The 112,040-nt window shown below is 63.0% G+C and carries 113 protein-coding genes, 1 pseudogene and 1 riboswitch (2 of these 115 running past the window's edge); of the genes and pseudogenes, 65 read left to right on the top strand and 49 right to left on the bottom strand.

Going from position 1 to position 112,040, the window contains the following annotated elements; translation table 11 throughout:
* From ACR30Z_RS02120 to ACR30Z_RS02100, 5 genes and pseudogenes are all read right to left on the bottom strand, one after another.
* Positions 1-605, bottom strand: the 5' portion of a protein-coding gene (locus ACR30Z_RS02120) for a hypothetical protein (RefSeq protein ID WP_434371095.1). Its footprint begins 292 nt before the window's first position; 605 of the gene's 897 nt are visible here — the first part of the coding sequence; its start codon is at positions 603-605; its stop codon lies off the left edge, out of view.
* Between the two features lie 100 nt (positions 606-705).
* Positions 706-1,182: a GNAT family N-acetyltransferase gene (locus ACR30Z_RS02115; RefSeq protein WP_434371094.1), complete on the bottom strand. Its 477-nt coding sequence runs from the start codon at positions 1,180-1,182 to the stop codon at positions 706-708.
* Positions 1,183-1,195: 13 nt separating this feature from the next.
* Positions 1,196-1,450, bottom strand: coding sequence for a hypothetical protein (locus tag ACR30Z_RS02110; RefSeq protein ID WP_434371093.1), 255 nt, complete (start codon positions 1,448-1,450; stop codon positions 1,196-1,198).
* Between the two features lie 240 nt (positions 1,451-1,690).
* A pseudogene (locus tag ACR30Z_RS02105) lies at positions 1,691-2,541 on the bottom strand (ABC transporter ATP-binding protein).
* Between the two features lie 208 nt (positions 2,542-2,749).
* Positions 2,750-3,391 carry a hypothetical protein gene (locus ACR30Z_RS02100; protein WP_434371092.1) on the bottom strand — a complete coding sequence of 214 codons (642 nt, stop codon included), beginning with the start codon at positions 3,389-3,391 and terminating at the stop codon, positions 2,750-2,752.
* Positions 3,392-3,624: 233 nt separating this feature from the next.
* Between ACR30Z_RS02100 and ACR30Z_RS02095 the strand changes: the two genes are divergently transcribed.
* On the top strand, positions 3,625-3,876 hold the full coding sequence (locus tag ACR30Z_RS02095) for a hypothetical protein (protein ID WP_434371091.1): 252 nt from the start codon (positions 3,625-3,627) through the stop codon (positions 3,874-3,876).
* 10 nt (positions 3,877-3,886) lie between these two features.
* Here ACR30Z_RS02095 and ACR30Z_RS02090 read toward each other — a convergent pair whose 3' ends face one another.
* The 4 genes from ACR30Z_RS02090 to ACR30Z_RS02075 all read right to left on the bottom strand — a co-directional run bounded on the left by ACR30Z_RS02090 (position 3,887) and on the right by ACR30Z_RS02075 (position 6,599).
* Complete coding sequence (locus ACR30Z_RS02090; RefSeq protein ID WP_434371090.1) at positions 3,887-4,147, bottom strand: hypothetical protein; 261 nt, start codon at positions 4,145-4,147, stop codon at positions 3,887-3,889.
* A 101-nt stretch (positions 4,148-4,248) separates the two neighbouring features.
* Complete coding sequence (locus ACR30Z_RS02085; protein WP_434371089.1) at positions 4,249-4,755, bottom strand: hypothetical protein; 507 nt, start codon at positions 4,753-4,755, stop codon at positions 4,249-4,251.
* Positions 4,756-5,222: 467 nt separating this feature from the next.
* Positions 5,223-5,921, bottom strand: a complete 699-nt coding sequence (locus tag ACR30Z_RS02080) for an alpha/beta fold hydrolase (protein WP_434371088.1) — start codon at positions 5,919-5,921, stop codon at positions 5,223-5,225.
* A gap of 42 nt (positions 5,922-5,963) precedes the next feature.
* Positions 5,964-6,599 carry a DedA family protein gene (locus ACR30Z_RS02075; RefSeq protein WP_434371087.1) on the bottom strand — a complete coding sequence of 212 codons (636 nt, stop codon included), beginning with the start codon at positions 6,597-6,599 and terminating at the stop codon, positions 5,964-5,966.
* A gap of 142 nt (positions 6,600-6,741) precedes the next feature.
* On the opposite strand from ACR30Z_RS02075, the gene ACR30Z_RS02070 reads away from it, so the two are divergent.
* The 6 genes from ACR30Z_RS02070 to ACR30Z_RS02045 all read left to right on the top strand — a co-directional run bounded on the left by ACR30Z_RS02070 (position 6,742) and on the right by ACR30Z_RS02045 (position 11,062).
* Complete coding sequence (locus ACR30Z_RS02070) at positions 6,742-7,281, top strand: PadR family transcriptional regulator (RefSeq protein ID WP_434371086.1); 540 nt, start codon at positions 6,742-6,744, stop codon at positions 7,279-7,281.
* A gap of 3 nt (positions 7,282-7,284) precedes the next feature.
* Positions 7,285-8,994, top strand: coding sequence for an ABC1 kinase family protein (locus tag ACR30Z_RS02065; protein ID WP_434371085.1), 1,710 nt, complete (start codon positions 7,285-7,287; stop codon positions 8,992-8,994).
* 160 nt (positions 8,995-9,154) lie between these two features.
* The gene (locus ACR30Z_RS02060; RefSeq protein ID WP_144648520.1) at positions 9,155-9,679 is read left to right on the top strand and encodes a universal stress protein; all 525 of its coding nucleotides are present in this window, start codon (positions 9,155-9,157) and stop codon (positions 9,677-9,679) included.
* A gap of 4 nt (positions 9,680-9,683) precedes the next feature.
* Positions 9,684-10,109, top strand: a complete 426-nt coding sequence (locus ACR30Z_RS02055) for a fluoride efflux transporter FluC (RefSeq protein ID WP_434371084.1) — start codon at positions 9,684-9,686, stop codon at positions 10,107-10,109.
* Positions 10,106-10,477, top strand: coding sequence for a fluoride efflux transporter CrcB (crcB, locus tag ACR30Z_RS02050; RefSeq protein WP_434371083.1), 372 nt, complete (start codon positions 10,106-10,108; stop codon positions 10,475-10,477). Before ACR30Z_RS02055 ends, crcB begins: the two co-directional genes overlap by 4 nt.
* A 54-nt stretch (positions 10,478-10,531) precedes the next feature.
* A complete protein-coding gene (locus ACR30Z_RS02045) occupies positions 10,532-11,062 on the top strand; it encodes a ferritin (RefSeq protein ID WP_434371082.1) in 531 nt (176 codons plus the stop codon).
* 41 nt (positions 11,063-11,103) lie between these two features.
* Here the strand turns inward: ACR30Z_RS02045 and zapE are convergent, their stop codons facing one another.
* The 4 genes from zapE to ACR30Z_RS02025 are packed head-to-tail and all read right to left on the bottom strand — an operon-like array spanning position 11,104 to position 14,218.
* Entirely contained in the window at positions 11,104-12,255 is a 1,152-nt protein-coding gene (zapE, locus tag ACR30Z_RS02040; protein WP_434371081.1) for a cell division protein ZapE, read from the bottom strand.
* Positions 12,252-13,247, bottom strand: coding sequence for a magnesium/cobalt transporter CorA (gene corA / locus ACR30Z_RS02035; RefSeq protein ID WP_144648516.1), 996 nt, complete (start codon positions 13,245-13,247; stop codon positions 12,252-12,254). Before corA ends, zapE begins: the two co-directional genes overlap by 4 nt.
* Before the next feature lie 10 nt (positions 13,248-13,257).
* A complete protein-coding gene (locus ACR30Z_RS02030) occupies positions 13,258-13,683 on the bottom strand; it encodes a DUF1761 domain-containing protein (protein ID WP_434371080.1) in 426 nt (141 codons plus the stop codon).
* Positions 13,684-13,702: 19 nt separating this feature from the next.
* A complete protein-coding gene (locus tag ACR30Z_RS02025) occupies positions 13,703-14,218 on the bottom strand; it encodes an Lrp/AsnC family transcriptional regulator (RefSeq protein WP_144648514.1) in 516 nt (171 codons plus the stop codon).
* 170 nt (positions 14,219-14,388) lie between these two features.
* Between ACR30Z_RS02025 and ACR30Z_RS02020 the strand changes: the two genes are divergently transcribed.
* Complete coding sequence (locus ACR30Z_RS02020; protein ID WP_144648513.1) at positions 14,389-15,624, top strand: MFS transporter; 1,236 nt, start codon at positions 14,389-14,391, stop codon at positions 15,622-15,624.
* A gap of 29 nt (positions 15,625-15,653) precedes the next feature.
* Here the strand turns inward: ACR30Z_RS02020 and ACR30Z_RS02015 are convergent, their stop codons facing one another.
* The 3 genes from ACR30Z_RS02015 to ACR30Z_RS02005 are packed head-to-tail and all read right to left on the bottom strand — an operon-like array spanning position 15,654 to position 18,099.
* Positions 15,654-16,160: an Lrp/AsnC family transcriptional regulator gene (locus ACR30Z_RS02015; protein ID WP_011775479.1), complete on the bottom strand. Its 507-nt coding sequence runs from the start codon at positions 16,158-16,160 to the stop codon at positions 15,654-15,656.
* A gap of 54 nt (positions 16,161-16,214) precedes the next feature.
* Entirely contained in the window at positions 16,215-16,856 is a 642-nt protein-coding gene (locus ACR30Z_RS02010; protein ID WP_144648512.1) for a TMEM175 family protein, read from the bottom strand.
* Between the two features lie 37 nt (positions 16,857-16,893).
* Positions 16,894-18,099, bottom strand: a complete 1,206-nt coding sequence (locus ACR30Z_RS02005) for an MFS transporter (protein ID WP_434371379.1) — start codon at positions 18,097-18,099, stop codon at positions 16,894-16,896.
* Positions 18,100-18,215: 116 nt separating this feature from the next.
* Here ACR30Z_RS02005 and ACR30Z_RS02000 point away from each other — a divergent pair, with 116 nt between their 5' ends.
* On the top strand, positions 18,216-19,190 hold the full coding sequence (locus ACR30Z_RS02000; RefSeq protein WP_167510411.1) for a LysR family transcriptional regulator: 975 nt from the start codon (positions 18,216-18,218) through the stop codon (positions 19,188-19,190).
* Here the strand turns inward: ACR30Z_RS02000 and ACR30Z_RS01995 are convergent.
* Positions 19,165-20,208, bottom strand: a complete 1,044-nt coding sequence (locus ACR30Z_RS01995) for a nitronate monooxygenase (RefSeq protein WP_434371079.1) — start codon at positions 20,206-20,208, stop codon at positions 19,165-19,167. The two genes, ACR30Z_RS02000 and ACR30Z_RS01995, sit on opposite strands and share 26 nt — an antisense overlap.
* A 41-nt stretch (positions 20,209-20,249) precedes the next feature.
* Between ACR30Z_RS01995 and ACR30Z_RS01990 the strand changes: the two genes are divergently transcribed.
* A complete protein-coding gene (locus ACR30Z_RS01990) occupies positions 20,250-21,185 on the top strand; it encodes an N-acetylglucosamine kinase (RefSeq protein WP_144648508.1) in 936 nt (311 codons plus the stop codon).
* Between the two features lie 12 nt (positions 21,186-21,197).
* Here ACR30Z_RS01990 and ACR30Z_RS01985 read toward each other — a convergent pair whose 3' ends face one another.
* Positions 21,198-22,229, bottom strand: a complete 1,032-nt coding sequence (locus ACR30Z_RS01985; RefSeq protein ID WP_434371078.1) for a pirin family protein — start codon at positions 22,227-22,229, stop codon at positions 21,198-21,200.
* Between the two features lie 50 nt (positions 22,230-22,279).
* Between ACR30Z_RS01985 and ACR30Z_RS01980 the strand changes: the two genes are divergently transcribed.
* The 9 genes from ACR30Z_RS01980 to ACR30Z_RS01940 all read left to right on the top strand — a co-directional run bounded on the left by ACR30Z_RS01980 (position 22,280) and on the right by ACR30Z_RS01940 (position 31,881).
* Positions 22,280-24,076, top strand: a complete 1,797-nt coding sequence (locus ACR30Z_RS01980; RefSeq protein ID WP_434371077.1) for a glycoside hydrolase family 35 protein — start codon at positions 22,280-22,282, stop codon at positions 24,074-24,076.
* 30 nt (positions 24,077-24,106) lie between these two features.
* Positions 24,107-24,559 (top strand): NUDIX hydrolase, encoded by a 453-nt coding sequence (locus tag ACR30Z_RS01975; protein WP_144648505.1) that lies wholly within the window; start codon positions 24,107-24,109, stop codon positions 24,557-24,559.
* A 217-nt stretch (positions 24,560-24,776) separates the two neighbouring features.
* Positions 24,777-25,946, top strand: coding sequence for a ribosome small subunit-dependent GTPase A (rsgA, locus tag ACR30Z_RS01970; RefSeq protein WP_144648504.1), 1,170 nt, complete (start codon positions 24,777-24,779; stop codon positions 25,944-25,946).
* 154 nt (positions 25,947-26,100) lie between these two features.
* Positions 26,101-27,195 (top strand): ABC transporter ATP-binding protein, encoded by a 1,095-nt coding sequence (locus tag ACR30Z_RS01965; RefSeq protein WP_434371076.1) that lies wholly within the window; start codon positions 26,101-26,103, stop codon positions 27,193-27,195.
* The gene (locus ACR30Z_RS01960; protein ID WP_144648502.1) at positions 27,195-27,935 is read left to right on the top strand and encodes an ABC transporter permease; all 741 of its coding nucleotides are present in this window, start codon (positions 27,195-27,197) and stop codon (positions 27,933-27,935) included. Before ACR30Z_RS01965 ends, ACR30Z_RS01960 begins: the two co-directional genes overlap by 1 nt.
* Positions 27,932-28,675, top strand: coding sequence for an ABC transporter permease (locus tag ACR30Z_RS01955; RefSeq protein ID WP_434371075.1), 744 nt, complete (start codon positions 27,932-27,934; stop codon positions 28,673-28,675). Before ACR30Z_RS01960 ends, ACR30Z_RS01955 begins: the two co-directional genes overlap by 4 nt.
* The gene (locus tag ACR30Z_RS01950) at positions 28,672-29,631 is read left to right on the top strand and encodes an ABC transporter substrate-binding protein (RefSeq protein WP_434371074.1); all 960 of its coding nucleotides are present in this window, start codon (positions 28,672-28,674) and stop codon (positions 29,629-29,631) included. The genes ACR30Z_RS01955 and ACR30Z_RS01950 overlap by 4 nt, the downstream gene beginning before the upstream one ends.
* A gap of 120 nt (positions 29,632-29,751) precedes the next feature.
* Positions 29,752-30,972: a pyridoxal phosphate-dependent aminotransferase gene (locus ACR30Z_RS01945; RefSeq protein ID WP_434371073.1), complete on the top strand. Its 1,221-nt coding sequence runs from the start codon at positions 29,752-29,754 to the stop codon at positions 30,970-30,972.
* 54 nt (positions 30,973-31,026) lie between these two features.
* On the top strand, positions 31,027-31,881 hold the full coding sequence (locus ACR30Z_RS01940) for a polyphosphate kinase 2 family protein (RefSeq protein WP_434371072.1): 855 nt from the start codon (positions 31,027-31,029) through the stop codon (positions 31,879-31,881).
* A 21-nt stretch (positions 31,882-31,902) separates the two neighbouring features.
* Here the strand turns inward: ACR30Z_RS01940 and ACR30Z_RS01935 are convergent, their stop codons facing one another.
* Together ACR30Z_RS01935 and xseA are read right to left on the bottom strand one after the other, a co-directional pair.
* Positions 31,903-32,160, bottom strand: a complete 258-nt coding sequence (locus ACR30Z_RS01935; RefSeq protein WP_144648497.1) for an exodeoxyribonuclease VII small subunit — start codon at positions 32,158-32,160, stop codon at positions 31,903-31,905.
* 53 nt (positions 32,161-32,213) lie between these two features.
* Positions 32,214-33,491, bottom strand: coding sequence for an exodeoxyribonuclease VII large subunit (xseA, locus tag ACR30Z_RS01930; RefSeq protein WP_434371071.1), 1,278 nt, complete (start codon positions 33,489-33,491; stop codon positions 32,214-32,216).
* A 182-nt stretch (positions 33,492-33,673) separates the two neighbouring features.
* Here xseA and ACR30Z_RS01925 point away from each other — a divergent pair, with 182 nt between their 5' ends.
* The gene (locus ACR30Z_RS01925) at positions 33,674-34,537 is read left to right on the top strand and encodes a hypothetical protein (RefSeq protein ID WP_434371070.1); all 864 of its coding nucleotides are present in this window, start codon (positions 33,674-33,676) and stop codon (positions 34,535-34,537) included.
* Between the two features lie 24 nt (positions 34,538-34,561).
* The gene (locus tag ACR30Z_RS01920; protein ID WP_144648494.1) at positions 34,562-35,647 is read left to right on the top strand and encodes a 4-hydroxy-3-methylbut-2-enyl diphosphate reductase; all 1,086 of its coding nucleotides are present in this window, start codon (positions 34,562-34,564) and stop codon (positions 35,645-35,647) included.
* Positions 35,648-35,726: 79 nt separating this feature from the next.
* On the opposite strand, the gene ACR30Z_RS01915 is transcribed toward ACR30Z_RS01920, so the two are convergent.
* Entirely contained in the window at positions 35,727-36,956 is a 1,230-nt protein-coding gene (locus ACR30Z_RS01915) for a DNA recombination protein RmuC (RefSeq protein ID WP_434371069.1), read from the bottom strand.
* 113 nt (positions 36,957-37,069) lie between these two features.
* Between ACR30Z_RS01915 and ychF the strand changes: the two genes are divergently transcribed.
* The 5 genes from ychF (at position 37,070) to ACR30Z_RS01890 (ending at position 43,874) form a co-directional block, all read left to right on the top strand.
* Positions 37,070-38,155: a redox-regulated ATPase YchF gene (ychF, locus tag ACR30Z_RS01910; protein ID WP_434371068.1), complete on the top strand. Its 1,086-nt coding sequence runs from the start codon at positions 37,070-37,072 to the stop codon at positions 38,153-38,155.
* Between the two features lie 328 nt (positions 38,156-38,483).
* Positions 38,484-40,166: a peptide ABC transporter substrate-binding protein gene (locus ACR30Z_RS01905; RefSeq protein ID WP_434371067.1), complete on the top strand. Its 1,683-nt coding sequence runs from the start codon at positions 38,484-38,486 to the stop codon at positions 40,164-40,166.
* A gap of 124 nt (positions 40,167-40,290) precedes the next feature.
* Positions 40,291-41,220 carry an ABC transporter permease gene (locus ACR30Z_RS01900; RefSeq protein WP_144648490.1) on the top strand — a complete coding sequence of 310 codons (930 nt, stop codon included), beginning with the start codon at positions 40,291-40,293 and terminating at the stop codon, positions 41,218-41,220.
* A complete protein-coding gene (locus ACR30Z_RS01895; RefSeq protein WP_144648489.1) occupies positions 41,210-42,154 on the top strand; it encodes an ABC transporter permease in 945 nt (314 codons plus the stop codon). Before ACR30Z_RS01900 ends, ACR30Z_RS01895 begins: the two co-directional genes overlap by 11 nt.
* A 10-nt stretch (positions 42,155-42,164) precedes the next feature.
* Positions 42,165-43,874, top strand: coding sequence for a dipeptide ABC transporter ATP-binding protein (locus ACR30Z_RS01890; protein ID WP_144648488.1), 1,710 nt, complete (start codon positions 42,165-42,167; stop codon positions 43,872-43,874).
* A 152-nt stretch (positions 43,875-44,026) separates the two neighbouring features.
* On the opposite strand, the gene ACR30Z_RS01885 is transcribed toward ACR30Z_RS01890, so the two are convergent.
* Positions 44,027-44,890, bottom strand: a complete 864-nt coding sequence (locus ACR30Z_RS01885) for an SGNH/GDSL hydrolase family protein (protein ID WP_434371066.1) — start codon at positions 44,888-44,890, stop codon at positions 44,027-44,029.
* A 281-nt stretch (positions 44,891-45,171) separates the two neighbouring features.
* Here ACR30Z_RS01885 and typA point away from each other — a divergent pair, with 281 nt between their 5' ends.
* Together typA and ACR30Z_RS01875 are read left to right on the top strand one after the other, a co-directional pair.
* Complete coding sequence (gene typA, locus ACR30Z_RS01880; RefSeq protein WP_434371065.1) at positions 45,172-47,088, top strand: translational GTPase TypA; 1,917 nt, start codon at positions 45,172-45,174, stop codon at positions 47,086-47,088.
* 34 nt (positions 47,089-47,122) lie between these two features.
* Positions 47,123-47,518, top strand: a complete 396-nt coding sequence (locus ACR30Z_RS01875; RefSeq protein WP_434371064.1) for a hypothetical protein — start codon at positions 47,123-47,125, stop codon at positions 47,516-47,518.
* Here ACR30Z_RS01875 and ACR30Z_RS01870 read toward each other — a convergent pair.
* Positions 47,515-47,751 carry a putative acetyltransferase gene (locus tag ACR30Z_RS01870; RefSeq protein ID WP_434371063.1) on the bottom strand — a complete coding sequence of 79 codons (237 nt, stop codon included), beginning with the start codon at positions 47,749-47,751 and terminating at the stop codon, positions 47,515-47,517. The two genes, ACR30Z_RS01875 and ACR30Z_RS01870, sit on opposite strands and share 4 nt — an antisense overlap.
* Positions 47,752-47,886: 135 nt before the next feature.
* Between ACR30Z_RS01870 and fdxA the strand changes: the two genes are divergently transcribed.
* From fdxA to ACR30Z_RS01855, 3 genes are all read left to right on the top strand, one after another.
* Positions 47,887-48,213, top strand: a complete 327-nt coding sequence (fdxA, locus tag ACR30Z_RS01865) for a ferredoxin (protein WP_144648485.1) — start codon at positions 47,887-47,889, stop codon at positions 48,211-48,213.
* 14 nt (positions 48,214-48,227) lie between these two features.
* A complete protein-coding gene (gene dapC / locus ACR30Z_RS01860) occupies positions 48,228-49,376 on the top strand; it encodes a succinyldiaminopimelate transaminase (protein WP_434371378.1) in 1,149 nt (382 codons plus the stop codon).
* A gap of 232 nt (positions 49,377-49,608) precedes the next feature.
* Positions 49,609-50,892, top strand: a complete 1,284-nt coding sequence (locus ACR30Z_RS01855) for a citrate synthase (RefSeq protein WP_144648484.1) — start codon at positions 49,609-49,611, stop codon at positions 50,890-50,892.
* An 87-nt stretch (positions 50,893-50,979) separates the two neighbouring features.
* On the opposite strand, the gene galE is transcribed toward ACR30Z_RS01855, so the two are convergent.
* Positions 50,980-52,020: a UDP-glucose 4-epimerase GalE gene (gene galE / locus ACR30Z_RS01850; RefSeq protein ID WP_144648483.1), complete on the bottom strand. Its 1,041-nt coding sequence runs from the start codon at positions 52,018-52,020 to the stop codon at positions 50,980-50,982.
* Positions 52,021-52,100: 80 nt separating this feature from the next.
* On the opposite strand from galE, the gene ACR30Z_RS01845 reads away from it, so the two are divergent.
* Together ACR30Z_RS01845 and ACR30Z_RS01840 are read left to right on the top strand one after the other, a co-directional pair.
* On the top strand, positions 52,101-52,727 hold the full coding sequence (locus ACR30Z_RS01845; protein WP_144648482.1) for a TetR/AcrR family transcriptional regulator: 627 nt from the start codon (positions 52,101-52,103) through the stop codon (positions 52,725-52,727).
* Between the two features lie 94 nt (positions 52,728-52,821).
* Positions 52,822-53,433 (top strand): hypothetical protein, encoded by a 612-nt coding sequence (locus tag ACR30Z_RS01840; protein ID WP_434371062.1) that lies wholly within the window; start codon positions 52,822-52,824, stop codon positions 53,431-53,433.
* 64 nt (positions 53,434-53,497) lie between these two features.
* Here ACR30Z_RS01840 and ACR30Z_RS01835 read toward each other — a convergent pair whose 3' ends face one another.
* Positions 53,498-54,358, bottom strand: coding sequence for a hypothetical protein (locus ACR30Z_RS01835; protein ID WP_434371377.1), 861 nt, complete (start codon positions 54,356-54,358; stop codon positions 53,498-53,500).
* Positions 54,354-55,379, bottom strand: coding sequence for a 2,3,4,5-tetrahydropyridine-2,6-dicarboxylate N-succinyltransferase (gene dapD, locus ACR30Z_RS01830; RefSeq protein WP_144648479.1), 1,026 nt, complete (start codon positions 55,377-55,379; stop codon positions 54,354-54,356). The genes ACR30Z_RS01835 and dapD overlap by 5 nt, the downstream gene beginning before the upstream one ends.
* Positions 55,380-55,474: 95 nt before the next feature.
* On the opposite strand from dapD, the gene dapE reads away from it, so the two are divergent.
* Positions 55,475-56,599 carry a succinyl-diaminopimelate desuccinylase gene (dapE, locus tag ACR30Z_RS01825; protein WP_434371061.1) on the top strand — a complete coding sequence of 375 codons (1,125 nt, stop codon included), beginning with the start codon at positions 55,475-55,477 and terminating at the stop codon, positions 56,597-56,599.
* A 63-nt stretch (positions 56,600-56,662) separates the two neighbouring features.
* Here the strand turns inward: dapE and ACR30Z_RS01820 are convergent, their stop codons facing one another.
* From ACR30Z_RS01820 to ACR30Z_RS01805, 4 genes are all read right to left on the bottom strand, one after another.
* Positions 56,663-57,556, bottom strand: a complete 894-nt coding sequence (locus tag ACR30Z_RS01820; RefSeq protein WP_434371060.1) for an amino acid ABC transporter permease — start codon at positions 57,554-57,556, stop codon at positions 56,663-56,665.
* A complete protein-coding gene (locus ACR30Z_RS01815; RefSeq protein WP_090818089.1) occupies positions 57,553-58,203 on the bottom strand; it encodes an amino acid ABC transporter permease in 651 nt (216 codons plus the stop codon). Before ACR30Z_RS01815 ends, ACR30Z_RS01820 begins: the two co-directional genes overlap by 4 nt.
* Before the next feature lie 91 nt (positions 58,204-58,294).
* A complete protein-coding gene (locus ACR30Z_RS01810) occupies positions 58,295-59,173 on the bottom strand; it encodes a glutamate ABC transporter substrate-binding protein (RefSeq protein ID WP_144648476.1) in 879 nt (292 codons plus the stop codon).
* A 54-nt stretch (positions 59,174-59,227) separates the two neighbouring features.
* The gene (locus tag ACR30Z_RS01805) at positions 59,228-59,983 is read right to left on the bottom strand and encodes an amino acid ABC transporter ATP-binding protein (RefSeq protein ID WP_144648475.1); all 756 of its coding nucleotides are present in this window, start codon (positions 59,981-59,983) and stop codon (positions 59,228-59,230) included.
* A 163-nt stretch (positions 59,984-60,146) separates the two neighbouring features.
* On the opposite strand from ACR30Z_RS01805, the gene ACR30Z_RS01800 reads away from it, so the two are divergent.
* The 4 genes from ACR30Z_RS01800 (at position 60,147) to ACR30Z_RS01785 (ending at position 63,016) form a co-directional block, all read left to right on the top strand.
* Positions 60,147-60,986 carry a TIGR00730 family Rossman fold protein gene (locus ACR30Z_RS01800; RefSeq protein ID WP_208759939.1) on the top strand — a complete coding sequence of 280 codons (840 nt, stop codon included), beginning with the start codon at positions 60,147-60,149 and terminating at the stop codon, positions 60,984-60,986.
* Between the two features lie 18 nt (positions 60,987-61,004).
* Positions 61,005-61,346 carry a DivIVA domain-containing protein gene (locus ACR30Z_RS01795; RefSeq protein ID WP_144648474.1) on the top strand — a complete coding sequence of 114 codons (342 nt, stop codon included), beginning with the start codon at positions 61,005-61,007 and terminating at the stop codon, positions 61,344-61,346.
* Between the two features lie 77 nt (positions 61,347-61,423).
* Entirely contained in the window at positions 61,424-62,620 is a 1,197-nt protein-coding gene (locus ACR30Z_RS01790; protein WP_434371376.1) for a hypothetical protein, read from the top strand.
* A 228-nt stretch (positions 62,621-62,848) separates the two neighbouring features.
* On the top strand, positions 62,849-63,016 hold the full coding sequence (locus ACR30Z_RS01785) for a DUF3117 domain-containing protein (protein WP_064721643.1): 168 nt from the start codon (positions 62,849-62,851) through the stop codon (positions 63,014-63,016).
* An 87-nt stretch (positions 63,017-63,103) separates the two neighbouring features.
* Here the strand turns inward: ACR30Z_RS01785 and ACR30Z_RS01780 are convergent, their stop codons facing one another.
* Positions 63,104-63,736 (bottom strand): O-methyltransferase, encoded by a 633-nt coding sequence (locus ACR30Z_RS01780; protein ID WP_144648473.1) that lies wholly within the window; start codon positions 63,734-63,736, stop codon positions 63,104-63,106.
* Between the two features lie 233 nt (positions 63,737-63,969).
* Here ACR30Z_RS01780 and sigE point away from each other — a divergent pair, with 233 nt between their 5' ends.
* From sigE to ACR30Z_RS01765, 3 genes are read left to right on the top strand one after another with little or no spacing between them, the layout of a single operon-like run.
* Complete coding sequence (gene sigE / locus ACR30Z_RS01775) at positions 63,970-64,593, top strand: RNA polymerase sigma factor SigE (RefSeq protein WP_144648472.1); 624 nt, start codon at positions 63,970-63,972, stop codon at positions 64,591-64,593.
* A gap of 7 nt (positions 64,594-64,600) precedes the next feature.
* Entirely contained in the window at positions 64,601-65,515 is a 915-nt protein-coding gene (locus ACR30Z_RS01770) for a hypothetical protein (RefSeq protein WP_244296482.1), read from the top strand.
* A 31-nt stretch (positions 65,516-65,546) separates the two neighbouring features.
* A complete protein-coding gene (locus ACR30Z_RS01765) occupies positions 65,547-65,948 on the top strand; it encodes a Sec-independent protein translocase TatB (RefSeq protein WP_434371059.1) in 402 nt (133 codons plus the stop codon).
* A 29-nt stretch (positions 65,949-65,977) separates the two neighbouring features.
* Here ACR30Z_RS01765 and ACR30Z_RS01760 read toward each other — a convergent pair whose 3' ends face one another.
* From ACR30Z_RS01760 to ACR30Z_RS01750, 3 genes are read right to left on the bottom strand one after another with little or no spacing between them, the layout of a single operon-like run.
* Positions 65,978-67,105 carry an Mrp/NBP35 family ATP-binding protein gene (locus ACR30Z_RS01760; protein WP_434371058.1) on the bottom strand — a complete coding sequence of 376 codons (1,128 nt, stop codon included), beginning with the start codon at positions 67,103-67,105 and terminating at the stop codon, positions 65,978-65,980.
* A 4-nt stretch (positions 67,106-67,109) separates the two neighbouring features.
* A complete protein-coding gene (locus ACR30Z_RS01755; RefSeq protein ID WP_144648469.1) occupies positions 67,110-67,841 on the bottom strand; it encodes a DUF1003 domain-containing protein in 732 nt (243 codons plus the stop codon).
* Entirely contained in the window at positions 67,822-69,105 is a 1,284-nt protein-coding gene (locus ACR30Z_RS01750) for a magnesium transporter MgtE N-terminal domain-containing protein (protein ID WP_144648468.1), read from the bottom strand. The genes ACR30Z_RS01755 and ACR30Z_RS01750 overlap by 20 nt, the downstream gene beginning before the upstream one ends.
* 76 nt (positions 69,106-69,181) lie before the next feature.
* On the opposite strand from ACR30Z_RS01750, the gene ACR30Z_RS01745 reads away from it, so the two are divergent.
* Positions 69,182-70,003, top strand: a complete 822-nt coding sequence (locus ACR30Z_RS01745) for a general stress protein (RefSeq protein WP_434371057.1) — start codon at positions 69,182-69,184, stop codon at positions 70,001-70,003.
* Between the two features lie 85 nt (positions 70,004-70,088).
* On the opposite strand, the gene ACR30Z_RS01740 is transcribed toward ACR30Z_RS01745, so the two are convergent.
* On the bottom strand, positions 70,089-71,663 hold the full coding sequence (locus ACR30Z_RS01740; RefSeq protein ID WP_434371056.1) for an aminopeptidase P family protein: 1,575 nt from the start codon (positions 71,661-71,663) through the stop codon (positions 70,089-70,091).
* An 80-nt stretch (positions 71,664-71,743) separates the two neighbouring features.
* On the opposite strand from ACR30Z_RS01740, the gene ACR30Z_RS01735 reads away from it, so the two are divergent.
* Positions 71,744-72,589: a PHP domain-containing protein gene (locus ACR30Z_RS01735; protein WP_144648465.1), complete on the top strand. Its 846-nt coding sequence runs from the start codon at positions 71,744-71,746 to the stop codon at positions 72,587-72,589.
* Positions 72,590-72,602: 13 nt separating this feature from the next.
* A complete protein-coding gene (locus ACR30Z_RS01730) occupies positions 72,603-73,211 on the top strand; it encodes a MarC family protein (RefSeq protein WP_144648464.1) in 609 nt (202 codons plus the stop codon).
* A 23-nt stretch (positions 73,212-73,234) separates the two neighbouring features.
* On the opposite strand, the gene ACR30Z_RS01725 is transcribed toward ACR30Z_RS01730, so the two are convergent.
* The 4 genes from ACR30Z_RS01725 to ACR30Z_RS01710 form a co-directional block, all read right to left on the bottom strand.
* Entirely contained in the window at positions 73,235-74,113 is an 879-nt protein-coding gene (locus ACR30Z_RS01725) for a DNA-methyltransferase (RefSeq protein ID WP_144648463.1), read from the bottom strand.
* An 8-nt stretch (positions 74,114-74,121) separates the two neighbouring features.
* Complete coding sequence (locus ACR30Z_RS01720) at positions 74,122-75,828, bottom strand: DEAD/DEAH box helicase (protein WP_144648462.1); 1,707 nt, start codon at positions 75,826-75,828, stop codon at positions 74,122-74,124.
* A gap of 268 nt (positions 75,829-76,096) precedes the next feature.
* Positions 76,097-77,590 (bottom strand): RNB domain-containing ribonuclease, encoded by a 1,494-nt coding sequence (locus ACR30Z_RS01715; RefSeq protein WP_434371055.1) that lies wholly within the window; start codon positions 77,588-77,590, stop codon positions 76,097-76,099.
* A gap of 109 nt (positions 77,591-77,699) precedes the next feature.
* On the bottom strand, positions 77,700-78,650 hold the full coding sequence (locus ACR30Z_RS01710; RefSeq protein ID WP_434371054.1) for a TM2 domain-containing protein: 951 nt from the start codon (positions 78,648-78,650) through the stop codon (positions 77,700-77,702).
* 112 nt (positions 78,651-78,762) lie between these two features.
* Between ACR30Z_RS01710 and ACR30Z_RS01705 the strand changes: the two genes are divergently transcribed.
* Positions 78,763-79,431: a ferritin-like fold-containing protein gene (locus tag ACR30Z_RS01705; protein WP_434371053.1), complete on the top strand. Its 669-nt coding sequence runs from the start codon at positions 78,763-78,765 to the stop codon at positions 79,429-79,431.
* Between the two features lie 18 nt (positions 79,432-79,449).
* Here ACR30Z_RS01705 and thiE read toward each other — a convergent pair whose 3' ends face one another.
* Positions 79,450-80,133: a thiamine phosphate synthase gene (thiE, locus tag ACR30Z_RS01700; RefSeq protein WP_434371052.1), complete on the bottom strand. Its 684-nt coding sequence runs from the start codon at positions 80,131-80,133 to the stop codon at positions 79,450-79,452.
* Positions 80,134-80,160: 27 nt separating this feature from the next.
* Positions 80,161-80,280: riboswitch (TPP riboswitch) on the top strand.
* Between thiE and thiO the strand changes: the two genes are divergently transcribed.
* The 4 genes from thiO (at position 80,272) to ACR30Z_RS01680 (ending at position 82,936) form a co-directional block, all read left to right on the top strand.
* Positions 80,272-81,552: a glycine oxidase ThiO gene (gene thiO, locus ACR30Z_RS01695; protein ID WP_434371051.1), complete on the top strand. Its 1,281-nt coding sequence runs from the start codon at positions 80,272-80,274 to the stop codon at positions 81,550-81,552. It overlaps the preceding riboswitch by 9 nt.
* Positions 81,549-81,785 carry a sulfur carrier protein ThiS gene (gene thiS / locus ACR30Z_RS01690; protein WP_434371050.1) on the top strand — a complete coding sequence of 79 codons (237 nt, stop codon included), beginning with the start codon at positions 81,549-81,551 and terminating at the stop codon, positions 81,783-81,785. The genes thiO and thiS overlap by 4 nt, the downstream gene beginning before the upstream one ends.
* Before the next feature lie 3 nt (positions 81,786-81,788).
* On the top strand, positions 81,789-82,586 hold the full coding sequence (locus ACR30Z_RS01685) for a thiazole synthase (protein ID WP_434371049.1): 798 nt from the start codon (positions 81,789-81,791) through the stop codon (positions 82,584-82,586).
* A gap of 14 nt (positions 82,587-82,600) precedes the next feature.
* Complete coding sequence (locus ACR30Z_RS01680; protein ID WP_434371048.1) at positions 82,601-82,936, top strand: 4a-hydroxytetrahydrobiopterin dehydratase; 336 nt, start codon at positions 82,601-82,603, stop codon at positions 82,934-82,936.
* Positions 82,937-83,027: 91 nt separating this feature from the next.
* On the opposite strand, the gene ACR30Z_RS01675 is transcribed toward ACR30Z_RS01680, so the two are convergent.
* The 3 genes from ACR30Z_RS01675 to ACR30Z_RS01665 are packed head-to-tail and all read right to left on the bottom strand — an operon-like array spanning position 83,028 to position 84,377.
* Positions 83,028-83,330, bottom strand: a complete 303-nt coding sequence (locus tag ACR30Z_RS01675; RefSeq protein WP_434371047.1) for a hypothetical protein — start codon at positions 83,328-83,330, stop codon at positions 83,028-83,030.
* A 37-nt stretch (positions 83,331-83,367) separates the two neighbouring features.
* Positions 83,368-83,592 (bottom strand): DUF3107 domain-containing protein, encoded by a 225-nt coding sequence (locus ACR30Z_RS01670; RefSeq protein ID WP_011775412.1) that lies wholly within the window; start codon positions 83,590-83,592, stop codon positions 83,368-83,370.
* 50 nt (positions 83,593-83,642) lie between these two features.
* A complete protein-coding gene (locus ACR30Z_RS01665; protein ID WP_244296480.1) occupies positions 83,643-84,377 on the bottom strand; it encodes a TetR/AcrR family transcriptional regulator in 735 nt (244 codons plus the stop codon).
* A 6-nt stretch (positions 84,378-84,383) separates the two neighbouring features.
* Here ACR30Z_RS01665 and moeB point away from each other — a divergent pair, with 6 nt between their 5' ends.
* On the top strand, positions 84,384-85,586 hold the full coding sequence (gene moeB / locus ACR30Z_RS01660; RefSeq protein WP_144648451.1) for a molybdopterin-synthase adenylyltransferase MoeB: 1,203 nt from the start codon (positions 84,384-84,386) through the stop codon (positions 85,584-85,586).
* 76 nt (positions 85,587-85,662) lie between these two features.
* On the opposite strand, the gene ACR30Z_RS01655 is transcribed toward moeB, so the two are convergent.
* A complete protein-coding gene (locus ACR30Z_RS01655) occupies positions 85,663-86,985 on the bottom strand; it encodes a glutamyl-tRNA reductase (protein WP_144648450.1) in 1,323 nt (440 codons plus the stop codon).
* 158 nt (positions 86,986-87,143) lie between these two features.
* On the opposite strand from ACR30Z_RS01655, the gene hemE reads away from it, so the two are divergent.
* From hemE to ACR30Z_RS01605, 10 genes are all read left to right on the top strand, one after another.
* Entirely contained in the window at positions 87,144-88,259 is a 1,116-nt protein-coding gene (gene hemE / locus ACR30Z_RS01650) for a uroporphyrinogen decarboxylase (RefSeq protein ID WP_434371046.1), read from the top strand.
* Positions 88,260-88,264: 5 nt separating this feature from the next.
* The gene (gene hemG, locus ACR30Z_RS01645) at positions 88,265-89,743 is read left to right on the top strand and encodes a protoporphyrinogen oxidase (RefSeq protein WP_434371045.1); all 1,479 of its coding nucleotides are present in this window, start codon (positions 88,265-88,267) and stop codon (positions 89,741-89,743) included.
* A 72-nt stretch (positions 89,744-89,815) separates the two neighbouring features.
* The gene (gene hemQ / locus ACR30Z_RS01640; RefSeq protein ID WP_144648447.1) at positions 89,816-90,517 is read left to right on the top strand and encodes a hydrogen peroxide-dependent heme synthase; all 702 of its coding nucleotides are present in this window, start codon (positions 89,816-89,818) and stop codon (positions 90,515-90,517) included.
* Positions 90,514-91,737, top strand: coding sequence for a ferrochelatase (locus tag ACR30Z_RS01635; RefSeq protein ID WP_144648446.1), 1,224 nt, complete (start codon positions 90,514-90,516; stop codon positions 91,735-91,737). Before hemQ ends, ACR30Z_RS01635 begins: the two co-directional genes overlap by 4 nt.
* A complete protein-coding gene (gene hemC / locus ACR30Z_RS01630) occupies positions 91,734-92,732 on the top strand; it encodes a hydroxymethylbilane synthase (protein WP_434371044.1) in 999 nt (332 codons plus the stop codon). The genes ACR30Z_RS01635 and hemC overlap by 4 nt, the downstream gene beginning before the upstream one ends.
* 4 nt (positions 92,733-92,736) lie before the next feature.
* Positions 92,737-93,597, top strand: a complete 861-nt coding sequence (locus ACR30Z_RS01625) for a uroporphyrinogen-III synthase (RefSeq protein ID WP_434371043.1) — start codon at positions 92,737-92,739, stop codon at positions 93,595-93,597.
* Positions 93,594-94,574: a porphobilinogen synthase gene (hemB, locus tag ACR30Z_RS01620; RefSeq protein WP_144648443.1), complete on the top strand. Its 981-nt coding sequence runs from the start codon at positions 93,594-93,596 to the stop codon at positions 94,572-94,574. The genes ACR30Z_RS01625 and hemB overlap by 4 nt, the downstream gene beginning before the upstream one ends.
* Positions 94,574-95,641, top strand: a complete 1,068-nt coding sequence (locus ACR30Z_RS01615) for an LLM class flavin-dependent oxidoreductase (protein ID WP_144648442.1) — start codon at positions 94,574-94,576, stop codon at positions 95,639-95,641. Before hemB ends, ACR30Z_RS01615 begins: the two co-directional genes overlap by 1 nt.
* 57 nt (positions 95,642-95,698) lie before the next feature.
* Positions 95,699-97,018: a glutamate-1-semialdehyde 2,1-aminomutase gene (gene hemL, locus ACR30Z_RS01610; RefSeq protein ID WP_434371042.1), complete on the top strand. Its 1,320-nt coding sequence runs from the start codon at positions 95,699-95,701 to the stop codon at positions 97,016-97,018.
* Positions 97,019-97,128: 110 nt separating this feature from the next.
* Complete coding sequence (locus ACR30Z_RS01605; RefSeq protein ID WP_144648440.1) at positions 97,129-98,403, top strand: glycoside hydrolase family 3 N-terminal domain-containing protein; 1,275 nt, start codon at positions 97,129-97,131, stop codon at positions 98,401-98,403.
* Between the two features lie 83 nt (positions 98,404-98,486).
* Here ACR30Z_RS01605 and ACR30Z_RS01600 read toward each other — a convergent pair whose 3' ends face one another.
* From ACR30Z_RS01600 to ACR30Z_RS01585, 4 genes are all read right to left on the bottom strand, one after another.
* Positions 98,487-99,224, bottom strand: a complete 738-nt coding sequence (locus tag ACR30Z_RS01600) for an amino acid ABC transporter ATP-binding protein (protein ID WP_434371041.1) — start codon at positions 99,222-99,224, stop codon at positions 98,487-98,489.
* Positions 99,221-99,985 (bottom strand): amino acid ABC transporter permease, encoded by a 765-nt coding sequence (locus tag ACR30Z_RS01595; RefSeq protein WP_011775398.1) that lies wholly within the window; start codon positions 99,983-99,985, stop codon positions 99,221-99,223. Before ACR30Z_RS01595 ends, ACR30Z_RS01600 begins: the two co-directional genes overlap by 4 nt.
* 12 nt (positions 99,986-99,997) lie before the next feature.
* The gene (locus ACR30Z_RS01590) at positions 99,998-100,948 is read right to left on the bottom strand and encodes an ABC transporter substrate-binding protein (RefSeq protein ID WP_144648438.1); all 951 of its coding nucleotides are present in this window, start codon (positions 100,946-100,948) and stop codon (positions 99,998-100,000) included.
* 326 nt (positions 100,949-101,274) lie between these two features.
* Positions 101,275-101,985, bottom strand: a complete 711-nt coding sequence (locus ACR30Z_RS01585) for a 3'-5' exonuclease (protein ID WP_144648437.1) — start codon at positions 101,983-101,985, stop codon at positions 101,275-101,277.
* 66 nt (positions 101,986-102,051) lie between these two features.
* Here ACR30Z_RS01585 and ACR30Z_RS01580 point away from each other — a divergent pair, with 66 nt between their 5' ends.
* The 4 genes from ACR30Z_RS01580 (at position 102,052) to ACR30Z_RS01565 (ending at position 110,444) form a co-directional block, all read left to right on the top strand.
* Positions 102,052-102,468, top strand: a complete 417-nt coding sequence (locus ACR30Z_RS01580; protein WP_144648436.1) for an MGMT family protein — start codon at positions 102,052-102,054, stop codon at positions 102,466-102,468.
* Positions 102,465-105,809: an ATP-dependent helicase gene (locus ACR30Z_RS01575; protein WP_434371040.1), complete on the top strand. Its 3,345-nt coding sequence runs from the start codon at positions 102,465-102,467 to the stop codon at positions 105,807-105,809. The genes ACR30Z_RS01580 and ACR30Z_RS01575 overlap by 4 nt, the downstream gene beginning before the upstream one ends.
* On the top strand, positions 105,806-109,330 hold the full coding sequence (locus ACR30Z_RS01570; RefSeq protein ID WP_434371039.1) for an ATP-dependent helicase: 3,525 nt from the start codon (positions 105,806-105,808) through the stop codon (positions 109,328-109,330). Before ACR30Z_RS01575 ends, ACR30Z_RS01570 begins: the two co-directional genes overlap by 4 nt.
* Positions 109,331-109,442: 112 nt before the next feature.
* Positions 109,443-110,444, top strand: a complete 1,002-nt coding sequence (locus tag ACR30Z_RS01565) for an IS481 family transposase (protein ID WP_434371038.1) — start codon at positions 109,443-109,445, stop codon at positions 110,442-110,444.
* Between the two features lie 13 nt (positions 110,445-110,457).
* Here ACR30Z_RS01565 and ACR30Z_RS01560 read toward each other — a convergent pair whose 3' ends face one another.
* Complete coding sequence (locus ACR30Z_RS01560) at positions 110,458-111,726, bottom strand: macrolide 2'-phosphotransferase (RefSeq protein WP_434371037.1); 1,269 nt, start codon at positions 111,724-111,726, stop codon at positions 110,458-110,460.
* Positions 111,727-111,898: 172 nt separating this feature from the next.
* On the opposite strand from ACR30Z_RS01560, the gene nudC reads away from it, so the two are divergent.
* On the top strand, positions 111,899-112,040 hold the start of the coding sequence (nudC, locus tag ACR30Z_RS01555; protein ID WP_434371036.1) for an NAD(+) diphosphatase. The gene runs 845 nt beyond the window's last position; only the first 142 of its 987 coding nucleotides appear in the window; it begins with the start codon at positions 111,899-111,901; the stop codon falls past the right edge of the window.

Genomic DNA, 112,040 nt, shown 5'->3' with positions numbered 1-112,040 from the left:
ACAGCCCACGTCGATTGGAAGTTCGATTCCGACATGATGCCGTACATGGAACCACCGTCATCAGAGGTGATGTGCTGTGGTTGACCGGTGCCTTCAAGTAGCAGGTTCTGCCGTGCCACGTCCCATGCGAGGTCCCCAATCCGTTCCACGTCCGAATCGGTGAGGTAGGAGATGGTGTCGGGTCCGTCGTAGGCCATCAGCAGTGGCAGCTGTGCTATCCACCGAACATAGTTGAAGGATTCTTCAGCCTGCTCTGGGGTGACGGTCGCTGGGTCGATAATTTTCGCCCTGGTCCGCGAGGCGAGTGCTTCGATACTCAAGTCCCTCAGGCTGGGTATATCGTGTTCCCGGAAGCGCGTGTCAAAGTACTGGTTCAGGACGCTCTTCCAATCGCTTTCGGGCACGTCCTTGAGGATGCGGGCGACCGTTTCCAGACCGTACTGGTATCCGTCCCCGCCGGAAATGTGATCGTCAGCGACAGTGGACTGGCGGCCCGACTCGGCAAAAACCACTGAACATAGCCGCCGCATCTCTTCGCCCTGCGATTGGGTGAGGAAGGTGTACGTCCCGTCCATGGGGGTCGACTTGCGGCGGAAGAGTGGCATTGATCGGTTCCATTTCTGCTGGTACGCCTGATAGTTCTGTACGCTCTGTGGCGCAGTTCCCGTCAGTCTAGGCAAAGAATCAGGTGATGCTCGCCAAAGGTCAGGATTCGGAATGTGGCATCGCAGCAGCGCCGTCACGCTCTGAAGGCAGGTTGGGCGACTGCGGGAATTGGTAGAAGAGTTCGGGGTCTCCTTGGTCCAGTCCGAAGACCATTCCCGAGGGCGCCCATCCGCGGCGTGCGAGCAGGCCCTGCATGACCTGGTTCGACAGGTTGCTCGAAGTGAAAAGCTTCGTGTCCCTCTCCCTAGCCTCGACGTCGCTCATGAGAAGTTGGCCGATTCCGGCGTTGCGATGTTGCTCGCCGACCACGATGAGCACCAGGAAGTCATTGCCGAAGAAGGAAGGCTCAACCACTGTGTAACCGACAGGGGAGCCGCCCCTTGTGGCGACTCTGACCGATCCTGATGCGAGCCATTTCCTGAGTTCTGCCCGCCGTCCAGAGTCCTGCTGCGCGATTTGGTCGACCGCTACCAGGTCCTCAAAATGTTCGGCGGTCCCGTCCCCAATAATGTCCATGCTCCTCATCCAATCATCTTGTCCCATACCCGGTCCGGATGGGGATGACCAGTCCGAGTGCAATGGCAACAATGCCGAACAACAGGATGGTTGCTCCCAGAAGAACTACGAGCGACTTGCCGGGGAACCGGATGTCCGGGTGTCGTTCCTGAGCTTTGAGGTAGCGGGCGTGCACCACTCGTTGAGCCTGCCGTCTGAAGATGAGAATGAGGGAACCTGCGACGACGAGAGGAGCACCCAAGAGCACTGCCGGCCAGAAGTTGTCCACGGTGGAAAGTTCTATATCTCAGTGCCGGTCAAAGCCAGGACAATCATCGCGCCACCCATCAGGCCGAATCCTGCGCCTACCGCCGCCGTCATCCCGGGGGTTGGCCCGGGCCGCGACTTTGTCTCCGGCTTTGCCGAAGGTTGCTCGCTGAGCATCAGACATGAACCTGGTCAGGGACATGCGGTTTCTTGACGGTGCGGCCGAATTCGAACCCGACGACGGTGCCCAGGTTGTGGCGGCTCAGCGAGGCCGTTTGGCGGGTGCGGGAGCAGTGGTGGGGGAGGGTTGGTCGTTCTGTTCTCCGTAGACGCTGATGAAGATCTCCTCGAGGGAGACCCGCTCGGTGGTGAAGCTGCGGACCCCGACTCCGGCGTTGATGAGTTCGCGCAGCACCGCTGTTTGGGGTGGAGCCGTGCTTGGGTGCCAGGTCAGCGGTGCCTGGGCCATGGGAGGCGTCGTCGTACAGCTCCGAGCCGGGCAGGGTGCCGTCGTAGTTGATCCGGTAGACGGTGCCTCCGAATTGGTCCTGGACGTCCGAGACGGTCCCGTAGGCGCGGGAGGTGCCGTCTTTGAGGAGGATCACCCGGTGGCAGAGGCGTTCGACTTCCTCCATCTGGTGGGTGACCATGATGACGGTCGCGCCGGCGAGTTTCTGGTCCTCGATGATGGCCATCAGCAGCCGCCGGTTCACGGGGTCGAAGCCCTTGGTGGGCTCGTCCAGGATGAGCAGTTCCGGGTTGTTCATGATGGTCACGCCCAGCTGAACCCGTTCCAGGTATGCCATGGACCAGGATTTAGCGGCAGCTTTGCTCAGCCCTTTTGAGCCGGCCGACGTAGACCATGACGTCCAGGACGTGTTCCTTCTTGTAGAGGCCGCGTTCTTCCGGCAGGTACCCGAGCCGGGCACCGTCGCGGGGTCCGAAAGGTTTCCCGTCGATGTGTAGGGTGCCGACGGTGGGCTGGTAGATGCCCAACAAGGCTCTCAGCGTGGTGGTTTTGCCCGAGCCGTTGCTGCCCAGGAATCCGAACGTTTCCCCGGCTTGAACGTGGAAGGAGAGGTCTTTGATGACCGTTGTCTCCCCGAAGTCCATGCGAAAGTCTTAGATGTGAACCAGCGGCTCTATGGCCGCACCCCCTGCAGTCATGCATTTCACTCTCCGCGTCTTCGGGGTAGAGAGGAGTGGGCGGTCTCAAGGGAATTACCTGAGCAGCGAGCGTTCTCGGCCGGAACGCCGGCTGTAGTGAAGGCATGGCGGCGGGTGGGAGTGGAAGGAGCTCGAGCGGGCAGAATTGGCTAGGTCAAATAACTACTGTTTTGCTTCCACAGGTCAACCGCAGTACCCCGTCGGCGGAGTCCAAGTGGCAATCTTGATCTTCCACGCGCGGCCACCCTGAGATTTCAGGAGCACTCCGGACCCATTTGTAGTGGAAGTCGTCGTTGGGGATGTAGATGTCCACACTGTCGCCGTCAAAATCATCCTGTGTCACGATCACGGACTGTCCGTCTGGGGCTACTATCCTCAGGCTGTCCCCCATGCCGTAGACGCCCATGTAGGCAAGGATGGAGAGGATGCCCACGTACGGCACCGCCGCGGCAGCGGCCACCAGCGATGTCCACCCGATGATGCGCCGTGGCAATTTTCGCGGAATTTTGGCAATCAGTGCGGGGATGAGGAGAACCGGGCCGGCTGTTCCGCCGAGGAGGGCGACGATCAGGAACCAAGCGGCGATTGAGTGACCGGGTATGCCGGCGTAGAGGAGCAGGCCGTCTCGTGAAGCGGCCAAATCCGCCTCGTTGGTGGCGTGGTTTGCCCACATGGCAAATGCGGCAAAAGCCAGGAAACCTGCGCCCCAGATTACGCGTCGATTCACCGGTTGCTGGCGAATACGCTCCGTCGTTGGCTCGTGGAGACCGGCTGCCGTGGGTTTCGTTTGAGCCATGACCCAAGACTATTTGACGGGAACCTATGCTCTGAGGCCAGGAGCAATGCGGTCTCGGTGACACAGTGGCTGGTGATAGCCGAGACCTTTCGGTCGTTTGAAATGTGCCAGAGCCCAAGGACAGTACCTGAGGAGAAAAGCTATCCCGGTTTTCGCGTCACGATCCGGCTGGAGCCACCACTGTTTATCTAGGAGAGATTCATCCTCGTCTGGGCGTGTCGTAGGCTCCGATGGTGAAATCAAGAACCGTTGACCCGCGGTACGTGAACCGTGTTGACCTGGAACCGTCCTACCGGGTTGATTTCTGGACGGCCGCCGGCGTCGCTGAAGAGTGGCAACTTACCGAGGTCGCAGATGTCACTGAGGTGCTGGCGTGGGCTGAGGAGCAAGCGGATGGACGGGCCTTCGTGTTGTACGCCGAGTTCATCCACGAAGGCGGCCATGGAATGATTCGGCTCCTTGGGCAAGAGCCTCCAGGCGTCTAACCCGGGGCGCCTACGGATTGACGGCGGGGTCGCATTCGAACACTGCAGGGTTCCGCTGCAGGCCGTCAAGGGAGCAACGACTTCGCTGACCTTCGAAGAGAACATCGACGTGGCCCACGGACCATCCTGAAGCAGCGCGATACCCGTTGCCCCACTTGAGATCGAGGACCTGGCCACCTTTGGATTCGACCTTGGCTTCGATCTCGGCCCTTTGCCTCGAATGGTCAAGCTGCAGGCTGATTCCGTAGGCGATGAACCCCAGCAGAATCACGGCCGAGAGTACAATCGGTAGCCGTCGCTCAAGAGTCTTCCTTCGCTGGGACCGGCGTTTCCTCGAGGGCTTCTTCGTCGGCGGTTCGTGAGGGTTGACCATCAGCTTCCCGCGGTTTCTGTCGACGCTCCGGTGGTGCAAGACTTTGATGCCGATGACTCCGGGGTCCGGGGACGTTGGGGAATCAGCCAGTAGTTATACAGTGGCTGCTCCAGTGTCTTCCAGCGGTCATCGGGAAGGAGACTGCATGAGTTCGTGCTCAGCTGAAGATTGATCTCGCCCCCTGAAGTTCCGTTCTCTTTCTCAGTGCGGGATACAAGCCCTATGCCCAGGTTGAACTCCTGACCAGCGGCATCCAGCCTGTCAATTGCCGCTGTCAGGTGGGGCCACAGAGGTGTTTGATCCAAGGGTCTTGGAGGCTGCTGCGGAATCTCCGTGATGAAAGGGGTCACCTGTGAGTCACTCACGTTGTACACCATCACGTCGATGTCGTTTTTGGCTGTACCGCTGGGCTTCCATTCACGCGAGTACACCGTGACATAGGTGCCATCCGGAGTGTCACCTTGCCAGGCTGAACTGGCTGCCTTGCCGTCCAAAGCGATTCCCATGTCTGTCTCCACAAACCGAACAATAAATCCAACGACTAGCATAACTCCTGCCAGCTTCCAGGGAGGGGTGAAGCAGGTGGGGACTTCTGGGATGGACGAATGCCTGATGAACCCCCAGGCCGAGTCTCGTGATTGACCATCAGGCAGCACGGGGGAGGCATCCACGTGGATTCTTTGATCTCTGTGCTCGATGTCTTCATGATTGTCCCTATGCGGCCCGATTGCTCACAGCTGTCATTGGGCCGATGGGACACCGGAAAACACTTTGCCTGTGAACGAGCGTGAATCGGACGTGAACGGATGTGAGCTACTGTGGTCCGGATCCGCGATTTTCAGGGCTATGGCCGGAATTCATGAGCGTTCGTGATACCGCGTTACCCCGAGTTCGCATCGAAGAGGTCAGGAGTTCGAATCTCCTTAGCTCCACATTTGACGGCAAATCTGCCTTCTCGCCTTGCTGAAAATCATCACCGCGTCTCATTTGCGCTGCCGAGCCATTGCAGGACGATGGTGTTGAAATCTTCCGGTGCGTTGTGGTGGACATTGTGGCCTGCATCGAGGGTTACCACGGTGCAGTCCGGAATGAGCCCGGCGACTTCGGACAGCAATTCTTGGGGTACATGGCTGCTTGTCCCGCCGCCAATCAGCAGGGTCGGTGCTGTGATGTCGGAGAGGTGCCTCCACCAACGCCGTGAAGGGTCATTGACCTGGCTGGCGATTGCGGGCACCACATCCCAGTCGAAAAGCAGTTCACCGCTGGGCCGAGCGGGCAGCGGGCGGGTTCGCGGAAACGGGGGCGGGGCGTCTTCAATGATCAGGCGCGCGATCCTGTCGGGTTGCTTCTGGGCGAGGATATAGGCCACCACGCCACCCATGGAGTGCCCGATCACTACGACGTTGTTCAGGTCCAAGACGTCGAGGACCGCTGCTACGTCGTCAGCCATCAACTCGAACGAGTACTTCCCTGGCCAGTCGCTGTCGCCATGGCCGCGGAGATCCAGGGCGATCACCCGAAAATACGGGGCCAGGGCGGCCGTCGCAGCGGACCAGTCCGTCGCTCGATCACCCAGGGCATGCAAGAGCAACACTGCGGGGGCGTTGGAATCCCCGGTTATGTGAGCCCTGATTCGGACCCCGCCTGAGCCGGGAAGGGTCTGGGTGTCCATGCCCGGTAGCCTACCGGTCTCTGAGCTGAAGCCCTCCATGTGCTAATTGGCCCGTTCTTTCCGCCTTTTGACGTTGCGAATGATCAGCCAGGCCACGAAGACTGCCAGCCCTGCGTAGAGGGCGTAGTTGAGGATCCGCGAGAATTGGTCGACCAAGTGATATTGCTTGCCGAGCAATACGCCCAAGCCGATGAGCAGGGCATTCCAGATGCCCGTTCCTGCAACAGTGAAAATGCTGAACGTCATCAGGTTCATGCGTTCTGCGCCTGCGGGGAGGGAAATCAGGCTGCGCACCCCGGGCAGCAGCCGGCCGAAGAAGATGGCGGATTTTCCGTGCCGTTCGAACCATTCAGCGGCTTTTTCGAAATCCTCCTGGTCCACCAGTGGCAGCTTGGACAGCAAGTGGATGGAGCGTTCCAGGCCCACCTTGTAGCCAAGCCAATAGAGGAGCAGTGCTCCGGCGTACGCTCCGAGGGTGCTGGTGGCGAAGACCAGAATGATGTTGATGCTTCCCTGCTGGGTGAGGAATCCAGACAGCGGGAGGATCACCTCACTGGGTATCGGAGGAAAAACCGTCTCCAGAAGTGACAGCAGGCCCACGCCCCATTCGCCGAGGGATTCGATAATCCCCGCGGCGATACCGGCAATCCCGGTCAAGTCTTCGGTCGAACCGGCCATTCTTATATGGCTGATCAAGTCTGCCTCCGTTATCTCGCCCGCCTCATGTGCATCACCTTCCGAACCATTGTGTCAGCACCGCCGCGCATATATCGTTAGCTATATCGTTCAGTATCGTTCGCGACATCCTGAGGTGAGTTTGATGCACAATTCATTCCCGGCCAGTGGATTTATGGGGAACAACCTGGAGGGCATGTGGCAGGCCGTCGAAGAGGTTCGGTCTCGATTCGAGAAACGCTCCGGGTCGCGTGCCGGAAGGGGCGAGCTTCGGTCGGCTATCCTGGCGCTGCTTGCCGAGCGTCCCATGCACGGCTACCAGATCATCCGGGAAATCGAGGAACGCAGCGGTGGAAACTGGAAGCCCAGCGCAGGTTCCGTCTACCCAACGCTGCAATTGCTGGCCGATGAAGGCTTTGTCAGCTCCGAGGAATCCAACGGCCGCAAAATCTATTCGCTGACTGAAGCCGGTCGAGAGGACGTAGCGAGTGCTGAAGCGTCCCCGCCCTGGGACTCCGCGGGCGCTGCAGGAACGGGTTTCGCAGCATTGCCCAAGGCAGGCATGGAGTTGGCCCAAGCGGCTGCGCAAGTAGGGCGAACCGGTACGCCCAAACAAGTGCAGGAGGCAGTGGCGGTGCTCGAAGAGGCACGGCGGAAGCTGTACAAGATCCTTGCCCAGGACTGACGGTTGACACTGGTTGACCGCGACCGGGCAGATGCATTGCCCGGCGGTGGGAACGCGCGCGCCCGCTACCGCCGCATTTTGCGGTTCGCTGCCTGGCACCTTGCAGTGACGTGGTGGTTTGAACTGTTCCTGCCCAAGGTGGGGCTGCGCAGGATTGCCGAAAGCAACCGGGCCCGCAGGATGCGGAGCTTCGCGCAGCGCTTCCATGCCCTCGCTGTGGAGCTTGGTGGCCTGATGATCAAGGTTGGCCAGTTCATGTCGTCCCGGCTTGACGTGCTGCCACCGGAAATCACCACCGAACTTGAAGGACTCCAGGACGAGGTGCCCCCGGTACCCTTCCATGAAATCCGTGCACTGGCCGAGGCGGAGCTGGGGGCGCCCCTGGAAGCTGTTTTCGCCGCCGTCGACGAGACGCCCATCGCCGCGGCGTCTCTGGGGCAGGCCCATCGCGCCAAACTCTTGGCGGGCAATGCAGCCGATACCGGGCTCAGCAGCGTGGTGTTCAAGGTGCAACGTCCTGGCATTGGCGCCATAGTGGACATCGATCTGGCAGCACTTCGCAGGGTGGGAGGCTGGCTGAGTCGTATCCGCATCGTCTCGGATCGAGCCGATGTGCCTTCGCTGATTAGGGAGTTCGCCCAAATAAGTCTTGAGGAGATCGACTACCTCAATGAAGCGGCAAACTCGGAACGCTTTGCCGCTGACTTCGCCGGAGATGCCAGGGTAACGGTGCCAGAGGTCGTCTGGGAACGAACCACGCGCCGCGTGCTCACCCTGGAAGATGTCACCGCCATCAAGATCACGGATGCGGAGGGGCTGAAGGTAGCCGGGATCGACCCGGGGGAAGTTGCTCCCGTGTTTGCTTCCGTTATGTTTGACCAGTTGTTCACCAACGGCTTCTTTCATGCTGATCCGCACCCAGGCAATATCTTCGTCACACCCAGTACGGATTCAGGGGATCGTCCGTGGAAGCTGACGTTCATCGACTTCGGCATGATGGGCGACGTCCCGGCGACGACGCGCAGCGGGCTGCGGAAGCTTCTGATCGCTGCAGCTTCGCGGGATGGGAAGGGGCTGGTGGACGCCATCAGCGATGTTGGTGTGTTGATGCCCTCCGCCGACAAACCTGAGCTTGAAAGGGCAATGACGCAGCTTTTCGCTCGTTTTGGCGGGATGGGCTTCGCCGAGCTACGCGAGGTGGACCCGCGGGAGTTCCGTGATTTCGGTGCAGAGTTTGGCACTGTGGTGAGGTCACTGCCGTTCCAGTTGCCGGAAAATTTCCTGCTGATCATCCGGGCCATGTCGCTGACGTCCGGTGTGTGCAGTTCACTGGACACCCGCTTCAACCTGTGGGATTCAGTGGAACCCTACGCGGCGCAGTTGCTGCGGGACGAGCGTGGCAACCTCGCGAAGGACGTTGCAGCCCAAGCCCTCGACGCCGCCTCGCTCGCAGTGCGCCTGCCGAAGCGTCTGGACGCGCTCGTCACGCACATCGAGGACGGCTCGTTGCAGGTGAAGAACCGGCGCCTTGAACAGCAGCTGGCCCGCCTCATCCGAACTGCCCAACGAGCAGTAGCCGTCTTGATCTTCGGTGCCATACTGATCGCGGGTTCGGTGGTTCGGTCCGACGACGCCGTCCTGGGCAACACGCTGATGATCGGGTCCGTGGTTCCGCTGCTGTTCGGCTGGTGGGCGGGTCGCCGCCGCGGTTAGGCACGGTCCGCAGGCAAGATGCTGCCCCAAGGTACGTTCACAGTGACACCTGTTTACGACATACCCTGCACGCTGCTTTACGGTGACGAGACGGGAACTGAGGTTCAGGCGCAGTGTGTTCGCCGATTGGAGCCGAAAATCGGCGCCGTAGACTAGCCCTGTGACTGAGACCCCAGCCCAACGTCCCGAGGCATCAACAGGCATCGCCGGCCCCATTTTGGTGGGTGTCATGCCCGGGCAACAGCCCGTCGTCGTCGAACAAGCAGCGCACTTAGCTGCCGCGGCCGGCCTGGGGCTCGTGCTCGCCTACGCCGACGTCACGGTGTACCCGGTGGACGGGACCACGGGCGGCCCTTCTGCCCCGATTGATCCTGACGGCGTCAATGACGAGGTCCAGGAGATACCCGAAACGCTGAGGTCTGTCCTCGCCTCGCAACTTGCCGGCAGCAACGTCGAATGGTCCATGATCCGCCTGGCAGGGGAGCCCGCACGCGCTCTGGCTCGCGAAGCCGAAGACATCGGTGCCTCGATGATTGTGGTGGGGACGCGGGAGCACAAGCTGACTGCAGCTTTGAAAGAGTTGACAGCCGGGTCTGTGGCCCGCCACCTGTTCCACAGGCAGGACCGCCCCGTACTCGTGGTGCCCGTGAACCCGCGGGTCCCGGACGACGATGACGACGACTGAGGGTATGCGGCCAGTCCACCTCCACTGGGGATTCATAGGGCTCGTAGCGGCCGGCGGAGTGCTGGGAGCCCTCGCCCGGTACGGTCTGGGGCTCGTGATTCCGGCGCCGGGCGCCTGGCCGCTTCCAACCTTGGTCATCAATCTTTCAGGTGCGTTGGCCCTGGGCGCCTTGTTGGAGGCGCTGTCGCGCGGAGGGCCCGACGCCGGAAGTCGCCGCGTCCTGCGGCTCGCTTTGGGAACGGGGTTCTTGGGCGCCTACACCACGTACAGCACACTCGCCTTGGATGCCGTCCATCTGTTCATCGCGGGTGCGGCGACTGCGGCTGCGGGATACCTGGCTGCGAGCCTGCTGGGCGGTGCGGCAGCCACCACCGTGGGTATCTGGCTGGGCGCGTGGCATCACAGGCGTGCCCGGGGGCGTCAGCCGTGACGGTCTTCCTCCTCGCGCTCGCCGGAGGCGTCGGCGCAGCTGTTCGGTTCATCGTGGATGGGCTGATCCGGGCCCGTGTGAAGACCGCCCTTCCATGGGGCACCATCCTGATCAACGTAACCGGCTCTTTGGTGCTCGGCTTCCTGGCCGGTCTGGTGATGCGGGGGCAGGCGCCGGAGTCCCTGCTGTTGATCGTGGGGACAGGGTTCCTCGGCGGCTACACCACGTTCAGCACGGCCAGCCTGGAGACGATCCGCCTGGTGCAAAGTGGCCGGACGCGCGTGGCGCTGGTCAACGGATTGGGGACCATGGCGGCCAGCGTCCTCGCCGCTGCGAGTGGTGTGTGGATCGCGGCGTTGCTGCCCTGAGGAGTGGCGAACTTCACGGTCAGGAGTGCCCCCGCCCGGCTGTAGGATCGTGCCATGGCTAAGAAGACATTCAATGAGCTGTTGTCCGCCCAGGTCGCCAACGAGTTTGCTGCCTCCCAGCAATACATCGCAGTGGCTGTGTATTTTGATGGTGAAGACCTGCCGCAGTTGGCTCGTCACTTCTACCGGCAGTCCCTTGAAGAGCGCAACCACGCCATGATGATGGTTCAGTACATGCTGGACCGTAACGTGCACGTTGAGATCCCGGGCATAGCCCCTGTTCGCAACAATTTCTCCAACGCCAAGGAGCCCATCGCATTGGCTTTGGAGCAGGAGAAGGAAGTCACCCGCAACATCGAAGAGATGTTCCGCGTTGCCCGTGCCGAGGGCGACGCCCTGGGTGAGCAGTTCATGCTGTGGTTCCTGAAGGAACAGGTTGAAGAGGTCGCTTCCATGACCACGCTGCTGAACATTACCGAACGTGCCGAGAACCTCTTCGACATCGAGAACTACATCGCTCGCGAGACCGTCGGCGACGGGGGACAAGACGCAGGCGCTCCGTCCGCGGCCGGCGGCGTGATCTAGCGCCAAGCTCAGCCCAAGCAGGCACAGAGGCCGCCGGAAGCTCAGCTTCCGGCGGCCTCTTCTTGTGCCAGGGCCTCGTCAATGTCGGAGCGGCCCAGCAAGGACAACCGACTTGCGATGCGCGCCAGATCCACGGGCAGGGCACTTCCAGGCGCTGCTACGTCCCAGTCCAAGGGGCCTTTACCGATGAGGAAGAGCGTGATGTCTTGATCGTGGAGGACGTCCACCACGTTGCTGAACCGCTGCCAGGCCGGCGCTGAGTCCGGGCCGGCACCAGCCGGCGAGGGGACTTGGTCGATTACCCACGTTGCGTAGCGTTCAGCCAATGCCAGGAAGTCAGACGTAGACGTCAGACCGCCGCACAACTCCTCAAAACCCACCCATAGGAGATCCGGATCCGAGTTCCTGACCACGATCGGCTGAGTGGTGGGCGTCAGCACCCGGCTCTGTGACGGGGACGGCGTGAAGAGCCCCAGCCGTCCAAGCTGGCGTGGCGTCCCAGGGGCGATGATGCGGCCTGCGCGGAACCCTTCCGGCCCGGGCCCGGGGGCAGATCCGCCGGCGGGAAACCTACGGAAGTCCGAAGCGCCATTGATCTCCACGATGTCCATCATCTCCTTGATGGCCTCGATGGAGGGCACAAAGTGATCGTGCCAGAGGGGATTGGGCAGCAACTCGTCCGGAGCGTAGTTCGAGGTCACTACCAAGGGTATGCGGCGTTGCGCGGCCGTCCGCAGCAGGCGGGAAATGAACATGCCGTCTCCCACGTCATGGACGTGGAACTCGTCAAAGAACAGCACATCGATTTCCGCCAACAGGGCGTCCACGGACTGCTGGATGGCAGTTCCGTTGCCGGCATCGACGTTGTGGGTTCCCGCGTGCAGTCCGCGGAAAAAGTCATGGAAGTGTACTCGGCGCTTCCGTGCCTGCAGCCTCGCGTAAAAACTGTCCATGAGCCACGTCTTGCCGCGTCCCACCGGCCCATGGAGGTAGAGGCTTCGTGGCGACCTTCGGGAAAGCGTTCGACGCCGGCCGGTCACCTGGGCGCCAAACGCCGCCAACCGCTCGGCTGCTTGGCGCTGGCTGGGCTCAAGTTCGAAACCCGACCGTGCGGCGTCGAGCGCCATACCTTCGGTGAAAGCCCTGGCGGCATCCTTCGCTGAGCGGGATCCCGGCACCAAGGCAGGCGTCACAACCAGCCTTTTCTTTTGAAGATAAGGTACATCAGCAAGGCGGCACCGAACATGAGTCCCACCGCCAGCGGGTATCCGAAGTCCCAGTGCAGCTCCGGCATATGGTCGAAGTTCATCCCGTAGACGCCCGCTACGAAGGACGGTGCAAAGAGTATTGCCGCCCATGATGAGATCTTCTTGACCTGCTCGTTCTGGGCTGCGCTGGCCTCGTTTTGCCGGTTGGCGGTCAGTGTTCCATCCAGGGTGAGCGCGTTCTGAAGGAGGTCCCGGAACGAGTTCACACGGGAGATGACCCGCTGAACGTGGTCCTCAACATCACGGAGAGAGCGCTGCAATTCAATATCCACGCCATACTTTTCGAATCCCTTTTCCAGAAGCGCCATCATGTCCGGGAGCGGTTGAATGGCCCGCTGGAACTGGATCACTTCACGGGCGAGCTCGTAAATTCGGCGCGAGACGGCGCTGTCGCCGCTGAAGAGCTGGTCCTCGATCTCGTCGATGTCGTTCTCAAGGCCAGCCACCACGGGCGCATAGTCATCCACCACTTGGTCCAGGAGCGCGTAGAGCACGGCTTCAGGCCCATGGCAGAGAAGGTCCGGACGCGTCTCAAGCCGATGGCGGACCCGGGCTACTCCACCGGTTTCGGCATGCCGGATGGTCACCACGAAGTTGGGCCCCGTGAAGATGTGCAGTTCGCCGAACTCAACTGTCTCGGTGTCGTCAAGGTATCTGGCCGGGCGCAGGACGGTGAACAAGTTGTGGTCGTACCGCTCGAGCTTGGGGCGTTGGTGCGCAGAGACGGCGTCCTCCACGGCGAGTTCGTGGAGCCCGAATTCCTGGGCGACGGCGGCCATCTCGTCTTTGGTGGGGCGATAAAGCCCGATCCATGCCATGCCGCCGTGTTCCGCCAGGGTTTCGAACGTTTGCTCAAGGCTATGCGGGGTTGCAGTGCGTACGCCGTCTACGTATACGGCGTTGTCGATAATGGTCACTGGTTGAACGCTACTGCATGGCTCCGATGACCGCGCCCGCGATCGTCATGGCCACAATGTCATGGCCGGAATCGATAACCGTTACTGCGGACGGGCGGCCGGCGAAGCCGTTGTGGATGACATGGCCTCCGGCACGGAAAACAATGGCCAGTACCAAGGCGAAGAAGCCGCCGGCCAGGAAGGTGTTCAGGTCCAGCGCACTGATGAGGATGGCCAGGAGAAGACTGGTGACGGCCGCTGCCAGCATCATGGGCACCCAAATTCCCGCGCCGCCCTCGATGTTCTTGAGATCGTCCTCGGTCTTGCCGATGGCCTGCATCCACCTGCGCCCCAGGACTGCCGGCATGTACCAGATGAATCCGATCACCATGCTTGAAACGAAGGCCAGAAGTACGGCGAGCCAGTTGATCTGGGAGATGTGTGAGAGCCAATCCATGCCTAGAATCCTAGTCCGTTCAGGCCCTGGGCTCAGCGCTCTGGCGCTCCTGGCTGGACCGTGTTGGAGCTGTTGCCATCCTCCCGATGAGGGGTTCGGTCCGATAGGGAATATGGGTGTGCAGAGCCAACACTGTCTCGGTCCGGATGACGCCTTTTGTTCGGAGGACGGAACGTAAAGCGGACTGCAGATTGTGGGTGTCCGTTGCCACCACCCGGCACCACAAATCCCCGCGACCGGAGATTTCGTGGACTTCCAGGACCTGGGGAATCAGGCGCAAGGCGCCGATGACGCCGTCGAGTTCCCGGTGGGTGACCTCGATGGTCACGAAAGCGACGACGTCGTACCCCACCTTTTCCAGGTCGACTTCCCGACCGGCTGCCTGCAGCACACCGGAACGGAGCAGGCGCTTGACCCGGCTTTGGGCTGTGTTGCGCGCTATGCCCAGCGCATCGCTCAGTTCGGCGATCTGGATGCGCGGATCCTTGATCAGTTCAAGGAGGATTTTGGTGTCCATGGGGTCGAGGGTGTTCAAATGTTCACTCCAGCTCACTTGGCTTGCACTAGTTTGAGTATTTTGCTCAATCTTTGCATTTCCGGCGCCCTTTGAGCGCAGGGTTACTGCATTCTATTGCCATCAATACTTAGCTGCTCTTGGCCCCCACAAGGACGCGTCAGGCAGCCACCGAGTCCGAAGGCATGGAAATGACTGTCTTGAGCGAACTCCGCATGCGTCCGGCCACCGCCGAACGATGGGGATGGGATGCCTCCACAACGGCCAGGCTTGTCCTGACCGGCGTCGTGATATTTACGCTGCTGGTCGGCGCAAACCTGGCCACCCCCTTGTATCCCTTGCTCCAGGCCCGGCTGGGGATGTCGTCGTTGGACGTGACGGTGGCCTTCTCCAGCTACGTCGTGGCGCTGGTGGCGGTGTTGATGGTGGCAGGGCATTGGTCCGATCACATCGGGCGGCGCGCCGCGTTGGTGCTGGCCGTCATCGTGGGACTGGCAGGAGGCCTGATCTTTGCCAACGCCGACACTCTGGCCGCGTTGTCCCTGGGCCGGGCGCTCCAAGGCGTAGCAGTCGGACTCGCTACAGGAGCCAGCGCCGCGGCATTGCGTGAACTCCTGCCACAGCGGCCTGACTGGGCCTCCCGCTTTACGCTGCTCTCCTCCGCGGGAGGCGTTGCTGCAGGTCCGGCCATCGGGGGGCTCCTGTCGCTGTTACCAGACCCCACACGCACGCCGTACCTCGTTCACTCCGCGGTGCTGCTTGCTGCACTCATTCCTTTGTGGCTGTTGAAAGCCAGGCCGGCCATTGCGCCGGCAGACGGGCCCAGGCCGCTCAAAGTCCTTGCCCCGAGGAAGCCGTCCATCTCCAGCGACGCACGTGGAGCATTTTGGATGGCGGCGGCCACCGGGTTCCTGAGCTTCGCTGTGTTCGGTTTCTGCTTGTCCTTGGCACCGGGCTACTTCGCCAGCGTTGTCCATGCCGATTCGAGGCCCCTGATCGGTGTACTGGCCGGCATAACATTGGGTGCGTCAGCGCTCAGCCAGCTCCTGGGAGCCCGTGGGCGCTTTGTTGTCCCTGCAGCACTTGCGGTGCTTGGCGTTTCCGTGGTCCTTGTGGGTGCGGCCGCTGCCTGGTCCAGCCCCTGGCTTTTGGTTGCTGCGAGCATTACGGCAGGAGTGGGCCAAGGACTGGCCTTCCGTCAGGTCTTCAACGAAGTTGCCGGCAAGGTTGAAGCTGCCCGCCACGCGCAAGTCATCAGCACCGTTTACGTGATCACGTATCTGGGCAGCGCCGTTCCGGTGGTCGGGCTGGGAATGGCTGTTTCGGCACTGGGCCTGCAGACCGCCGTCGTGGCCTTCACCGTTGTGTGCGGTGCGGCCGCGCTGACGCTGGCGGGCATTTCACTGCGGAGCGCGTTGCGCGACTGACGACCCCTGGCCTGAACCCAGGCCATTGCCTACTCCGGGAGCGGTCCGCGGTTTCCCGGGATGTGCTGGAAGACCATGGTGGTCTCCGTGTGCCCCACCACTGGGTCAGTGGCGAGGTTGTCCAGGAGCCAGTTGCGGAGGTCGTCAGTGTTGGCGACGGCGATGTGCAGCAGGTAGTCCACGGAACCTGTGGTGTGGAAAGTGGAGATCACTGCAGGAAGCTTGGGGACGCGTGCGGTAAAGCGGTCGATCTGGTCGCGGTCGTGGGCGCGGAGGCGGACAGCAATGAGGGCCTGCACGGAGCGGCCGATGGCCGGCAGGCTCAGGACGGCCTCGAAGCCCTCGATGATCCCGCGTTCAGACAACGCCCGGGTCCGCATCAGGGCCGTGGAGGGGGCGATTCCTACGAGTTCGGCCAACTGTTTGTTAGAGATACGTGCGTCGTCCACCAACGCTGCGAGGATTCGCTCATCGATCGCATCCAGCGGCTCAGCGCTGCCCGTGCTCGACCGAACATTCTTCGTGGGGTTGCTCACGGATCCTCCTGAAATTGCCTTGCATCCATCCTATGCGGTGAATTCTTCAGGTGCCTATCCTTTTGAGGGGGTCCCGGGGTACCTTCGCCGGTCCAGCCGTTGGAGCGGCTCACTCAGGAGCATTAGCAGCAAGGGAAGGTTCCCGGCGCCCGGAATAACGAGTGCCAAGACCAGGGCGGCCAGGAAGAGCCCGGCAACGACCACACCTGCCCGGATTCCGAATTTCGTCTCGGCAGGATCCATGGCGTGGAGGTCCGGATGGGACCGTAGGTAAATGCGAGCCAGCAGGAGCATCAAGCTGGTGGCGAACAAGGTTCCAATGTAGACAAGGGGTTGGGCCCAGTCAGGATCCATCTGGGTGGAGAGGGACGTAGCCACGGGCATCCACACAATGGTGAACATCCACGCCACGGTCAACCACAGCAAACCGGAGTCCACCTGCTTGACGCTGCGGAAAAGCTTGTGGTGGTGCACCCAAAACACTGCAATGAGGACGAAGCTCAGGACGAAACCCAGGAGAGCGTATTGCTCCTCGGCAAACCACTCCGACGTGGTGCCGTCATGGTCCGCGAGTTCACCCACACTCTCCATGAGCGGAAGGATGAGCAAAGTCAACGCAATCGCCACCACGGCATCGGTAAACGCCTGCAAACGTTCCGGTGACGACAGCTCCCGGGGTTTCGCGACCTGTGTCATGCCTCCGATTGTAGGACCAGCCCGGCGTGAATCAGCGTCAGTGGCGCGGCGGGCGGTGCACTATCAAGGTGACTACCGCCGTCGTTAGGGCAAGCGCGATGACGCTCCAGGCCAAAGCAGGCCAACCGAAAGCTTGAAAGGCGAGTCCGCCGGCCCATCCGATGACACTGGAACCCAAGTAATACGACAGGTTGTACAGCGACGCTGCCTGGGCGCGCCCTGTGGTTGCGATGGCTCCTGTCCAGCCTGATCCCACGCTGTGGGCCGCGAAAAATCCTCCGGTGAAAATAACGAGTCCGGCCAATGTTGCTGCCAGGTTCTCAACCAGCGTCAAGGCCAAGCCTGCGGACATGATGGCGATCCCTGCCACCAGCACATTCCGGCGCCCGAACCTGGTGGTCAGCCCGGCGGCCCATCGGGAACTCACTGTGCCTGACAAGTACGCCAGGAAGATGAGGCTGACCAGAGTGGCAGGGAGGCCGAACGGCTCGGCATGCAACCTGAAGCCGAGGTAGTTGTAGACGGCAACGAAGCCGCCCATGAGGAGGAAGGCCTGCAAGTACAGCGACAACAGCTTGGGGTTTCTTGAATGGCCGCCCAAGGTTCGCAGAGCTCCACCGAAACCAATGGCCGGGGAGGGACTGAAACGGCGTTGCTTGGGTATGAGCGCCAGGAACAGGACTGCGGCCGCGGTTGCCAGCAGGGAGACAGCCAAGGCAGCGGCCCGCCAGCCCCACAGTTCACCGACCGGGCCGGCCACCAAACGGCCGGCGAGCCCGCCCAGGGTGGTTCCGGCAACATAGCTGCCGGCTGCCAGGGCGGTGTGGATCTTGGTGACTTCCTCGTTGAGGTAGGCAATGGCGATGGCGGGGATGCCGCCCAGCGCCATGCCCTCCAGCGCCCGCAGGCCCAGCAGAAGAGTAACTGTTGGGGCCAAGGGAACCAGAAGGCCCAGCAGGGTGGCTGCCGCGATGCCGATGGCCATGGCGCGTACCCGACCAATCCTGTCGGCCACGAAAGACCAGGGCAGCACTGTGGCAGCGAGGCCAACGGTGGCGAGGGAGATGCTGAGGGCGGCTTCTGCGGCCGTGATTCGGAGGTCCGTGGCCATGAGCGGGAGGACCGCCTGCGTTGAGTACAGCTGGGCGAACGTGGCCACTCCGGCCAGCGCCAAGGCGGCGAGCACACGGCGGTAGCCCCGGGATCCCTTGGCATGTCCGTCCCACGTTTCGGCGGTGCCCATGACGATAGCTTTACTCACCCGGCAAGATTAGGACGCGGCCAACTACGTATTCCAATGCATATGTTGCGTACGATTGATGCAGAATCGCATGAATGGTTTCGGACGCAAGGAACCCCGTGGAACCTGATCATCACCAGCTCATCCAACTGCTCCCGCTCCTTCCCGTCCTCGCGGAACTCGGCAGGACGGAACACATGACCGAAACGGCCGAGATCCTCGGTGTTCCCCAGTCGACTGTCAGCCGGGCGGTGGCTCGCGCCAGTGCCATCGTGGGGATGGACCTGCTGATCCGCGACGGCCGGGGCATCCGCCTGACACCAGCTGCAAGAACCCTGCTGCCCTACATAGAGGCAGCCTTGGAGGATTTCCAAGCAGGCCTGGACAGGGTGCGTCACGAATCGGACGTAGTACGGGGGCGCATCGGCGTTTCATTCCAGCACACCTTTGGCGAAGCGACGCTGCCTTTGCTCATCAGCGCTTTCCGCGGCCGCCACCCGCATGCGGTGTTCGACCTCTGGCAGGGACCACGGGACGATTGCCTCAAGCAGCTGGCCAACGGTGACATGGATTTCGCGCTGATCGCACCGATCGCCCCGGAAGGCAGGGGCATCCGTTCGCTTCCGCTCTACCGTGAACCGCTGCGGGTGGTGCTCCACTACCGTCACCCCCTGGCCGGGCGGCCCAGCATCCACCTCTCCGAATTACGGCACGAGCCCTACATCACCCTTCCTGAAGGGGTGGGCCTGCGGGCCTTGGGGGAGGGGCTCCTGCGCGAAGCCGGATTTCGGCCGCGGATAGCCTTTGAAGTCCAGGAGTCCACCTCCGCGCGCGGCCTGGTTTCCGCCGGCTTGGGCTTCAGCATCCTTCCTCCTGCAGGACCCGGCTCAGGGACGGGCCAGTTTCTCCCGGAGGCTGAACTTGGCTTGGTGGAGGTAGCCATCGAGTCCGAGCTGGCCTTCCGGCAGATCGGCATCGCATGGCGCGAGCGAAGCTTCGAGCCGGACGCCGTCCGGCTATTCCGCGAGCTGGTAGTCACCGAAGGCGGGGAATTGCTTGCTGAACTTGTCAGAGCCCGCGCAGGAACTCCCTGACCACGTCTTCGGCCGAGCCCTCCCGTGACTGCTGCCAGCCGGTGCCCGCCCAGAGGTTGAGGCGATGCGGATCACCGGCAGCGGACGACGCCGCCCGCACCGGGCTGGTGAGGTGGTGGATGGCGGGATAGCCCTCTGGCGCGTTCTGGTGATCCACCACGAATTCGTTGACCAGGGAACGTGCCCACCGGCCCGTGAAAGCCCGGGTCATGGCCGTTCGCGTAAACGACGGATCACCCAGCGCGTCCTTGTGCGGCTTCCGCGCGCCGCTTTCATGGGTGCGAACCAGGGCAGTGCCTATTTGGGCTGCCGAGGCGCCAGCCGCAAGCACGTCGCGAAGCGCCGCACCGTCCATAATGGCGCCCGCCGCGATCAGCGGAAGTTCGACGGCGGCCCGCACCTGGGCCACCAGTTCCGCCGTCGTACGGGCTGCTGGTGAGTCGGTCGGTGCGCTGCCGCTTGAGAGAAACGCTGCCGTATGGCCACCAGCGGAGCTGTGCTGGACAGCGATGGCGTCTGGACCTTCCTCTGCAGCGGCCAGGGCCTCCGGAACGCTGGTGACACTGGAGATGACCAGAGTTCCCGCCTTCTGCAAAGCCTGGACAGCCGGCTTTCCCGGCAGGCCAAACGCAAAGCTCACGTACTCTACGGGATCTGCCAGCAGGGCATCGATCTTGTCCTGCCATGCGTCGTCGTCATCGAGGCGAAGCGGTGGCAGTGTCACGCCGTAACGGACTGCCTCGGATTCGAGTTCTGTCCGGTAGGACTCAAGACGTGCGCGCGCATCCGGACCTGGTGGGAGTTGGCCTGGGTCCGGCACGAACAGGTTCATCCCGAACGGCACCTTGAGAGCACGGGCAGCCGCGATCTCTGCAGTCATGGCTTCCGGACTCTTGTAGCCAGCGGCGAGGAAACCAATCCCGCCACCAACATGGACCGCCTGCAACAGCGCCGGCGTGGACGTCCCCCCGGCCATGGGAGCGGCAATGAACGGTGTTTCAAACAGGGATTCAGGCATGTTCGGTTTCTCCTCCGGACTCTCCAAGCTAGTCTTTCACGGTGAACAATCTTGACTCTGCCCAGCATTCCCACGCTTCGACGGAGACCGTGAGCGGCACCGTCATCGGGCTCGACATCGGCGGTACCAAAACCCGCGGAGTGCGGTTTGAGAACGGAGCACCGGTCCGTGACGAGAGCGCAGGCAGCTCCAACGTCCAGAACGTCAGCAGGGAGCAGGCGGCAGCAAACCTTGCCGAACTGTTCGCCAAGATCGGTGGCGGCCGCATCGACCAGGTCTATGCCGGAGCAGGCGGGATCGACACTGATGAAGACGCCCAGGCGCTCGCCGACCTCATCGCGCCCCACGCCTCCGGGGCACACATCACCGTGGTCCATGACTCACGTTTGCTCCTGGCCGCCGGCGGAGCGAGCACGGGCGTGGCTGTGATTGCTGGTACAGGCTCAGCCGCCTGGGGTAAGAACGACGCCGGCGAGGAAGCCCGCGCGGGTGGCTGGGGCTACCTTTTGGGGGACGAAGGCAGCGGTTACTGGCTGGGGCGCGAAGCGGTGCGCCACAGCCTGCGTCGGATGAACCAGGGCTTGGAGCCGGATCGACTCAGCCGTGCGCTCTTGGACTCCGTGGGGGTGGACGAGCCGGGCAAGCTGATCGCCCTGTTCCATTCGCCGGAGACAGGCCGCCGATACTGGGCACAGCAGGCCCGGTTGGTGGTGGAAGCAGCCGATGCCGGTGACGAAACCAGCAAAGCGCTGGTGGAGCAGGCAGGCCGAGACCTGGCTGACCTCGCTGAACAAGCGGTCCGACAACTGGGCATCGACGGGCCGGTCATTCTTGGCAGCGGACTGGGCATGAACGTCCAGCGGCTGCAGGAAGCCTTCAAGGCCAGGCTGGCCGAAGAGGGCATCGTCGACGTTCGCATCCTCCACCAGGATCCTGTGTTCGGGGTACCGCGGCTCGTGGCAGAGCAGCAGGGCTAACCATCCACTGAGTCAGCCGCGGGTGCGTGGTCGCAGTTTCACGCCCGGAAGTGGCGGCGCTGGAATGCGGCCGGCTTCAGGGCCAGCGTCGGGCCCATGGCCGGGGACGAACCCGAAGCGTGAGGTGGCGGCAACGTCGTCGTCGAGCAGTCCCTCGGCCTCCCATTCCTCGCGCGCCTGCTCCACTTCTTCGTGGGTCCGCCCCACGAAGTTCCACCACATGAGCAGGTCTTCGCCGAAGGGCTCGCCGCCCAAAAGCATGAAATGCGTGTCGGGTTGCGCTTCCACGGCCAAGCGGGTCCTGCCGGCTCCGAGGTAGGCCAGCGGTCCGGGCTCGATGTCCTGGCCGTCGATGACCACGTGGCCGTCCAACACCAAAACCGCATGCTCAAAATCGGGGCGGAGGGGCAGCTCAAGTGGCCCCGTGCCAGTGATGTCCGCTCCCACAATGGGGCTGAACATCGTGGCAGGGGAGCGTTGTCCGGCGAACTCGCCCACCATGACCGTAGCGGTGAAGCCCTCGCCCACGGCCACCGGCAGGTCCTTCACCTGCTCAAAAGATGGGGCACGATGCCGGTGCTCCTCCGGCAGGGCCACCCACAATTGCAGGCCCCGGGACACGGGGATTTCGTCCACCAGCGGGCTGGTCCCGGCCTCGGTGGCGGCGGGGAGGACTGAGAACTCGGAGTGGGAGATCCCGTGGCCTGCCGTCATGATGTTCAGCTCACCTGGTCGGACGACAACATCGCTGCCAACGCTGTCGCGGTGCCGCACGGCTCCTTCCAGTGGCCAGGTAACGGTCTGCAGGCCGCAGTGGGGATGCGGAAGGACGCTCATGGCCACCCGATCAGGCCCGAAGCTGTCCAGGAAGCACCAGGCGCCCACGGTCGGCAGGCCCCGCTGCGGCAAAGTCCTCATCACGTTCATGGCGCGGACGCCGCCCAAGGGAACCTCGCGCTCGGGCCAAAGCTGTACGCACGGACCTTGGTCTTCCGGCGCCGCGGGGCAGACTTCCTGTGCGGGGGAAGTATCAAGATTGGTCATGCGATCATCACCTGTGCATAAATGTTGGAAATTGAGCTAATCTGTTCCACGTGAACAACGCCCTTCTGAGCTACCACGACGCCGTCCTTTACCGTTCGGGTGAACCGTATCGCATCCTCGCCGGAGCCATCCACTACTTCCGTGTCCACCCGGATCTGTGGCAGGACCGGCTGCGTCGACTCAAGGCGATGGGCGCCAACACCGTGGACACCTATGTTGCTTGGAACTTCCACCAGCCTCGGCAGGATCAGGCTCCGGACTTCACCGGATGGCGGGACCTGGGCCGGTTCATTGACATCGCCGCCGAAGAAGGGCTGGACGTCATTGTCCGTCCCGGCCCGTACATTTGTGCCGAGTGGGACAACGGCGGTTTTCCTGCCTGGTTGACCGGCATCCCGGGCATCGGCCTGCGCTGCCTGGACCCGGTGTTCACCGCTGCCATCGAGGACTGGTTCGATCACCTCCTTCCCATCGTCGCGTCCCGGCAAACGTCCACCGGCGGTCCAGTGGTGGCGGTGCAGATCGAGAACGAATACGGCAGCTACGGCGACGATCACGAATACATCCGCTGGAACCGGCGTGCCCTGGAGGAGCGGGGCATCACGGAGCTGCTTTTCACGGCCGACGGCGGCAACGACTACTTCCTCGACGGCGGCGCCATAGAGGGGACCTGGGCAACGGCAACGCTGGGAAGTCGGGGTGACGAAGCCGTGGCTACCTGGAAGCGACGCCGACCGGACGAGCCGTTCTTCAACGTCGAGTTCTGGGGCGGCTGGTTCGACCACTGGGGCGAACACCACCACCGCCGCGACGCCGAAGATGCCGCCCTCGAAGCGCGCAAGATGCTGGACCTTGGTGGCTCGGTCTGTATCTATATGGCCCACGGCGGGACCAACTTCGGTCTGGGCTCCGGCAGCAACCACGATGGCACCATGCTGCAGCCGACGGTCACCAGCTATGACTCCGACGCGCCCATCGCAGAAAACGGAGCGTTGACACCCAAGTTCCATGCTCTCCGCAAGGAGTTCTTCCGGGCGCAAGGGATTGAAGACATCCCTGAGCTCCCCGTCGAGCTGCTGGCGGACGCTCCGGTGCTTCCCGCGCAGCAATTGGCGTTGTCGGCAGGACCGGACCTGCTTGAGCTGGCGAGGGCCGCCGGGAAGCCTGTCACAAGTGTCAAACCCCTCAGTTTCGAACAGTTGGGTCTAGACGCCGGAATGGTCCTTTACGCGGCCGAAGCCATCCTGCCGGGTGGTGCGGAGAAACCTGCCGAGAGCCGATTGAAGATCACGGGCCTGCACGACCGCGCCTATGTTTGGGTTGACGGTCATTTCATCGGCGTCCTGGACGATGTGTCCGGCGCTGAAGGGCTGAAGGTCACGGGCACTGGTGTTACCGCCAAGCTCGAGATCCTGGTGGAGAACCTGGGTCGCATCAACTACGGACCACTCACCGGCCACGGCAAGGGCATCCTGGGCGGCGTCCTCATCAACCAGCGCTATACCTTCCACTGGACGCAGACTCCTCTGCCGCTCACGGAATGGGTACAGGAGGACCTGGCAGGCCTGGCCGGAGTTGACTTCGAGATTGGCGAACCCGCTGACACCTACATCGCCCTGCCTGACTCCGGCAAGGGCTTCGTCTGGCTCAATGGATTCCTCCTGGGCCGGTACTGGGAGAAAGGCCCGCAAGTAACCCTGTACGCCCCGGCGCCTTTGCTGAAACCAGGCCGCAACACCATCAAGGTGCTGGAACTCGGGAACGCGGGGACCGTCGTCGAGCTTCGCGAGGGCCCGGACCTGGGACCTGAAGAGGCCGGTCCGATCGCTGCGGCCGAACTCCCGTAGGGATCCACCCCAAGGATTTATGCTGGCACCATGAGCCTGCAGTTCGATACCCGCCCAGCCGCCTACGCCGTCATCGTCCAGGAAGGGCGGATCCTGTTGGCCTACTGGAAACAGGACGGTAAGGAGGGCTGGACGCTTCCTGGTGGTGGGTTGGACCTGGCTGAACACCCGGTGGATGGGTGCCGTCGGGAGGTTTTTGAGGAGACCGGCTACGAAGCCCGGATCGATCGCATGCTGGGTATTGACGTGGGCCATTGGCCAGGGGAGATACGGCCGGACGGTTCGGTGAAGGACTTCCAAGCGCTGCGCCTGGTGTACGAAGCCACGGTAGTTGGTGGTGAACTGACCCATGAAGTGGACGGCAGCACCACCCACGCCGCATGGATTCCGTTGGAGGACATTGGGAAGCTCAACCGCGTGTCCCTGGTGGACACGGCGCTGCGCCTGCACAAGGAGCGGCCCGCTGACGGGAAGCTCAACTAGGACAAAGGCCTAGCCAAAGTCGGTAGTGGTTGGCTACGCTGAACATCGTTGCCGGCCTCACAGTTGCCGGCCCGGAATGCCGAGGAGGTGGATTTGATGATTGTCACGATCTTGCGCGCCCTGCACACAGTTGCGGCGCACCCTCATCACCCCACCATTCCTGTCCCGGCATCAGCCTGCCAAAACTAGGCGGCCGGGCCTCAGCAGAGGCTAACCCTTGAACACTTTCGCTTCTTCAAGCAATCCTTCCATTACCTCCACCACGCCATTTCCGGGACCTCGGGAGTACGGCTACACCGAGAAAACCGCGGAGCTTTTCCGCGCCAATCCAGCCCCTGGCGCGCAGGACGACGCCAGTCCGGGCAGGGTTGTCCGTCTCGACAGAAACCGGGTGCTTGTTGCTTCGAGCGACGGCCTGTTGCATCTGCCGTATCCGGCCCACGGGCTCGTTCCAGCCACGGGAGACTGGGTATGGCTCGGCCATAACCTCGCGGGGGAGCCCGCCGTCGTCGACGTCCTTCCGCGCCATTCGGCCCTCAGCCGAAAACGCGCGTTTGAAGCCTCCTCCGAGGAACAAATCCTGGGAAGCAACATCGACATTGTGGCCGTAGTGGTCCCCGTGGACCGGCCCCTCACACATAACCGCCTTGAACGGACCCTCGTGGCCGCTTGGGATTCCGGCGCAACACCGCTGGTGGTCATCACCAAAGCGGACCTGGCGGACTTGGCGGACGACGTAGTGGGCGAGGTCATCCTCCAGGCAGCGGGCGTGGACGTTGTCACCACCTCCGCGGAGCAGGGCGATGGGCTCGACGAGCTCATGCGTCACGTCCCCGACGGGGCCACGCTGGTTCTGTTGGGCCCATCAGGTGCCGGGAAATCAACACTCATCAACGCGCTTGCGGGACATGACGTGCAGCAGACCGGCGCTGTCCGTGCCGGCGACGGCAAGGGCAAACACACCACAACGTCCAGGGAACTGGTTCCTTTGGCCGGAGGCGCTGTGCTCATGGACACCCCGGGTGTCCGCGGGTTCGGGCTCTTCGATGCTGAGGAAGGCATGGACGAGATGTTCGGCGATCTTGACGCGCTTTTCGCCCGGTGCCGTTTTGCCGACTGCGCGCACCAAGCAGAGCCGGGCTGCGCGGTGCAGGAGGCGCTCGCGGACGAAAGCCTCGATCCCCGCCGCTGGTCCAGCTACCTGAAACTGCAACGCGAGCTGGCGGCCCTGGCCAGGAAGCACGACGCAGCAGCGCGGCGTGCCTACCAACGTGAATGGCACCAGAAGGTGGTTTCGGCTGAAAGGGGCCAGCGTGCAGCGGAACGGTACAGGCATGATCAGGCCGAAGAGAGGGCGGGTAAGGGTGGGAAGCGTCGGAAACGCTGAACATTGCCGATTCATTACGGAATACGTGGCTTCGCTGACATCGTCGGTGGTGCTGGCTACGCTGGGTGAAGATTGCTTTGCAGCCAAGTAATAAGAGTGCATATGATCATGTGGCTCTACCGATATTCTCGACCACAGATAGGTAAGCCCGGGTATGGCCGAAGCCATGATTGAGTTCCAGAGCGTAACCAAGCAATACCAGGGCGGGCAACCGGCGGTGGACGCCCTCAGCATGTCCATCGACAAGGGCTCCATCACTGTGTTCGTCGGCCCGTCGGGCTGCGGTAAGACAACGTCGTTGCGCATGATCAACCGCATGGTGGAGCCCACCAGCGGAACCATCACCGTTGCAGGCGAGGACGTCTCACAGGTTCCCGCGGCACAGCTCCGGCGTTCCATGGGCTACGTGATGCAGTCATCGGGCCTTCTGCCGCACCGGTCGGTACTGGATAACATCGCCACCGTCCCACGACTCAACGGTGTTTCCAAGGCGGCGGCGCGGAAGCGCGCAGCGGAACTGCTCGACGTCGTCGGGTTGGCTTCCGTTCTCGGCAAGCGGTACCCGTCGCAACTCTCAGGTGGTCAGCAGCAGCGCGTCGGCGTGGCCCGCGCGCTTGCTGCTGATCCACCGGTCCTGCTGATGGACGAGCCTTTCAGCGCAGTGGATCCCGTGGTCCGGGACGAATTGCAGCAGGAACTCCTGCGCCTGCAGCGGGAACTGGCCAAGACCATTGTCTTCGTCACCCATGACATCGACGAAGCCACGGTACTGGGCGACAAGGTGGCAGTCTTCGCCGTCGGGGGAAAGCTGGCACAGTACTCCACCCCGGAAGAAATCCTCCGCGCGCCGGCGAACGACTTTGTTGCCTCCTTCGTGGGGCGCGACCGCGGGTTCCGGCACCTTGCCTTCAACCCCGCGGATGCCGTGACCCTGCACCCGGTGACCATGGTCGGTCCTTCCGACGGCCATGACGCCGGACGCGAATCGGGGGAGTGGGCCCTGGTGGTGGATGAGGATTCACGGCCTCTCGGGTGGTCGTCGCCGCGCGACGGCGCCGGTTTGATTCCCGGAGGTTCGCTCTTCCGCAAGGGAGATACGCTGCGCCGCGCGTTGGACGCGGCGTTGTCGTCGCCGTCGGGTCTTGGGGTTGCAGTTGACGACGACGGCCGGGTCGCCGGCGTCCTGAAGGCGCCGGAAGTTCTTGAACTCATCGAAGAAGTCCGGCACCACAGGGAGGACGCCACCTGATGGAGTGGTTCCTTGACAACAGTGGAATGGTTCTGGGCTTGGCCGGCCAGCACATGGTGCTCGCGATCATCCCCATGATCCTGGGCCTGCTGATTTCCATTCCTTTGGCGCAGCTTGCCCGGCGCAACGGGACGCTCCGGTCGGTGGTGGCCACTGCCACGTCGCTGCTGTACACCATTCCATCCCTGGCGCTGTTCATCATCCTTCCCACCATCCTTGGCACACGGATCCTTGATCCGATCAACGTGATCGTGGCACTGACCATCTACGCCGTCGCCCTGTTGGTCCGTGCTGCCGTGGATGCGTTCGATTCCGTGGACGACGATCTCCGCAACGCCGCCGTTGCCATGGGCTTCAAGCCACTGGCCCGGTTCTTCCAAGTGGACCTCCCGCTGTCCCTGCCGGTGATGTTCGCAGGCCTTCGTGTTGTCTCGGTCAGCAACATTTCCCTGGTCAGCGTTGCAGCGCTGCTGGGAGTGGGAAATCTCGGAGTCCTGTTTACCGACGGCCTCCAGCGCACATTCATCACCGAGGTGGTGGTGGGCATCATCGCCATCCTGGTTCTCGCCTTGCTGATGGACGCAGTGCTCGTAATTCTTGAGCGCCTGTTGACTCCATGGACGCGGGCCACCGGTGGGAAGCCGTCGCGTCCGGATGCGAACGCCCTGCTCACGGAGCCCAAGGCCGGTCCTGCGACGCAGCACGCTGCCCTTCGCCCCGATCCGGGAGCGTCGGCATGAACATCTTCGCCGAAACCATCGCCTGGCTGACGGATCCTGCCCACTGGACCGGAAGCGGCGGAATACCCACGCGCTTGCTGGAGCACTTACAGTACAGCGCCTTGGTACTCCTCATCGCAGCCGCCATCGCAGTGCCCATCGGTCTCTATATCGGGCACACCGGCCGTGGCCGGGTGGTTGCTGTGGCAGTCGCCGGGGCCCTCAGGGCGCTGCCGACGCTCGGCTTGCTGGTCCTGTTCGCCTTGCTTGCCGGGAGTGGCCTGATGCCACCTGTGTGGGCGCTGGTGATCCTGACGGTGCCGCCCCTCCTTGCCGGCACCTACGCCGGAATCTCGAGCGTCGATGCCACCGTGGTGGATGCTGCCCGGGCCATGGGCATGACGGAATTGCAGATCCTCTTCCGGGTGGAACTGCCCAACGGCCTTCAAGTCATGTTTGGTGGCATCCGCACTGCGGTGCTGCAGGTCATCGCGACTGTCTCAGTGGTTGCCTACCTGCCTCTCGGCGGGCTTGGCCGCTACCTGTTCGACGGCCTCGTCCTGCAGGATTTCCCCAGGATGCTCGGAGGTTCCCTGCTTATCGCCGCACTGGCCATCGCAGTGGACCTGATCCTTGCCGGAGTGCAGAGGCTTGTTATCTCACCCGGCCTGACCCTCGATTCAAGCGGCCGCCAGAAGGCAGCCGACGATCTCACAGCCACAGCTCCCGCCGGGGCTGCCGTTCAAGGAGGTACACCATGAAGAACCCCGTCCCCATGACCCTTACACGCCGTGGTCTCGGCGGCCTCGCAGCAGGACTCGGTGTGGCCCTCGCGCTGAGCGCGTGCGGTGGCAGCCCCTTGGCCACGCCTTCGACGTCGGCCCCCAGCGGTTCCGCAGCTGCTGGAGGTTCGCTGGTGGTTGGCTCAGCCGACTTCCCGGAGAGCCAGGTCATCGCCGAGATCTATGTTGGTGCCCTCAACGCCGCAGGGCTCACTGCTTCGTCCAAACCGAACATCGGTTCGCGTGAGATCTACTTCAAGGCTGTTCAGGACGGATCCATCGACCTCGTGCCGGACTACTCCGGCAACCTGCTCTCCTACGTAGACACTGCAGCCACCGAAGTCTCGGCCGAGGATGTCTACAAGGCCCTCCCGGGCAAGCTTCCGGAGGGCCTCGCCGTTCTGGAGCCGGCTAAGGCTGAGTCCAAGGACGCCATGGTGGTCACCAAAGCCACGGCGGAGAAGTACCAGTTGAAGTCCATCGAGGACCTCGCCAAGGTATGCAAGGACTTCACCATGGCGGCACCGGCCACCTTCGAGACCCGCGCCTACGGCTTCCCGGGGCTGAAAGCCAACTATGGCTGCGAGCTCAAGGGCCTGCAGCCCTTCAACGACGGCGGCGGCAACCTGACGCTCCAGGCACTTCTTGAGGACAAGGTGCAGGTGGCGGACATCTACACCACCACGCCCTCCATCGCGGACAACGACCTCGTGGTCCTGGAAGACCCGAAGAACAACTTCAAGGCGCAGCAGGTCCTGCCGCTGGTCAAGGAGGCCAAGGTGACGGACAAGGCCAAGGAAGCGCTGAACAACGTCTCCAAGATCCTCACCACGGACGACCTCATCAACTTGAACCGGGCAGTCAGCGGCGACCAGAAGCAGAGCCCCAAGGATGCCGCGGCCGCTTGGCTGAAGGACAAAGGCATCGTCAAGTAACACCTGAAGAAAACCGCGTTCGACGGCGGTGACGGACCCGCGCGGGACCGTCACCGCCGTCGTCGTTTATGTGAGTTAAGTCTCAGCTGAACTACATCACCCTTGTGGCATATTTGAGGGATGGCGAATTTCAAGCAGTCCACCAAGCTTCATAATGTCCTTTACGACATCCGTGGACCGATTCTTCAGGCCGCCCAGCAGATGGAGGCGGAGGGTCATCGGATCCTCAAACTGAATATCGGAAACCCGGCCCCTTTCGGTTTCGAAGCGCCTGACGCCATTTTGGTGGACATGATCCGCCACCTGCCAAACGCCCAAGGTTACAGCGATTCCCGTGGCATTTTCTCCGCTCGGACCGCGGTCTCGCAGTACTATCAGACGCGCGGCATCCAGAACATCCACGTCGATGACATCTACTTGGGCAACGGGGTCAGCGAGCTCATCACCATGTCCCTTATGGCACTCCTCGACGACGGCGACGAGGTGCTGATTCCCACCCCGGACTACCCCCTCTGGACTGCCTCGGTGGCTCTGGCCGGCGGCCGTCCCGTGCACTACCTCTGTGACGAGGACTCCGGATGGCAGCCCGATCTTGAGGACATGGAATCCAAGATCACGCCGCGGACCAAGGGCATTGTGGTGATCAATCCCAACAATCCCACCGGTGCTGTCTATCCGGAAGAGACCCTCAAGAAAATCGTTGCCCTCGCCGAGAAGCATGGCCTGGTTCTCTTTGCGGATGAGATCTACGAGAAGATCCTTTACGAAGACGCTGTCCACATCAACCTCGCGGGCCTGACCGGCGATGACGTCCTGTGCCTGACGTTCAGCGGGTTGTCCAAGGCCTACCGTGTCTGCGGCTATCGTGCCGGCTGGATGGCTATCTCCGGACCCAAGAAGGATGCGGCCGACTATCTCGAGGGCATCAACCTGCTGGCCAACATGCGTTTGTGTGCCAACGTCCCCGCACAGCACGCCATCCAAACGGCACTCGGTGGCTACCAGAGCATCAATGACCTCATCCTCCCCGGAGGAAGGCTCCTGGAGCAGCGCAACAAGGCCTACGACCTCCTGAACGCCATCCCCGGCGTCAGCACCCAGCAGGCCAGGGGCGCTCTCTACTTGTTCCCGAAGCTGGACCCCGAGGTCTATCACATCAGGGATGACGAGAAGTTCGTCCTGGACCTGTTGAAGGAACAGAAGATCCTGGTCTCCCATGGTCGTGCATTCAACTGGGTGCGTCCGGACCACTTCCGCATGGTGACCTTGCCCAATGTGAAGGACATTGAAGAGGCAATTGGCCGCATGGCGGACTTCCTGTCGAGGTACCCGGGCAACTAGCCTGAGGTCCATGGCTGCGCCACGAGGGCGCGGCCCGGCAGAAAGGCACGCCCCATGGCTGTTGCAGTTGAGTTCGCCTCGAGTCCCGCCGAAGTCCTGAGGGTTGGCCCAGGCTTCTCGCTGGCAAGCGTCGATCCAAAGTCAACGCCAGGATATGCCGGTGCCAAAGCTGACGGGCGCGCCCTGCTCGAGGCCCAGGATGCCCGGCTCGCGGAACTGCAAGAGAAGCTTTTTGCCGAGGGCAAGTTCGGCAGCGGTAAGCGGCTGCTGCTGATTCTGCAGGCGATGGACACTGCGGGGAAGGGCGGCATCGTCAGCCACGTGGTGGGCGCAATGGACCCGCAAGGCGTTCAGCTGACTGCCTTCAAGGCCCCCACGGACGAGGAAAAGTCGCATGACTTCCTGTGGCGGATCGAGAAACAAACGCCGGCGGCCGGAATGGTGGGGGTCTTTGACCGGTCACACTATGAGGACGTCTTGATCCATCGTGTCCATGCGTGGGCCGACGGCAAGGAGTTGGAGCGGCGGTATGCCGCGATCAATGACTTCGAGGCACGCCTCGCCGAGCAGGGCACCACCATCGTCAAGGTCATGCTCAACATCAGCAAGGACGAACAGAAAAAGCGTCTCATTGCAAGGCTGGACGATCCCAGCAAACACTGGAAGTACAGCCGCGGAGACCTGGCAGAGCGTGCCTACTGGGATGACTACATGGACGCCTACAGCACAGCCTTTGAGAAGACCTCAACGGACATCGCTCCATGGCACGTAGTACCGGCCAACAAGAAATGGTACGCACGCATCGCTGTTCAGCAGTTGCTGTTGGACGCCTTGAAAGGATTGAAGTTGGACTGGCCCAAAGCCGACTTCGACGTCGCCGCCGAACGGGCGCTCGTAGTGAATTCCTAGGCCGTCCCTTTCCTGCGTCAGCTAGTCGGTGCCGGCGGCAGCCCCGGCGTCGTTGCTGGCATCCCGGGCGGTTGCCAGGCGTTTGCGGGCGCCCTCAAGCCAGTCCTCGCATCGTTTGGCAAGTGCTTCGCCCCGCTCCCACAGAGCCAAAGATTCTTCGAGGCTGGCTCCGCCGGCCTCCAATCGGCTGACGACGGCCACTAGCTGTTCACGGGCTTCCTCGTAGCTCAAAGCGTCCAAGGAGTCCGTTGAAGGGGCCGCTGAATTGTTCTCGGTCATGATGTCCTTTGATGTGGTGGTAACGGCGGTGCCCGCGAATATGCCCGCGAATATCAGTGCTCCACGAGTTGGCCTTGGCCTGTGGATACAGCCCTGAAGCGGCCCTCGGCTACGCGGATGGCTAGCGCGGTCCCGTCCGGAGCTTCCTCGGGGCTGCTGATCACGTGATACCCTGCCTGGTCCTCGCCGATGAGTTGCACTACGGCATAACCTCGGTCAAGTGTCTTCTGCGGTGACAGTGCCCTGACCTGGGCCCGCAAGTGATGCACCTGGTCCAGGGCGCGGACAACAGCGGTGCTTACTGCCGAATGGGAGCGCCGTTGTAGGCGGTGGATATCATCCGAACGGGCGTCCACCATCGAATCGGGAGCGGCCAGCACTGGCCGCGACCTCAGCGCATGGAGCCGATCCGTCTCACGATCCACCATTCGTCCGATGCTTCGTCGAAGATGGTCCCGCGCTTGGCGGACCATGGCCAATTCCTCGGCGACGTCGGGCACTATCCGTTTGGCAGCATCAGTGGGGGTGGACGCACGGAGGTCAGCCACATCATCCAGGATAGGTCGATCCGCTTCATGGCCGATCGCACTGACAATGGGGGTGGTGGCGGCCGACACGGCGCGAATGAGGTCTTCGTTGCTGAACGGGAGGAGGTCTTCCAAAGCGCCGCCGCCTCGGGCGAGGACAATGACGTCAACGTGCGGATCGGCGTCGAGTTTTTTCAACGCGGCGATGATTTGGGAGACCGCTGTGTTGCCTTGGACGGCGACTTCGCGGACGTCGAACTCAACTGCGGGCCAACGCAGGGCAGCGTTGCGCAGGACGTCTTTCTTGGCGTCGGAGTCCCGGCCCGTAATGAGGCCGATGCGGTGGGGGAGCAGTGGCAGCTTACGTTTTCGGGAATCCGCAAACAGGCCTTCGGCTGCCAATGCCTGGCGCAGCCGTTCGATTCGGGCCAACAGGTCCCCCAAGCCCACCGGACGGATGTCTTTGACCGACATGTTCAGGCGTCCCGTTTTGACCCAGAAGTCAGCCTTGACCAAAGCAACCACGCGGGAACCCCGTTCCAGGGGTATCTTTTGGCGGTCCAGCACGGTGGACCACACCGAAGCCGGCAGGGAGATTTCGGCATCAACATCACGCAGGGTCAGGAAGGCATTGCCGCCCCGGCGGTTCATCTCGATGACCTGGCCCTCGATCCAAGCCGCCGGTGCACGCTCAATGTGCGCCTTGAGCTTGCGGGACAAGAGTTGCAGCGGCCAAGGGTTGTCTGGACTGGTCTCTGCGGCTGTTCCGGGCAGGGTGGACTCCGGCGTTTGTTCAGCGGACATGAGCTGTCCATGCCCTTTCCAATAGCCGTGATGGTGCCTGCATGATCTCTATCCTCGCTAGGTTTGCGGTCATGGGTGCCGGCCGCCTTCCAACTCTATCCATAGCTTGATCTCCGGCCCTGACATTTTTCCTGCCATGTGGACAGACCTAGGATGGTGGCATAGCCCCCGAGCCCCCGAGGATGACATTGCGTACTTTCGTTTCAGCATTGGGAGTGATCCTCGCCTTGCTCCTCACCGCCGTCGCTGTCCCTGCCGCGTGGGTGGATCAGAACATCGTCAAGGAAGAGGGATTTGTTCGCATCGCCGGAGGGCTGGGCAACGATCCCGACTTCCAAAGCCGTCTCGCGGCTGCGGCGGTTGGCACGTTCGAGTCTTCGGTGGACCTTCCGGGACCTATCCAGTCCTTGGCGGCGGACGCGCTGCGGAATGCTGCAACAGGGATGCAGTCGTGGAGCGACTACCCCGCAGCATGGGAGGAAACTGTCCGAAACAGCCACCGGCTGAATTTTGGGGCAGCACCGCAAACGGAAGAAGCGGCGACCACCACGGCCTTGGTTCTTGATATTGGTCCCCTGGTGAGGCTCATACGCGACCACTTCGCTGAGGCTACCCGGATCAGGCTCGATGTTCCTGCAGAAAGCCTGGTGTCCTTGGGGGAGCCCTCCCATCGGCAACTCGTGGAACGCGTCGCTGCTTTCGCCCCGTTGTGGTGGTTGGCAGCAGCCGGGGCTTTGTTGGCATCGCTCCTGGCCCTGGCCGCAGCGCGACGACGCTCGCTGGTGTTGGTGTTCCTCGGATTAGGGGGTTTGGCACTTGCAGCACTTTGGACGGCAGGATCAGATCTCGCCGGCGGAATTGTCGGGAACCTCGCCAGCGCCAACGGCGTGGCTGAGCTGTTCAAGCAGGAATTCCTCACCGCGGCCCGTACTGGTTTTGGACAGTGGACGCTGATCGCTGCAGTGGTGTCAGGCGTTGTCCTTGTGGTGGGCATCATCGGTTCCGTGGTGTCAGGGCGACAAGGGTCACGTTCTGCCCGCAGTTAAAGTCCGGGCCGGTAGCATGGAGGGATGACCAGCACAGCAGTTTCCATTCCTATGCCCACGGTGCCGCGCAGACGGCGATCTCCGGAAGAGGTACAGGCAGCGGCGCCCGTCACGGGTCCCAAGAAGGTTCTGTTGGCAGCTCCCCGCGGTTACTGCGCCGGAGTGGACCGGGCCGTCATCGCCGTGGAAAAGGCCCTGGAGCATTACGGCCCGCCCGTTTACGTCCGCAAGCAGATTGTCCACAACGTGCATGTGGTCAGCTCCTTGGAAGAACAGGGAGCCATTTTTGTCGAGGAGACGGACGAGGTTCCCGAGGGCGCATTGGTAATCTTCTCTGCACACGGCGTCTCCCCGGCTGTCGTCCAGTCCGCAGAAGACCGTGGACTCCGCACCATCGACGCCACCTGCCCGCTGGTGACCAAGGTCCATAAAGAAGCTGTGCGCTTCGCCAAGGAAGACTACGACATCCTGCTCATCGGCCACGAGGGCCACGAGGAAGTCGAAGGAACGGCCGGTGAAGCCCCCGAGCACATCCAGATCATCAATGGTCCCCACGAGGTAGACAAGGTCACAGTCCGCGATCCCGAGAAGACCATTTGGCTTTCGCAGACGACGCTCAGCGTGGATGAAACCATGGAGACCGTCCGCTTGCTCAAGGACCGATTCCCCACGCTGCAGGATCCGCCCAGCGACGACATTTGCTATGCCACCACCAATCGTCAGGTGGCCATCAAGAAGATCGCCCCCCAGGCCGATCTGGTCATCGTGGTGGGTTCAGCCAACTCGTCCAACTCGGTCCGCCTCGTTGAAGTCGCCCTTGAGTATGGCGCCAAGAGCTCCTACCGAGTCGACTTTGCCAATGAAGTGGACGAAGCCTGGTTCGAAGGCGTTGCTACGGTCGGCGTAACGTCAGGTGCTTCCGTTCCTGAGGTACTGGTCCAGGACGTCCTGCGCCTGTTGGCTGATTACGGTTACGGCGAAGTCCAGGAAGTCGTGACCGCAGAGGAAGACTTGCTGTTCTCGCTGCCCAAGGAACTGCGGGCCACGCTGAAGAAAGCCGGCGACGTCACGCGAGCCCTCGGTGGCCGCGGAAACCGAGCCACGTCCTAGCACCACATATGCAGAGCCGGCCCGCAGTGGGAACCTCCTTTCAGGGAGGCGCCACTGCGGGCCGGTCTCTTTAACTACGCTAGGCCGCCGACTCCTGACTTTCTTCGGAGAGTAGCTCCGGCGCCGCCAGCGCGCGTGGGACGGCTTCCACGGACATGGGCGCGGTCAGACCAGCATCGTCCATGGTGTTGAGCTTGCGCGCCGTGGGCAGGACACGGGCCTCGAGCGTGCCTACCATGGCGTTGTAACGGTCCACGGATGTCTTCAGCGAACTTCCCAGCTTGCTCACGTTCTCGCCCAGCGTGCCCATCCGTTCGTAGAGCTGCTTGGCGAGCTCGAACAGCTCATGGGCGCTGTCCGTCAACACATCCTGCCGCCATGTGAAGGCCACCGACTTGAGGACCGCGAGGAGTGTGCCAGGAGAGGCCAGGACAACGTTCCTGGAGAGGGCGTGTTCCAACAATCCCGGATCGGCTTCCAGAGCCGACGCCAGGATGGACTCGGCCGGGAGGAAGCAGATCACCAGTTCGGGGGAGTTCCCGGGAATGTCCCAGTACTTCTTTGCTGCCAGGGCATCTATATGGGCCTTGAGTGCTTTTGCATGCTGCGCCAGAAGCGTCTTGGAGTCGCGGTTGGAGCCTTGGGTTACTGATTCACCGAAGGCACCATCACCATGCAGTTGTTCCTGCGCCGAGAGGTACGAGGCCAAGGGGACCTTCGCATCCACCACCAATTGCTTGCCGCCGGGCAGCTGGACCACAAGGTCCGGCCGCAAGGTGTTCTCGCTGCGGCCGGAATGGACCTGCTCATGGAAATCGACGTGCCGCAGCATCCCCGAGGCTTCCACGACCCTGCGAAGCTGGACTTCGCCCCACTGGCCACGTGCACTGTTGGAGCGAAGGGCAGAGGCCAATGCGTGTGTTGAACGCAGGAGTTGTTCGTCCGACAGGCGGGCGTCCTGCAGTTGTTGGGCAAGCTGTCCGTATTGCTCCACCCTGTCGCGTTCCAGGAGCGAAACCTGTTGCTGTACCGCTGTCAGCTTCTCAGCCACTGGGCCAAGGGCGCGCAGAACACTGCCATCCGAGTTCCTTGCTGCGCTCAACTCCCGGTTCTGTGTCATCAAGAGCCGGCGTTCGGCGTCGGCGGCTGCGAGCTGCGCCGTCACTTCCGACAGCCGCGACGAAACGGCGTCGAAATCCTCTTCCAAGCCGGCGCCCCGGCGTCGAAAGACGACGTAGCCTGCTGCGAGACCCACGAAGGCGCCTATCAGCAGCATGAGCAGGGCCAAGACCAATCCAAATCCATCCATGTGGCAACCCTGTCACAGGGGTGCGACAGTTTTAGCGAGGTTGCTGCCGTGGTCGTCGCCACAGCACGAGCCAACAAGCATGGACAAGGGTCCAGCGGGTAGAATCAATGCTCGTGGCTCTTACTATTGGCATCGTCGGACTGCCCAACGTCGGCAAATCAACCCTTTTCAACGCACTGACCCGCAACCAGGTGCTCGCTGCGAACTATCCGTTCGCAACTATCGAACCGAACGTCGGCGTGGTCAACCTGCCGGATCCACGTTTGGCGAAGCTGGCCGAGATCTTCGGTTCGCAGAAGTTGCTGCCCGCGCCGGTGTCCTTCGTGGATATCGCCGGCATCGTGAAGGGCGCGTCCGAGGGCGAAGGACTTGGCAACAAGTTCCTCGCCAATATCCGCGAGGCCGAGGCCATCGCCCAGGTTGTCCGCGTGTTCGATGACCCCGATGTTATTCACGTGGACGGCAAGGTTGATCCGCGCTCCGACATGGAGACCATCAACACTGAGCTGATCCTGGCTGACCTCCAGACCATCGAAAACGCCATCCCGCGCATCGAAAAAGAAGTCAAGATCAAGAAGCGCGAAGCAGCCGAACTGGCCGCCATCAAGGCAGCCCAGGCAGTTCTGGAACGCGGCGACACCATCTTCTCTTCGATCAAGAGCGACAAGCTGGAGATGGGGCATCTCAAGGAGCTTGGCCTCCTGACCGCCAAGCCGTTCATCTACGTGTTCAACGCCGATGAAGGCATCCTTGGCGATCCGGCAAAGCAGGACGAACTGCGTGCACTGGTTGCCCCGGCAGACGCCGTGTTCCTTGACGCCAAGCTCGAAGCCGACCTCGTTGAACTGGAGGAGGAAGAAGCCCGCGAGATGCTGGAAATGAACGGGCAGAGCGAATCCGGCCTGGACCAGTTGGCCCGGGTTGGGTTCCACACCCTCGGCTTGCAGACTTACCTCACGGCCGGTCCCAAGGAAACCCGTGCGTGGACCATCCGCCAGGGTGACACTGCGCCGCAGGCAGCCGGTGTGATCCACTCCGATTTCCAGCGCGGCTTCATCAAAGCCGAAGTTGTCTCCTTCGACGACCTCATCGATGCCGGTTCCATGGCCGAGGCAAAGTCCCGTGGCAAGGTTCGCATCGAAGGCAAAGAGTACGTGATGGCCGACGGCGACGTGGTGGAGTTCCGCTTCAACGTCTAGGCAGCTGGTCTAGGCAAATGCCGCTTACCGCTTTTTAGAAGGACCCTGGTTCAACAGAGCCGGGGTCCTTTTTTACCCCAAAACCGTCCTGTCCTGCTGTCAGACAGCGAATATTACCACCGGGTAGCGTTTGACTTGAAATTCCTTGCAAATTAGGCATCCAGAGGTTGCGGAACGGTTACAGTTTGGCCAGCAAGTCCCAACATCCGGACGCAATGTGGGTAGGCTTACACACACATGTAGGCAACGTCACAGTAGGAAACTGTGCCTGTGCCTGGGGGCAATCACGAATTTCCCCTGCTCAACTCCACGACTCATAGGAGGCGGAATGCGTTTCTCGCGCACTTCCAAAGCTCTAGGCGTAGCGGCGATCATCGCCCTCGCAGTAACCGGTTGCGGCGGCGGTGGCGGCAGCAACACGAACAGCTCTGCCGCGACTGACCCGAACAAGGTCATTTCCGCATACAGCAACGAACCGCAGAACCCGCTGCTGCCGGCCAACACCAACGAGGTGTACGGTGGCCGCGTCGTCGAGCTGCTCTTCGAAGGCCTTCGCGCCTACGACTCGGACGGCAAGCCCGTCAACGCGCTGGCGGAGTCGATCGAAACCACCGATTCGCAGAACTGGACCATCAAGGTCAAGTCCGGCTCCAAGTTCACCAACGGCGAGCCCGTCACGGCCAAGACCTTCGTGGACTCCTGGAACTTCGCCGCACTGAGCACCAACCTCCAGAACAACGGCTTCTTCTTCGAATCCATCGAAGGCTACGCCGATGTCAGCGCAGTCACCGAGACCACTTCCGCCGACGGCAAGAAGACCTCGACGCCGGCACCCACCGCACAGACGATGTCCGGCCTGGCTGCCACTGACGACCAGACCATTACGGTCAAGCTGACCCAGCCCGAAGCTGACTGGTCCCTGCGCCTCGGCTACTCCGCCTTCTACCCGCTTCCCTCGGAGGCGCTGAAGGATTCCAAGAAGTTTGGCGAGAACCCGATCGGCAACGGCCCGTACAAGTTCGAGAAGGAAGGCGCCTGGGTACACGACCAGTCCATTTCCCTCGTAAAGAACCCTGACTACACGGGTCCCCGCGCTGCCAAGAACGGTGGCGTGACGTTCAAGTTCTACACCGATCCGGGCCCCGCATACACGGATCTCCAGGCTGACAACCTCGACATCACCGACGTCGTGCCGTCCAACGCCCTGAAGACCTACACCACGGACTTCCCGGACCGTAACTCCACGCGCCCGAACGCCAACAACTCCACCTTGAACATCCCGAACTACAACCCGAACTTCCAGGGTGAAGCCGGTCTTCTGCGTCGCCAGGCGCTGTCCCACGCCATCAACCGCGAGGAGATCACCAAGGTGATCTTCAACGGCACGCGTACCCCGGCCACCGAGTTCACGGCCCCCGTGCTCGACGGCTACAACGACGCCATCCCCGGCAGCGACGTCCTGAAGTTCGATGCCGCCAAGGCCAAGGATCTCTGGGCCCAGGCCGAGAAGATCAAGCCGTACGACGGTTCCAAGCCGCTCCTGATCGCCTCCAACACTGACGGTGGCAACAAGGAATGGATCGACGCTGTAGCCAACGGTTTCAAGAACAACCTCGGCATCGAGGCTGAAATCCAGCCGTTCGCCAAGTTCGCTGAAGTTCTGGACCTGCGCAAGTCGCAGTCCCTCCCGGGCCTGACCCGCGCCGGCTGGCAGGGTGACTACCCGTCGCTCTACAACTTCCTCGGACCTGTATGGGCAACCAACGCCTCGTCCAACTACGAGAAGTACACGAACCCTGAGTTCGACAAGCTCCTCAAGGAAGGTCTTGCAGCCAAGACTCCGGAAGACGCCAATGCCAAGTTCAACCAGGCACAGGAGATCCTGTTCAAGGACCTCCCCGGCCTGCCGTTGTGGTACCGGGCAACCCCGATCGTTTGGAGCAACAACGTTGTCTCAGCTGAAACCGGCTGGAACGGCGGCATCCGTTACTTCGACATCGAGGCCAAGTAGTCCTCAGGATCTGAACTTGCCGTAAGGCAACGGGGGTCCGGCCAATGCGCCGGGCCCCCCTTGCTTGCTTGGCAGGAAGGCACACATGACACACCAATGCCCGACCACCGGAGAGGGGTGACCCGTGGTTCGCTTTATTTTCCGTAGGCTCCTCCAGGTCATCCCGGTTTTCCTGGGGACCACCCTCCTCGTTTATTACATGGTCTTCGCGCTACCCGGCGATCCGATCGCCGCCCTCTTCGGGGAGCGCCAGCCACCGCAGAGCGTCATCGACGCCCTGCGCGCCCAGTACAACCTGGACCAGCCATTCTGGGTTCAATACGGGCTCTTCATTAAGAACCTCTTCACCTTCAACCTGGGCGTTGACTTCACCCAGCAGCCCATCGCCGACTCTTTGGCCAGGGCTTTCCCCGTCACGGCAATGCTCGCCATCGAGGCCCTGATCATCCAGGCTGTCTTCGGCATCGCCTTCGGTGTCTTCGCCGGCCTCAAGAAGGGCAAGCTGTTCGACTCCACGGTCCTTGTGGTCTCGCTCCTGGTGATCGCTGTTCCGACCTTCGTCCTGGGCTTCGTCTTCCAGCTGGTGTTTGGCGTCCAACTTGGCTGGGCAAAACCCACAGTGGGTGCCAATGCCGACTGGGGCAACCTGATTCTTCCGGCAATTGTGCTGGGACTCGTCTCTTTTGCCTATGTGCTCCGTCTTACCCGCGCCTCCGTCAGTGAGAACATGAACGCCGACTATGTGCGTACGGCAACGGCGAAAGGACTTTCCCGGCCCCGCGTCGTTATTGCGCACATCCTCAGGAACTCGCTGATTCCCGTGGTGACTTACCTGGGCGCCAACCTTGGCGGGCTCATGGGTGGTGCCATCGTCACCGAGGGCATCTTCAACGTCCCCGGAGTGGGAAACAAACTCTTCCAGGCCATCCAGCGAAGCGAAGGCCCAACCATCGTTGCCATTGTGAGCGTCCTGGTCCTGGTCTTTGTCATCACCAACCTCTTGGTTGACCTCCTGTACGCCTGGCTTGACCCGAGGATCCGCTATGACCAGTAATACTGAACACTTCGTAGCTCCCGTCGAGGAGACACCGCTTCTGGCCACTGATGCTGTCAAGACAGATCAGGCGCCCCTGAGCCTCTGGGCCGATGCGTGGCGCAAGCTTCGCCGCCGCCCCCTGTTCATCGTTTCCTCGCTGCTGATCCTGCTGCTTGTGGTCGTTGCACTTTTCCCAGGACTCTTCACCAGTGTGGAGCCCAACAGCGACTGCCAGTTGGCGAACTCCGAGGGCGCGCCCACGGCGGGCCACCCCCTGGGCTTTACGCTGCAAGGCTGCGATGTCTATTCCCGCGTAATCCACGGTACACAGGCCTCCTTGTCCGTCGGCGTCCTGTCCGTACTTGCCGTCGTCATCATCGGTGTCACCCTTGGTGCGTTGGCCGGGTACTACGGCGGCTGGCTGGATTCGGTCCTTGCGCGTCTTGGCGATATCTTCTTCGCCCTGCCGATCATCCTCGGCGCCCTGGTCATCACGCAGCTCCCGTTGTTCCGCGAGAACAGAAGCGTGTGGACTGTGGTCCTGACGATCTCCTTGCTGGCATGGCCCCAAATGGCCCGCATCACCAGAGGCGCCGTCATTGAGGTGCGCAATGCGGACTTCGTCACCGCGGCCCGCTCCTTGGGTGTGTCCAAGTTCGGCGCCCTGGTAAAGCACGCATTGCCGAACGCACTGGCTCCCGTGATTGTGCTGGCCACTTTGGAATTGGGCGTCTTCATTGTCCTTGAAGCCACGCTGTCATTCCTCGGTGTCGGTCTGCCTGGAAGCGTGATGTCGTGGGGTAACGACATTTCCGCAGCCAACGCATCCATCCGCACCAACCCCGGAATCCTGCTCTATCCGGCAGCCGCCCTGTCCATCACCGTCCTGAGCTTCATCATGCTTGGCGACGCCGTCCGCGATGCTCTTGATCCCAAGAGCCGTCAGCGCTAAGGAGGCGACCATGAATTCTGTCAACGTCAGCATTGATGAAGCCACGGCACCAGTACGGCCCATCCTTGAGATCAAGGACCTGGCCATCACTTTCAAGACCGGTTCCGGTGAGGTCAAGGCGGTTAAGAACGCCCATTTGTCCATCATGCCGGGCGAGACGGTCGCCATTGTGGGGGAGTCTGGTTCAGGAAAATCGACGACGGCGCTGGCCGCCATCGGTCTTTTGCCCAACAACGGCCGCGTCTCGGCTGGGCAGATTCTGCTCGACGGCGAGGACATCGCCCATGCGTCGGAAAAGCGCATGATTGAGCTCCGTGGCAGCCATATTGGCATGGTTCCCCAGGATCCCATGTCCAACCTGAACCCGGTGTGGAAGATTGGCTACCAGGTTCGGGAAACCCTGAAGGCCAACGGTCGTCCGGACGGCCCGGAGGACGTTGCCCGCGTCCTCGCGGAAGCTGGTCTTCCTGATGCTGCACGCCGCGCAAAGCAGTACCCGCACGAATTCTCGGGCGGTATGCGCCAGCGGGCGCTCATCGCCATCGGCTTGAGCTGCCAGCCCAAGCTGCTGATCGCAGACGAACCAACGTCTGCTTTGGATGTCACGGTCCAGCGCAGGATTTTGGACCACCTGGATAAAATGACCACGGAACTCGGCACCTCCGTGCTGCTGATCACGCACGACCTCGGCCTTGCGGCCGAACGCGCTGACAAAGTGATCGTCATGTACCAGGGCAACGTGGTCGAGGCCGGTCCTTCCCTGGATCTCCTCCGCAACCCCCAGCACCCCTACACCCGGCGCTTGGTTGAGTCGGCACCTTCCTTGGCATCACGCCGCATTCAGGTGGCCAAGGAACAGGGTGTGGAAGCCGGCGACCTGCTGGCACCCGTGGCCGCTGCGCAGGATCGCGCCCAGGACGAGGTCCTCCAGATCAAGAACCTGCGCAAGATCTACAAGCTGCGTCAGGGGATCGGGCAGTCTGCGGACTTTGCTGCGGTTGACGATGTCAGCTTCAACGTCAAGCGCGGCACCACCACGGCAATTGTGGGGGAGTCCGGCTCTGGTAAGTCCACGGTTGCCAAAATGGTCCTTCAGCTGGAAAAGCCCACTGAGGGCCAGATCGTCTTTGACGGTGTGGACACGGCAGGGCTAAAGGGCAAGGAACTCTTCAAGTTCCGTCGCCGCGTGCAGCCGATCTTCCAAGACCCATATGGCTCCCTGGACCCGATGTACAACATCTTCAGGACCATCGAAGAGCCACTGCGTGTACACAAGATCGGTAACGCGGCCAGCCGCGAGAAGAAGGTACGCGAGCTCCTTGACCAGGTGGCTTTGCCTCAGTCCATGATGCAGAGGTACCCGAACGAACTTTCAGGTGGCCAGCGTCAGCGCATTGCGATTGCCCGTGCTCTGGCTTTGGATCCCGAAGTCATCATTTGCGATGAAGCGGTCTCCGCCCTGGACGTCCTCGTCCAGGCCCAGGTGCTGAACTTGTTGGCTGATCTCCAGGACAACCTGGGGCTGACCTACCTCTTCATCACCCACGACCTCGCAGTAGTTCGCCAGATCGCGGATCACGTTTGCGTGATGGAGAAGGGCAAGCTCGTGGAGACGGGCAGCACGGATGATGTCTTCGACAACCCCCGTGAGGCCTACACCCAGGCCCTCCTGGATGCCATCCCCGGCGGTTCGCTCCTCCTGCCGCCTGCGGTGGCCTGACCGGCGTCGTAGTTTTCCTTCGCCGAGCAGCAACAGAGCCGGTGGTTCCCGCCAAGGGAACCACCGGCTCTTGCCGTTAACGTCGCATTGTGGGGCCTGCTGTGCACGCTAAAGCGCTCGCGAAGCGCGCAGAGCGGGCCTCGCAACGCGCTCTATTGCGCGGGTGCAGATACCGCTGCGGAGGCCGCGGTGTCCGGCCGGGCTGTGAGCCCCAGCGCGGCGAGTTCGCGGGCCAGGATGGAGCCGAGTTTCGTATGCCCCGATGGTTTCATGTGGACGCCATCCTGAAGGTCTGCGACCGCGTCGTAGCGGGTCAGCCAATCGCCGGTGCTCACGAACGGGATCGCGTGTTTGGCTGAGATTCGTCCCAGGAGTGCGTCCACCTCGGTGCGACGGCCGCCACCGTTGTTTGCCCCCCGCGCCAAGGTACCGATCATGGCGATGGTGGCGCCGGGGTAGCGCTTCTTCAATGCCGCCAGCAGTCGATCTGCGTTGCTGGTGATCTGGGCATCGGTAGCCTTCTGGGAGGCATCGTTGCCGCCTCCCTGCACCACGATCATGGGCGGGTCGCCGTAGGGGAGCACCCAGTCACCACGCTGCAATGCGTCGATGTAGTTACCTGTCTTGCCGTTGGCAGCCACGAATCCCGTGCCGCCCATGCCTACAACGTGCAGCTTGTAGCCCAAAGCTGCAACACCCTGCTGTGGCCAGGAGTCTTTGGGCATGGTCTGCGAGTCCCCGATCAGCACAGCCGTGTGCCGGACGTCGGCCAGGACAAGTTCGTTGCGATTGTTTGCCGGGTTCTTGTACAGCGAGCCCACGGGAAGGTTCAGCGCGCTGGGTTCCGCGGCGCTCCTGAGCGGTTTGTCCGCAGCGGCCGTCTGGGCGGGTCCAGGCGCGACTGATCGCGTGGGGGCAGCTTGGGGGTTTGCTTGGTTTGGTCCGCAGCCCACCAGGAGAACGCCGACGGCGATCAATGGTGCGAGCGTGCGGAACGCGGCCGAGGCTTTGCGCATCGTTGGTCTCCGTGTGGCACTGGTTCTGGAGCAATCATGGGGCACGCAGCCGGGAAAATCCAGCATCTGGAGTTGCGGATATTAAAGCGTGATGCCTGTGACCCGCGCCACATCATAGTGCCAAATGGCTTGCTTTTTAGGCTCAGAAATGCAACTGCGTTTAGACTGGATGCAGGTGCCCTGTGTCCCGGGGTCTTTTCGCTGTGTGTTCCGATCAAGTCGATCAGGTATGCGCGCGGATACAAACAGCTGACTTCACCACTGAAACGAGTCATTAACGCATGTCTGAAACCATCACCAACACTGCGTCGCGGAGCGATCTGCGCAACGTCGCGATCGTCGCACACGTTGACCACGGTAAGACCACCCTGGTCGACGCCATGCTCAAGCAGACCAACTCCTTCGCTTCCCACGGTGAGGTTGAGGACCGCGTCATGGACTCCGGTGACCTGGAGCGCGAAAAGGGCATCACCATCCTCGCGAAGAACACCACGGTTGCCTACAACGGCCCGTCGTCCAACGGCGAGACCATCACCATCAACGTCATCGACACCCCCGGCCACGCCGACTTCGGTGGCGAGGTAGAGCGCGGTCTCTCCATGGTTGACGGCGTCGTCCTGCTGGTTGACTCCTCCGAGGGTCCCCTGCCCCAGACCCGCTTCGTGCTGCGCAAGGCCCTTGCCGCACACCTGCCGGTCATTCTCCTGGTCAACAAGACCGACCGTCCTGACGCCCGTATCGATGAGGTTGTCCACGAGTCCATGGACCTGCTCCTCGGCTTGGCTTCGGACCTCGCTGACGAAGTCCCGGACCTCGACCTGGACAAGGTCCTCGAAGTTCCCGTCGTCTACGCGGCCGCCAAGGTTGGCCGCGCATCCCTGGAGCAGCCGGACAACGGCTCGGCTCCGGAGAACGAGGACCTCGAGCCCCTCTTCAAGACGATCATCGAGCACATCCCTGCTCCGACGTACAACCCGGACGGCGTGCTGCAGGCACACGTGACCAACCTGGACGCCTCGCCGTTCCTTGGCCGCCTCGCCCTGCTCCGCATCTACAACGGCACGCTCCGCAAGGGCCAGACCGTTGCCTGGGCACGCGCCAACGGCGAGCTCAAGAACGTCAAGATCACCGAACTGCTCGCCACCAAGGCGCTCACCCGCGTTCCTGCCGAATCTGCCGGTCCGGGTGAAATCGTCGCCGTCGCCGGCATCGAGGAAATCACCATCGGTGAAACCCTCACCGACGCGGAGAACCCGCAGCCGCTGCCGCTGATCACCGTGGACGATCCCGCGATCTCCATGACCATCGGCATCAACACCTCGCCGCTGGCCGGCAAGGTCAAGGGTGCCAAGGTCACCGCGCGCCAGGTGAAGGATCGCCTGGACAAGGAACTGATCGGTAACGTCTCCATCAAGGTCCTCCCCACCGAGCGTCCCGACGCTTGGGAAGTCCAGGGCCGTGGCGAGCTCGCGCTGGCCATCCTGGTTGAGCAGATGCGCCGCGAAGGCTTTGAGCTGACCGTCGGCAAGCCGCAGGTTGTCACCAAGACCATCGACGGCAAGATCCACGAGCCGATGGAACACATGACCATCGACGTACCGGAAGAGTACCTCGGCTCCGTCACGCAGCTCATGGCCGCCCGCAAGGGCCGTATGACCAACATGGCCAACCACGGTACCGGCTGGTGCCGCATGGAGTTCATCGTTCCGGCACGTGGCCTCATCGGCTTCCGCACCAAGTTCCTCACGGATACTCGCGGTGCCGGTATCGCTGCCTCGATCTCCGAAGGCTACGAGCCGTGGGCCGGCCCCATCGAATACCGCACCAACGGTTCGATGATCGCCGACCGCGCCGGTGTTGTGACGCCGTTCGCCATGATCAACCTGCAGGAACGCGGTTCCTTCTTCGTGAAGCCCACGTCCGAGGTTTACGAAGGCATGATCGTCGGCGAGAACTCACGCGCTGACGACATGGACGTCAACATCACCAAGGAAAAGAAGCTCACCAACATGCGTGCAGCTTCCTCCGACTCCTTCGAGAACCTGACGCCCCCGCGCGACCTCACCCTCGAAGAGTCCCTCGAATTCGCCCGCGAGGACGAGTGCGTTGAGGTGACGCCGGAGGATATCCGCATCCGCAAGGTCATCCTGGACTCCAACGAGCGCGCCAAGGCCAACCGCGCCCGCGCCAAGTCCTAGCCTGTACAGGTCTGAACCCGTCAGGAACAGCTGAATGATGAGAGGAGTCGCCAGTGCGGCCCGTGGCATTGCCGCGGCCGTGCTGGCGGCTCTTTTCGTTGCGGCGGCAGGGACGGCTCTGCACCGGCAGACGGCGCTGTGGTCCGGCGTCGAGGTCTCATGGGGAGTCGTTGCATCTTTGTTGCTGCTGGCCTCCGTGCAGCTATGGCTGGCTGCCTGGTCCCGCTCGATTCTCCCGACGGCGATAGCCGGAGTGGTGAGCTACGCCGCCGTCGGCGTCGTGTCATCTGCGGGACCCGCCAAGCAATTGGTGCTTGGCGATACGCTGGGCAATGTGTGGGTCTTCGGCATCGGCGGGGTTACGCTGGTCATGCTCGTGGCAGCGAGTCGGCTCCGCCTGCCCCTGGCGCAGGCAGGGGCAGGACGCTAAAGCGGCTTGGGACGCTGCGGTGGCGGTGGAACCTCTTTTGCCGCGATGACCATCGCAAGGGGGATTTCGACGTCGGACGTCCGGGTCCGTACGGTGCAACTGTTTTCGCTGGCGTCCAGCAGGTAGCCCAATGCGTCCGTGAGGCCGTCGGCGATCCTGTACCGGACCACCACCCGGATGCCGGGTTCTGCACTCAGAAGGAACTGGCGGGGTGGCAAATGCGGGGGAGTCACCGTTTCATACTAAGACGCGGGCTAGGTTGGCGTCAGCGCACTGTTGGATAATAGGCTCGGAAGTTGAGTGCCCGGCATGATGCCGGCAGATTTACCCCGGCTATCGCCGGGACAAACCGTGGAGAGGTCTGGGACGTGACGTACGTAATCGCGCAGCCGTGTGTGGATGTCAAGGACAAGGCGTGTATTGAAGAGTGCCCGGTCGACTGCATTTACGAAGGTGAGCGTTCCCTCTACATCCACCCCGATGAATGCGTCGACTGTGGTGCCTGTGAGCCCGTGTGCCCTGTTGAGGCCATCTACTACGAGGATGACACCCCGGAGGAATGGGCTGACTATTACAAGGCCAACGTCGAGTTCTTCGACGACCTCGGCTCGCCCGGTGGCGCCGCCAAGATCGGCAACACCGGCAAGGACCACCCCTTCATCGCAGCACTGCCCCTGCAGAACCAAGACCACTAAGGGCGGTGGCTTCCCTGATTTCCGCAGCGCCGGCTTTCGGCCTGAACCTGCCTGACTACCCGTGGGAGGCCATGGCGCCCTACGTTGCCACGGCTGCCAAGCACCCCGCGGGCGCAGTGAATCTTTCCATCGGCACGCCGGTGGATCCCACTCCCGGCTTGATCCGCGACGCCCTTGCCGCGGCCGCGGATGCCCACGGCTATCCCACAGTCCACGGCACGGAGGCCCTGCGCCAGGCCGTGGTTGACTGGTTTGCCAGCCGCCGCGGCGTGCCCGGATTGGACCCCAAGGATGTCATGCCGACGGTTGGTTCCAAGGAACTCGTGGCCTGGCTGCCGTTCCTGCTCGGGCTGAGCGCGGGCGACGTGGTGGTACGGCCGACCGTGGCCTACCCCACGTACGACATCGGCGCTTCCTTGGCCGGCGCGACCGCTGTGGCCGCGGATGACCTGGACGAATTAGACCCCGCTACCCGCGCGAAAGTCCGCTTGATTTGGATCAACTCGCCCGGCAACCCCACTGGCAGCGTCCGTGACGTGGAATCGCTCCGCAGGATCGTAGGCCAGGCCCGCGAGCTTGGGGCCGTAGTGGCCTCGGACGAGTGCTATGCCGAACTGGGCTGGGGAGAATGGGACGCACAGCGTGGCGGGGAAGCCGTACCGAGTATCCTTGACCCGCGCGTCACGGGCGGGTCCACGGATGGGCTGCTCTGCGTCTATTCGTTGAGCAAGCAGTCCAACCTTGCGGGATACCGCGCCGCCTTCGTGGCCGGTGACTCGGCGATCATGGCCAACTTGGTCAACAGCCGCAAACACGCGGGCATGATTGTTCCTTTCCCTGTGCAGGAAGCCATGCGCGTTGCCTTGGGGGACGCCCACCACGTCCTGGCTCAGAAGGACTTGTACCGGGGTCGCCGCGAGCGGATTGTTCCCGCACTGGAAAAGTTCGGCTTGCAGATCCACGAATCCAAGGCGGGACTCTACCTCTGGTCCACGGCGGGCGAAGCCACCTGGGATACGGTGGCCAGGTTCGCTGAACTTGGCATCGTGGTAGGGCCGGGGGTCTTCTACGGTGACGCGGGCAATGGATTCATCCGCGTAGCCCTCACCGGCAGCGATGAACGGATCGACGCCGCCGTTGAACGACTTGGCAACAGCGCATAACAATGCTGTGACTTGCACCACTATTAGCGTCATTCCGCCAGTAACCGGACAGCACGGATTAGTTCCGTAGGGTTACTGGCGGTAGCTTTTTAACTGACTATCAATGGTGGCCTTCACTAAGAAAGCACTTCGGCCGTTGGAGCCCTGCAACAGTAGGGCCGAAGGCGGCGACACCAGAAGTTGGTTGGACAAGCGTTCGATAGAGGCCCTGAGGCCTCATGAAGGGGACTCCATGACTGAGACCACCAGCGCGACACTGCGCCATGCCGGCGGCGAACTCGAACTGCCGCGCATCCAGGTTGTAGAAGGAAACGAAGGCTACGACGTTTCCAAGCTGTTGAAGCAGACGGGCGCTGTCGCCTACGACCCCGGCTTCATGAACACAGCGGCCACCACCTCGGCCATCACCTACATCGACGGCGACGCAGGCATCCTGCGTTACCGCGGTTACCCCATTGAGCAGCTCGCGCAGCACTCGAGCTTCCTCGAAGTTTCCTACCTGCTGATTTACGGCAACCTGCCCACTCCCACGGAGTTGGAAGAGTTCGATCAGCGCATCCGCCGCCACACGCTCCTGCACGAAGAGCTCAAGGGCTTCTTCGGCGGGTTCCCGCGCGATGCACACCCCATGCCGGTGCTTTCTTCGGCTGTTTCGGCGCTGTCCACGTTCTACCAGGACTCGCTGGATCCCTTCAACGCCGAGCACGTGGAAGTTTCCACCATCCGCCTCATGGCCAAGCTGCCGGTCATTGCGGCCTACGCCCACAAGAAGTCCATCGGCCAGCCGATGCTTTACCCGGACAACTCCATGAACCTCGTGGAGAACTTCCTGCGCCTGAGCTTCGGACTTCCCGCCGAGCAGTACGAGATGGACCCGGTGGTGGTCAAGGCCCTGGACCTCCTGCTCATCCTGCACGCCGACCATGAGCAGAACTGTTCCACCTCCACCGTTCGCCTGGTGGGTTCGTCCAACGCGAATCTCTTTGCTTCGGTGTCCGCAGGCATCAACGCACTCTTTGGTCCCGCCCACGGTGGCGCCAACGAAGCCGTCCTGAAGATGCTCCGCCAGATCCAGGCTGACGGCATCAAGCCCGAGGATTACATGGAGAAGGTCAAGAACAAGGAAGACGGCGTCCGCCTCATGGGCTTCGGACACCGTGTCTACAAGAACTACGACCCCCGCGCCAAAATCATCAAGGCTACGGCACACGAGGTCCTGGGCAAGCTCGGCGGAAACGACGAACTCCTGGACATCGCCATGCGCCTCGAAGAGAAGGCCCTGGCCGACGACTACTTCATCCAGCGCAAGCTGTACCCGAACGTCGACTTCTACACCGGCCTCATCTACAAGGCCATGGGCTTCCCGGAGAAGATGTTCACGGTACTCTTCGCCATTGGTCGCCTCCCGGGCTGGATTGCCCAGTGGCGCGAAATGATCAACGATCCCCAGACCAAGATCGGCCGTCCGCGGCAGCTCTACACAGGGGAGCCGGAACGCAACTACCCGGCCAACTGATACTGCAAAAGCGTCAATAACGACGGCGGCCGCCCACCTCGCGCGAGGTGGGCGGCCGCCGTCGTTGGTCGCCTGGCTGGTGGCCGTTCAGGCGTTATTCGCCGCAGCGGGCTGGGCCGCGTTGTACCCGTAAGGGTTGTTCTTCTGCCAGCGCCAGTGGTCTTCGCACATCTGATCCACCGTCTTGGTGGTGGACCAGCCGAGGTCCGCCAGAGCGGAGGAGGCGTCGGCCCAGAACGCGGGGAGGTCGCCGGCGCGACGACCGGTGATTTCGTAAGGAATCGGCTGGCCTACCGCCTTCTCGAAGGAACGCAGTACCTCCAGGACCGAGGAGCCGCGACCTGAGCCCAGGTTCCAGCGGCGGACTCCGGCGCGTTCTGCGATGTAGTTCAAGGCTGCTACGTGGCCCTCTGCCAGGTCCACCACATGGATGTAATCGCGCTGCGCGGTGCCGTCGGGGGTGTCGTAGTCACCGCCAAAGACCATGAGCTTTTCGCGGCGTCCAACAGCTACCTGCGCGATGAAGGGCACCAGGTTGTTGGGGATGCCCTGGGGGTCTTCGCCGATGCGACCGGACGGGTGTGCGCCCACCGGGTTGAAATAGCGCAGCAGTGCGATATGCCACCGGTCGTCGGCGTTGCCCAGGTCGGAGAGGATGTCCTCAATCTGTTCCTTGGTGCGGCCGTACGGGTTGTTGGCGCCGATCTCCATCTTCTCGATGTAGGGGATCGGGTTGTGCTCGCCGTATACGGTGGCAGAGGAGCTGAAGACAATGGAGCGCACGTTGTGCTTGTCCATCGCGCGGAGCAGGTTCAGGGTGCCAACGATGTTGTTGTAGTAGTAGGCGAGGGGTTCCTGGACGGACTCTCCCACGGCTTTCAGCCCCGCGAAGTGGATGACGGCGTCAATGTGATGCTGGTCGAATACAGCCTCAACTGCGGGCTCGTCCACCAGGTCCACCTTGTGGAACGCGGCAGTCTTGCCAGTGAGTTCGGACACTCGGCGGAGGGATTCCTCGCTGGAGTTCACGAGGTTATCCAGCACGACGACGTCATGGCCGGCTTCCTGGAGGGACAAAACGGTGTGGGAACCGATATAGCCGGTGCCACCCGTGACAAGAATTTTCATGGTTCCTACGCTATCGGAAATCGAAGCCACGCCGCTCTGTGTTGAGCGGTGTTGAAGCACGTTCGTGCTAAAAAATACTGGTGCCCAAAATTGTTGATGCCGAAGCCCGGCGCCAGGAAGTTGTCCAAGCTGTCTTTCGGATCATCGCCAGCGATGGCCTGGAACGGGCATCCCTGAGGGAAGTAGCGGACGAAGCCGGACTGGCCGTCGGCTCGGTGCGGCACTACTTTTCCAGCAGCGACGAACTTTTGGTGTTCTCCTTCGGCGCCGTGATCGATCGAATTGCCGACCGTTTGGAAGCAGCCATGTCCGCCGTGGAGGCAAAGTCTCCGGGTAGCCCGGAACAGCAGGCCGCTGTGTTAAATCTCCTGGGCCAGGTCCTGCCCCTGGACGAGGAACTCGCAGTGGACGCCTGCGTCTGGATGGCGTTCCGCCATGCAGCGCGTATCAAGCCCGTCCTGGCCGCCGAAGCCGCGCGCAGCCACCGCACTGTGGCAGCCGTCGTCGGGCGTTTGATCATGTTGCTGAGTCCCGGCGAAGCTGACGCCCACCAAACACTCGTCACCGAAGCTGAACGGCTTCTGGCAACCATGGACGGGCTGTGCATGCACGCGCTGCTGCAGCCCGAGTGGATGACCGCTGAGATGTGCAGTGATGTCCTCACTGCCCACTTGCGGTCCCTGGGAGCTGTCCCCACAGTTCGCTAGCCGGGACTCGAGGGGAGTGGCCAGGGCCGTTACCGTGGGCAGCCAAGGGGAATAGACTGGGAAATGTCGGGGACCTGCCAAGGGAGGAATTCGCATGCACGAGTCAGGCGGCCCGGGATGGCGTATCACCATGGACACGTCAGGGCCGATGCTCATCGCCCTCTACCTGCGCGACGTCGCGGGACTGGACGGCGCCGGTAGGCCCAGCCTGTCCCACGCGGCCCCAAAGGTCCGTCACGCCGACCATAGCCATCTCACCTCGGACGTAGGGGGCATCCAGGCCCTCAAGACCGAATGGGAGGCATGGTGGGAAAGCCTGGTGAAGGCTTATCCGAAGCCGGCGTCTGAGCTGGCCCCGCCGAGCTTTAAGGCTTTTGGAAATTCGCCGGCCCTGCAGCGCGTCCTCCAAGCCCACTTTGGCTCGGCCTTGGGATGGGCGACCGACAGGATTGACGAATATGCAGACCTCGAGGCCGCGCGCGAGGCCAATGGCGTGACCCAGGTGCTCAACGAGATGGTGGAGGATCGGCTCCTTGAGGTGGGGCGCAGTTCCCGCGACTTTGAGCTCACCATTATCGAGCTGCCCCTTAATGAACCGCGGGCCTGGTATCTGGAACCCAGCACCATGATCATGAGCCACCGGTTGCTGTCCGAGCCCGATGTTTTCCGCAGCTACGTCCAGCCCGTTGTGGAACTCCTCGCCTGACTGGAGTTTTTGTACATCTCCTGCCCTTATAGGCGGCTTTTGAGGGCAGGAGATGTACAAAAACTCACGTAGGTGGGGCGGATACGGTAATGGTGACGCCCGCGGAGGCCGCAGCCGAGGCTTGCCAACCGTCGCGCTTCTCGCGATTCCACGTCTGGCCCGCAACGTCAACTTGCGTGATGGCCAAGGTCTTGGCGTTCGCCACTGCCCAATGAGCCAGTGCCCAGGCTTGGGTGCCGGTCGCCTCCAGCTGGACCGAACGGCCCTGAACCGTGGCCGCTTGGGTGCCGAACGCCGTCGTCAGTTCATTTACGACGGCGGCAGGGTCACCTGCCGCCTCGGGCATGCGCAGTTCGCAGCTTAGCGATGATTCCGAGTGGCCGGTCAACGCCGAAGCGAAGGCCCGGCCCATGGGTTCGTGTTGGGCGTAGGCGCGGGGGAACGCGGAGCGCTGGACTGCTTGGGCGGCCTGGGTGATCTCCATGGTCTCGTAGCCGGGTACTTTGACCAGGCCGTCGTAGAACGCGTTGGTGGCGTAGACGGGGTCCATGACTTGAGCCTCGGTGCCCCAGCCCTGGGACGGCCTCTGCTGGAACAACCCACGGGAATCGGGTCCCGCTTGGTCACCGTAGTTGATGTTCCGCAGCCTGGATTCCTGCATGGCGGTGGCCAGCGCAATGCTCGCCGCCCTGGGCGGCAGGCCACGTTGGACGGAGATGGCAGAGATCAGCGATGCGTTCGCTGCCTGGTCGGTGGCCAGTTCATGGGTTTCGGCGCCGACGACGGCGACGCAGCGCTCCGTGACCAGGGTCTCGGAGCGCTGCAGCACAGCAACGATCGCATAAATGGCACCTGCTACGAGGGCCAGAGCCAGCACCGCAACGATGGCGCGGCGGAACCGGCGCACGGATGTCCTCCTGCTAATTGGCGTGAAGTGCCTCGTTCAACTCCACCGTCTGGCCCTTGCGCGGAAGGACTTCCACGCCACCGGTGGTGGAGTTGCGGCGGAAGAGGAGGTTGGGGACGCCTGAGAGTTCCACGGCCTTGATGATCTTGCTGGTGTCTTCACCGTTTTCGTCTTTCGGACCCGGGACGCGGACTCGCGTTCCGGCCGTGACGTAAAGACCGGCCTCAACTACTGAGTCATCACCGATGCTGATGCCCACGCCGGAGTTGGCGCCCAAAAGCACACGCTCGCCGAGTGCGATCTTTTCCTTGCCGCCACCGGAGAGCGTGCCCATGATGGACGCGCCGCCGCCGACATCCGTGCCGTCGCCGGCCACGACGCCAGCGGAGATGCGGCCCTCCACCATGGAGGTGCCCAAGGTGCCGGCGTTGAAGTTCACGAAGCCCTCATGCATCACGGTGGTGCCTTCAGCGAGGTGGGCGCCCAGGCGGACGCGGTCGGCGTCTGCAATGCGGACGCCGGTGGGGACAACGTAATCAACCATGCGCGGGAACTTGTCTACGCCGTAGACCACCACGTTGCCGCGCTTGCGCAGGCGTGCACGGGTGAGTTCGAAGCCGTCCACCGCGGCCGGACCGAAGTTGGTCCATACAACGTTGGGAAGCTTGCCGAAAACGCCGTCGAGGTTGATGCTGTTCGGCTTCACCAAGCGGTGCGAGAGGAGATGCAAACGGAGGTAGGCGTCTGCGGTATCTGCCGGCGCGGCATCGAGGTCGATCTGGGCGAAGACCACCTTCTGCTCGGTGCCACGATCGGCATCGTTGCCTTCTTCAGCGAGGGCGGTGAGCGCAGGGTCGGCGTTTTCGACGTCGCGCAGGGTCTCGGCTGCAACGCCCAGGGCCGGAGCGGGGAACCAGACATCCAGCACGGTTGCTTCCCCGGAGGCCGAGGTGGCGATGGTGGCGAGGCCGAATCCGTAAGCTGATCGGTGATTAGCGGGTGCGTTTGCGGGCACAGCAGAGGAAGCAGTTTCAGTCATGGGCCAAGTGTATCCAGCAGTCGGAGGTCGGCTAAAACCCGTCTCACACCGTGCAGGTCGCATTCGTGGTGCTTGCGGGGGATTAAGCTGTACGGGTGACCCTGAACCCTGCTCCCGCCCTCCTCGACCTGCGCCAGGACGTTGCCGTGCTGACGGCGGCGCTGATCGATTTCAACAGCGTCTCCGGCAACGAGACCGAACTCGCCGACGCCGTCGAGTCCACCCTGCGCGCCATTCCGGCCTACACGGTAGTTCGGGACGGTGATGCCATCATCGCCCGCACCGAGCTTGGCCGTGCTGAACGTGTCATCCTGGCCGGGCATCTGGACACCGTGCCGCTGCCCACCGTTGAAGGCTCCTTGGGCACGGTCCCGGCGACGTGGGAGTCCGGTGTACCCGGCGAGGGCGTGCTCTATGGCCGCGGAACCACGGACATGAAGGGCGGTGTAGCGGTGCAACTCGCGCTGGCCGCAATACTGTTCGACGACGGCCGGCAGCCGGACAAGGATGTCACTTTCGTCTTCTATGACCATGAAGAAGTGGAAGCTGTGAAGAGTGGTCTGGGCCGTTTGGTCCGCAACCACGGAGATCTGCTCCACGGCGATTTCGCGATCCTGTTGGAGCCAACGCACGGCACTGTGGAGGGTGGTTGCAATGGAACCAGCCGCTTCGAAGCCACCACCATCGGCGAAACGGCCCACTCAGCGCGCGCATGGATGGGCGTCAACGCCATCCATGCCGCAGCTCCCATCCTTGCCCGGTTGGCGGCGTATGAGCCCAGGACCATCAACGTTGATGGCCTGGACTACCGTGAAAGCCTCAATGCGGTGAAGATCAATGGCGGCACAGCAGGCAACGTCATCCCTGACCGCTGCGTTGTGGAGATCAACTACCGCTTCGCTCCGGACAAGACTCCCGACCAGGCCGAGGCGCACGTCCGGGACCTTCTGGAAGGCTTCGACGTCGTCCGCACGGACGCCGCTGCCGGCGCGCGACCCGGACTGAACCACCCCGCCGCCGCGTCGTTCGTTGCCGCAGTGGGCGCCGAGCCCAAGCCCAAGTACGGGTGGACCGACGTCGCGCGTTTCAGCGAACTGGGCATCCCTGCTGTGAACTTCGGGCCGGGCGATCCGCTGCTGGCGCACAAGGACAACGAGCACGTCGACGCCGACGCTGTCCGTGAGTGCCTCCGTGCACTGAGGACGTGGTTGGCGCCGTAGCCCGGCTCCAACAAAAGAAGGTCCGCAGCCGGATGGCTGCGGACCTTCTTTGTATCGGGGTTGTTACTTCTTGTCAGGTCCCTCGACGGAGTCCTTTGCGATGGGGTCGTTTCCACCCACCATGAGGCCCGTTCGAAGGCTGGGGGCTGCTACGCCGCCGGCGGCTTTCTTGGAACCGCGGCGCTCGATCAGGATGGCGATCCTTGACACGGTGAGGTTGATCAGGATGTAGATCGCAGCGCCCACGAAGAACGCCGGGAACAGGAAATCCGGACCCAGGAAGTCCGCCATGATCTGGATCTTCCGCAGGAGTTCCTCGTAGCCCACGATGTAGCCGAGCGAGGTGTCCTTGAGCAAGACCACCAGCTGTGCAACCAACGACGGAAGCATGCGGCGTACCGCCTGTGGAAACTCGATGGACATCCGTGATTGGAAGCTGCGCAAGCCGATGGCAAGGCCAGCCTCGCGCTGCCCCTTGGGGAGGGACTGAATGCCTGCACGCAGGATCTCGGCGAAGATCGCGGCGTTGTAAAGCACCAGGCCAACCACCACGGCTTGGAACTGCCCTGTGGCGAAAACCAGCAGGACGAACAACATCATGAGGACCACGGGCATGCCGCGAAGGAACTCAAGCACTACCTGCGTGGGAACCCGGATCCACGCAATCAGGGAGATGCGCAGGAGGCAGAGGGCGATGCCGAGTGGGAAGGCGATCACGGCCGCTACGGCAGCCGCAGCCAGCGTGGAGAGGATGCCTTGACCAATCAAGCTCCAGACATCCGGCGCCATGGGGCCGTAGAAGATCTCCCAGCGGTCGGCGTCGAAAATGCCCTGCTGGGCCAGCGTCGTGACAGCGATGGCCAGGACACCGAGGATGATCAGGATTCCGGCCGCGGATCCAAGGAGTGAGTAGAGGCGGGCCTTGGGCCCGGGAACGTCGTACAGGACCGAGGTCATCGGGCAATCGCCACCTTTCGTTCAACAAAGTGCGCCAGGAGGCCCAGCGGCACCGTGATCAGGAGGTAGAAGAACGCCACCCCAAGCAGGATCCAGAGAACTTGATCGCCGTAGTCGTTGGAAAGCTGCCGACCGTAGCCGAAGAGCTCAAGAACGAAGAATGCGCCGGCCACGGAAGAGTTCTTGACCAGAGCGATCAGGATATTGATCAACGGGGGTATGACGGTACGGACGGCTTGGGGAAGAACGATGAAACCCAAAACCTGGGTAAACGTCATGCCCACGCTGCGGGCGGCTTCGGCCTGGCCGACGGGCACGCTGTTGACGCCGGAACGGACGGCTTCGGCGATGAAGGCCGCCGTGTAACTGCTCAACGCGATGATGGCGGCAACTTCGAACTGTTCGAACTTGACGCCCAGCCGGGGGAGCACGATGGCTGCGAAGAAGAAGATGATGGTCAACGGGGTGTTTCGGGCGACTTCAACGTAGAACATGCTGAATCCGCGGAGTGCAGCCACGGGGGAAACCCGCATGGCCGCCAGGAGTGTGCCGACGATGAGGGCAATGATTCCTGAAATGACGGAGAGATAGAGGGTTCGGAGAAATCCGTCCCAGTATTCGGGGAGGCTTGCTATGACGGCGTCCATGGCTTCCTTTGGCTGCAGCTAATCAGGGAACAGGGTCCTGGAGTCGTCAACTGCCGCCGTCCGGTTGGGCGGCGGCAGTTGACAGGTCTGACTAGTAGCGGTTGATCGCAGGAAGTTCAGGGGTGGTCTTGATGACCTTGCCTGCAGTGGCTTCCCAAGCCTTCTTGTAGGTGTCGCCCTTGGCGAAGCCCTCAAGCTGGTCGTTGATCCAGTTGCGGAAGACGGTATCGTCCTTCTTCAGGCCGATGCCGTAAGGCTCCTTGGTGAAGGTTTCATCCGAAGCGAGCTTGAAGGCATCCGGTTCCTTGTCCACGTAGCCGGCGAGGATGACGTTATCCGTGGTGACGGCGACAACCTGCTTGTTGCGCAGCGGCTCCAGGCAAGCGGTGTACGTGGCCGCAGGGACTACCTCGGCGTTGTACTTTTCGGCGATGGTCTTGGCCGGGGTGGAACCCGTGACGGAGCAAACCTTCTTGCCGGCAACGTCCTCGGGCTTGGTGATGGAGTTGTCGTCCTTGTTCACCAGCAGTGCCTGGCCTGCTTCGTAGTACGGTCCTGCGAAGGAGACCTTTTCCTTCCGGGCGTCATTGATGGTGTAGGTGGCAATGACGAGGTCAACGCGGCCTTGCTCAATGAACGATTCGCGGTTCTGGGAGACGGTCTCCACCCATTCGATCTTGTCAGCCGGAATGCCCAGGTTCGCAGCGATTGCCTTGCCGATCTCGACGTCGAATCCGACAGGCTTGCCGTCCAGGCCCTTCTGGCCGAAGAGCGGCTGGTCGAACTTGGTTCCGATGGTGATCTTCTGAGCCTTGTTCAGCTTCTCCATCGTGGTGCCGGCCTCGAAACTTGCCGAGGCAACAGGGGCAGGCGTCGAGCCGCTTCCGCCACCGCAAGCGCTCAGCGAGAGAGCAAGCGCAGCCGATGCGGCCACCAGGAGTGACTTCCTCCGGGTAATAAGAGACTTCATGACGTTCCTTTCATTGGATGGCCGCCTTACGGCCGGGGTGCGGGCGGTAAGGAGCTAGTGGGTCAAGAGCTTGGACAAGAAGTCCTTGGCTCGGTTGCTCTTGGGGTTGGTGAAGAATTCCTCGGGGGTGGCATCTTCCACGATTTGGCCATCAGCCATGAACACCACGCGATCGGCAGCCTTGCGGGCGAAGCCCATCTCGTGAGTGACCACGATCATGGTCATGCCTTCCTTGGCCAGCTGGATCATGACGTCCAGGACCTCATTGATCATTTCCGGGTCCAACGCCGAAGTGGGCTCGTCGAAAAGCATCACTTTCGGCTTCATGGCCAGTGCGCGGGCGATGGCTACACGCTGCTGCTGGCCACCGGAAAGCTGGGCGGGAAGCTTCGGTGCCTGGTGCCCGACGCCTACGCGTTCCAGAAGTGCCATGGCCTCTTTGTCAGCCGTGCCCTTGGCCACTTTCTTCACCTTGATGGGGCCCAGGGTGACGTTCTCAAGAATCGTCTTGTGGGCGAACAGGTTAAAGGACTGGAAGACCATTCCGACGTCGGCCCGCAGGTGGGCGAGGTCCTTGCCTTCCTCGGGGAGCTTCTTCCCGTCAATGGCAATATCGCCGTCGTCAATCGTTTCCAAACGGTTGATCGCGCGGCACAGCGTGGATTTACCGGAGCCGGAAGGTCCGATTACCACCACGACTTCACCCTTCCGAACCTGAAGGTTGATGTCCTTCAGGACGTGCAATTGACCGTAATGCTTGTTGACGCCATTCAGTGAGACGAGGGCATCGCCGGACGCTTGAGTAGTCATACGACGAATCTAGCGAACAAAGAGGCAAATATGACCACGGTCACGGCAACTTCCCCAAGATCGTGACTGAACAGAAACCTGCTCTCCAGCGATATACCAGACTGCAATGCAACAACCGGGTCGCTGCGACGGAGCTGGCGTCCATAAGCGCTAGCCTTGGGCAATGAGCATCAGCCAGCACTCAATTCCCAACCCGGATGCCAACGGCCACGGCAGGACCACCCATGTGCCCCTGCCTTCGGAGATTGCGCCCGCCAAGCACAAAGGCTCCCTGGAGCTTCGGCGCAAACAGGCCGATACGGGAATGTCGGACCAGCATTTGCTGGATACGAGCGGTGCCGGACAATTCATCCATACCGATCCGTGGCGCGTCCTTCGGATCCAAAGTGAGTTCGTGGAAGGCTTCGGTGCCTTGGCTGATCTCGGTCCCGCCGTCAGTGTCTTCGGCTCTGCCCGCACCAAGCCGGGGACCGAATACTACGAAATGGCCGTGGACGTAGGGCGGAAGCTGGCGGAGGCCGGCGTCGCAGTCATCACCGGCGGAGGGCCGGGTTCCATGGAAGCAGCCAACAAGGGTGCCGTGGAAGGCAACGGAGTCTCCGTAGGCCTTGGCATAGAACTGCCGTTCGAGCAGGGACTCAACCAGTGGGTAGACCTGGGGATCAACTTCCGGTACTTCTTCGCCCGGAAGACCATGTTCGTCAAATACGCTCAAGGATTCGTTGTCCTTCCGGGTGGGCTCGGAACTCTCGACGAACTCTTTGAAGCGATGGTCCTCGTCCAAACCCGCAAGGTGACATCTTTCCCCATCGTGCTGTTGGGCGTACGGTTCTGGGGCCCGATGATCGAATGGATCAGGGAGACACTCGTGGCCGAGGGCATGGTGTCGGAGAAGGACCTCGACCTGATCCAATTGGTGGATGACCCCGCCGACGCCGTGCACCGCGTCCTGCACGGGGCGCCGCTTCCTCCCGTTCCTAACGGAAACCAACGCCCGGAATAGGTATCCCTTTCTGGCACGATGGACCTTGTGAGCTTTTTCCTGGTGTTTCTCGCCATTGTCCTGGTCGGCGCTGCGCTGTATGTCGGAGCCGGGATCGTCCGGGGCCGCACGATGGGTGCGGGGTTGGACGACCCCGTTCCCAACTTGCCCCCGGTGCTGTTGCCGGCCGAGGCGCGGCCGTCCGACGTCGATTCCCTGCGCTTTGCCCTGGGGTTGAGGGGATACCGAATGGACCAGGTGGATCAGGTCCTGGACGAACTCAGAGATCAGCTGCAGGCCAAGGACCGGGAAATCGAAAGACTTGGTGTCCTCGCACAGCAGCGGCCTGAGGATGGCGAAGCCAGCGGGAACCCCGAGTGACTGCAGAAGCCCCGGTACGGGATGCGGAGGGCCTCACGGCGCGGTTGTCCCGTGCGGTGTCAGCCACAGGAGCAAGGATGGCCAGGTGGCCTTGGTGGTTACAGGTATCCATCGTTTTCGTTGCAGCACGGCTGGTGAGCGCCTGTATCTTCATGGCGGCCGCCATCCATCAAGGAACCAACCCCTGGTTCCCGCCGGCTCCGGATTACTGGAACTTCATCACTATCTGGGACGGACGCTGGTATCAGCAGGCCGCGGAGAAGGGGTATCCCTCCGTCCTGCCGGTAGACGGCAACGGGGTGGTCACGGAAAACGCCTGGGCCTTCTACGCACTCTTCCCTTTCCTGGCAAGGGCTCTTTCCGCCCTTACCGGGTTGGGTACCTTCCAAGCCCTCACTGCCATCGCGATGGTGGCCGGGCTGGGAGCAGCACTGGTGATTTTCAAGCTTTTCCGCGAGTTTGCAGGCAAACAGGCAGCCATGTGGGGCGTCATCTTCGTCTCCACTTTTCCGGTCTCGCCGATTCTCCAGGTTCCCTATGCGGAGTCGCTGAACCTCTTGCTCCTCTCCGCCTCCTTGCTGCTCATTGTTCGCCGCCACTACGTGGCCGCAATCCCCGTGGTTCTCTTGATGTGCTTGTCCAGGCCTACGGGTGTGCCGTTTGCGGCCATGGTGGGACTTCTGCTCCTGTGGCGTTTGTGGCAACGGTTCGGGCCCGCGAAGACGACGTTGGATGCCAGGCGTGACAATGATCCGACTTCGGCCCGCAGCCTGCTGTCTCTGGCAGCCTTGGTGGTCGCTGCGGGCGTCGGAGCCTTGGTATGGCCCGCAGTCGCCTGGGCAGTGACCGGCGACCCGGCAGCCTATACACGTACGGAGACGGCGTGGCGCGGCCATGACCTGGTGCCGTTCAAGCCGTGGTTCGACACCGGCCGAATGCTGTTTGGGCCGGTTCTGGGGGTGCTGGCGCCGTTTGTCTTTGCGGCCCTGTTCGTCCTGGTCATGATCTCCAAGCCGGTCCGGGCCATCGGAACGGAGCTGCGACTGTGGTGTGCGTGCTACATGGGCTATCTGCTGGTTTTCCTGCACCCACAAACCAGCACGTTCAGGATGCTCCTGCCGCTGTTTCCGCTGGCGCTTGGTGCGGCCCTGTTGTCCAAGTCCAAGGCGTACCGGGGCACGGTAGTGGTGATGTTTGTCCTCCTCCAAATCGTCTGGGTTGTGTGGCTCTGGGCGTGGGCACCCCTGCCCGGCGGCGGTGACTATCCGCCCTGACGTGGACCTTTGTTGGGGAATGGCAATATGTACAAAGCCCGGACAAATACGCGGTTGATTTCGCTACGGGCGGGTAAGTACGGGATAATGGACTACGAGCAAGGACAAAGCACCTAAAAGTGCCCGGCCAAGGCGGCCTCCCAAACGGTGCCGCCGGCTGCAATTGCGACGCGGATCCAGCCCGGCCGGGTTGGGCGTGACTTGGGACAAATGGAGGGGATTTTCCTAATGGCGGCTATGAAACCACGTACTGGCGACGGCCCTATGGAAGTTACCAAAGAGGGACGCAGCCTCATCATGCGTGTGCCGCTGGAGGGCGGGGGACGACTTGTGGTCGAGCTCAACGCAGCCGAAGCGGAAAACCTCAAGGAATGCCTCGTAGGTGTGACCGAATAGATTTACAAGGCAGGGCCCAGCGTGAGCTGGAGCCCTGCTTTTGTTTAAGGACCGTTTTGTCCCGGGTCCAGCCCAGGCCAAGGGTGCCTACTTCTTGACAGCTACCAGGAGCCCGTCGCCGGTAGGGAGCATTGCCGAGGCCAGTCGTTCGTCATCGCGGATTGACTTGCCAATCTGCCGCAACACCACGGTGGTGGAGTCCCGCGCGGCGGGGTTGGCCACCCGGTCCTTGTCCAGTGCGTCGTTGATGACCAAGGTGCCGCCGGACTTAAGAAGGCGGATGGCCTGCTCAACATACTTGGGAAAATTGGGCTTATCGGCATCGATGAACACGAGGTCGTACGCAGAGTCAGTGAGGCGCGGCAGCACGTCCGCTGCCCTCCCGGAAATGGTGCGGGTGCGGTTGGCCGGGCTGCCTGACTCCAGGAACGCTTCCCTTGCGGCCTTGAGGTGCTCCACATCGACGTCGATGGTGGTCAGGACGGCCTGGGGGCTCAGTCCACGCAGGAGGCAGACACCGGACACCCCTGCTCCTGATCCAACTTCCACCACGGTCTGCGCTTTGGACGCGGCAGCGAGGACCGTGAGCACAGCACCCACGCCCGGGCTGATGGGCGTTACGCCAAGTTCGAAGGACCGTTCGCGGGCGCGCAACAAGACGTCATCCTCAGCCGGCAGATCTTCCGCATAGGACCAGCTGCTTGACTTGTCGGCACTCATGAAGGTTTCGCTTTCCGCGGGTAGGGGTGTTTGTACCAGACTACTGTGTCCAACCCCGTACACCTGTTGTTGGGGAGCCGCCCCGGGCTGTGTCCATCGACGTTTTTCGCCTTGCGGGGAAAACGTCCACCAGTCAGGAAATTCCCAGACAACCTTGGGATGATAATGCTCCGGTCATCCATGAGGTGGACGGCACCGAGACTCGGTGAACCACAGTTTGAGGGGAGTGGACGATGCCGGCATCGCATGCTGCGCCAGTCCAAACATCGGAGGGCCTTGAGGCCGTTGCTGAGTGGGTCATGCCCAGCTGGGAGGAAGTGGTCGCGAACCACTCCGCCAAGGTATATCGGCTTGCCTACCGCCTGACCGGCAACAAGTTCGACGCCGAAGACCTCACGCAGGAGGTCTTTGTGCGCGTCTTTCGTTCCTTGGAGAACTTCAAGCCAGGAACGTTGGATGGCTGGTTGCACCGCATAACCACCAACCTCTTCCTGGACCAGGCCCGCCGCAAGAGCCGGATTCGTTTCGATGCCCTCGCCGAGGATGCCGAGTCCCGCTTGCCTGGCCGTGAGCCGGGCCCCGAGCAGAGCTTCGAGCACAACAACCTTGACCTTGACGTCCAGCGGGCGTTGGAAGAACTGCCGCCCGACTTCCGCGCCGCCGTCGTGCTGTGCGATCTTGAGGGCCTCTCGTATGACGAAGTGGCAGAGGCTCTCGGTGTGAAGCTGGGGACCGTCAGGTCCCGGATCCACCGCGGCCGGACCATGCTGCGCGAGAAGCTTGCCCACCGCGATCCCCGTCCGGCGGAGGCCCGCAAGCCGCGCCTGAAGATGCCCCGCATCGCAAGCATGCTTTAGGTCGTCCATGCCTCGACGACCACTTGGTCCGGGAGCCCTTTCCCGGCGCAAACTGGCTGCGCTGCGCCACACACGAGTCCCGGAACACCTGCAGGAATGCGCGGAATGCCGCGCCGCACTTCGCCGGGAACGGCAGTACTTGGAACGCCTGCGCGGCGCAGCTGTTCCTGAAGCAAGCCAGGACCTCGCCGCGAGATTGATCCAGCACACTGAGCGCCTCGCCAACGAGCCAGGTCAGCCGCTCGGGAATCCGCCGTATCCGAGCGGGCTGCGGCGGAGTCTCCGGATCGCGGGAGTCGCTGCGGGCACGCTGGCGGTCAGCGCAGGTGCGTTGGCTGCGTCCGCCTACGTCGTGGCGGGAGATACCGAGCCGATGGCCCTAGCCGAAACCTCACATTCCGGAGCCCTTGCCGGACTGTGGACGGGCGGCAGCGCCGAGGCAATGCTCCTGCCCGCGGTTCCCGCCGGCGGCACGGTCAGCTTGGATGCTGCGCAGTTGGACGTTCTGCGGGACGAAGGGTGGGCCTGTCCTGAGCTGCTCGGGATGGGCTTCCAGGTAGTGTCTGCCAATGCGACAGTGCGGAACGGCCACCCTGCTGTGGAGATGAGGCTCGAAAGCAAGGGGCATTACGCCACCATCGTGGAAGAGCATCTGCCGGTGGATCGCGACCTGCGTGGGCAGTCGACGTCAGCACAGCTTTCTGTCACGCAGGGAACCCCGTGGAAGGCCGTCTACGCCATGCCGGATGCCGTGATCAGCTACGTCTCCGACCTCCCTGCCGACACCGCGGATGACGCCGTTCCCGAAATCGTCAGGGCCGGCGAGTCCATGGCGCGTGGGTCCTCCGACGAGACCTCCGAGGCATGGTATGCGAGGCTGCTTCGCGGACTCCAAACCCTGCTCCGTCCCGCCGGTTTATGAGCGGCACCACAGACAAGGTAATCTTCGTAGCGTGTTTGGAATCAACGGCCCGGAGTTCATACTCCTTCTGATTATCGGCGTACTCGTCATCGGTCCCAGCCGTTTGCCCGAATACACTCAAAAGCTTGCCAACCTGGTCAAGGAAGTCCGGCGGATGGCCTCGGGTGCCCGCGAGCAGATCAAGGACGAAGTCGGCATCGATATCGACGAAGTCGACTGGAAGAAGTACGATCCCCGCCAGTACGATCCTCGGCGCATCATCAAGGACGCCCTCCTTGACGACGAATCCAAGCCGGTCAGCGCAGGGGCGCCCGCCGTCGCAGCTACTGCCGTCGCCGCCGCTTCCGCGGACGCCAAGCCAAAGGCCCCTGTACGGACCATCGAGCGCCTCGCAGAGGGCGAAGCTGCGCCTTTCGACTCCGAAGCCACCTGATTCCGGATCGGGATTCCCGACCGGAAGATCTAGCGGGGTTGAATTCCCAGCGGCAGGCCGGACAAGCCCCGAGGCCGCGCAGCGAGGGCTGAGGCGATCTCCTCCATGGCCTTCGCAGCCGCTGTGTCGGGTGCAGCCAGTACCACAGGCTTCCCGGAGTCGCCGCCTTCCCGCAACCGGATGTCCAAGGGAATCTGCCCCAGAAGCGGAACGTCACTGCCTACGGAAGCGCTCAACCGCTCAGCCAGGATGGCACCTCCGCCACTGCCGAACAGCTCCATGCGTCCGCCGTCGGGCATGTCCAGGAACGACATGTTCTCGATGACGCCGGCCACCTTCTGGCCCGTCTGGGTGGCGATGGTTCCTGCACGCTCAGCGACGTCGGCGGCGGCTGCTTGAGGTGTGGTCACCACCAGGATCTCTGCGTTGGGGAGCAATTGAGCCACGGAAATGGCGATGTCCCCGGTGCCGGGGGGCAAGTCCAGGAAGAGGGCATCGAGGTCACCAAAGTAGACATCTGTGAGGAACTGTTCCAAGGCCCGGTGCAGCATGGGACCGCGCCACGCCACAGGCTGGTTGCCGGCAACGAACATGCCAATGGAGATGACCTTCACGCCGTAGGCCACAGGGGGCAGGATCATGTCGTCCACCTGCGTGGGTTTTTGCGTAATGCCCATGAGGGCCGGTACAGAGAAACCATGTACGTCGGCGTCCACGATGCCCACGCGGAGCCCCTGGGCGGCCAGTGCACAGGCCAGATTAACGGTGACGGATGATTTGCCCACCCCGCCCTTTCCGCTGGCTACGGCGTAGACCTTGGTCAACGAGCCCGGCTTGGTGAAGGGGATGCCGCGCTGTCCACCCGGGCCGCGGAGCTGTTCCTTGAGAGCTTCGCGCTGGGCTGGACTCATGACCTTCAGCTCGACGTCCACGCCGGTAACGCCGGGCACCTTGGACAATGCCGCAGTGGCGTCTTCCGTGATGGTCTCACGCAGCGGGCACCCGGCGATGGTCAGCAGGACGGCCACGTGAACGGCGCCGGTGTGGTCGGCAGAGACCGATTCCACCATTCCGAGTTCCGTGATGGGGCGGCGAAGCTCAGGATCGATGACGGTTGCCAGGGCAGCGTGGAGCGCCTCGGCAGATGCGGTGCTCATACGATCAGGCTCGGCTTTCGGGGTTTTCAGGCGTTGGCTTGGCGGTGGAATGCTGTGGACCCGCGGTACGTGGCGGGCGGACCTTCGGGATCTGCTGTGTGCGGGGCCCACGCGACTTGTCGCGCTTCTCCTTCAGCTTCTCCTTGACCTTCTCGCCTGGCGACTCCGTGCCATCTGGGGAGCCTTCATTCTCACGGAGTTCTTCCTGGGCATCGATAATGTCTTCCAGGAGGCTTCGGAGCTCTGCACGGACGTAGTCACGGGTGGCTACCTCGCGCAGGGCTATGCGCAGTGAAGCCAATTCACGGGTGAGGTACTCGGTGTCGGAGAGGTTGCGTTCTGCACGCTGGCGGTCCTGCTGGAGCGAGACGCGGTCCCGGTCATCCTGCCGGTTTTGTGCCAGAAGGAGGAGCGGCGCTGCGTAGGAGGCCTGCAGGGACAACATGAGCGTCAACAGGGTGAAGCCAAGCTCCATGCGGTCGAACTGCCAGTCGGTGGGCGCGAACGAGTTCCACGCCAGCCAGAACACGCAAAACACCGTCATGTAGACAAGGAAGGTAGGCGTGCCCATGAAGCGGGCGAAGCCCTCCGTTGCGTTGCCGAAGGCGTCAGGGTTCGGCGAGAACTTGGGCAGGATGCGTTGACGCCCGCTCAGGGGCGTGTCCAGGCTGCTGCCGGAACGTCCGGTGGACTTGGGGGATCGGGTGGCGTTGTTATCAGCCAATGCGGCCTCCAAGTCTCCTTATAGGGGCGTCGTCCTCGTGGGCGCGCCAGTCATCCGGCAACAGGTGATCCAGCACGTCATCAACAGTCACCGCCCCCACGAGGCGGCCGTCGTCGTCGACAACTGGAAGTGAATTCAGGTTGTACGTGGCCAGGGTCCGGGCAACCTCGCTGATGTGGGCTTGGTCCGACAACGGCTCAAGGTTTTTGTCCACGAGATTGCCCAAGGGTTCCGGCGGAGGGAAGCGCAGAAGCTGTTGGATGTGCACCACGCCCAGGAAACGGCCCGTGGGCGTCTCCAAGGGTGGGCGGGCAATGAAGATGGATGAGGCCAGCGCCGGAGAGAGCTCCTCGCGGCGGACGTGGGCCAGGGCCTCGGCCACAGTGGCCTCCGGCGGCAGGATGACCGGGACAGGGGTCATCAGGCCACCAGCGGTGTCTTCGTCGTATTCCAGGAGTCGGCGGACATCTTCGGCTTCCTGGGGCTCCATGAGCTGGAGCAGCTCTTCGGCCTGCGCGGAGGGAAGCTCGGCGAGGAGGTCGGCGGCGTCGTCGGGATCCATCTCTTCGAGGACGTCAGCGGCGCGCTCCACGTCCAAGGCGGAAAGGATTTCAACTTGGTCGTCCTCGGGGAGCTCCTGGAGGACGTCTGCAAGGCGCTCGTCCTGGAGTTCGCTGGCTACTTCGAAGCGGCGCTTGTCGCTCATTTCCTGCAGGGCTTCGGCAAAGTCCGCAGGCTTGAGGTCCTCGTGGGTGGCAACGAACTGCGTGGCCGCCTGCGGCTCGTTATGGGCGCCGGTCTGGGCGTCGGCCCAATCAATGATCAGTGTTTCGTTGCGGCGCAGCCTGCTCAAGGGCGACAGAGAATGTCCGCGGCGCACGAACAGCTTGCTGACAAACCAGTCCTTGGACCGGTGCTGGTCCATGGCGATGTCCTCGATCGTTGCGTCACCGCTGCCGTCGGCAAGCGTCACACGGCGATCGAACATCTCCGCCACTACCAACGTTTCGGCGCCGCGCTGCTCAAAGCGGCGCAGGTTGACCAAACCGGTGCAAATGATTTGGGTCTGGTCGATGGACGTAATCCGCGTCATGGGCACGAAGACCCGCTTCTTCCCAGGCACTTCCACCACAATGCCCACCACGTGGGGCGCCCCACGCGTGCCGCGGGAGAGCACCACGACGTCGCGCAGCCGGCCCAGACGATCGCCCAAGGGGTCGAAGACGTCCAAGCCGAGCAGGCGCGCAACAAAGACGCGTGAGGGATGTGTGCTCATGTTTACAGGCTACCGAGTCTGCTCTCTTTTAGCTGAATTCCAGCCGCTTCACATGTCAATGGGACACAATGGGGCTATGTCTAACATTTTTGGTGCTCCCAAAGCCATTGAGGAATCCCGCAGCGTCCCCCAAGGCGACACTGTTGGTTCGTACACCTCGTATTTGGATGCCCAGAAGGCGGTGGACTACCTCGCGGACCAGCAGTTCCCGGTTCAGCTGGTGTCAATCGTGGGCAACGACCTCAAAATGGTGGAGCGGGTGACCGGCCGCCTGAGCTACCCAAGAGTGGCCTTGTCCGGTGCCTTGAGCGGCATGTGGTTCGGCCTCTTTGTGGGCGTCATGCTCTCCTTCTTCACTCCTGCCGGAGGTCCGTTCTCCATCATCACCTCGGTGCTGATGGGTGCTGCGTTCTTCATGCTGTTCGGCATCGTCACGTACGCCACCCAACGGGGGAAACGCGACTTCACGTCAACCAGCCAGGTGGTGGCAACCAACTACGACGTCATTGTCGCGGTAGAGGCCGCCCACGAGGCCCGCCGTCTGCTCCAGCAATTACCCATGAACCCTTCGCAGGCAGCCACGCCGCAGGCCGCCAACTACAACCCGCACAATGCGCCGCTGCAGCAGCCGGGTCAGGCGCCTGAACGTCCGTCCACCTGGAATGACCCGTACGGCCAGCGCGGCCCCGAGTCAGGTGCCGCCGGCGCCCCGGACAGCCAGAACGCTCCCACCACCCAGCCCGCACCGAATCCTGCACCGGCGGCCGTCCGCTACCCGGACTTGCCCGATGGTCGCCCTCAGTACGGCGTTCGCGTGACCGAAGTCCAGAACGCGCCCCAGAACGCGCCCCAGGACAACGGCCAGCAGTCCGACCCCGAAGGCCAGCCCAAGCAGTAGAAGCGCCTCCGGCAATACACACAGGGAAGGCCACCGGATCTCCGGTGGCCTTCCCCGTGTGCGTGAGTCGTGCAGCGATCCCGCCCTAGGCTTGCGCTTCCTGGTAAATGCCGGCCATCCAGGACTCGACGTCCTCTGTCTTGCGGGGCAATGCGGCGCTGAGGTTCACTGGGCCGTCGGCAGTCATGAGGATGTCGTCTTCGATCCGGACGCCGATGCCGCGGTATTCCTCCGGGATGGCCAGGTCTTCATTCTTGAAGTACAGGCCAGGCTCGATGGTGAAGACCATGCCCTCGGTGAGGATCCCGTCCAAGTACAGCTCCCGCTTGGCCTGGGCGCAGTCGTGGACGTCAAGGCCCAGGTGGTGGCTGGTGCCGTGCGGCATCCAGCGGCGGTGCTGCTGTCCCTCGGGGCTGATGGCTTCCTCAACAGAAACCGGCAGGAGGCCCCACTCGGCGAGGCGTTCGGCCAGGACCGTGGTTGCCGCCGTATGGATGTCGCGGAACTTCACACCCGGCCGGGCAGCGGCGAAACCGGCATCAGCGGCGTCGAGCACAGCTTCGTAAACCTTGCGCTGGACATCGGTGAACGTTCCAGTGGCGGGCAGGGTGCGGGTGACGTCGGCAGTGTAAAGGGAATCTGCTTCCACCCCGGCGTCGAGGAGGAGGAGTTCGCCCGCATTGACGGTTCCGGAATTGCGGTTCCAGTGCAGCACGGTGGCGTTGTTACCGGACGCCGCGATGGTGTCGTAGCCGAGCTCGTTGCCTTCCTCGCGGGCGCGGGCAAAGAAGGCGCCCTCAACAACGCGCTCACCCCGCTTGTGGGTCAAGGCGCGGGGAAGGGCACGAACGACGTCGGCGAAGCCCTCCACGGTAGCCGCGACGGCGATCTTCATCTGCTCGATTTCCCACTCGTCCTTGAGGAGGCGCAGTTCGGACAGTGCTTCGCTGAGCTTCTCATCCAAGGCGTCGAGCTCGCCGAGGTCCAGGGTTTCCGGGTCCTTTGCGGTGTTGTACCGGGCGGTGTCCACCAGTGCGTCGATGTTTTCATCCACCTTGCGGACCAGGCGGATGGAGATACCACCGATTTCCGGAGCTCCGACGTTCTTGGTAATCGCCATTTCGAGCTCGGAGATGTGTGCGGTGGGCAGGCCCAGGCGGGCTTCGAATTCGGCCAGCGTGGGGCGTGCACCGATCCAGAACTCACCAGCGCGGGAGTCTGCGTAGAACTGCTCGGTATCGCGGCCGGCGAGTGGACGGAAGTAGAGCGTCGCGCTGTGGTGACCGCCGTCGTCGCCCTTTCCAGCAGCAACCGGCTCCAGGATGAGGACGGCGTCGGGCTCATGGTCGAGGCCCAACCCGGTGAGGTGGGCGAAACCGGAGTGGGGGCGGAAGCGGTAGTCGCAGTCGTTGGAGCGGACCTTCAGCGGACCCGCCGGGATAACAAGCCGTTCGCCTTTGAACAGTTCGGAAATGGTACGACGGCGGCGGGCGGCATGGTCCGCGACGGCGTCACGCGCAGGGGTCACCTGCGGGGCGGGCGCCCAATTGCTGGCCATGAATGCCTTGAAGGCATCGGATGTGGGCCTCTGTGAGCGGTTGTTGACGCGCGCTTGCAGTGGCTGGGAGGACGAGTTCTGGGTGTTTTCGGCATCGTTCACCGTTACATCGTCCCACCAGTTAGGTGAGGAGGCCAACGGCGCAACGCTCCAAGCGGGCCCACATCCCATAGGCTGGGAAAGTGAGGATAGACCTGCATGCGCACTCCAATGTTTCCGACGGAACCGAGACACCGGCCGGGGTGATCATTTCCGCCGTCGCGGCAGGCCTCGACGCCGTAGCCTTGACGGACCACGATTCCACCGATGGCTGGGAGTCTGCGTCCGCGGCGGCACGCGAACACGGCATTGCGTTCGTTCCGGGAATGGAGATCTCGTGCCGGACAGAGCAGGGCATCAGCGTCCATCTGCTGAGTTACCTCCACGATCCCGCCCACGTGGGCTTGCTGGAGGAGATCACCAAGTCCAAGGACGCACGGCTGACCCGCGCCGAGCACATGGTCACCCTCTTGTCCGAGGATTACCCGCTGACGTGGGACGACGTCATCCACCACGTAGCTCCCGGTGCGACCGTGGGACGCCCGCACATCGCCGATGCCTTGGTGGCCGCCGGGGTAGTCGCGGACAGGACGGAAGCTTTCACGTCCATCCTCACGTCCCATTCGCGCTACTTCGTGCAGCACTATGCGCCCAACCCGGCAGTCGCCGTCGAGCTCGTCAGGGCCGCCGGCGGGGTTCCGGTTTTCGCTCATCCCGTGGCTTCGTCGAGGGGACGCATCGTGGGGGAGCGCACTTACCAGGACATGATCGACGCCGGCCTGCTGGGGCTTGAAGTGGAGCACCGGGACAATCCCGAGGAAGGACGCACTTTCCTGCGTGGGCTTGCGGCTGAGCATGGGCTGCTGATGACGGGATCCTCGGACTACCACGGAGCGGGCAAACCGAACCTGTTGGGCGAAAACACGACGCCGCCGGAGGTCTTGGCGCGGATCGAGGAGTTGGCAACCGGCAGCACGGTAATACGGTGAAGGGGTTCCGCTGATGGATCTGCAACTGCTCGCATCGGTGATCGTCACTCTGTTCGTGATCATGGACCCACCGGGAACCGTGCCGATTTTCATGTCGTTGACGGCTCAAATGTCGGCAAAGGACCGCAACCGTTCGGCGTTCCAGGCGCTCCTGGTGGCCACGGGCGTGATCGTGGTGTTCGCGATTTTCGGCCAGTCGATCCTGAACTACATGCACATCTCGCTGGCCGCATTGCAGGGCGCCGGCGGCCTGCTCCTGGTCCTGATCGCCCTGCAGCTGCTGACAGGATCCACCAGCGGCGAGGAAAACGCCGCCAAGTACAAGAACGTGGCCTTCGTTCCGCTGGGCACGCCGTTGATGGCAGGACCTGGCGCCATTGTGGCAGTCATGGTCTTCGTCCAGCAGTCCACTCAACTGGCGGAGTACTTGGCTGTTGGGCTGGGCATCGCGGTGGTGCTGGCGTCGTTGTACCTGGCCATGCGGTTCGCAGGTGTGGTGCAGCGGGTGCTGGGCGAGAACGGCGTGGAGCTTGTCACCAGGATCGCCGGCTTGCTGCTCTCAGCCATCGCCGTTCAGATGATCGCCGACTCCGTGACTGCCTTCGTGAAGGGCGTTGCCTGACTGAGCCCCCCCAGGAAGCGGGCTCAGGAGGCCGTCGGCTGGATCTGGTGGAACTCAGCTTTGCCACCTAAGCGTTTTTGCATGACTGCGATCGCCTGTTCGTTCTGGTCGACGCACACAAAGCTGCGGCCCAGTTTGGCGGCAACGGCGCCGAGGGTGCCGGAGCCTGCGAAGAAGTCGAGGCACCAATCGCCTTCACGGCTGGAGGCGGAGACGATCCTGCGTACCAGGCCCTCGGGTTTCTGGGTGGGGTAGCCGGTTTTTTCCCGGCCGGTTGGTGACACAATCGTGTGCCACCACACGTCCGTAGGCAGCTTGCCAAGCTCGCGTTTGGCCGGCGTGACCAGGCCAGGCGCCATGTAGGGCTCACGGTCCACTTCGGCGTTGTCGAAGTGGTACCTGGTGGGGTTCTTCACGTACACCAGGATGTTGTCGTGCTTGGTGGGCCACCTGTTTTTGGCGCGGGCGCCGTAATCGTAGGCCCAAATGATCTCGTTGAGGAAGCACTCCCGGCCGAAGATGGCATCGAGCATCACCTTGGCGTAGTGGACCTCGCGGTAATCCAAATGCAGGTAGAGGGTGCCGTCGTCGGCCAGTAGCCGCCAGGCCTCCACGAGTTTCGGCTCCAGGAAGGACCAGTAATCGCTGAAGGCGTCGTCGTAGCTGTGGAGGGCGCCCTTGATGGTGTCGTACGAGCGGCCCTTGAAGCCGACGCGGTCACCGTCGCCGTCCGCGTTACGGACCATGCGGGTTTCCTGGCGTCGCTGGACTCGGCCCGTATTGAACGGAGGGTCCACATAAATGAGTGTGAAGGCGCCGTCCGGCAGCGTAGGGAGGAACTCCGCGTTGTCCGCGTGCACCACCAAGTTGCCGCCGTCCGGCGCCCAAACAGTTTCAGTCATTGAGGGCTTTAGGCCTCGGCGTTGCTGGACTGGGCCGCAGTGGCCTCACCGGAAACCACTTCGCCGTTGCGGCGACGCGTGCGGGTACGACGCGTGCGCGCCGGCTTCTCGGCGTTGTCGGCGGTTGCCGTACGTGTTTCCGAGGCACCGGCAGCGGGGGCTGCTTCACCATCAGAGGTACGACGGCGGCGCGTACGGTTGCGTCCACCTTCGCCCTTGGATTCGCTGGAGGCGGAGTCGCCGGACTTGCCGGAGCGGCCACGGCCGCCATCGCGTCCACGTCCACCATCCCGGCTGCCATTGCGGTCGGAGCCACCGGTGCGTGCATTCTTCTTGCCGGTCTCGCCCAGGTCTTCGAGGACCTCGGCGTCCACGCCTGCGAGGACGCGCTTGTTGCGCGGCAGGCGGCCCTTGGTGCCCTCGGGAATGTCGAGGTCCGTGTAGAGGTGCGGCGACGAGGAGTAGGTCTCGACGGGCTCCGGAACGCTGAGTCCCAAAGCCTTATTGATCAGGCCCCAGCGCGGCATGTCGTCCCAGTCAACGAACGTAACTGCGGTGCCCTTGTTGCCGGCGCGTCCGGTACGGCCAACACGGTGCAGGTAGATCTTCTCGTCTTCCACGCACTGGTAGTTGATGACGTGGGTGACGTCATCGACGTCGATGCCGCGGGCGGCGACGTCCGTGGCCACCAAAACGTCCACCTTGTTATTGCGGAAGGCGCGGAGCGCTTGTTCGCGTGCGCCTTGGCCGAGGTCGCCGTGGATGGCTGCCGCAGCGAAGCCGCGGTCGACGAGCTCCTCAGCGACCTTTGCTGCTGTGCGCTTGGTCTTGGTAAAGATGATGGTCCGGCCACGTCCGCGGGCCTGCAGGATGCGGGCCACCACTTCGGTCTTGTCCATGCTGTGCGCACGGTAGATGAGCTGGCGGATGTCGCGCTTGGTGAGGCCCTCATCGTTCGGGTCGGCTGCCCTGATGTGGGTGGGCTGCGTCATGTAGCGGCGGGCCATGGCGATGACCGGGCCGGGCATCGTTGCCGAGAAGAGCAGCGTCTGCCGAACAGCAGGGGTACCGGCGATCAAGGTCTCGACGTCCGGGAGGAAGCCAAGGTCCAACATTTCATCGGCCTCATCAAGAATCACCATCTTGACGTTTTTCAGGCTCAGGTGCTTCTGCTTGTAGAGGTCGATCAGTCGGCCAGGGGTGCCGACCACAATTTCGACGCCCTTTTGCAGGGCATCAATCTGGGGCTCGTAGGCACGGCCGCCATAGATGGTGGCGATCCGGGCATTGCGCTTGCGCGAGGCGGTCTGGAGGTCGTTGGCCACCTGGACGGCAAGTTCACGCGTCGGGACAATGACCAGGGCCTGGGGTGCGCCGGGAACAGCGAGCTTGGCGTAACCGGCGTCGTCACGGCCAGCGACACGCTGCAAGGCGGGAATGCCGAAGCCCAGCGTCTTGCCGGTACCCGTCTTGGCCTGGCCGATGATGTCGTGCCCGCTGAGGGCGACCGGCAGCGTCATGGCCTGGATGGGGAAGGGGTGCGTGATTCCGGCGTCGGCCAAGGACTCCACGATGTCGGCGCGGACGTTGTAGTCGGCGAACGACTTTTCTTCGATCTCGTGGGGCGTCTCATCCGAGATGATCGTTTCCTCGGGTTCGATGGTTTCTGTTCCGGTGGAGTCGGTCAGGACTTCATGGGTATGCAATTCACTCACAGGGAGTTTCCTTATTCATTTGGGCATTGGCGCTGCATGCTCAACGGGGGCGGCGGAGCCGTACCGGAGCACGAACGGGCGCGCAAGCAAGTCCAGTGGAAGCCGATCGCGGGCTATCTAAGTACTGGCACTGGTGACCAGTTGGTACATCTCAAGATCGCGTAGGGGCGGGCTTGTTGAGTTCAAAAATTAACTGAATCAACGACCGGGCATCCATTACTACAGGCCCAGTCTATCCTCTGGGAGCCCTAAAGCCCGGATCGCGTGTTTAAAGGGGTCTCGCCAATAGTTCGAACCTGATCTCCCGGCTGGCGATGTCGGCCTTCAGGAGACGTACCCTGACCTGGGTCCCGGACTCCAGTTCGCCGTCACAGCGGGCCGTGACGGCCGGCTCGGCAATCTGGACAACGCCGTAAGGGCCATTGCCGTTCCCATTACTCCTGCCGTTGCCGTTTCCGTTGCCATTGGAAGGCTTCGATCCGGAAATCACCACAGCATCAAACTCCTGGCCAATATGGTTGGCGACGAGCGCCGCTTCCACGGTATCCAGGGCTGCGCGCTCAAGGCGTCCGGCCAGCTGGTCCGAACCCGCCATGATGTCGGGCAATGTCGGCAGGGCATCACGCGCCCACGCGGGGATGTCATGGTTGTTGCTGAGGGCTTCACAGATCACCAGGACGAACCGGTCAATCAGGCGGCGCAGGGGAGCTGTGGTGTGGGCGTAGGGTGCGCCGATGGCTGCCTGGACGATTGTGTCAGGCACCTCGCCGTCAAAGGGCGTGTAGCCGGCACCTCGGAAGAGGGTCCCAGCCGAATGCAGGATGGCCAGTTGCTTGGGATCGGAGGCATCCAAGGTCCGCAAATACTCGCCATACGTGACTTGTCCGTCCCACGGTTTGCCGAGGGCGGTGGTTTGCCGTTTGAAGTGCTGCAACGAACGCTCGTCAGGTGCGGGCATGGTGCGCAGGATGCCCACTTTGCCATCAAGCATCAGCCGGGCTGCGGCCATCCCGGTCATGAGGGAGATCTGTGCGTTCCAATCCTCTACGGGCAGCGAGGGAGCCGCGGCGATCCTGTACCCGCCGCCGTCGGTCGCTTGGACTATCTCTTGTTCCGGCATGTTGAGGCTCGCGCCACCACGGAGCCGTTCCAGTTCGACCCGCTTCAGCCCCACTTCCTTGAGAAGCGCCAGGACGGGCGGGGCCGAGCCGTCGTCGATCTGCTGTTGGGCGCCTTTGTAGCTGAGCTTGGCACGGCTTCGGACCGTGGCACGTGCCACGGAAACGGTGACAACCTCCGCGTCGGTGTCCAGGTCAAAATTCCACACGAAGGCGCTGCAGTCCTGATCCGGCAGCAGGCTGCCGGCATTCTCGCTGATTACCTCCGGGTGCAGCGGGATTCGGCCATCGGGGGCGTAGAACGTCTGCCCCCGCTGTCGGGTTTCGGCGTCCAGGGCGCCGCCCGGAGCCACGAAGGAAGGCACGTCGGCGATGGCGTAGAGAACCTTGTAGCCGTCGCCTGCGCGGTCTATGAAGAGGGCTTGGTCCAGGTCCGTGGAAGTCGCAGGGTCGATGGTCACGAACGGAATGTCGCGCAGGTCCCGGTCAGGGAGCTCAAGGGTGTCCACGGCTTCCTGGGCTTCCGCGACTGCCTCCGCTGGGTAGGCTCCAGGCAGCTCCAGCTCCGTCCTTAGCGCGGCAAGGGCCGCCGCGAGCTGGTCCGTTGAGTCGTCGACGTTGGGAGCTATCCGATGATGTGACACGAAAATCAGGTTAGCCCTAAACACACGGATAGTCTTGGACGCCCTCACGCAAATGCCCGCTGTCCAAAGGACAACGGGCATTCGAAGCGCAGTGAATCCGGAGGAGCTGCTAGCTGGCCGGCGTCAGCGTGACCGTGGCAGCCTTATCGCCGAAGTCGTCGTTGACCACCACCGAGGTGGGGCCTCTCTTGATGTCGAAGGCGATGACGCCCTGACGGACTTGTCCGGGTCCGACTTCCTCGGAAGGCAGGCTCCCCATGGCTTCCTCAAGGTAGATCTGCTCTCCCTTGTTGCCGTCAGCGTCGAAGACCTCGAAGTTTGTCGGAGCCGAAAGGCTGGTTCCCGTGACCGTTTCCCACGAAACCTCCATCAGGAGGAACCCTCCGTTTTTCGGCTTCATGTAGGACATGTCGGGAATCTCGGTGGTGTACCCGGAGTTGACGATGCTGACTTTCACCGTGTTGCCGTCGGAGACGGTGACCATGAAGGAGTTGGCGTCAGTGACAGGCCCCGGCGACGGCAGAGGCGCTTCCTGGGAAGTCGAGGGGAGGGCCGGGACAGGCGTGGTACCTCCCTGGACTGCAGCCGCGACGAGCGTCAAAGACACCACCGTGGACACGATTCCAATGATGAGCCCGGCGAACCATACGACGATCGTGATGATCCAGGCCTTCTTCTTGTTCTCCGGATACCCCGCCAGCGGACGGCCTTGCTTATCGCGTGCATTTCCTGTGAGCGTGATGATGAGGTCCACGATGGACCAGATGCCCAAGCCGCCCGCCGTGAGCAACTTCGCAATGCCGGTACCGATCTTGCCCAAGTAGAAGCGGTCCACGCCGAGTCCACCCAAGAGCAGGGAGAGAATCCAGGTAACCAGGAAGGACTTGGCGGGACCACCAAACCCTGGAGCCCCGTACTGTGCTGAACCCGGGCCGGGTTGGAAATCGTTCTGCGGCCCGGCCTGGTACTGGCCTCCGTAGCCGACGGGCGCGGTGGGGATCTGCGGAACTCCTGCTCCGGCATCGTTCTGGGGCGAGGGCGGGTAGCTCGGGTGACTCATTAATGATCCTTCAGTGGGGTGGGTACGAGGTGAGGGCAGGGGCACGTTTGGGACGCCTCGCTGCCAACTCACTTCGAGCCAGCCTAGTAGGCCTCAGGGTTAGTCTTGGACCATGGGCACTTCACCGGACCCACCCGCCTCGGCCGATCAACTCGCAGCAGAGCTCTTCGGAGCCATGGCATATGGCGAGTTGTCCGCATTCGGGCGGCTCTCGTTCGATTCCCGCTACGCGCCCACACTCCATGACCGGTCGGTACTGGCCAAGATAGCCGTGGGTGCCTACGGAAACTTCGCCCTCCTCAGCGATCGACTCTCCGAAATGGGGATCGATCCCGAGGAGGCCATGCTGCCCTTCCAGCGGTCCTTTGACCATTTCCACGAGCGCACCAAACCGGGGGACTGGTTCGAATCCGTGATGAAGGCCTACGTCATCGATACCGTTTCCTCGGACTTCTACCGTGCTGTTGCAGGGTTCCTCGATGCCGGGACGCAGCAGTTCGTTGAGCGGGTGGCATCTCCCGACCAAGCCACCGAAGTCCTCCGCGTCCTGTTGAGGCGGGCGTTGGCCGATGACCCGAGGCTGGCCTCCCGGCTGGCGTTATGGGGCCGCCGGTTGGTAGGCGAAGCCCTGACGCAGGCACAACGCGTGGGAATGGAACACCCCAGGGTGGGGCCAACGTTGAAGAACGGCGGCGACGCCCGGGCCGCGGTGAGGAAACTGACCGGCGAGCTCGCCGAAAGGCACGCGCGCCGAATGACGGAACTCGGACTGACCGCCTGACTGCCCGCCGCGTTGGCGCTACCCGGCGTCCAGGGCTTCGAGCAGCGACTTGGCTGCCGCCGTCGGGTCTTCCGCCTCGGTGATGGCGCGCACGACGACGATCCGGCTGGCTCCTGCGGCCACCACTTGTTCCACGTTGTTGAGGTCGATGCCCCCGATGGCGAACCACGGCAGCTCGACGGCGACCTGGGTGGTTTCGTCTGCGCGCTTGGTGGCTTCTGCGGCATATGTGACCAAGTCCAGCCCCACTGCTGTCCGGCCCGGTTTGGTGGGTGTTGCCCAGACCGGACCAACGCAGAAATAGTCCAAGCCGTCGTTCCCGGGGGAGGCCGTGATTGCCGCATTCACCTGCTCCGGAGTGTGGGTGGAAAGGCCGATCACTGCGGGCTTGGGAAGGAAGGTGCGGGCAACCTTCAACGGAAGGTCCTTTTGCCCGATGTGGAACACGGGAGCCGCGGAAACACTGGCAACATCGGCGCGGTCGTTGACGGCCCAGAGTCGTCCGTGCCGCTGCGCAACGCTGCGCAGGACGGCCAGTATTTCCAGTTCCTCGGCCGCTTCGATGGTCTTGTCGCGGAGCTGGATGATATCCACTCCGCCGGCAAACGCGGCGTCGACGAAGTCTTCAAAATCGCCCTGCCGTTTGCGTGCATCCGTGCACAGATAGAGGCGGGCTGAGGCGAGGGATTCAGGCTGGGTCATGGAATCCAGAGTAGTTCCTCTAAACTGGGCACGTACTGCGGGAGCCGCGACCTTCGTCATATGACTGTCCGGCTGAGAGGGCTTCAGCGCCGACCGCTTGACCTGATCCGGCTAGTACCGGCGTAGGGAAGGAACCGAATGGCAGAATCCCGCCACGCTCCAGGCAACACATCGACAGTTCGCGCGGACGTCGCCGTCATCGGCGGAGGCATCATCGGCCTGGGGATAGCCCACGAGGTCCGTCGGCAGGGCCGCTCAGTGGCGCTCATCGACCCAGCCCCGGCATCCGGCGCCACGTTCGCCGCCGCCGGAATGCTTGCACCGGTCAGCGAATTGCACTACCAGGAGGAAGACCTTCTGGAGCTCATGCTCGAGTCTTCCCGTCTGTGGCCGGCTTTCGTGGGCGGCCTTCCCCGAGCCGGGGAAGGCACCGGATACTGTACGACGCCGACCCTCGCCGTGGGTGCCGACGCCGCCGACCGTCGCGCGCTCGCCGATCTGCGGTTGGTGCAGCTCGCCGCTGGTTTGGACGTCGAGCCGCTGGCATTGCGGGCGGCACGGGAACGCGAGCCCCTGCTCAGCCCCCAAATTTCCTGCGCCTTCGACATTCCAGCCGACCACCAAGTGGATCCCCGGAAACTGGCAAACTGTCTGCTGGCGGGGTTGGCCGCCCATTCGCCCGGCGACGACACCTGGGTGGCCGGTGCCGACCATGGATTCGCCGTAGCCGACTCCGCGCGCGGAGTGCTGTGGAATGGGAACCGGGTTTGCGGAGTGGAACTCGAAGCCGGAGGCACAGTCCTCGCGGGTGAGACAGTGGTGGCCAACGGACTGGGTGCTGCGCACTTGCTCGGCCTCCCCGAGGCCACGGGCCTCCCGGTGCGGCCGGTCTACGGCGACATCCTCAGGCTTCGAGTCCCGGCGCACCTCCAGCCGTTGGTGACAGCTACCGTCCGGGGCATGGTCCGCGGGGTGCCCGTGTATATAGTCCCCAGGGACGACGGAACCGTCGTTATTGGAGCGACCCAGCGCGAGGATGCCCTGTCGGCGACGTCCAACGCAGTCTCCGCCGGCGGTGTCTACCAGCTCCTGCGGGACGCCCAGGTCCTGGTTCCGGCAGTGGCTGAGCTCGAATTGCTCGAGGCCACGGCCCGTGCCCGGCCAGGCACCCCGGACAACGCTCCACTGCTCGGTCGCGTGGCCGATTCACGCGGGGACATCGCGGGGCTGGTCATAGCCACAGGCTTCTTCCGTCACGGTGTTCTCCTCACGCCTGTAGCCGCCAGGATTGTCGGCGAACTGATCGGCGGTTCGTCGGACTCCCGGTGGTCCCGCTTCCGGCCGGACCGTTTCGCGACCAACTTCCCGGAACCCCACACAACCACGCCAGCAGCCGCTCCCAGCAAGGAACCAGTATGAACATCAAACTCAACGGCGCCCACCATACAGTGGCGGACGACGCCTCGGTCAGCACCCTGGTCAGCTCCATCACCGGCCGGGTCCTGGACCACAAGGGACAGGCAGCCGACGGCGGAAAGCTGGGTGTCGCCGTCGCGCGTAATTCCGAAGTTGTGCCGCGCAGCCAATGGTCGGCGACGACGCTCGCCGACGGAGACGAACTCGAACTCGTAACCGCAGTCCAAGGAGGCTGAACCATGACCACAGCAAGTACTGAAATCCGCACAGACGCCTTGGTGATTGACGGCGTCGAATTCGGCTCCCGCCTGATCATGGGCACGGGAGGGGCGCCCAGCCTGGACGGCCTCGGAGCCGCCCTCCTGGCATCGGGGACGGAGCTCACCACAGTCGCCATGCGGCGTTATTCGCCGGCTGAGGCCGGCTCGCTGTTCCAGCTCTTGGTGGACAACGACATCCGGGTGCTGCCCAACACGGCTGGCTGCTTCACGGCCAAAGATGCCGTCATGACGGCGGAACTGGCACGTGAGGCACTGGAAACCGATTGGGTGAAGCTGGAAGTCATCGCGGACGAGCACACGCTTCTTCCTGACGCCGTTGAACTGGTGGACGCCACCGAGCAACTGGTGAACCGCGGCTTCAAAGTCTTCGCCTACACCAATGACGACCCCGTCCTGGCGCTGCGGCTGGAAAACCTTGGCGCCACAGCCGTCATGCCGCTCGGCTCGCCCATTGGAACCGGCTTGGGCATCCTGAATCCGCACAACATCGACCTCATCGTGTCACGGGCCTCCGTGCCGGTGGTTCTCGACGCCGGAATTGGAACCGCTTCGGACGCAGCGCTTGCCATGGAACTGGGCTGTGACGCCGTCCTGCTGGCCACAGCCGTTACCCGTGCGCAGAACCCCGTGCAGATGGGCGAAGCCTTCAAACACGCTGTCATCGCCGGTAGGCTGGCCAAACGGGCAGGCCGGATTCCGCGGCGGGAGCACGCACTCGCGTCCTCGGCCATGGAAGGCCGGGCGGAGTTCCTCTAGCCGAAGGAGCAATCATGGCCGACCAGGCAGACCACCTGACTCAAGCCGCGGTCGACGCCGCCCTCAGGGACCTTCCGGATTGGAAACTTCACGGCGGCCTGGTAACTGTCTACAAAACCTCGACGGCGGCCAAGGCGTTGGCATTGATCGCCGCGATTGGCCGGATCGCCGAAGAACAAAACCACCACCCGGATCTTGACTGGCGCTACAACCGGGTGTACTTGCGCTATGTCTCACATGACGCCGGCGGTCAGGTGACCCGGCGCGACGTCGCGGCCGCGGCCTCCGTGAGTGCAGCCGCGGCGGCGGTTGAAGCCGTTGCGGAGCCCGGGCGTTACCCGGCCGCTTGAAAAAGACTTGAACGCCACAAGCAATGGCCACCACCCCTGGGGGTGGTGGCCATTGCTGTCGTGTAGACGTGATGCGGGACCGGGTATGAGCCTAGAGCCGGAGGGCCTTGGTCATCACCGCGGTATCGTGCTTGGTCCGCGTCCGGCCCAGATAAACCACCACGCCGGCAGCTGCGGCAGTACCCAGCACGATCGGCAGGATCCAAGGGACCCATGTCGCGCCGGGCTGGTACCCCAAGCCGGCGCTGATGAACGCGATCCAGCTCAGCGTTCCGACAGCCGCCGAGACACCTGCCGGCAATGCGATTCCATACTTGCCGTGCCGCTTGTCATTCGCCCACACAATGAAGCCGGTGGCAACGGTGGCGAGAACCACCACGACGAGTGAAAGCATGAAGACTCCTTAGCGGGCGACGCGGGGTGGGAAGACGCTAGAGTGCACCGAAACCGACGCGGCGGACTTCCTCGGCGCCGATCTCAACGTAACCCAGAACGTTTCCGGGAACGATGATCTGGCGGCCCTTCTCGTCAGTGAGGCGCAGTTCCGAGCCCTTGGTAACGGCCTCGGCCACGATCTTGGCTACGGCATCGGCATCCAGGGCGGATTCGAGCACAATTTCACGGCCAACGTTCTGAATGCCGATCTTTACTTCCACAGCAAGGCCTCCAAGCCAATCAAGTGTTAAGTCAGTCCTCTATTTGTAGCCTAGGACTCTTTGGGGAATCGACTGATTCCGCGCCAAGCTAAACGATAGATCAGATCGCTGGCCACATCGAGGTCCAGGTTTCCGTCCGTTTCAAGCCAATACCGGGCGCTGACCTGCGCCATTCCGGCCAGGCCGCGGCCCAAAAGCTGCGCCTCAAGGGGAGGAAGCTTGGTGTCCTCGGCGATGACGTGCGCCACCGCGTCGGCGAACGTCTTATTGAAAGTCTCCAGGCGGGAGCTGACATCGGGATCGTTAATAAGGTCCGATTCAAATACCAGGCGGTGGGCTTGGTCGTCGTCGGCAATGAACCTGTAGTAGGCCCGCATGACGGCTTTGACGCGCTCCTTGTTGTCCGTAGTGGAGTTCAAAGCACTGAGCATCAAATCCGTCAACGTGGCCAGATGGCTGTCCAGGAGGGCCATGTAAAGCTCGCGTTTGGACGGGAAGTGCTGGTAAAGCACCGGCTTGCTGACATGCGCAGTTTCTGCGATTTCGTCCATGGCGGCGCCGTGGAAACCATTGGAGACAAACACTTCCAACGCGGCGTTGAGCAACTGTGCCCGGCGCTCGTCCCGCGGCAACCTTGGTGAACGAGGTGAACCTGTCCGTTCCTGCTTCGCGGGTGCCCCATCGTTTGCCCGTGTGCCGTCAGCCACAGTCTGCCGCCTTTCCTTTGCAGTTATGACCACTCTACCGGTGGGTAATATGACCGGGCGGCATCGGCAGGCATACATTGGGGTATGGCCTCAATTGTTGCTGCCCACTCTGCTGCGCCCACTGTCCTGCCGCCCCTTGTTGAACCGGCCGCCGAGCTTACGCCGGCCGAGGTGGAGCGGTACTCACGGCATCTCATCATTCCGGAAATTGGCGCTGTGGGCCAACGCAGGCTTAAGAATGCGAAAGTGCTTGTCATAGGGGCAGGTGGGCTCGGATCGCCCGCATTGTTGTACCTGGCCGCTGCCGGAGTCGGGACCCTGGGGATCGTGGACGACGACGACGTGGACCTCACCAACCTCCAACGCCAAGTGATCCACGGAGTGAAGGACGTAGGCACCCCCAAGATCGAGTCTGCGCGCAACGCCATTGCCGAGCTCAATCCGCTGGTCAACGTGGTCCTGCACAACGTCCGGCTCGATTCCTCCAACGCCATGGAACTGTTCGCGCAGTACGACCTCATCCTTGACGGTGCAGACAACTTTGCCACTCGCTACCTCGTCAACGACGCCGCTGCCATCCTTGGCAAGCCCTACGTTTGGGGCTCCATCTTCCGCTTCGATGGACAAGTCAGCGTTTTCTGGGCCGAGCACGGCCCCACGTACCGGGACCTGTATCCGGAAGCCCCTCCAGCCGGTTCCGTCCCGTCCTGTGGGGAGGGCGGCGTCTTCGGCATGCTGTGTGCAGCGGTTGGATCGCTCATGGTGACTGAAGCGGTGAAGCTGATCACCGGCGTCGGGCGTTCTCTGCTTGGCCGCGTGGCGCTGTTCGACGCCTTGGGTGGAAGTTGGCGCGAGATCAAGGTATCCAAGGATCCGGAAGCCGAACCCATCACCGAACTCACGGACTACGAGGCGTTCTGCGGCGTGACGCCTTTGGCGCCAACCGATCAGGACCACACGGTCTCTGCCAAGGAGCTCGCCGGGATGCTGGCGGAGCGGGAGTCGGGGGAGCGTGACTTCGAATTGGTTGATGTCCGGGAGTCGGGAGAACACAGCATTGTGAGCATCGACGGTTCAGTGCTCATCCCGCAGGGCCGCATCCTCTCAGGTGAGGCGTGGGTGGAGTTGCCGCAGAACAAGGACATCGTGTTCCACTGCAAGGCCGGGACGCGCTCTGCTGCTGTCCTGGAGGCTGCTCAGAGGGCGGGTTACACCCGGGTCAGCCATCTCGACGGCGGTATTCTCGCCTGGGTCCGGGACGTCGAACCCGGGAAGCCGGTCTACTAGGCGGCGTGGACCGCCCGGCCGTGGGGGAGCGGCCTGGGAAAGGGCCCAGGAAAGAGGGGGCCGCCTTGGAAATCCGTCAGGCGCTTTCGGAGCGGAGCTGCTCGTGGTCTACGGGGCATTCCGCAGCAGGCGCGGCGGCCCGGGGCTGTTCCACCTGGATGCCGTACAGAGCCTCAAGGGCTGCGACGTAGTCTTCCTGCTGGCCATTGGCCGCGAGTTCCCGCGCCCGAACCGTGGGGATGTGCAGGAGCTGCTTGACCATACGGCGCAGCGCGAACTCCACCTCTTCGGCGGCAGCAGTACAACCGTGGCGGGCACGGACCTTTTCCATCTCAGCGTCCAGGACGTTCATGGTGTGGCGGCGCAGCGCCACGATGGCCGTGTCCACGGAACGTGCTTCGCGCTCCGTCTCGAAGGACGTAGCAGCGCCGTTGACGATGGCGCTGGCCTGGGAGAGCGACTCTGCCTGCTCCTGGGGTGCGGCGAGTCGCACTGACTCCAGCGTCAGCAGTTCGACGCCGTCCAGCTCGCCCACGGCAGGATCGAAATCATGGGTAAGGGCGAGGTCGATCGCGATCAACGGCTTGCCGGAGTTCTCCCGTACGCGGGCAAGGTCTGCTGCTTCCACCCGGTTGTCCGAACCACTGCAACCGATCATGACGTCGGCTGCGGCAACGGCGGCGGGAAGCGTGTCGGCGTCGAGGGCCGTACCGCCACGGGTGGCTACGAAGCCTTCTGCCCGGCCGGAAGAGGAGTAGACGGAGATGTCCGTGCAACCGCGTTCCCGAAGAAGGGACATGGTGGCCCCGGCGTACGCCCCGGTGCCGAAGACCACAACCTTCTTGGTGGTCCAATCGTCGTTTTCGGCAAGATCGGTGGCAAGGTCCAAAGCGACGGAGACGATGGAAAGGCCACGGGAGCCCAGGGCGGTCTGTGCACCGACGTCCTTGGCAGTCTTGGAAGCCGCTTGGAAAAGCCGGACGAGGCCGGAGCTCGCGGTGCCTTCCTGCTGGGCGGTGATGAGGGCCCGGCGGACTTGGCCTGCGATCTCACGTTCACCCACGACGGCGGAGTCCAGTCCAGCGCTCACGGCGAAAAGGTGGCGGGTGACGTCAGGGCCCGTGTGGGTGGCGAAGGAACGGGAGACGAGTTGCTCGTTGAGGCCGCTCAGTTCGCTGATCTGGGAAACAAGGGCGGAGCGGGCTGCTTCAAGGTCAGCCCCGTTGGCCGTTTCGCCGTAAACCTCGTAGCGGTTGCAGGTAGCCAGCACCACAGCTCCGGAAACCACCGGGGAATCCGTCAGGGCTGCCGAGGCAAGCTCAGAGGAACCGTTGCTCAACTGAGCGACAGTTTCGAGGTCGATGTCGGCGTGTGTAGCCACCAATGAGAAAAGAACCACAGCACCCCAATCATAGCTTTTTCGTAGCCCGGTAGAACAATGTGGCGCCGTGGTGATCCACACGCAGGTGGGTGATCCCCGCCACAACGGCCCGGGCGGGGCGCGACGTGACAGCTTGTCGTTATCTTTTGCCCCGGATTTTCGGCACAATCGAAGGCATGACTTCTAGCGCGGCAGCATCCAACAGTACGGCCTCCACCGCCCCGGCGGGAACCCTCGACGCCAACCACCCGCTGAGGGACGGCCGGACCTCGGATTCGCCGCTGATCACGGCTTACCGCGGTGGCAAGCCGTCCCGCAGGCCCGTGTGGTTCATGCGCCAGGCCGGCCGTTCGTTGCCTGAATACCTCAAGGTCCGTGAAGGTGTTGCGATGCTCGATTCGTGTCTCAGGCCCGAGCTGGCCGCCGAGATCACGCTTCAGCCTGTTCGCCGCCACGACGTCGATGCCGCCATCTTCTTTTCCGACATCGTGATCCCCTTGAAGCTGGCGGGAGTGGGCGTGGACATCGTCCCCGGCGTAGGCCCGGTGCTGGACAAGCCCGTCCGCACTGCCGCGGATGTCGCAGCCCTGCCCACCCTGACGTGGGAAGCCCTTGAGCCGATCCGTGAAGCCGTGCGCCTGACCGTTGCCGGGCTCGGCAAGACTCCGCTCATTGGATTCGCCGGTGCGCCGTTCACCTTGGCCGCCTACATGGTTGAGGGCAAACCGTCCCGCGACCACCTCGGTCCACGGACCATGATGCATGCCGATCCGGAAACCTGGACGGCGTTGGCCAATTGGGCTGCCGATGCTTCCGGCATGTTCCTCCAGGCGCAGCTTGAGGCGGGCGCCTCGGCCGGACAGCTCTTCGACTCATGGGCGGGATCGCTCGGCTTGGCGGACTACACCAGGTTCGTGGCGCCGGCCTCGGCCCGCGCGCTCGACCATGTCCGCGGCCTCGGCGCGCCGCTGGTCCATTTTGGTACGGGCACATCAGAGTTGCTGGTTGCCATGCGCGACGTCGGCGTCGACGTGGTGGGCGTCGACTACCGCCTGCCGCTCGACGAGGCCAACCGTCGTTTGGGCGGAACGGTTCCGCTGCAGGGCAACATCGATCCCGCGCTGCTCTCGGCGCCCTGGGAGGTCCTTGAAGCCCACGTCCGTGAGGTCGTCGCAGCAGGAGCGCATGCACCGGGCCACGTCCTGAACCTTGGTCACGGAGTTCCCCCCGAGACGGACCCCACTGTCCTGACGCGGGTGGTGGAGCTCATCCACTCGATCCCCGCAGAGTAGGAATCATGCGCGGGGGACGAGCAACGCCCAATCCGCACGCCGGACGGCCGGAGGCCGTGGTGGTGGGCGGCGGCATCTCAGGGCTGCTCGCTGCCCGGGAGCTGGCCATAGCGGGCACATCCGTTACGGTCCTTGAGGCCAGCGGGAACTGGGGAGGCTGCGTCGGGAGCCACGTTGTTGCGGGATTGCACCTGGACAGCGGCGCCGAGTCCTTCGCTACGCGGTCCACGGCCGTGGCCGACCTCGCGCGCGAACTCGGCTTGGAAGACAAGATCGTCGCTCCCCATCCGGGCGGCGCGTGGGTTCAGTTGCCGGACGGTCCTCAGGAACTGCCCAAAACGGGAGTCCTCGGCATTCCGGCCAACCCTTGGGATCCTGAGGTCCGGCGTTCGCTCGGGTTGGCGGGGGCGGTGCGCGCCTCTCTTGACCGTTGGCTGCCGGCTTCGCTGGGTACGTCAGCCGAGGTCACCAGTGTTTCAGCGTTGGTCCGTTCCCGCATGGGCAAGAAGGTTTTGGAGCGGTTGGTCGCCCCGGTGGTAGGTGGCGTTCATTCGGCCGATCCGGCCCTCTTGGATGTCGACATGGTCGCGCCCGGGCTCCGGTCGGGACTCCGCGAACATGGCTCCCTGGCCGCAGCGGTTGCCGCCCAGCGCAAGGTCGCCCAAAGCAAGGCAAGCGCAGGTTCGGGTCCCGCCAAGGCCGGTTCCGCCGTCGCCGGTCTGATGGGCGGCATGAATACGATCGTCGAAGCGTTGGTCGCTGACCTGCGGGAGCGTGGCGTGGAACTGCTGACGGGCAAGCGCGCCGAGGACATCGTCAAGACGCAAGGCGGCTGGCGGGTCACCGCCGGCGATTCTACGTACGACGCCGGGCGGCTGGTGGTGGCGCTGGACGGTCCTGCTGCCGTCGGGCTGCTGGAAAAGTCCATGCCGGAGTTGTCCGGCTTGCGTCCTGCTCCCGGACCGTTGGTGAGCCTGGTGACCATCGTGGTGGACCTGCCGGAACTGGACCGCCGGCCTCGTGGCACCGGAATCCTGGTGGCACCGCAGACTCCCGGGGTGAAAGCGAAGGCATTGACCCATGCCACGGCCAAGTGGGACTGGTTGGCCGAAGAAGCAGGTCCTGGAACGCATGTCCTGCGTCTTTCCTATGGTCGGCGCGAGGAGGCCGGTGGGGGAGCCGACCTTGTCCTTGATGACGACTCGCTCCTGGCCGCAGCCCTGGAGGACGCCTCCACGTTGTTGACTGTTCCGGTGACCCAAGCTGACATTGTGGATTGGGACGTGGTGCGGTGGGCGGGTGCCTTGCCGTTTGCCGCCGTCGGTCATAAACAGCGCGTAGCGCAAGTGCGGAAGGCCTGTGCCGCCGTGGAGGGCCTGACGGTCGTCGGGGGCTGGTTGGCCGGTAATGGCTTGGCGGCCGTGGTCGCAGATACGAGGTCGCAGCTTGCCGCCGGAAATGCCGAGGGGCCGTCGATTCCGTGATTTGCGTCACTTCTACGCCTTGTAGAACTGATCCGTTTCGACTTAGTGGCTGGCACGGGGCAAACTTGAACCATGAGCCACACTTCTGCCGAATCTGTCACTAAAACTGCTGGTACCGAAGAGCAGTTCTTCACGCTCTGGACCGTCTTCAAGCGCTCGGCCGATGTCCTGCGCAGCGGCGATGCTGCCCAGGAATTCGAAGCCCTCGTGGAAAAACTTGCCGAAGATGGCGTGATCCTGCGCGGCAGCTACGACGTTTCCGCCATGCGCTCGGACGCCGACATCATGGTGTGGCTCCACGGCGCCAAGCCGGAAGACCTGCAGTCCGCCGTCCGCTCCATCCGCCGCAGCAAGCTTTTCGCGGGAACCGAGATCGTCTGGTCCGCCATGGGTGTGCACCGCGAAGCAGAGTTTGCCAAGAGCCACGTGCCGGCTTACGCCCGTGGCGTCGAGCCGAGCACCTGGCTGTGTGTCTATCCCTTCGTCCGTTCCTACGAGTGGTACATCCTGCCTGCCGAAGAGCGTGGCGCCATGCTCCGCGAGCACGGCATGCTCGGCCGTGAATTCCCGCAGGTCATCTCCAACACCGTTTCCTCGTTTGCCCTGGGCGACTGGGAATGGATCCTTGGCCTTGAGGCCCCTGAACTGGTGGACCTCGTTGACCTGATGCGCCACCTGCGGGCCACCGACGCGCGCAACCACGTCCGCGAAGAAATCCCCTTCTACACCGGCCGCCGGGTGACCGCAGCCGAGATTGCCGAGGTCCTGGCGTGAACGAGCTTGCAATCTCCACCGCCCGTAACGACGTGACCGAGCGCGGCCGGCAGGAACCGAAGCAGTACGATGCCGTGTTGCTTGCCTCCTTCGGAGGTCCCGAAGGGCAGGAAGACGTCATTCCCTTCCTCCGCAATGTCACCCGTGGCCGCGGAATCCCGGACGAGCGCCTCGAAGAGGTCTCGCACCACTACCGCGCCTTTGGTGGCATCAGCCCCATCAACCAGCAGAACCGTGAGCTGAAGGCCGCCATCGAGGCCGAACTGGCTCAACGCGGGATCGAGCTCCCAGTGCTCTGGGGGAACCGGAACTGGGACCCGTACATCGCGCCGGTCCTGCAGGACGCCTACGACGCCGGCCACCGCCGCATCCTGATGCTCACCACCAGCATCTACTCCTGTTACTCCAGCTGCCGCCAGTACCGCGAAGACATCGGCATCGCGTTGACGGAAACCGGTTTGGACGGCAAGCTGCAGGTCGACAAGATCCGGCAGTACTTCGACCACCCCGGCGTGGTCCAGCCCTTCCTTGAAGGCACCGCCTCCGGACTGCAGGAAATCCGCGAGAAGCTGGCAGCGGCGGGTGAAGCCGACCCGGACTCGAAGATCCGCGTCCTTTTCGCCACGCACTCCATCCCCACCCGTGACGCCGAGGCAGCTGGCCGCTCCGAGGACGAGCCCCGCGAGTTCGCGGAGGGTTCCGCCTACGCCGCCCAGCACCTGGCCAACGCCAAGGCCATCATGGATGTCGTCGCGCCGAACGTCGCATGGGACCTCGTGTACCAGTCCCGCTCGGGCGCACCCCACATTCCGTGGCTGGAGCCGGACATCAACGACCACCTGGAGGAGATCGCACCCCAGGGCGTTCGCGGCGTCGTTATCGTGCCGCTGGGATTCGTCAGCGACCATATGGAAGTCGCCTGGGACCTCGACACCGAGGCACTGGAAACCTGCAAGAACCTGGACATCGAAGCCACGCGCGTTCCCACTCCGGGCACGCATGCAGCTTTCGTGTCCGGCCTTGTGGACCTCATCTGCGAACGCACCGTGGACAACAACATTGCTGACCGTCCGCACGTGACCGACCTCGGTCCTTGGTACGACGTCTGCCGCCCGAACTGCTGTGAAAACTTCCGTGGTGCCAAGCCCGTCATCGCTGAGGTTGGGACCACCATCGGCAGCGGCCACGATGCCTACCCTGCGTCGGAGGCAGCCAAGTGACTGTTCGCATCGGCACCCGGGCGAGCAAACTGGCCCTGACGCAGACGCAGCAAACCGCCGATAAATTGGCTGCTGTTGGCGGCTTCCCGGTGGAGCTCGTGCATATCAAGACCGAAGGTGACGTCAAGACCGGGTCACTCTCGCAGATGGGCGGCACGGGCGTGTTCGTTGCGGCTTTGCGTGACGCTTTGCTGGCTGAAACCTGCGATGTCGCCGTGCACTCCCTCAAGGACCTGCCCACAGGGGCAGCACTCGGCCTCAGCATTGCCGCGACGCCCAAGCGCGTGGATGTGAGGGATGTTCTCTGCGCTCGCGAGGGCATGACCCTCGCCGAACTGCCCGGTGGCGCCAAGGTGGGCACAGGCTCGCCCCGCCGCGCAGCGCAGCTTAGGGCAGCGCGCCCGGACATCGAGGTCCTGGATATCCGTGGAAACGTCGATACCCGCCTTGGCCGCGTGCCCGGACTTCCCGGCAATACCAGTGACGAGGTTGTTCCCGGTAAGTCCTGCGACCTGGACGCCGTGGTGCTGGCGGCCGCCGGCCTGGAACGGATCGACCGGCTGGATACCGTCAGCGAGTTCTTCGAATTCGACGTCATGCTGCCCGCGCCCGGGCAAGGAGCGTTGGCCATCGAGTGCCGCACGGACGACGCTCCGCGGCTGGCAGGTTCCACTGAAGGCTCCAGCGGGGTGCTGGCACAGGCCCTCGCTGCACTGAACGACGACGACACCCGCCTCGCGGTAACCGCTGAGCGTGCAGTACTGGCCAGGCTTGAAGCGGGGTGTGCAGCTCCCGTTGGTGCTTACGCCTTCCGCAAGGGCAGCATGCTGCACCTCGAAGCAGTGGTTTGCGCCGTGGACGGAACCAAGATCGTGCGCGAAAAGAAGGCCACCGACGGTCTGACCGAAGTTGGCGCCACTCTGCTCGGCATCGAAGTGGCTGAGCTGTTGCTCGCCGCCGGTGCCGCGGAGATCGCGGACCTTGCAGCATCCTGAGCGGTTGAAACTCAACGGCTTGGCAGGTCGGCGTGTCCTGATCACCAGGACCGCCGACCGTGCCCGGCCACTGGCTTCGCGCCTCAGGAAACTGGGTGCTGAGCCGCTGGTCCTGCCGCTCATCGACTTTGAGCGGGCAGAGGACCAAGCTTCGCTGGAAGCAGGGCTGGACCAGCTTTCCGCGGGCAACTTTGACTGGCTGCTGATCAGCAGCACCACCACCGTGCGTGTCCTGCTGGAGAAAGCGGCTGGACGGAACACTACTGTCGCGCGCCTCGTCCCCTCCGGGACGAGGGTGGCCACCATCGGGCCGTCATCCCGGCAGGTCCTTGAAGCCGTCGGCCTGACCGTTGCCTTGGCCCCCAGCGAGCTGCAGTCGGCAGAAGGGCTGCTTGGCCAGTGGGGACAAGGTCCGGCAAGGGTATTCCTTCCGCAGGCCGATATCGCAGCGCCGAACCTGCGGGAAGGCTTGGCTGCCAAAGGCGCGGACGTAACAACCGTCATCGCCTATCGGACCGTTGACTACCCGGCCCGAGACGAACTCCGCCTTACAGCCGAACTGCCGTCCGCCGTCGCGTACTCCGACCCCGTCCAGCCGCTGACCGTCAGTCCGGAAGAGGCGAAGACTGCGGTGCACGCCGGCACTGTGGACGCGGTTGTTGCCGCCTCACCCAGCGCCGCCCGGCGCATCGCCCAGCTGTTTCCGACGCTGCGCACCTGCCGTTTCATCGCAATTGGACGCCCGACGGCGGCTGAAGCCGGCCGACTCGGCATCACCGTTGCAGCCATCGCCAAAGAACCAACCCCGGACGGCATCGTGGCCGCCCTGGAATCTGTTTTCGCTAACGAAGGGAACCTGCCATGAGCTTTCCAAACCACCGTCCCCGCCGCTTGCGCACCACGCCCGCCATGCGCAGGCTCACCGCCGAAAACCGACTGGCACCCGCAGACTTGATCCTCCCGGCGTTCATTCGGGAGGGCCTCACCGAACCGAGCCCCATCAGTTCCATGCCGGGCGTCGTCCAACACACCACTGATTCGCTCAAGCGCGCAGCCGCCGAGGCCGTTGAATTGGGCGTCGGTGGCATCATGCTCTTCGGTGTTCCCGCGGTTCGTGACGCGCAGGGAACCGCTTCCCTTGATCCCGACGGTGTCTTGAACAAAGCCATCCGCGACGTCCGGGCAGAAGTCGGCGATGACCTGGTGATCATGGGCGATGTTTGCCTGGACGAATTCACTGACCATGGCCATTGCGGCGTGCTGGATGCCGATGGCTATGTGGACAACGATGCCACCCTGGAGATCTACGGCCGGATGGCGGTGGCGCAGGCTGAAGCAGGCGCCCATGTGCTGGGCCCGTCGGGCATGATGGACGGCCAGATCGCCGTGATCCGCCAGGCGCTGGAGGAATCCGGCCACAAAAACACCGCCGTCCTTGCCTACGCCGCCAAGTACGCATCGGCTTTCTACGGCCCGTTCCGCGAAGCTGTCGATTCACAGCTCAAGGGGGACCGCCGCACCTACCAGATGGATGCGGCCAACCGCCGGGAAGCCATCCTGGAGGTTGAGCTGGACCTCGAAGAAGGCGCGGACATGGTTATGGTCAAGCCGGCCATGAGCTACCTCGACATCCTGGCCGATGTCGCCGCCATGAGCCCCGTGCCGGTCTCGGCCTACCAAATTTCAGGCGAGTACGCCATGATCGAAGCGGCTGCCGCCAACGGCTGGATCGACAGGCGTGGTGCCATTACCGAATCCGTGCTCGGCATCAAGCGTGCCGGAGCCGATACTGTCCTGACCTACTGGGCCTCCGAACTGGCAGGCTGGCTGAAGGAGTCCTGATGACATCCGATCCCACCGCACCCGTAGCGGCACACGAGATCCTGCTCGGCCTGAACACCTTCGGCGATGCAGGGCTCGACGCCGACGGGAACCCCAAGGAGCACGCGCAAGTCCTGCGCGAGCTTCTGGAGGAAGCAAAGCTGGCTGACGCCGTCGGGATTCACGCTTTTGGCGTGGGGGAGCACCACCGCCGCGATTTTGCGGTGTCGGCCCCCGAAGTCTTCCTGGCCGCGGCGGCTGCGGTGACGTCCCGGATCCGCCTTGGGTCGGCCGTCACGGTACTGAGCTCTGACGACCCCATCCGAGTGTTCCAGCGGTTCGCCACCGTTGATGCGATCTCCAATGGCAGGGCCGAAGTGATGCTCGGCAGGGGATCATTCATTGAGTCCTTCCCGCTGTTCGGCCTGGACCTGGCAGACTACGAGGTGTTGTTCGAGGAGAAGCTGGAGCTCTTCGACCAAGCTCGAGCGCAAAAGCCGCTCCATTGGGAAGGCCGCACCCGTCCCAGCGTCAACGGGCTTCAGGTCTACCCGCGGTTGCAGCACCACCTGCTGCCGGCATGGATCGGTGTCGGTGGAACTCCTGAATCCGTGCTGCGCTGCGCCGAATACGGGTACCCCATTATCTTCGCCATCATCGGGGGAGAGCCGCGCCGCTTTGCCCCGCTTGTCAACCTGTACCGGGACGCGATGGCCAAGCACGGCCACCCGATGCGGCAGATCGCAACGCACTCACCCGGGTTCATCGCTGACTCGGACGAGGCGGCCCGCGAGGAACTCTTCCCGCATTGGCTCGAGCAGCGCAACCGGATAGGTGCGGAGCGAGGCTGGGGTCCGGGCAACAGGGGCGAGTTCGACGCCATGTGTGGACCTGAGGGGGCGCTCTACGTCGGATCCCCGGAAACCGTTGCGCAGAAGATCGCCCTGCTCAAGCGGAACCTCGGCGTTGACCGCTTTGACCTGAAGTACAGCAACGGGACCTTGCCGCACCAATCCATGATGCGCTGCATCGAGCTCTACGGCACCGAGGTAGCTCCGAGGGTTGCCGAGCTGTTGGCTGCCGCCTAAGCCTCTGCTACTGCCGGGCGGCCCGACTGCCTTGGAATCACTGAAAGAATAGGAACCATGACTTCAAACACCCCTGTGTCCGACCAGCTGTTCGACCGTGCACGGTCATTGATGCCCGGCGGCGTAAATTCGCCGGTCCGCGCCTTCGGGTCCGTGGGCGGCAACCCGAAGTTCATGGTCTCCGCGAAGGGCGCCTACCTTACTGACGCGGACGGCAAGGAATACGTGGACCTGGTGTGTTCATGGGGACCGGCGCTGCTGGGTCACGCACATCCAGCCGTGCTGGACGCCGTACACGCGGCTGTGGACCGGGGACTGTCTTTCGGCGCCTCGACTCCGGATGAAGCGAACCTTGCTGCCATCGTGAAAGATCGCGTGTCAGCCGTCGAGCGATTGCGGATGGTCTCCACGGGTACCGAAGCCACCATGACCGCCGTCCGCCTGTCCCGCGGCTTCACCGGCCGCAACCTGATCATCAAGTTCGCTGGCTGCTACCACGGCCACCTGGACGGGCTGCTGGCAGCAGCAGGCTCCGGAGTCGCTACCCTGGCCTTGCCGGGCTCGGCCGGAGTAACGGAAGCCACGGCAGCTGAGACGCTGGTTCTGCCGTACAACGACCTCGACGCCGTCGAAGCCGCCTTCGCTGCCCACGGCAAGAACATCGCTGCCGTCATCACGGAAGCGGCTCCGGCCAACATGGGCGTCGTAACCCCGGGGGAGGGCTTCAACGCAGGGCTGTCCCGCATCACCAAGGAACACGGAGCGCTGCTCATCCTTGACGAAGTCCTTACGGGGTTCCGCACCGGCTACGCCGGCTACTGGGGGCTGACGGGCCGCCAGGAAGGCTGGGCACCGGACCTGCTGACCTTCGGTAAGGTCATCGGCGGCGGAATGCCGACGGCGGCACTTGGCGGCCGTGCCGACGTCATGGACTACCTCGCCCCCGTTGGCCCGGTGTACCAGGCCGGTACCTTGTCCGGGAACCCGGTGGCAATGGCCGCTGGAGTAGCAACGCTGACCCATGCAACTCCCGAGGTCTACGCCCACGTGGATGCCCGCTCACTGGAACTCTCGGCCGCGCTCTCCGCTGCGCTGGACGGTGCCGGCGTGGACCACTCCATCCAGCGGGCCGGAAACTTGTTCTCCGTTGCCTTCGGTACGTCCACCCACGGTGTTCACAATTACGATGACGCCCAAGGCCAGGAAACCTTCCGCTACGCACCGTTCTTCCACTCCATGCTGGACTCCGGCGTCTACTTGCCGCCGTCCGTCTTCGAGGCTTGGTTCCTGTCCGCCGCCCACGACGACGCAGCGATGAACCGCATCTTCGACGCCCTGCCGGCTGCTGCGAAGGCCGCTGCCTCTGCATCTGCCTGATCCTCGTGATGCCCCGGGCGGCTGCGTAAAGCAACTGCCCGGGGCATTGTCGTGCTCGCAGGGGGTAGGCTCGTAGAGGAAACCCAACCCCAACGAACTTACGGTTTACCATGCGCAAGACCCAGACAATTGCATCCCTCGGCATGAGCATTGCGGCTGGAGTCTTCGTCGCCATTGCGTCAGCTTGCTCAGCCGGCAGCGGAAATTCCGACCAGACCTCACCGGAGGGGACGCCCTCGGCCGCTCCTTCGTCTGCCACAAGCACGCCGGTTCCCGCCACCTCCACAGCGGACCCCACCGCCCGGTCGTCAGGTCCTTCCCCGAACGCCTCGGACGCTACGAGCCCGCCGTCAATAGCGGAGCAACAGCTCGCCTCGTTGAGCCTTGAACAGCGCGTCGGGCAGTTGTTCATGGTGGCAGCCAAAGCCACCGGCGCGGAGCCTGGAACCATGGATGCGCTGAAGAAGTATCACGCCGGCAACGTCTACCTCAGCGGGCGAAGTAAAGCGGGTACTGCCGCTACGGCGTCCGTGGTGTCCTCATTGACGGGTACCGTCTCTCCGGCGACAACCGGCGGGGTACCCCTGTTCGTTGCCACCGACCAAGAGGGCGGGTACGTCCAAGTCCTCTCCGGTCCAGGGTTCTCCACGATGCCCACGGCCCTGGTGCAGGCATCGTCAGGTCCGGCCAAGCTCCGCACCGATGCTGCAACCTGGGGCAAGGAACTTCGAAGCGTTGGCGTCAATGTGAACCTTGCGCCGGTTCTGGACACAGTCACCAGCCCGGAGTTCGCCCCGTCCAACGCCCCGATCGGCCACTTCCAGCGTGAGTACGGCTATGCGCCCAGCACGGTCTCGGCCCTGGGCAATGCCTTTGCCGACGGCATGAAGGACGCCGGTGTCGCCCCTGTCGTCAAGCACTTTCCGGGCTTGGGCCGAGTGGTTCCCAACACCGACGTCACCAGCGATGTTCGGGATACAGCCACCACGCGGACAGACCCGGCGCTGGAGCCGTTCCACGCCGCCATCAAAGCGGGCACCCAGTGGGTCATGGTCTCAAATGCCTACTACGACAAGATCGATCCCGCCAATATTGCGCCCTTCTCCCCGACGGTGATGGACACCATGCTGCGTGCGGATGCGGGGTTTAAAGGGATCGTTCTCTCGGATGACCTCTGCAGCGCTGCGCAATTGGAAGCCTGGTCGGACGCCGATCGTGCACTGAAGTTCTTCGCTGCCGGCGGAACCATGCTGGTGTGCGCCGATCCCGCGAGCATCCCCCTCATGCATCAGGCGGTCACGCAGAAAGCCCAGGCAGATCCGGCCTTCCGAGCCAAGGTGGACGCTGCTGCGCTGACGGTGCTGCGCGTCAAAGCAGGGCAATGAACGCAGCAAAGAACCCCGCCCTCCAGCTCAATCACCAACGTGACTGATCCGGAAGACGGGGTTCTTTGGAGCCTGTGTCCTGCTTAGAGGACGTCCGAAAGGAAACCCTGAAGGCGTTCCGTTCGCGGATCGGTGAACAGTTGCTCCGGAGGGCCGGATTCCACCACCACACCGGCATCCATGAACGTCACAACATCGGACACGTTGCGGGAGAAGCCCATCTCGTGGGTTACCACCACCATGGTCATCCCGCCCTTGGCCAAGTCCGTCATCAGGGCAAGAACGCCCTTGACGAGTTCAGGATCCAGCGCAGAGGTTGCCTCGTCAAAGAACATGACCTCAGGCTTCATGGCCAGCGCGCGGGCAATGGCCACACGCTGTTGCTGTCCACCTGACAGGTTGGCCGGACGCGAGTCGGCCTTGTGCTTCAACCCCACCAAGTCCAGCTGGGCGAGGGCCTCGTCCCGCGCCTGCTCCTTGGACATGCCACGGAGTTTGCGCAGGGCCAGCGAGATGTTCTCGGCCACTGTCTTGTGCGGGAACAAGTTGAACTGCTGGAAGACCATGCCGATGCGGCGGCGCAGCTCGTCGGGGTTGTCCTTGAGCACCGAGCGTCCATCCAGCAGGATGTCACCCTGGTCCGGTTCGATAAGCCTGTTCATCACACGGAGCAGCGTTGACTTGCCCGAGCCTGACGGGCCGATCACGGAAGCCGTGGTGCCCTTCTCGACGTGCAGGTCGATGCCCCGCAACACATGGTTGCTGCCGAACGACAAGTGGATGTTCTTCGCCGTCAGCGTGCCTGATGCGAATTCACTCATGCCTGGGCTCCTTTTCCTACGACGGCTGCTGCCTCGTCCGGTTCCTTCTTCTCCGGACGGCCGGCACGCATGCGGGCGTCAATCCAGTTCACGAAGTGCGTGAGGGGGATGGTCAGGGCCAAGTAGAAGATGGCCGCCGCCACGTACGGGGACAGGTTGCCGCTGTTGGCAGCTGCGTCCTTGCCGATCTGGAAGATTTCGCGCTCCGTTGCCAGCAGGCCCAACATGAACACCAGGGACGATTCCTTGATCAACGCAATGAACTGGTTGACCAACGCGGGAAGGACGCGACGGATGCCCTGGGGCACTACCACCAGGCGCATGGATGAGCCATAGCTGAAGCCCAGCGCACGCGTGGCCTCCAACTGGCCTTTGTCCACGCTCTGGATGCCGGAGCGGAAAATCTCGCCGATGTACGCACCAGACATCAAGGACAGCGCCGCGATGGCCATAGGGTACGGGCTGGTGGAGCCCGTCAGTTCGCGAATGATCGGGCCGAAACCGAAACCGATCACCAGGATGGTCAGCACCGGGGGGAGCCCGCGGAGAATGTCCGTGTAAATACGGGCTACCCACCGTGCTGCTGCATTCCGGGAAATCCCCATCAGGGCGAGCAGCATCCCGAGCGCGGTCCCGATGATGCCCGAGACGACGGCCAGGACGATGGTGTTGGGCAGGCCGACGGCGAACATCTTGGGGATGACTTCGCCCATTGCCTCCCAGTCGAAGAAGGTCTCGGCTAGTTGATTGAGGATATCCATGGAACGCCTTGGTTACTTGGCGGGGAGCTGGACGGCCTTGCTGCCCGGCTTCCAGCCCTGGGGGGTCTGCTCGGCGGCAGTCGGACGGTCCTTGTACCACTCAGCGGTGAGCTTGGCCCAGGTGCCGTCGGCAATGACAGCGTCCAAGCCGGAGTTCAGGGCGTCGATCAGCGGCTGGTTGTCCTTGTTCACGGCGTACGCGGTGAAGTTCTGGGTGTTGACGACCTTCTCGGCGATCTTGGTGTTGTCGCCTTCCTTGACCTGGCCTTCGGCCTGCTGCGACGGAGCAACCCACGCGTCGATCTGGCCGTTCTTTACGTTGCCGTAGACCGTGTTGTAGTCGGGGAATCGGACCGGCTCAATCTTGAGCGTGTTCGTCATGTAGTCATCCTGGACGGTGCCCTGGACAACGCCGATGCGGAGGCCTTCCTTGACGTCGGCGAAGCCGGTGACCTTGGAGTCGCTCTTGGTCACGATGGCCATGTAGCCGAAGTCGTAGCCGTTGGTGAAGCCGACCGTCTTGCGGCGGGCGTCCGTGGTGGAGATCGAGGAGGATCCGACGTCGAACTGCTTGTTGCCCACCTGGGACAGCAGCGCGGAGAAGTCGGTGGATGCGAACTCGACCTTGAGGCCCAGCTTGTCGCCGATGGCGCGCAGGAGCTCGTTGTCGTAGCCGGTGAATTTGCCAGACGGATCGATGAAGATGTTCGGCGGTGCGTCAGACAGGGTGCCCACGCGCAGGGTGCCGTCGGTGATGAGGCCCAGCTTGGACTTGTCGATCTTGTCCAGCGCCGTCACGTCGGCGGTGGTGAAGGTGTCCAGGGACTTCTGGTCGCTGCCGGCAAGAGCGTCGGTGGGCGTGCCGCTGGGCTCGGAGGTTCCTCCGCCGCATGCTGCCAGGGAAATCACCAGGGCTGCGGCCACGGGGGCAACAGACAGCCACTTAGGGGCTTTGAATTTCATGAAGAAATCACTTTCATCGGGTCACGGAGACGTTTCGCGGTGGGCGGGGAATGCGGCAGCAATACGAAGGTTGGCTGCCCTAGCAGACTTCAACCCGCCAAACTTAATTATGTCACCAGCCCACCAGCGCACGGTGAATCGAAGAAATGGTTGCTCACGCTCGATTCTGCCGAACAAAGTACCCTCAGAGGGGCCGCGCACCTCCGGACTATTCCAAGGGCGCGCCCACTAGTGGAATCCTCGCTCAGCTGGGGCGCTTTTCGGGGTTCCCGAAATCCTTGTGACTTGCGTCGCAGAACGTAACCTGACTGGCGGCTGTCCCGGACTTAGAAACCGCCGCGGCTTGCATCCTCGGGCGGAAGGACCGGCCACTCACCCTCAATTACAGCTGTGGGTTTGCTGCGCCTCAAGTACTGCTGGAAATCGGCGGCCTGCGACGCTGCCCAGTCTACTTGCAACTGGTGCAGCGTGGACGCCGGCATCTGAAGCTTGGGAAACTTGCCCGCCATGGCGTCGAGGACCCGGAGAGTGGCCAAGGCGTCGGCGGCAGAGGTATGCGCGTTGGTCAGGTCCACTCCGTATTCCTCGCACAGGGCAGTAAGGGTGCGCTTGCCCTTGCGGTAGCGGTCAACCTGCTTGTTCATCACGTAGGGATCCAGAACCGGGAAGCGGGTGAGCTGCGGAACACCGTACCGTGCGGATTCTGCCGCCAACACGGTGAAATCGTAACTGGCGTTGAAAGCAATGACGGGGGTGCCGTCGTCGAACAGTCGCTGAAGGACGCCCGCGACCTCGCGGGTCACCTCGGCAGCCGGGCGGCCCTCCGCCCTGGCTTTCTCCGTGGATATGCCGTGGACTTCACTGGCCTCAAGCGGGATCTCGACGCCGGGATCCGCAAGCCATTCGTGCTCCGCGATCAGTTCCCCGTGGGCGTCCACTACGGTGATGGACGCAGTCACGATCCGCGCTGAACGAGAGTTCTTCCCGGTGGTCTCGAGGTCGAATGCGGCGCGGGAGAGGGTGTTCCAGGAGCTCATGTTTTTACGCTACCGGCTGGCCCTGACAGTCTTGGGTACCAACACTCCTGCCGTTACGCTGAACACATGCGGATGGAGTATGTGACGGCGGTACTGGCCGTTGTGGACCTCGTTCCGTCCGGAACCGCCGTGTCCTACGGTGACGTCGCGGAACTGTTGGGCGCTGGTGGCCCGCGGCAGGTGGGCGCAGTGATGAGCCACTATGGCAGCTCCGTGGCGTGGTGGCGTGTCCTGCGGGCGAGCGGCGAGGCGCCCCCAGGCCATGAGGCCGACGCACTGCGACACTACCTGGCAGAATCCACACCTCTTCATGGCGCGTATGAAGCGTTCCAACGGACAGGTGAAGGCCGTTGGAGAGTGGATCTGGCGGCGGCTCGTTGGGCACCCACAGACGCCGATTTCGACCAACTTGATGTGATCTCGGACCAGTTGGAGCGTCAACTCCATATTTTGTCGGTGCCCGATGATGAAATGACTGTGTGACCGCGACTCCCACCAAAACCCGCCAGGCACCTGCAGCTCTCCGACTGCTGCCGCCGCGTGAGACCCACTACGCGGCACCCGTTCTTTCGCCGGACCAAACTGCAGTCGTTTCCCTGCGGCAGGGGAGCGGCCCTGTCCTTGTCCCAGGAGGCCCGGGAACGGGCAAGTCCACGGTACTTGTCGAATCCGCAGTGCGCCGCGTCCACGAGGATGGCCTGAACCCTGAACAGATTCTCATTCTCGCTCCTGGTCGGCACGCAGCTGCGGCTTTGCGGGACTCCTTTACGGGGCGGCTGGACCGGAGCCTCAGTACGACGCCGGCACGCACCTGGGCGTCGTACGCCTTCGATGTCATCCGGCGCGCCAAGGCCGAAGGCGTTCTGCCGCTGACGCGGCCGCCGAAGCTCCTGTCGGGTCCTGAGCAGGACCTCATCATCAAAGAATTGCTTGAAGGACATTCCCGGCCCGGCTCCCGGCTCCCGTGGCCTGAGGACCTCGCTGCGGCCCTTCCCACGCGCGGCTTCCGCCATGAAATCCGCCAATTGTTCGACCGCGTGATCGAGTCCGGCAGAACGGCCGAAGACCTGGTGGGATTGGCCTACGAATGCGGGCGGCCGGATTGGATGGCGGCCGCCGAGCTGTACAGCGAGTACAGGGACGTCTTGGACCTTCGCATGCCTGAGGCCTTCGATCCCGCCGGGATCATCACCACTGCCCGGCAGATCTTCCAGGATGCGCCGGAATTCCTCGCTGCTGAACGCGATCGACTCCAGCTCATCCTGGTGGATGACGCCCAGGAATCCAACCCGGCCGTTTTCGAGCTCCTGGCTGATGTGGCGGAGGGCAAGGACGTCGTGGTGACCTACTCGCCGGATACCGTGGTGCAGGGCTTCCGTGGAGCACGCCCGGATCTGGTGGCGGAGTTGCCGTCCCTGCTGGGCGGGCCGCATCAAACGGTCCTTGAACGTCCGCTGTCCGTTACCCACCGCCACAGGCCACAGCTAGCCGAAGCTTGGACGAGGGTTGCTGCAAGGATCTCGCAGCGCTCGGGCGGCCAGCTGGCCCGGCAACTGGAACAACCGGTACATCGGGATCCGGCCACCCACGACTCCGGCGGGGAGGGCCGGGTTGAGGGGCACGTGCTGCCGTCTGCTGTCCATGAAATGCGCTACGTGGCGCAGCGCATCCTTGAAGCGCAACTGCGTGAATCCAGGGAGTTCAGCGACATTGCCGTGATCGTCCGTAACGGAGGGCAAATCTCGCAGCTACAGCGGTACCTGGGCGGCCAGGGGATTCCCGTTCGGGTTCCAGTGGCGGACTCCGCCGTCCGTGACGAAGTCGCAGTACGCCCTTTGTTGGAAGCCTTCGCCGTTGTCCTGGACCCGCAGAAACTGACCCCCGAAACAGCGGTTTCCCTCCTGACGTCCCGCATTGGAGGAGCAACTGCCATTGAGCTCCGCAGGCTCCGGCAGTCCCTCCGCCGCGAAGAACTCCTGGGTGGTGGCGGCCGTTCAAGTGACGCCTTGCTGGTGGAAGCCCTGCTTCAGCCGGGAGCGCTGGCTACGTTGGGAATTGAGGGCAGCTCCGCGCGGCGTCTCGCCCGTATGTTCGCCGCAGGCGTCGAGGCCGCTAACGGGCCGGGGGCCAACGCCGAGTCGGTCTTGTGGGCGTTGTGGCAGGCCACCGGTTTGTCCTCCCGTTGGGCCGAAATGGCCCTTGATGGTGGTGCCTCAGGGGCTCGTGCCGATCGCGACCTCGATGCCATGATGGCGTTGTTCCATACGGCCGAGCGCTTTGTGGACCAGTTGCCTGGTTCCGGTCCTGAGCAATTTCTGGACTACTTGTTGAACCAGGAACTGCCCATGGATACCCTCGCGGCCCGCGCCCAGCTGGAAGCCTGCGTGGAAATAATGACCCCTGCCAGTGCAGCCGGCCGTGAGTGGCCAGTGGTGATCGTCCCCGGCCTCCAGGAAGGTGTCTGGCCGAATACGCGGTTGCGCGGCGAACTTCTGGGTAGCACGGTCTACGCCGATGCTGTGGAACACGGGGTGGAGTACGCCCTTCGACGGGGACCCCTGAGCAGGCTCCGCGACATCCGCTACGACGAACTCAGGAGTTTCTCAACGGCCGTCTCACGTGCCCGGGAGGTACTGATTTGCACCGCAGTGTCCTCGGAAGATGAACAGCCCTCTTCATTCTTGGACTACGTGGCACCGCTGGGTCCGGGGGAGTACAAGCGCGACTATACGCCCGTAGACCGGCCCATGACGCTCAGGGCTCTCGTCGCAGAACTCCGGCAGCATGTCCAGTCAGTCGATGCCGTATCCGGCAACGCCCGCGCGGCGCACGAAGCGGCCCGGGTTTTGGCCAGGCTTGCCAGTACGGAACCGCCTGTTCCCGGAGCGCATCCGGATACGTGGTGGGGCTTGGCTCCTTTGAGCTCCGAAGAAGCCGTGGTGCCGCCAGGGGGCACCGTCTCCGTCTCGCCGTCCAAAGTGGAGGCTGTCCATAAATCTCCCCTTGATTGGTTCGTCCAGGCCGCAGGAGGAGAGGCGGCCACCGACTTCGCCCGCAGCCTGGGCACGCTGGTCCACGGCATCGCCCAAGAGCTTCCCGATGCTTCAGGCGCCGAGTATGTGGCCGAACTCGTTCGGCGCTGGCCCACCTTGGGCATGAAAGACAACTGGGAAGGCAAGCTCGATTTCCAACGCGCAGAGCTCATGGTCCGCAAGTTGGCCCAGTATGTCCTCATCATGCGCAGTGAGGGCCGGAGCCTTCTGGCAGTAGAACACGACTTTGAGGTCCGACTACCTGATGTCCAGGTGGACGTGGTTTCACCCGAAGGGCCTGAAATGGAGGCCACCCGGCACGCAGTCCTCCGCGGCCAGGTGGACCGTCTTGAAATCGATGCGGAGGGTCGGCTGGTGATTGTCGACCTCAAGACTGGCAAGCGCCAACCGGGTAAGGCCGAAGTGGCCAAACACCCCCAACTGGGTGCGTATCAGGCGGCCGTCCTCAACGGCGCCTTCCAGGACGTCGGAACAAGGGAAGAAGATCCGGGCACCGGATCACTTGCTGAGTCGGCGAACGCGTTCGTCCCCGGTGGCGCAGTGCTGGCCCAACTGGGAACCAAGGCCAAGAGTCCCGCCGTCCAGCAGCAGGAACCGCTGGAAGCCGCCGACAATTGGGCGGAAGGCATGGTCAATGAAGCCGCTGCCTTGATGTCGGGCGCCACTTTCGAAGCTCGGCACGACCCCAGCAAAGGTGGTCACGGCGGACACGGTTGCCGCCTGCCTGATATTTGCCCGTTGTGCGCCAGAGGAAAGCAGGTCACTGAATGACAACCGAGCTCCTGGACGGCTTTGCCTCCAGCACTCGTGGCGAGGCGGACGTTCCGGAACCCCGGTTCTCACCGTCGCAGCTCGCGGACATCCTTGGTGAGAAGAACCACCCCACATCCGAGCAGTCAGACATCATTGCCTCATCCCTCACCCCACGCCTGGTGATCGCCGGAGCCGGTTCCGGTAAGACCGCAACCATGGCTGACCGGGTGGTGTGGTTGGTGGCTAACGGCTGGGTGCGGCCGGAGGAAGTCCTCGGCGTGACCTTCACCCGCAAGGCTGCCGGGGAGCTCGCCAGCCGAATCCGGACCAAGCTCGCCACTCTTCAGCGGATAGCGGCTGAGGACGACGGCAGCATTGGGTTTCCCGAAGGCCTCCTCGGCGCTGACGACCTCGAACCCAAAGTGTCCACTTACCACTCCTATGCAAGCGGCATCGTCTCGGACTACGGCCTGAGACTTGGCATCGAGCGCGACGTCGTCTTGTTGGGTGGGGCTCAGTCCTGGCAGTTGGCCAGCGAGATCGTGGAGGCCTACGACGGCGACTACGAACATTTCACCGCTGCCAAGTCCACTCTGGTCAATGCCGTCATCCAGTTGGCGGGAGAGTGCGCGGAGCACCTTCAGGATCCGGCCGCTGTTCGGGACTGGGTCTTGGAACGCGTCCAGACCTTTGAGGAGCTTCCCTATGTTGCAGGAGCCAAAAAGTCCCCGACGCAGGCCGCCGGAGACTTGGCAGCCATGCTGAGGACCCGGGCCAGCGTGGCAGATATGGTGGTTCGCTATCAGGAAGCAAAGCGTCAACGCGGCGTCCTCGACTTTGGAGATCTCGTGGCCCTGGCGGCCCGTATTGCCAGCGAAATTCCGCTCGCGGCCACTACTGAGCGTGCGCGCTACAAAGTGGTCCTGTTGGATGAGTTCCAGGACACGTCCCATGCCCAGCTCGTACTGTTCTCGCGCCTTTTCGGGCAGGGACACGCAGTCACGGCAGTTGGTGACCCCAACCAGTCCATTTACGGATTCCGGGGTGCCTCGGCGGGCCAGCTCTTCCACTTCGTTCAAGAATTCCCGGTACGGCACACTGACGGGTCCGGTGCCGCTGAGGCCTATTCCGTGGCCCCAACTTCGTTCCTGACCACGGCATGGCGCAACGGCAGGAACATCCTGGAAGCCGCCAACACCATTGCCTCGCCTTTGAACAGGGCAGCAGCACTGGAAGGTCCGGCAGGGGAGCGGGAGACCTCCAGCCACGTCTCGGTTCCGGCATTGGTCCCGAGCCCTGCCGCGGTGGACGGGAGCGTTGTCATCGGCCGCTTCGGAACCGACGAGGACGAGGCGGCCGTCATAGGCCGCGATGTCCGGCGCTACCAGCGGACGGTCTTTGAAGAAGAAAAGGACGGCACACCGATCAAACCCACCATGGCGGTCCTGTGTCGCCGGCGGGCGCAGATGGAGTGCATTCGCCGCGAGTTTGAGCTCCAGGGAATCCCCTACGAGATCGTCGGATTGGGTGGGTTGCTCGACACGCCGGAGATTGTGGATTTGGTGGCAACCTTGCGGGTCTTGGCCGATCCGGGCCGATCCGATGCCCTGATGAGGTTGCTTGCCGGGGCCAGATGGCGGATCGGACCGGCGGACTTGATGGCCTTCAACGATTGGTCGCGTTTCCTGGCCCGTCGCCGCTCAGCTCCGGACGCCCACCAAGGAAACATGGACGCCGACGAGGACCCGTCCTCCGTGGTTGTCGAGAGCGACATTACCGATGCTGCCAGCCTGGTGGAAGCACTTGACTACCTCCCACAGCCCGGCTGGACATCAGGACAGGGGAGGAGCCTGAGCGCTGCTGCCTTGAGCCGGCTCTCCAGCCTGGCTTCGGAACTTCGCTCCCTCCGCAGCTACATCGGAGACGACCTCACAACGCTCCTTGGAGAAGTCGAACGCGCCATGCTCCTGGACATCGAAGTTGCGGCAAAGCCAGGCACCAGCATTCACCAGGCACGCCGTAACCTCGATGCCTTTCAGGACGCCGCAGCGGGATTCCTTCAGACATCACAGCGCATCGATCTGCTGGCTTTCCTGTCGTGGCTGGAAGCTGCAGCCTCCGAGGAAGGCGGCCTGGACGTCGCCCCGGTTGATACCAATCGCGAAGCCGTCCAATTGCTGACTGTCCACGCCTCCAAGGGATTGGAGTGGGACGTTGTCTTCGTCCCGGGTCTCAACGCAGGATCGTTTCCCAGCAACAGGGATTCACGGTGGAGCAGCGGTGCCGCAGCGTTGCCGTGGCCTCTGCGGGGGGATCGCGGCGATCTTCCCCAGTGGGACCTCGATCAACCTGACCAAAAGGGCTGGCTGGACGCGGAGAAGGACTTCAAATCCGAGGTTCAACACCACGGAGAAGCAGAAGAACGGAGGCTTGCGTACGTCGCCTACACACGGGCGAAGTTCGTACTGGAGGTCTCCAGCGCTGCGTGGAACGGCTCGCGCTCGGGGATAGCGGACATGTCTACCTTCCTCTCCGAGTTGGCCCCCCTTGCAGGATTGGAGGGCGCTGGCCGTGAAGCCAGTCTTCTTCCGGTTGGACGGGCAGTTATCCATCCGGAGTCCGTTGCCGAGGAAGCCCTGCCGGAGGCCAGCCCGTTGACGGCAACGCTTGAGGTTGCCCAATTTCCTTATGACCCCCTCGAGGGACCTTCGGATCCGCGGACCGGCGCTCGTCTGAGGCTTGTTCCCGGCCGCAGGCTTGCCATGGACCAGGCCGCGGCCATGGTCCTTGAATACATCGAGAGACCTAACAGCCAAGGACCTTCGGCCGAACGGGAAGCAGCTGCGGGCGAACTCAGCGCACCAGCCGGGAAGTGGTCCCAAGAAGCTGAGCTCCTCCTGGATAGGCAGAGGCAACGCAAGACCATCCAGGATGTGCACCTGCCGAGCCACATCTCGGCGTCCCTCTTCGTCGATTTGGGCGCCGATCCGGCGGCGGTCCTGTCCCAGCTCCGCAGGCCGGTGCCCCGGGAACCGGGCATATCAGCGCGGAAAGGTACAGCTTTTCACGCGTGGGTGGAGGAGTACTTCGGGACGACGGGCATGCTTGACCTTGATGAAGCGCCGGGGTCCGATTCGCATATCGACGAGGCCTACGGCCTGGATGACATGGTGGCTGCGTTCAAACGGTCAGAGTGGGCCCAGCGCGCCCCGGCCTTTGTTGAAGTGCCGGTTGAAACGCGAATTGGTGACGTCGTAGTCCGTGGACGTATCGACGCCGTGTTCCGTGATGCCGATGGCCGCTGGCAGCTCATCGACTGGAAAACCGGTCGGCGACCCGCAGGCCAACAGTTGGCGACGCGGGCAGTGCAACTTGCCGTTTACAGGCTGGCGTGGGCGCGACTCAAGGAAGTGCCCCTCGAAGACGTCAGCGCCGCGTTCTACTATGTGGCGGATGATTCCGTGGTGCGCCCGCACGATTTGGGCAGTGCCGAGGAACTGGAACGAATCGTGGCAAAGGCGTTGGAGGACGACGCCTAGCTGTATTGTCCCGGCAGGTTGATGACACGGGGCTGGGAGTAACGCGATAAAGAGGACCTCCGGGTGTTGTGTGGAGCTTGTCGAGAGCAAACACAATGTCCAGGAGGTCCTCGTGTCCCACTCTAACGCGATCCTTGCCCCTGCCGGCCGGTTGAAGCTCGCCCGGTGCGTGGTGAATGATCATTGGCCGTTGCGCCGCGCGGCTGAGCGGTTCAACGTCTCTGTCCCGACCGCGGCCCGCTGGGCGAAGCGTTACGTCGAGTTCGGCGAAGCCGGGATGCAGGACCGGCCCTGTCGACCGTTGAGCTGTCCGCACCGCAGTGCAATGCGAACAGAACGCCGGGTGGTGGGCCTGAGAACCTCCAAGCGCTGGGGACCGGCCAGGATCGCCTACCACCTGCACTTGAACATCTCCACGGTCCACCGGATCCTGCGCCGCTACCACTGCCCGCCGCTGCGCTTCACGGACCGTTCCACCGGGATCAGGATCCGTCGGGAACACGCCCACCGCTATGAGTACATGCAGCCGGGCGAGATGATCCACGTTGATGTGAAGAAACTCGGCAGGATCCCCGACGGCGGAGGCCACCGAAGCCTGGGCCGGGTAGCAGGGGAAGCCAACGCCCGTGCCCGGAACCTGGCCGAAGGCGCCCGGAAGAACAGGGGCCTGCTCCGCGGCTTCACGTTCATCCACCACGCCGTCGATGACCACTCCCGCTACGTCTACTCCGAAATTTGCCCGGATGAGACCAAGGAAACGGCCGCGGCCTTCATGCGCAACGCGATTGCAGCGTTCGCCGCCCACGGTGTGAAGATCCGAAGGGTCCTCACCGATAACGGTTCCTGCTACCGGTCCCGCCTCTTTGCCCAAACCCTGACGGAAGCCGGCATCCGACACAAACGCACCAGACCCTACCGACCCCAGACCAACGGCAAAGTCGAACGCTTCAACCGCATCCTCTTGGAGGAATGGGCCTACGCCCGGCACTACACATCAGAAACCGAACGCCAAGCCTGCTACCAGGACTTCATCGAGCACTACAATCGCAGCAGGCCACACACCGCACTCAAAGGCGCCTCCCCAGCCAGCCGCGTCAACAACCTACCGGGTTAGTACACCTAGCGGGCTAGGACCGGTCCGCCGCATGAAGTGGGGTTACATTGACCACGCTGATGGCGGCAGTGGACGTATCGTCCTGGTCGCTGGTCCCCGAGGTGCCGGCCTCAGTGGTTTCGCTCTCGGATTCCGTTTCTCCGGCGGCTCGTTCCATGTCGCCGCCGCTGCTTGGAGCCGACCCAACAGAAGGCTCGTCAGAGGCATTATCGGTCTCCTCGACGGCCGGTATGGCGGCCACCGAAACTGAAGGACCGGCGTCGGATATTGCGACGACGCTGACAGCGGGCTGCTGGGCCGCCGCGACCTCGGAGGCCTGATGTTCAGCGGCCGCGTCTTCGGCGGCCTGGGCCGCTTCATCGCGTCGTGCCTGCTCTTCGATGTCGTCTGCGAGCGTCTGGAGCATCGACTCCGCCTCTGTCGTCATGCCCTGGTGCCCGGCAGCCATGGCTTTGACCAGGTACTGGGCGAGGGCAAACTCGGCCAACAATGCGGCTCGGCGCAACAGGTGGGCGTCGGGTGTTTCGCGGCGCGCTTGCGTGTAGTGGCTCAGGACTGCTTCAACAAATGAGGCTTCGTTGGAGGCCACCAGCCAAGCGAAGTCGTCGGCGGGGTCGCCAATCCGGAGGTCGGTCCACCCTGTCAGGGCTGTGACGGTGTCGTCTTGGACCATCAGGTTGTCTTCGTGAAGATCTCCGTGGACCACCGAAGTGTTGAAACGCCACAAAGCGACGTCTTCCAGTGCGTGCTCCCATCGGCGGAGCAAGGTGGCCGGGATCTTGCCCGTGGTGGCAGCTTGGTCCAGTTCGTTGAGCTTGCGCTGCCGGAACTCGTTGGCCGAGTAACTGGGGAGGTCCGCATTGGTGACGAGTGTCAGCGGAAGGTCGTGGATGGCGGCCAAAGCCACGCCAATTTCCTGCGCCAAGGCAGGGTTGCTCGCCGAGAGTTCCTCAATGGACAGCATGGAGCCCTGGAGGTGGGCATACACGAAGGTGGTGAGGGCGCCCTGCCTCACTGTGCCGGCGATGGTGGGCACATGGAATGGCAGTTCAGCGCGGATGGCGGGCGCGAAGGCGCGCAGCACCATGAACTCGGTCTCCAGCCGCGTGCTGGCTTCGGGATGGCGCGGCGAACGGACGCGCCAGCGCTTGCCTTCCGCGTCGAGCAGCAACGCCGAGTCGAAGTCGGCGTCGTCGTCGGGGGAATAGGCTGTAGCCGTCGGCGCCAAACCTGGCACCGCCGCGGTTGCTATAGCGGCCAGTTCGAGCGGTGTTCTTCTCACGTCTCCACGGTAGATTGAGTGGAGCCTGTGGCCATGATGCAGTGCGGCGAGTCTCCAGATCCGCTGCAAATACGCAGTAGAACCTCCCGCCGGGACACCTACTCGGGGCGCGTCCACAGGGGGGGGGCTCCGTCAAATGTTTTTTGTCGGTACGAGTCAGTACGGTAGATACATGAGTTACACGGAGCCACCGGCGCTGGCCAATCACCTGATGGACACTGTTCTCCCAGTGCGCGCAGCCATGGTGGACCGCGGATCGGGCGTCCGCGTGAAGCCGGGGATGGTTGATGATCTCATCGCCTCCGGCACGGCGA

The organism is Paenarthrobacter sp. FR1 (assembly GCF_051106045.1).
Lineage (GTDB): Bacteria > Actinomycetota > Actinomycetes > Actinomycetales > Micrococcaceae > Arthrobacter > Arthrobacter nitroguajacolicus_A.
The sequence above is the reverse complement of the archived record's forward strand: the minus strand, read 5'-3'. Positions and strand labels throughout refer to the sequence as shown.

Excerpts from the sequence above, each read along its gene's own strand:
- ACR30Z_RS01875 (WP_434371064.1), top strand. The coding sequence starts at position 47,123 with ATGATGAGAGGAGTCGCCAGTGCGGCCCGTGGCATTGCCGCGGCCGTG.
- ACR30Z_RS01770 (WP_244296482.1), top strand. The coding sequence starts at position 64,601 with ATGCCTCGACGACCACTTGGTCCGGGAGCCCTTTCCCGGCGCAAACTG.
- thiO (WP_434371051.1), top strand. The coding sequence starts at position 80,272 with ATGGCAGAATCCCGCCACGCTCCAGGCAACACATCGACAGTTCGCGCG.
- ACR30Z_RS02070 (WP_434371086.1), top strand. The coding sequence starts at position 6,742 with ATGCACAATTCATTCCCGGCCAGTGGATTTATGGGGAACAACCTGGAG.
- ACR30Z_RS01595 (WP_011775398.1), bottom strand. The coding sequence starts at position 99,985 with ATGGATATCCTCAATCAACTAGCCGAGACCTTCTTCGACTGGGAGGCA.
- ACR30Z_RS01570 (WP_434371039.1), top strand. The coding sequence starts at position 105,806 with ATGACAACCGAGCTCCTGGACGGCTTTGCCTCCAGCACTCGTGGCGAG.
- ACR30Z_RS01580 (WP_144648436.1), top strand. The coding sequence starts at position 102,052 with ATGCGGATGGAGTATGTGACGGCGGTACTGGCCGTTGTGGACCTCGTT.
- ACR30Z_RS01785 (WP_064721643.1), top strand. The coding sequence starts at position 62,849 with ATGGCGGCTATGAAACCACGTACTGGCGACGGCCCTATGGAAGTTACC.
- hemB (WP_144648443.1), top strand. The coding sequence starts at position 93,594 with ATGAGCTTTCCAAACCACCGTCCCCGCCGCTTGCGCACCACGCCCGCC.
- ACR30Z_RS01680 (WP_434371048.1), top strand. The coding sequence starts at position 82,601 with ATGGCCGACCAGGCAGACCACCTGACTCAAGCCGCGGTCGACGCCGCC.
- ACR30Z_RS02055 (WP_434371084.1), top strand. The coding sequence starts at position 9,684 with ATGCGGCCAGTCCACCTCCACTGGGGATTCATAGGGCTCGTAGCGGCC.
- hemL (WP_434371042.1), top strand. The coding sequence starts at position 95,699 with ATGACTTCAAACACCCCTGTGTCCGACCAGCTGTTCGACCGTGCACGG.
- ACR30Z_RS01920 (WP_144648494.1), top strand. The coding sequence starts at position 34,562 with ATGACCAGCACAGCAGTTTCCATTCCTATGCCCACGGTGCCGCGCAGA.
- ACR30Z_RS01950 (WP_434371074.1), top strand. The coding sequence starts at position 28,672 with ATGAAGAACCCCGTCCCCATGACCCTTACACGCCGTGGTCTCGGCGGC.
- ACR30Z_RS01855 (WP_144648484.1), top strand. The coding sequence starts at position 49,609 with ATGACTGAGACCACCAGCGCGACACTGCGCCATGCCGGCGGCGAACTC.
- ACR30Z_RS02010 (WP_144648512.1), bottom strand. The coding sequence starts at position 16,856 with ATGACACAGGTCGCGAAACCCCGGGAGCTGTCGTCACCGGAACGTTTG.
- thiS (WP_434371050.1), top strand. The coding sequence starts at position 81,549 with ATGAACATCAAACTCAACGGCGCCCACCATACAGTGGCGGACGACGCC.
- ACR30Z_RS01895 (WP_144648489.1), top strand. The coding sequence starts at position 41,210 with ATGACCAGTAATACTGAACACTTCGTAGCTCCCGTCGAGGAGACACCG.
- ACR30Z_RS01955 (WP_434371075.1), top strand. The coding sequence starts at position 27,932 with ATGAACATCTTCGCCGAAACCATCGCCTGGCTGACGGATCCTGCCCAC.
- ACR30Z_RS01885 (WP_434371066.1), bottom strand. The coding sequence starts at position 44,890 with ATGCGCAAAGCCTCGGCCGCGTTCCGCACGCTCGCACCATTGATCGCC.
- ACR30Z_RS01985 (WP_434371078.1), bottom strand. The coding sequence starts at position 22,229 with ATGACCAATCTTGATACTTCCCCCGCACAGGAAGTCTGCCCCGCGGCG.
- ACR30Z_RS01800 (WP_208759939.1), top strand. The coding sequence starts at position 60,147 with ATGAGCATCAGCCAGCACTCAATTCCCAACCCGGATGCCAACGGCCAC.
- ACR30Z_RS01760 (WP_434371058.1), bottom strand. The coding sequence starts at position 67,105 with ATGAGCACCGCATCTGCCGAGGCGCTCCACGCTGCCCTGGCAACCGTC.
- ACR30Z_RS01905 (WP_434371067.1), top strand. The coding sequence starts at position 38,484 with ATGCGTTTCTCGCGCACTTCCAAAGCTCTAGGCGTAGCGGCGATCATC.
- ACR30Z_RS01780 (WP_144648473.1), bottom strand. The coding sequence starts at position 63,736 with ATGAGTGCCGACAAGTCAAGCAGCTGGTCCTATGCGGAAGATCTGCCG.
- ACR30Z_RS01750 (WP_144648468.1), bottom strand. The coding sequence starts at position 69,105 with ATGAGCACACATCCCTCACGCGTCTTTGTTGCGCGCCTGCTCGGCTTG.
- ACR30Z_RS01935 (WP_144648497.1), bottom strand. The coding sequence starts at position 32,160 with ATGACCGAGAACAATTCAGCGGCCCCTTCAACGGACTCCTTGGACGCT.
- ACR30Z_RS01995 (WP_434371079.1), bottom strand. The coding sequence starts at position 20,208 with ATGCCTGAATCCCTGTTTGAAACACCGTTCATTGCCGCTCCCATGGCC.
- ACR30Z_RS01605 (WP_144648440.1), top strand. The coding sequence starts at position 97,129 with ATGCGCAAGACCCAGACAATTGCATCCCTCGGCATGAGCATTGCGGCT.
- hemQ (WP_144648447.1), top strand. The coding sequence starts at position 89,816 with ATGAGCCACACTTCTGCCGAATCTGTCACTAAAACTGCTGGTACCGAA.
- ACR30Z_RS01795 (WP_144648474.1), top strand. The coding sequence starts at position 61,005 with ATGGACCTTGTGAGCTTTTTCCTGGTGTTTCTCGCCATTGTCCTGGTC.
- ACR30Z_RS01590 (WP_144648438.1), bottom strand. The coding sequence starts at position 100,948 with ATGAAATTCAAAGCCCCTAAGTGGCTGTCTGTTGCCCCCGTGGCCGCA.
- ACR30Z_RS01915 (WP_434371069.1), bottom strand. The coding sequence starts at position 36,956 with ATGGATGGATTTGGATTGGTCTTGGCCCTGCTCATGCTGCTGATAGGC.
- ACR30Z_RS01840 (WP_434371062.1), top strand. The coding sequence starts at position 52,822 with ATGCACGAGTCAGGCGGCCCGGGATGGCGTATCACCATGGACACGTCA.
- ACR30Z_RS02030 (WP_434371080.1), bottom strand. The coding sequence starts at position 13,683 with ATGGATTGGCTCTCACACATCTCCCAGATCAACTGGCTCGCCGTACTT.
- ACR30Z_RS02085 (WP_434371089.1), bottom strand. The coding sequence starts at position 4,755 with ATGGGAATCGCTTTGGACGGCAAGGCAGCCAGTTCAGCCTGGCAAGGT.
- dapD (WP_144648479.1), bottom strand. The coding sequence starts at position 55,379 with ATGACTGAAACTGCTTCCTCTGCTGTGCCCGCAAACGCACCCGCTAAT.
- ACR30Z_RS01685 (WP_434371049.1), top strand. The coding sequence starts at position 81,789 with ATGACCACAGCAAGTACTGAAATCCGCACAGACGCCTTGGTGATTGAC.
- ACR30Z_RS01745 (WP_434371057.1), top strand. The coding sequence starts at position 69,182 with ATGTCTAACATTTTTGGTGCTCCCAAAGCCATTGAGGAATCCCGCAGC.
- ACR30Z_RS01890 (WP_144648488.1), top strand. The coding sequence starts at position 42,165 with ATGAATTCTGTCAACGTCAGCATTGATGAAGCCACGGCACCAGTACGG.
- ACR30Z_RS01965 (WP_434371076.1), top strand. The coding sequence starts at position 26,101 with ATGGCCGAAGCCATGATTGAGTTCCAGAGCGTAACCAAGCAATACCAG.
- ACR30Z_RS01925 (WP_434371070.1), top strand. The coding sequence starts at position 33,674 with ATGACATTGCGTACTTTCGTTTCAGCATTGGGAGTGATCCTCGCCTTG.
- ACR30Z_RS01725 (WP_144648463.1), bottom strand. The coding sequence starts at position 74,113 with ATGACTGAAACTGTTTGGGCGCCGGACGGCGGCAACTTGGTGGTGCAC.
- hemG (WP_434371045.1), top strand. The coding sequence starts at position 88,265 with ATGCGCGGGGGACGAGCAACGCCCAATCCGCACGCCGGACGGCCGGAG.
- ACR30Z_RS01705 (WP_434371053.1), top strand. The coding sequence starts at position 78,763 with ATGGGCACTTCACCGGACCCACCCGCCTCGGCCGATCAACTCGCAGCA.
- ACR30Z_RS01945 (WP_434371073.1), top strand. The coding sequence starts at position 29,752 with ATGGCGAATTTCAAGCAGTCCACCAAGCTTCATAATGTCCTTTACGAC.
- sigE (WP_144648472.1), top strand. The coding sequence starts at position 63,970 with ATGCCGGCATCGCATGCTGCGCCAGTCCAAACATCGGAGGGCCTTGAG.
- ACR30Z_RS02075 (WP_434371087.1), bottom strand. The coding sequence starts at position 6,599 with ATGGCCGGTTCGACCGAAGACTTGACCGGGATTGCCGGTATCGCCGCG.
- ACR30Z_RS01810 (WP_144648476.1), bottom strand. The coding sequence starts at position 59,173 with ATGAAGTCTCTTATTACCCGGAGGAAGTCACTCCTGGTGGCCGCATCG.
- ACR30Z_RS01710 (WP_434371054.1), bottom strand. The coding sequence starts at position 78,650 with ATGAGTCACCCGAGCTACCCGCCCTCGCCCCAGAACGATGCCGGAGCA.
- ACR30Z_RS01600 (WP_434371041.1), bottom strand. The coding sequence starts at position 99,224 with ATGAGTGAATTCGCATCAGGCACGCTGACGGCGAAGAACATCCACTTG.
- ACR30Z_RS01975 (WP_144648505.1), top strand. The coding sequence starts at position 24,107 with ATGAGCCTGCAGTTCGATACCCGCCCAGCCGCCTACGCCGTCATCGTC.
- ACR30Z_RS01805 (WP_144648475.1), bottom strand. The coding sequence starts at position 59,983 with ATGACTACTCAAGCGTCCGGCGATGCCCTCGTCTCACTGAATGGCGTC.
- ACR30Z_RS01940 (WP_434371072.1), top strand. The coding sequence starts at position 31,027 with ATGGCTGTTGCAGTTGAGTTCGCCTCGAGTCCCGCCGAAGTCCTGAGG.
- ACR30Z_RS02045 (WP_434371082.1), top strand. The coding sequence starts at position 10,532 with ATGGCTAAGAAGACATTCAATGAGCTGTTGTCCGCCCAGGTCGCCAAC.
- ACR30Z_RS02005 (WP_434371379.1), bottom strand. The coding sequence starts at position 18,099 with ATGGGCACCGCCGAAACGTGGGACGGACATGCCAAGGGATCCCGGGGC.
- ACR30Z_RS01815 (WP_090818089.1), bottom strand. The coding sequence starts at position 58,203 with ATGGACGCCGTCATAGCAAGCCTCCCCGAATACTGGGACGGATTTCTC.
- moeB (WP_144648451.1), top strand. The coding sequence starts at position 84,384 with ATGGCCTCAATTGTTGCTGCCCACTCTGCTGCGCCCACTGTCCTGCCG.
- typA (WP_434371065.1), top strand. The coding sequence starts at position 45,172 with ATGTCTGAAACCATCACCAACACTGCGTCGCGGAGCGATCTGCGCAAC.
- ACR30Z_RS01615 (WP_144648442.1), top strand. The coding sequence starts at position 94,574 with ATGACATCCGATCCCACCGCACCCGTAGCGGCACACGAGATCCTGCTC.
- galE (WP_144648483.1), bottom strand. The coding sequence starts at position 52,020 with ATGAAAATTCTTGTCACGGGTGGCACCGGCTATATCGGTTCCCACACC.
- ACR30Z_RS02115 (WP_434371094.1), bottom strand. The coding sequence starts at position 1,182 with ATGGACATTATTGGGGACGGGACCGCCGAACATTTTGAGGACCTGGTA.
- xseA (WP_434371071.1), bottom strand. The coding sequence starts at position 33,491 with ATGTCCGCTGAACAAACGCCGGAGTCCACCCTGCCCGGAACAGCCGCA.
- ACR30Z_RS02100 (WP_434371092.1), bottom strand. The coding sequence starts at position 3,391 with ATGGCTCAAACGAAACCCACGGCAGCCGGTCTCCACGAGCCAACGACG.
- ACR30Z_RS01585 (WP_144648437.1), bottom strand. The coding sequence starts at position 101,985 with ATGAGCTCCTGGAACACCCTCTCCCGCGCCGCATTCGACCTCGAGACC.
- ACR30Z_RS01665 (WP_244296480.1), bottom strand. The coding sequence starts at position 84,377 with ATGTATGCCTGCCGATGCCGCCCGGTCATATTACCCACCGGTAGAGTG.
- ACR30Z_RS01790 (WP_434371376.1), top strand. The coding sequence starts at position 61,424 with ATGGCCAGGTGGCCTTGGTGGTTACAGGTATCCATCGTTTTCGTTGCA.
- ACR30Z_RS02080 (WP_434371088.1), bottom strand. The coding sequence starts at position 5,921 with ATGGACACCCAGACCCTTCCCGGCTCAGGCGGGGTCCGAATCAGGGCT.
- ACR30Z_RS01820 (WP_434371060.1), bottom strand. The coding sequence starts at position 57,556 with ATGACCTCGGTCCTGTACGACGTTCCCGGGCCCAAGGCCCGCCTCTAC.
- ACR30Z_RS02020 (WP_144648513.1), top strand. The coding sequence starts at position 14,389 with ATGACTGTCTTGAGCGAACTCCGCATGCGTCCGGCCACCGCCGAACGA.
- ACR30Z_RS01960 (WP_144648502.1), top strand. The coding sequence starts at position 27,195 with ATGGAGTGGTTCCTTGACAACAGTGGAATGGTTCTGGGCTTGGCCGGC.
- thiE (WP_434371052.1), bottom strand. The coding sequence starts at position 80,133 with ATGACCCAGCCTGAATCCCTCGCCTCAGCCCGCCTCTATCTGTGCACG.
- ACR30Z_RS01730 (WP_144648464.1), top strand. The coding sequence starts at position 72,603 with ATGGATCTGCAACTGCTCGCATCGGTGATCGTCACTCTGTTCGTGATC.
- hemE (WP_434371046.1), top strand. The coding sequence starts at position 87,144 with ATGACTTCTAGCGCGGCAGCATCCAACAGTACGGCCTCCACCGCCCCG.
- ACR30Z_RS01675 (WP_434371047.1), bottom strand. The coding sequence starts at position 83,330 with ATGCTTTCACTCGTCGTGGTGGTTCTCGCCACCGTTGCCACCGGCTTC.